Annotated in this window: 95 protein-coding genes and 4 tRNA genes (1 of these 99 running past the window's edge); 53 read left to right on the top strand and 46 right to left on the bottom strand. The window is 73.1% G+C overall.

Annotation, left to right across the window (positions count from 1 at the left end):
* The 5 genes from MUE36_07235 to MUE36_07255 form a co-directional block, all read right to left on the bottom strand.
* A protein-coding gene (locus MUE36_07235) for a DEAD/DEAH box helicase family protein (GenBank protein ID MCU0310720.1) crosses the window boundary here: on the bottom strand, positions 1-605 show its start. 1921 nt of this gene lie to the left of the window's left edge; 605 of the gene's 2526 nt are visible here — the first part of the coding sequence; its start codon is at positions 603-605; the stop codon falls past the left edge of the window.
* Complete coding sequence (locus MUE36_07240; protein ID MCU0310721.1) at positions 605-2737, bottom strand: hypothetical protein; 2133 nt, start codon at positions 2735-2737, stop codon at positions 605-607. The genes MUE36_07235 and MUE36_07240 overlap by 1 nt, the downstream gene beginning before the upstream one ends.
* A 294-nt stretch (positions 2738-3031) precedes the next feature.
* Positions 3032-3105: transfer RNA gene (locus MUE36_07245), tRNA-Arg, on the bottom strand.
* Positions 3106-3229: 124 nt separating this feature from the next.
* A tRNA-Ser gene (locus tag MUE36_07250) sits at positions 3230-3318 on the bottom strand.
* Positions 3319-3331: 13 nt separating this feature from the next.
* Positions 3332-3805, bottom strand: coding sequence for a gamma-glutamylcyclotransferase (locus tag MUE36_07255; GenBank protein MCU0310722.1), 474 nt, complete (start codon positions 3803-3805; stop codon positions 3332-3334).
* Positions 3806-3967: 162 nt separating this feature from the next.
* Here MUE36_07255 and MUE36_07260 point away from each other — a divergent pair, with 162 nt between their 5' ends.
* Complete coding sequence (locus MUE36_07260) at positions 3968-4426, top strand: hypothetical protein (protein ID MCU0310723.1); 459 nt, start codon at positions 3968-3970, stop codon at positions 4424-4426.
* 151 nt (positions 4427-4577) lie between these two features.
* Here MUE36_07260 and MUE36_07265 read toward each other — a convergent pair.
* Both MUE36_07265 and pheA read right to left on the bottom strand, forming a co-directional pair.
* Positions 4578-4662: transfer RNA gene (locus tag MUE36_07265), tRNA-Ser, on the bottom strand.
* Between the two features lie 99 nt (positions 4663-4761).
* Positions 4762-5730, bottom strand: coding sequence for a prephenate dehydratase (pheA, locus tag MUE36_07270; protein ID MCU0310724.1), 969 nt, complete (start codon positions 5728-5730; stop codon positions 4762-4764).
* 19 nt (positions 5731-5749) lie between these two features.
* On the opposite strand from pheA, the gene larB reads away from it, so the two are divergent.
* Together larB and larC are read left to right on the top strand one after the other, a co-directional pair.
* A complete protein-coding gene (larB, locus tag MUE36_07275; GenBank protein MCU0310725.1) occupies positions 5750-6577 on the top strand; it encodes a nickel pincer cofactor biosynthesis protein LarB in 828 nt (275 codons plus the stop codon).
* Positions 6574-7842, top strand: coding sequence for a nickel pincer cofactor biosynthesis protein LarC (gene larC / locus MUE36_07280; protein MCU0310726.1), 1269 nt, complete (start codon positions 6574-6576; stop codon positions 7840-7842). Before larB ends, larC begins: the two co-directional genes overlap by 4 nt.
* Positions 7843-7845: 3 nt before the next feature.
* Here the strand turns inward: larC and MUE36_07285 are convergent, their stop codons facing one another.
* Both MUE36_07285 and MUE36_07290 read right to left on the bottom strand, forming a co-directional pair.
* On the bottom strand, positions 7846-9066 hold the full coding sequence (locus tag MUE36_07285) for a cytochrome P450 (GenBank protein ID MCU0310727.1): 1221 nt from the start codon (positions 9064-9066) through the stop codon (positions 7846-7848).
* Positions 9067-9107: 41 nt separating this feature from the next.
* The gene (locus MUE36_07290) at positions 9108-10064 is read right to left on the bottom strand and encodes a fatty acid desaturase (GenBank protein ID MCU0310728.1); all 957 of its coding nucleotides are present in this window, start codon (positions 10062-10064) and stop codon (positions 9108-9110) included.
* 194 nt (positions 10065-10258) lie between these two features.
* On the opposite strand from MUE36_07290, the gene MUE36_07295 reads away from it, so the two are divergent.
* From MUE36_07295 to MUE36_07305, 3 genes are all read left to right on the top strand, one after another.
* Positions 10259-10990 carry an MBL fold metallo-hydrolase gene (locus tag MUE36_07295; GenBank protein ID MCU0310729.1) on the top strand — a complete coding sequence of 244 codons (732 nt, stop codon included), beginning with the start codon at positions 10259-10261 and terminating at the stop codon, positions 10988-10990.
* A 4-nt stretch (positions 10991-10994) separates the two neighbouring features.
* Positions 10995-12317, top strand: coding sequence for an MBL fold metallo-hydrolase (locus MUE36_07300; GenBank protein ID MCU0310730.1), 1323 nt, complete (start codon positions 10995-10997; stop codon positions 12315-12317).
* Between the two features lie 76 nt (positions 12318-12393).
* Positions 12394-13674 carry a hypothetical protein gene (locus tag MUE36_07305; protein MCU0310731.1) on the top strand — a complete coding sequence of 427 codons (1281 nt, stop codon included), beginning with the start codon at positions 12394-12396 and terminating at the stop codon, positions 13672-13674.
* On the opposite strand, the gene MUE36_07310 is transcribed toward MUE36_07305, so the two are convergent.
* Together MUE36_07310 and MUE36_07315 are read right to left on the bottom strand one after the other, a co-directional pair.
* Entirely contained in the window at positions 13656-14504 is an 849-nt protein-coding gene (locus tag MUE36_07310) for a carbon-nitrogen hydrolase family protein (GenBank protein MCU0310732.1), read from the bottom strand. The two genes, MUE36_07305 and MUE36_07310, sit on opposite strands and share 19 nt — an antisense overlap.
* A gap of 118 nt (positions 14505-14622) precedes the next feature.
* A complete protein-coding gene (locus MUE36_07315) occupies positions 14623-15159 on the bottom strand; it encodes a hypothetical protein (protein MCU0310733.1) in 537 nt (178 codons plus the stop codon).
* A gap of 85 nt (positions 15160-15244) precedes the next feature.
* On the opposite strand from MUE36_07315, the gene MUE36_07320 reads away from it, so the two are divergent.
* The 7 genes from MUE36_07320 (at position 15245) to MUE36_07350 (ending at position 21417) form a co-directional block, all read left to right on the top strand.
* On the top strand, positions 15245-16027 hold the full coding sequence (locus MUE36_07320) for an enoyl-CoA hydratase-related protein (GenBank protein ID MCU0310734.1): 783 nt from the start codon (positions 15245-15247) through the stop codon (positions 16025-16027).
* A gap of 72 nt (positions 16028-16099) precedes the next feature.
* Positions 16100-17317, top strand: coding sequence for an acyl-CoA dehydrogenase family protein (locus MUE36_07325; protein MCU0310735.1), 1218 nt, complete (start codon positions 16100-16102; stop codon positions 17315-17317).
* Positions 17318-17393: 76 nt separating this feature from the next.
* On the top strand, positions 17394-17762 hold the full coding sequence (locus MUE36_07330) for a hypothetical protein (GenBank protein MCU0310736.1): 369 nt from the start codon (positions 17394-17396) through the stop codon (positions 17760-17762).
* 60 nt (positions 17763-17822) lie between these two features.
* Positions 17823-19388: a CHAD domain-containing protein gene (locus MUE36_07335; GenBank protein MCU0310737.1), complete on the top strand. Its 1566-nt coding sequence runs from the start codon at positions 17823-17825 to the stop codon at positions 19386-19388.
* Positions 19385-20131: a ParA family protein gene (locus MUE36_07340; protein ID MCU0310738.1), complete on the top strand. Its 747-nt coding sequence runs from the start codon at positions 19385-19387 to the stop codon at positions 20129-20131. The genes MUE36_07335 and MUE36_07340 overlap by 4 nt, the downstream gene beginning before the upstream one ends.
* A gap of 3 nt (positions 20132-20134) precedes the next feature.
* The gene (gene gluQRS / locus MUE36_07345) at positions 20135-21127 is read left to right on the top strand and encodes a tRNA glutamyl-Q(34) synthetase GluQRS (protein MCU0310739.1); all 993 of its coding nucleotides are present in this window, start codon (positions 20135-20137) and stop codon (positions 21125-21127) included.
* On the top strand, positions 21124-21417 hold the full coding sequence (locus tag MUE36_07350) for a DUF4031 domain-containing protein (GenBank protein ID MCU0310740.1): 294 nt from the start codon (positions 21124-21126) through the stop codon (positions 21415-21417). Before gluQRS ends, MUE36_07350 begins: the two co-directional genes overlap by 4 nt.
* 25 nt (positions 21418-21442) lie before the next feature.
* Here MUE36_07350 and MUE36_07355 read toward each other — a convergent pair whose 3' ends face one another.
* Positions 21443-21664, bottom strand: coding sequence for a DUF6457 domain-containing protein (locus MUE36_07355; protein ID MCU0310741.1), 222 nt, complete (start codon positions 21662-21664; stop codon positions 21443-21445).
* 22 nt (positions 21665-21686) lie between these two features.
* Between MUE36_07355 and arfB the strand changes: the two genes are divergently transcribed.
* A complete protein-coding gene (gene arfB, locus MUE36_07360) occupies positions 21687-22106 on the top strand; it encodes an aminoacyl-tRNA hydrolase (GenBank protein MCU0310742.1) in 420 nt (139 codons plus the stop codon).
* A gap of 119 nt (positions 22107-22225) precedes the next feature.
* A complete protein-coding gene (locus tag MUE36_07365; GenBank protein ID MCU0310743.1) occupies positions 22226-23110 on the top strand; it encodes an LLM class F420-dependent oxidoreductase in 885 nt (294 codons plus the stop codon).
* 178 nt (positions 23111-23288) lie between these two features.
* On the opposite strand, the gene MUE36_07370 is transcribed toward MUE36_07365, so the two are convergent.
* The 4 genes from MUE36_07370 to MUE36_07385 form a co-directional block, all read right to left on the bottom strand.
* Positions 23289-24824, bottom strand: a complete 1536-nt coding sequence (locus MUE36_07370; protein MCU0310744.1) for a sulfatase-like hydrolase/transferase — start codon at positions 24822-24824, stop codon at positions 23289-23291.
* On the bottom strand, positions 24824-25258 hold the full coding sequence (locus tag MUE36_07375; protein MCU0310745.1) for an SRPBCC family protein: 435 nt from the start codon (positions 25256-25258) through the stop codon (positions 24824-24826). Before MUE36_07375 ends, MUE36_07370 begins: the two co-directional genes overlap by 1 nt.
* A gap of 301 nt (positions 25259-25559) precedes the next feature.
* The gene (ald, locus tag MUE36_07380) at positions 25560-26696 is read right to left on the bottom strand and encodes an alanine dehydrogenase (GenBank protein MCU0310746.1); all 1137 of its coding nucleotides are present in this window, start codon (positions 26694-26696) and stop codon (positions 25560-25562) included.
* Between the two features lie 72 nt (positions 26697-26768).
* Positions 26769-27077 (bottom strand): winged helix-turn-helix transcriptional regulator, encoded by a 309-nt coding sequence (locus tag MUE36_07385; GenBank protein MCU0310747.1) that lies wholly within the window; start codon positions 27075-27077, stop codon positions 26769-26771.
* 84 nt (positions 27078-27161) lie between these two features.
* Here MUE36_07385 and MUE36_07390 point away from each other — a divergent pair, with 84 nt between their 5' ends.
* Entirely contained in the window at positions 27162-28283 is a 1122-nt protein-coding gene (locus MUE36_07390; GenBank protein MCU0310748.1) for a 5-(carboxyamino)imidazole ribonucleotide synthase, read from the top strand.
* Between the two features lie 64 nt (positions 28284-28347).
* On the top strand, positions 28348-28860 hold the full coding sequence (gene purE / locus MUE36_07395; GenBank protein MCU0310749.1) for a 5-(carboxyamino)imidazole ribonucleotide mutase: 513 nt from the start codon (positions 28348-28350) through the stop codon (positions 28858-28860).
* 5 nt (positions 28861-28865) lie between these two features.
* Here the strand turns inward: purE and MUE36_07400 are convergent, their stop codons facing one another.
* The 11 genes from MUE36_07400 to MUE36_07450 form a co-directional block, all read right to left on the bottom strand.
* Positions 28866-29858 carry an excalibur calcium-binding domain-containing protein gene (locus MUE36_07400; protein ID MCU0310750.1) on the bottom strand — a complete coding sequence of 331 codons (993 nt, stop codon included), beginning with the start codon at positions 29856-29858 and terminating at the stop codon, positions 28866-28868.
* Positions 29859-29913: 55 nt separating this feature from the next.
* Positions 29914-30213 (bottom strand): hypothetical protein, encoded by a 300-nt coding sequence (locus MUE36_07405; protein ID MCU0310751.1) that lies wholly within the window; start codon positions 30211-30213, stop codon positions 29914-29916.
* Positions 30210-33506, bottom strand: coding sequence for a DEAD/DEAH box helicase (locus tag MUE36_07410; protein MCU0310752.1), 3297 nt, complete (start codon positions 33504-33506; stop codon positions 30210-30212). Before MUE36_07410 ends, MUE36_07405 begins: the two co-directional genes overlap by 4 nt.
* A gap of 374 nt (positions 33507-33880) precedes the next feature.
* Positions 33881-34729, bottom strand: coding sequence for an ABC transporter permease (locus MUE36_07415; GenBank protein MCU0310753.1), 849 nt, complete (start codon positions 34727-34729; stop codon positions 33881-33883).
* Entirely contained in the window at positions 34726-35709 is a 984-nt protein-coding gene (locus MUE36_07420) for an ATP-binding cassette domain-containing protein (GenBank protein MCU0310754.1), read from the bottom strand. The genes MUE36_07415 and MUE36_07420 overlap by 4 nt, the downstream gene beginning before the upstream one ends.
* Positions 35710-35850: 141 nt before the next feature.
* Complete coding sequence (locus MUE36_07425; GenBank protein ID MCU0310755.1) at positions 35851-36873, bottom strand: hypothetical protein; 1023 nt, start codon at positions 36871-36873, stop codon at positions 35851-35853.
* Positions 36870-37955, bottom strand: coding sequence for a phosphotransferase family protein (locus MUE36_07430; GenBank protein ID MCU0310756.1), 1086 nt, complete (start codon positions 37953-37955; stop codon positions 36870-36872). The genes MUE36_07425 and MUE36_07430 overlap by 4 nt, the downstream gene beginning before the upstream one ends.
* Before the next feature lie 41 nt (positions 37956-37996).
* The gene (gene recD / locus MUE36_07435) at positions 37997-39880 is read right to left on the bottom strand and encodes an exodeoxyribonuclease V subunit alpha (GenBank protein ID MCU0310757.1); all 1884 of its coding nucleotides are present in this window, start codon (positions 39878-39880) and stop codon (positions 37997-37999) included.
* A complete protein-coding gene (locus tag MUE36_07440; protein ID MCU0310758.1) occupies positions 39877-43188 on the bottom strand; it encodes a UvrD-helicase domain-containing protein in 3312 nt (1103 codons plus the stop codon). Before MUE36_07440 ends, recD begins: the two co-directional genes overlap by 4 nt.
* Positions 43185-46610: an exodeoxyribonuclease V subunit gamma gene (locus MUE36_07445; protein ID MCU0310759.1), complete on the bottom strand. Its 3426-nt coding sequence runs from the start codon at positions 46608-46610 to the stop codon at positions 43185-43187. Before MUE36_07445 ends, MUE36_07440 begins: the two co-directional genes overlap by 4 nt.
* Positions 46611-46656: 46 nt before the next feature.
* Positions 46657-47091, bottom strand: a complete 435-nt coding sequence (locus MUE36_07450) for a PPOX class F420-dependent oxidoreductase (protein ID MCU0310760.1) — start codon at positions 47089-47091, stop codon at positions 46657-46659.
* A gap of 211 nt (positions 47092-47302) precedes the next feature.
* On the opposite strand from MUE36_07450, the gene MUE36_07455 reads away from it, so the two are divergent.
* Complete coding sequence (locus MUE36_07455) at positions 47303-48970, top strand: succinic semialdehyde dehydrogenase (GenBank protein ID MCU0310761.1); 1668 nt, start codon at positions 47303-47305, stop codon at positions 48968-48970.
* Positions 48967-49971 carry an SDR family oxidoreductase gene (locus MUE36_07460; protein ID MCU0310762.1) on the top strand — a complete coding sequence of 335 codons (1005 nt, stop codon included), beginning with the start codon at positions 48967-48969 and terminating at the stop codon, positions 49969-49971. Before MUE36_07455 ends, MUE36_07460 begins: the two co-directional genes overlap by 4 nt.
* 58 nt (positions 49972-50029) lie before the next feature.
* Here the strand turns inward: MUE36_07460 and MUE36_07465 are convergent.
* Positions 50030-50113, bottom strand: a tRNA-Leu gene (locus tag MUE36_07465).
* Between the two features lie 110 nt (positions 50114-50223).
* On the opposite strand from MUE36_07465, the gene MUE36_07470 reads away from it, so the two are divergent.
* The 6 genes from MUE36_07470 (at position 50224) to pknB (ending at position 57460) form a co-directional block, all read left to right on the top strand.
* Positions 50224-50883 (top strand): DUF3662 and FHA domain-containing protein, encoded by a 660-nt coding sequence (locus MUE36_07470; GenBank protein ID MCU0310763.1) that lies wholly within the window; start codon positions 50224-50226, stop codon positions 50881-50883.
* Between the two features lie 85 nt (positions 50884-50968).
* A complete protein-coding gene (locus MUE36_07475) occupies positions 50969-51478 on the top strand; it encodes an FHA domain-containing protein (protein MCU0310764.1) in 510 nt (169 codons plus the stop codon).
* The gene (locus tag MUE36_07480; GenBank protein MCU0310765.1) at positions 51475-52815 is read left to right on the top strand and encodes a Stp1/IreP family PP2C-type Ser/Thr phosphatase; all 1341 of its coding nucleotides are present in this window, start codon (positions 51475-51477) and stop codon (positions 52813-52815) included. Before MUE36_07475 ends, MUE36_07480 begins: the two co-directional genes overlap by 4 nt.
* A complete protein-coding gene (locus MUE36_07485; protein ID MCU0310766.1) occupies positions 52812-54131 on the top strand; it encodes an FtsW/RodA/SpoVE family cell cycle protein in 1320 nt (439 codons plus the stop codon). Before MUE36_07480 ends, MUE36_07485 begins: the two co-directional genes overlap by 4 nt.
* Positions 54128-55600 (top strand): penicillin-binding transpeptidase domain-containing protein, encoded by a 1473-nt coding sequence (locus MUE36_07490; GenBank protein MCU0310767.1) that lies wholly within the window; start codon positions 54128-54130, stop codon positions 55598-55600. Before MUE36_07485 ends, MUE36_07490 begins: the two co-directional genes overlap by 4 nt.
* Before the next feature lie 63 nt (positions 55601-55663).
* Entirely contained in the window at positions 55664-57460 is a 1797-nt protein-coding gene (gene pknB / locus MUE36_07495; GenBank protein ID MCU0310768.1) for a Stk1 family PASTA domain-containing Ser/Thr kinase, read from the top strand.
* 13 nt (positions 57461-57473) lie between these two features.
* On the opposite strand, the gene MUE36_07500 is transcribed toward pknB, so the two are convergent.
* Positions 57474-58055: an aminodeoxychorismate/anthranilate synthase component II gene (locus tag MUE36_07500; GenBank protein ID MCU0310769.1), complete on the bottom strand. Its 582-nt coding sequence runs from the start codon at positions 58053-58055 to the stop codon at positions 57474-57476.
* A gap of 134 nt (positions 58056-58189) precedes the next feature.
* On the opposite strand from MUE36_07500, the gene MUE36_07505 reads away from it, so the two are divergent.
* Positions 58190-58507: a cell division protein CrgA gene (locus tag MUE36_07505; GenBank protein ID MCU0310770.1), complete on the top strand. Its 318-nt coding sequence runs from the start codon at positions 58190-58192 to the stop codon at positions 58505-58507.
* A gap of 138 nt (positions 58508-58645) precedes the next feature.
* Here MUE36_07505 and MUE36_07510 read toward each other — a convergent pair whose 3' ends face one another.
* Entirely contained in the window at positions 58646-58972 is a 327-nt protein-coding gene (locus tag MUE36_07510; protein ID MCU0310771.1) for a hypothetical protein, read from the bottom strand.
* 19 nt (positions 58973-58991) lie between these two features.
* Positions 58992-60185 (bottom strand): thiolase family protein, encoded by a 1194-nt coding sequence (locus MUE36_07515; GenBank protein ID MCU0310772.1) that lies wholly within the window; start codon positions 60183-60185, stop codon positions 58992-58994.
* Positions 60186-60370: 185 nt separating this feature from the next.
* Between MUE36_07515 and MUE36_07520 the strand changes: the two genes are divergently transcribed.
* Complete coding sequence (locus tag MUE36_07520) at positions 60371-62185, top strand: AMP-dependent synthetase/ligase (GenBank protein ID MCU0310773.1); 1815 nt, start codon at positions 60371-60373, stop codon at positions 62183-62185.
* 47 nt (positions 62186-62232) lie between these two features.
* Here the strand turns inward: MUE36_07520 and MUE36_07525 are convergent, their stop codons facing one another.
* The 3 genes from MUE36_07525 to MUE36_07535 all read right to left on the bottom strand — a co-directional run bounded on the left by MUE36_07525 (position 62233) and on the right by MUE36_07535 (position 64850).
* Positions 62233-62865 (bottom strand): histidine phosphatase family protein, encoded by a 633-nt coding sequence (locus tag MUE36_07525; GenBank protein MCU0310774.1) that lies wholly within the window; start codon positions 62863-62865, stop codon positions 62233-62235.
* Positions 62862-64283: a glucose-6-phosphate dehydrogenase gene (gene zwf / locus MUE36_07530; GenBank protein ID MCU0310775.1), complete on the bottom strand. Its 1422-nt coding sequence runs from the start codon at positions 64281-64283 to the stop codon at positions 62862-62864. The genes MUE36_07525 and zwf overlap by 4 nt, the downstream gene beginning before the upstream one ends.
* Positions 64284-64364: 81 nt before the next feature.
* Positions 64365-64850 carry a hypothetical protein gene (locus MUE36_07535; protein ID MCU0310776.1) on the bottom strand — a complete coding sequence of 162 codons (486 nt, stop codon included), beginning with the start codon at positions 64848-64850 and terminating at the stop codon, positions 64365-64367.
* Positions 64851-65007: 157 nt separating this feature from the next.
* On the opposite strand from MUE36_07535, the gene MUE36_07540 reads away from it, so the two are divergent.
* From MUE36_07540 to MUE36_07560, 5 genes are all read left to right on the top strand, one after another.
* On the top strand, positions 65008-65682 hold the full coding sequence (locus tag MUE36_07540) for an NAD-binding protein (protein ID MCU0310777.1): 675 nt from the start codon (positions 65008-65010) through the stop codon (positions 65680-65682).
* Positions 65682-66350 carry a TrkA family potassium uptake protein gene (locus MUE36_07545; protein ID MCU0310778.1) on the top strand — a complete coding sequence of 223 codons (669 nt, stop codon included), beginning with the start codon at positions 65682-65684 and terminating at the stop codon, positions 66348-66350. Before MUE36_07540 ends, MUE36_07545 begins: the two co-directional genes overlap by 1 nt.
* Before the next feature lie 292 nt (positions 66351-66642).
* Positions 66643-69441: an HAD-IC family P-type ATPase gene (locus MUE36_07550; GenBank protein ID MCU0310779.1), complete on the top strand. Its 2799-nt coding sequence runs from the start codon at positions 66643-66645 to the stop codon at positions 69439-69441.
* A 29-nt stretch (positions 69442-69470) separates the two neighbouring features.
* Positions 69471-69806, top strand: coding sequence for a zf-TFIIB domain-containing protein (locus tag MUE36_07555; protein MCU0310780.1), 336 nt, complete (start codon positions 69471-69473; stop codon positions 69804-69806).
* Between the two features lie 16 nt (positions 69807-69822).
* A complete protein-coding gene (locus MUE36_07560; GenBank protein ID MCU0310781.1) occupies positions 69823-70215 on the top strand; it encodes a hypothetical protein in 393 nt (130 codons plus the stop codon).
* Positions 70216-70234: 19 nt separating this feature from the next.
* Here MUE36_07560 and MUE36_07565 read toward each other — a convergent pair whose 3' ends face one another.
* Positions 70235-70963 (bottom strand): maleylpyruvate isomerase family mycothiol-dependent enzyme, encoded by a 729-nt coding sequence (locus tag MUE36_07565; protein ID MCU0310782.1) that lies wholly within the window; start codon positions 70961-70963, stop codon positions 70235-70237.
* 26 nt (positions 70964-70989) lie between these two features.
* Positions 70990-72306 carry a cyclopropane-fatty-acyl-phospholipid synthase family protein gene (locus MUE36_07570; GenBank protein ID MCU0310783.1) on the bottom strand — a complete coding sequence of 439 codons (1317 nt, stop codon included), beginning with the start codon at positions 72304-72306 and terminating at the stop codon, positions 70990-70992.
* Between the two features lie 181 nt (positions 72307-72487).
* On the opposite strand from MUE36_07570, the gene MUE36_07575 reads away from it, so the two are divergent.
* Genes MUE36_07575 through MUE36_07585 form a run of 3 tightly spaced genes read left to right on the top strand, consistent with a single transcriptional unit; the run spans position 72488 to position 75969 of the window.
* Positions 72488-74167, top strand: a complete 1680-nt coding sequence (locus MUE36_07575; protein ID MCU0310784.1) for a PAS domain S-box protein — start codon at positions 72488-72490, stop codon at positions 74165-74167.
* A gap of 57 nt (positions 74168-74224) precedes the next feature.
* Positions 74225-75457 carry an amidohydrolase gene (locus MUE36_07580; protein ID MCU0310785.1) on the top strand — a complete coding sequence of 411 codons (1233 nt, stop codon included), beginning with the start codon at positions 74225-74227 and terminating at the stop codon, positions 75455-75457.
* On the top strand, positions 75457-75969 hold the full coding sequence (locus MUE36_07585; protein MCU0310786.1) for a MarR family transcriptional regulator: 513 nt from the start codon (positions 75457-75459) through the stop codon (positions 75967-75969). The genes MUE36_07580 and MUE36_07585 overlap by 1 nt, the downstream gene beginning before the upstream one ends.
* On the opposite strand, the gene MUE36_07590 is transcribed toward MUE36_07585, so the two are convergent.
* Complete coding sequence (locus tag MUE36_07590) at positions 75970-76878, bottom strand: SDR family oxidoreductase (protein ID MCU0310787.1); 909 nt, start codon at positions 76876-76878, stop codon at positions 75970-75972.
* Between the two features lie 2 nt (positions 76879-76880).
* Positions 76881-77663, bottom strand: coding sequence for an enoyl-CoA hydratase/isomerase family protein (locus MUE36_07595; GenBank protein MCU0310788.1), 783 nt, complete (start codon positions 77661-77663; stop codon positions 76881-76883).
* A gap of 135 nt (positions 77664-77798) precedes the next feature.
* Here MUE36_07595 and MUE36_07600 point away from each other — a divergent pair, with 135 nt between their 5' ends.
* The 3 genes from MUE36_07600 to MUE36_07610 are packed head-to-tail and all read left to right on the top strand — an operon-like array spanning position 77799 to position 80885.
* Entirely contained in the window at positions 77799-78821 is a 1023-nt protein-coding gene (locus MUE36_07600; protein ID MCU0310789.1) for an acyl-CoA dehydrogenase family protein, read from the top strand.
* Positions 78821-79948, top strand: coding sequence for an acyl-CoA dehydrogenase family protein (locus tag MUE36_07605; protein ID MCU0310790.1), 1128 nt, complete (start codon positions 78821-78823; stop codon positions 79946-79948). Before MUE36_07600 ends, MUE36_07605 begins: the two co-directional genes overlap by 1 nt.
* Before the next feature lie 25 nt (positions 79949-79973).
* On the top strand, positions 79974-80885 hold the full coding sequence (locus tag MUE36_07610) for a CoA ester lyase (protein ID MCU0310791.1): 912 nt from the start codon (positions 79974-79976) through the stop codon (positions 80883-80885).
* On the opposite strand, the gene MUE36_07615 is transcribed toward MUE36_07610, so the two are convergent.
* A complete protein-coding gene (locus MUE36_07615; GenBank protein ID MCU0310792.1) occupies positions 80867-81283 on the bottom strand; it encodes an OB-fold domain-containing protein in 417 nt (138 codons plus the stop codon). The genes MUE36_07610 and MUE36_07615 overlap by 19 nt on opposite strands.
* The gene (locus MUE36_07620; GenBank protein MCU0310793.1) at positions 81280-82449 is read right to left on the bottom strand and encodes a thiolase family protein; all 1170 of its coding nucleotides are present in this window, start codon (positions 82447-82449) and stop codon (positions 81280-81282) included. Before MUE36_07620 ends, MUE36_07615 begins: the two co-directional genes overlap by 4 nt.
* Positions 82450-82555: 106 nt before the next feature.
* On the opposite strand from MUE36_07620, the gene MUE36_07625 reads away from it, so the two are divergent.
* From MUE36_07625 to MUE36_07645, 5 genes are all read left to right on the top strand, one after another.
* The gene (locus tag MUE36_07625) at positions 82556-83746 is read left to right on the top strand and encodes an amidohydrolase (GenBank protein MCU0310794.1); all 1191 of its coding nucleotides are present in this window, start codon (positions 82556-82558) and stop codon (positions 83744-83746) included.
* A 42-nt stretch (positions 83747-83788) separates the two neighbouring features.
* On the top strand, positions 83789-84043 hold the full coding sequence (locus MUE36_07630) for a type II toxin-antitoxin system prevent-host-death family antitoxin (GenBank protein MCU0310795.1): 255 nt from the start codon (positions 83789-83791) through the stop codon (positions 84041-84043).
* Positions 84036-84449, top strand: coding sequence for a type II toxin-antitoxin system VapC family toxin (locus MUE36_07635; GenBank protein MCU0310796.1), 414 nt, complete (start codon positions 84036-84038; stop codon positions 84447-84449). The genes MUE36_07630 and MUE36_07635 overlap by 8 nt, the downstream gene beginning before the upstream one ends.
* Positions 84450-84544: 95 nt before the next feature.
* A complete protein-coding gene (locus MUE36_07640) occupies positions 84545-85837 on the top strand; it encodes an amidohydrolase (GenBank protein MCU0310797.1) in 1293 nt (430 codons plus the stop codon).
* A gap of 19 nt (positions 85838-85856) precedes the next feature.
* The gene (locus tag MUE36_07645; GenBank protein MCU0310798.1) at positions 85857-86600 is read left to right on the top strand and encodes a class II aldolase/adducin family protein; all 744 of its coding nucleotides are present in this window, start codon (positions 85857-85859) and stop codon (positions 86598-86600) included.
* 18 nt (positions 86601-86618) lie between these two features.
* On the opposite strand, the gene MUE36_07650 is transcribed toward MUE36_07645, so the two are convergent.
* Positions 86619-88205, bottom strand: coding sequence for a FadD3 family acyl-CoA ligase (locus MUE36_07650; GenBank protein ID MCU0310799.1), 1587 nt, complete (start codon positions 88203-88205; stop codon positions 86619-86621).
* A gap of 115 nt (positions 88206-88320) precedes the next feature.
* Here MUE36_07650 and MUE36_07655 point away from each other — a divergent pair, with 115 nt between their 5' ends.
* The gene (locus tag MUE36_07655) at positions 88321-89988 is read left to right on the top strand and encodes an AMP-binding protein (protein ID MCU0310800.1); all 1668 of its coding nucleotides are present in this window, start codon (positions 88321-88323) and stop codon (positions 89986-89988) included.
* Here the strand turns inward: MUE36_07655 and MUE36_07660 are convergent.
* Positions 89973-90770 (bottom strand): enoyl-CoA hydratase-related protein, encoded by a 798-nt coding sequence (locus MUE36_07660; protein MCU0310801.1) that lies wholly within the window; start codon positions 90768-90770, stop codon positions 89973-89975. The genes MUE36_07655 and MUE36_07660 overlap by 16 nt on opposite strands.
* Positions 90771-90933: 163 nt before the next feature.
* Positions 90934-92214 carry an amidohydrolase gene (locus MUE36_07665; protein ID MCU0310802.1) on the bottom strand — a complete coding sequence of 427 codons (1281 nt, stop codon included), beginning with the start codon at positions 92212-92214 and terminating at the stop codon, positions 90934-90936.
* Between the two features lie 158 nt (positions 92215-92372).
* Here MUE36_07665 and MUE36_07670 point away from each other — a divergent pair, with 158 nt between their 5' ends.
* From MUE36_07670 to MUE36_07685, 4 genes are all read left to right on the top strand, one after another.
* Positions 92373-93716 carry an ABC transporter substrate-binding protein gene (locus MUE36_07670; GenBank protein ID MCU0310803.1) on the top strand — a complete coding sequence of 448 codons (1344 nt, stop codon included), beginning with the start codon at positions 92373-92375 and terminating at the stop codon, positions 93714-93716.
* A 10-nt stretch (positions 93717-93726) separates the two neighbouring features.
* Positions 93727-94371, top strand: coding sequence for a TetR/AcrR family transcriptional regulator (locus MUE36_07675; protein ID MCU0310804.1), 645 nt, complete (start codon positions 93727-93729; stop codon positions 94369-94371).
* Between the two features lie 28 nt (positions 94372-94399).
* On the top strand, positions 94400-95242 hold the full coding sequence (locus MUE36_07680) for an enoyl-CoA hydratase (protein ID MCU0310805.1): 843 nt from the start codon (positions 94400-94402) through the stop codon (positions 95240-95242).
* An 89-nt stretch (positions 95243-95331) separates the two neighbouring features.
* Positions 95332-96012, top strand: coding sequence for a GntR family transcriptional regulator (locus MUE36_07685; protein ID MCU0310806.1), 681 nt, complete (start codon positions 95332-95334; stop codon positions 96010-96012).
* Positions 96013-96027: 15 nt separating this feature from the next.
* On the opposite strand, the gene MUE36_07690 is transcribed toward MUE36_07685, so the two are convergent.
* Positions 96028-96999 (bottom strand): acyl-CoA/acyl-ACP dehydrogenase, encoded by a 972-nt coding sequence (locus tag MUE36_07690; GenBank protein ID MCU0310807.1) that lies wholly within the window; start codon positions 96997-96999, stop codon positions 96028-96030.
* Position 97000: 1 nt separating this feature from the next.
* Complete coding sequence (locus tag MUE36_07695) at positions 97001-98191, bottom strand: acyl-CoA dehydrogenase family protein (GenBank protein ID MCU0310808.1); 1191 nt, start codon at positions 98189-98191, stop codon at positions 97001-97003.
* Positions 98192-98324: 133 nt separating this feature from the next.
* Here MUE36_07695 and MUE36_07700 point away from each other — a divergent pair, with 133 nt between their 5' ends.
* Positions 98325-100151: a DEAD/DEAH box helicase gene (locus MUE36_07700; protein ID MCU0310809.1), complete on the top strand. Its 1827-nt coding sequence runs from the start codon at positions 98325-98327 to the stop codon at positions 100149-100151.
* Between the two features lie 12 nt (positions 100152-100163).
* On the opposite strand, the gene MUE36_07705 is transcribed toward MUE36_07700, so the two are convergent.
* A complete protein-coding gene (locus MUE36_07705) occupies positions 100164-100583 on the bottom strand; it encodes a nitroreductase family deazaflavin-dependent oxidoreductase (GenBank protein MCU0310810.1) in 420 nt (139 codons plus the stop codon).
* Between the two features lie 166 nt (positions 100584-100749).
* On the opposite strand from MUE36_07705, the gene MUE36_07710 reads away from it, so the two are divergent.
* From MUE36_07710 to MUE36_07725, 4 genes are all read left to right on the top strand, one after another.
* Positions 100750-102015, top strand: a complete 1266-nt coding sequence (locus MUE36_07710; protein MCU0310811.1) for a hypothetical protein — start codon at positions 100750-100752, stop codon at positions 102013-102015.
* Complete coding sequence (locus tag MUE36_07715; protein ID MCU0310812.1) at positions 102012-102827, top strand: enoyl-CoA hydratase-related protein; 816 nt, start codon at positions 102012-102014, stop codon at positions 102825-102827. The genes MUE36_07710 and MUE36_07715 overlap by 4 nt, the downstream gene beginning before the upstream one ends.
* An 8-nt stretch (positions 102828-102835) precedes the next feature.
* Positions 102836-104164 (top strand): acyl-CoA dehydrogenase family protein, encoded by a 1329-nt coding sequence (locus MUE36_07720; GenBank protein MCU0310813.1) that lies wholly within the window; start codon positions 102836-102838, stop codon positions 104162-104164.
* Positions 104164-105550, top strand: a 1387-nt coding sequence (locus MUE36_07725) for an enoyl-CoA hydratase/isomerase family protein (protein ID MCU0310814.1), incomplete at its 3' end; no start/stop codon positions are given. The genes MUE36_07720 and MUE36_07725, both read left to right, overlap by 1 nt.

The following is a 105550-nucleotide window of genomic DNA, read 5'->3' on the forward strand; positions in this document are numbered from 1 at the left end:
GAGATGCCCCACACCGTGGGGACCGGTGGGTTGGAGCCGGGCTCGCCGTGGATCAGGCGCTGCACGATCGTCTTGCGGTCGGACGCCTGCTTCATCCCTCGGTGCGCTTCGTCGAGGATGAGGTGCAGGGTCGTCTTCCCGTTGGCGATGGTGCTGGCCAGGACCTCCCAGAACGATGCCTGGCGGAGGTTCGTGCCGGATTGTACAAGTCGGCTCTTCTTCGAGAGCTTCTGAATGTTCAGGAAGTACACCCGACCCGGGTCAAGCGCCGGGTTGAGGAAGCCGTCATCGATCTCGACCAGCGCCCGCGGAGCGAGCAGGTCCGAGGCGGTGAGCATGCGGTTACGGGTCTGACGGTTCAGTGCGGGGTCGTCGGTGATCCACAAGAACGTGGCCTGCGGATCAGGGTCGACACCGAGATCGGCCGACCCGAACAACAGTGCCTCGACCACCGCAGTCGCGATCACCGTCTTGCCGGACCCGGTGATGGCCGACAGAGCGAACGACGAGCGATAGCCGTTCGACCAATCACTCCTCGCCCGCTCCAGCCGGTCCAGCACCTCGATGGCCGCCGAGCGCTGGTAGTCCATGAGCTCGTAACGCATCAGACGAGGCCCTCGTTGATCCGGAACGTCGTCAGGTAGTTCTCGTAGAGCCGGATCACGTCGAGGTGCCCGGGCAGCTCAGCCGAGATCCCGGCAAAGGTGGCCTGCGAGTCGGTGACCACGAACGCGGTGGTCGCCGTCGCTGGGAGGTTCTCCACGAAAACTCGCCACCGGTCGGCGTTGAACAGGACGCCGTACTGCTCGGTCCACGTGTACGGCTTCCGCCGGCCGGCCGGGTCGAGACACGCGTCGATCACCGGGCCTCGGCTCCCAGCTCGCATCCACAGCAACGGCCCGATCGCCTCGAACGCAAGGTCGAGCTCGACGTCGTCCGGGTCCTGGTAGGTCAGCTCGACGAACTCGACGTTCTCGTCGAAGCCCTCCGCCATCGGGAACTCGTCGGTGAACTTGTAGTCACCCTTCACTGGCTGGCCATCCGGCGTGAGGCCGGTGACGGCCGCTGTGATCCGGGGTCGGGTGATGTGCTCGAAGATCCCGAGCGCCTCCCACTCCGGATCACCGGGGCGGTAGCCCTGCTTGCGGAGCGAACCGGCCTCACTCGCTGAGACTTCGTTGTTCGTGACGCAAATAGAACGGCGTCGGCCGCCGTCCTCTCGGTTCAGCCGAGCGACAGCGTGCGCTGTGGTTCCCGACCCGCCGAAGAAGTCCAGCACCACGGCCTCGGGGTATTCACCGACTGCGATGCGGAGTGAGTCCTCGACGGCGTAGAGCGACTTGGGAAACGGGAAGCGCTGGTTCGGGATCAATGCGTTCAGCAAGGTGGTTCCGTACCGCTGAGCGTCGTGAGAAGCGAAGTCCCACTGGGTCAGCGGCATCCGTCGCTTCCCCGTCGGGTATCGGGCGATCACGCTCCCGTCGTCGTTGCGCCCTGTGACGATCGCTCGGCCCTCCTCGATATCGGCGATCGGTCCAGTCCGTAGGTACGAGACCACGTACTCCTGATGGCCGCCAGGTTGATGGCGGCCCAGCCGGACGTACCCGTTCTGAAGTCGTTGTTCGAACGCCTCGCGGGTGAGAGCCCAGTTCATCTCCGTCCCGTCCTCGCGAACTGGGAACACGGACGCACAACCCGGTCGCTCCGGCGCCTCTCTGCGGTCCTTGTCGCTCGGCAGAGGGTCACCCGTTCCTACGATCTGTCGTGATTCGATGTCTACATAGACCGGGTAGAACTGCGATCGCCCACCCTTCGAAGTCCCCCGCCGGGATTCGAGATCTCGTCGTCGGAACGGCTCCCACTCGACCGGGACCGATTCGTCCGAGTCCGGTGCCATCGGCTGGATCGTGACCTCCCCGAACTGCAAGAAGAAGAGGTACTCGTTTGTCCGGGAGAACTCGGACTTCCGTCCAGTGCCCGCAGGGTTGATGACCGAGCTCACCATCTGGGTCCGACTTCCCGCGAAGGTCTGGTCGAGCAGGAGCCCGAGCCGGTGAACCTCCTTCTCGTCGATGGTGACGATGAGGACCGAGCGCTCCGGGTTCAACAGCTCCTTCGCCAGAAGGAGCCGGCGTTCCATGAAGGCGAGCCACTTGCTGTGGCGGTAGGCGTCGGTGTCGTCGACGTAGTTGTTGTCGTACTTCCAGTCGCGGGCCCCGGTGTTGTATGGCGGGTCGATGTAGATGCAGTCGACCTTGCCGGCGTGGGTGAACTGGAGCGCCTCGAGCACGTGGTGGTTCTCGCCCTTGATCACCACGTGGGCGGGCTTGTCGCTACCACGGTCGACCGAGCCGAGCCGGCGGAGCCCGGGGTAGATCGGTTCGCCGAAGTCGGCGATCACGACCAGCTCATCGACTCTGAGATGCTCGTCGTCCGAAGCCGCGACCTCTTCAGTCGTGAGCTTCGACCCGTCCGGGTGCCTGACCTTCCGGATCGTCGCTGTGCCTTTGCGGACGTTCATCACCTGGTAGGTCGCACTGGCCGCGTCGTCGCGGAGAGCGACCTTCGCGCCGGCCCGCACCGGGTGCTCGGGAAGCCGGACCCGTTCCGGTAGGTGCGATTCGAATACCAGCCCAAAGGTGCGCTTAGCACGAAGGCGATCGATGTGGGCGCGCAGATCGGCCCGCAGCGCCGGGTCCTCCACCCGCCCTAGGAGACCATCGAGCTCGTCCGCCATGACCGCACGACACTACGACAGCCTGTGTCGGTGGTCCTCGACCTGTGTCCTGCTGTCACGGCGAGTGCGGTGAGTGTCCCGGTCGTTGAGGGGTTCGATCGCTGTGAGGCGGTGCGTCTGCGATGACCGGGTGCTGGTTCGACGCGGGCCCCCAGCACACACCACTCCGTCCACGGATTTCCAGCGGCGTCCGTAGCGGTACGTGCAGCCTGTTTGGCTGCACCTTTGGCTGCACCTGGGGTCATTTCGAGCCGGCAGCCCGTCGCCTCACCGCTCTGACCTGGCCTTATCTCGCGCGCTCGGAGGGACTCGAACCCCCAACCTTCTGATCCGTAGTCAGATGCTCTATCCAATTGAGCTACGAGCGCTGGTGTGGCCCGGTGACTGTACCGGGCGCCGGGTCGGGAAGGCCAACGGATCACCTCGTGCACGTGCGGCGCCGTGCGGGCCGGGAACGGACGTGGGCCCCGCCGAAGCAGGGCCCACGGTCAGCGGAGAGGGTGGGATTTGAACCCACGGACGAGTTGCCCCGTCACCTCCTTAGCAGGGAGGCCCGATCGACCGGACTCCGGCACCTCTCCAGGCCCGGAAAGACTACACAGGCCGACCGCGGGCCCCCGCTCCGGCTCCGTCCGCCCACCCGTCGAGCTCGGCGCGGTACCGGTCGGGGAGACCGAACCAGGCGGCGCCCCGGAGGATCCGCTCGAGATAGCCGTCCCTCGGCGCGCCGTCGCCGCGGTACCGCTCGACGTACACCAGCGCGGTCGTCGTCTCCCCGTCCACGGTCCGGACCCGGATCTGCTCGCGGCGGTACCGCCCCTGCCCGATGCCTTCGTGGCCGTCGAGGGTCGCCAGGTGCCCGATCGTCAGCCGCCACAGGCCACCCCACACGACGGCCCCCGCCTCGGCAACGATGGTGGCGACCCCTCGATCGCCGATGCGGAAGCGCCACCCGTCCAGCCGGGCCGCACTCTCGGCCGGCGCCCCCGGGCAGCGGTCGGACATCTGGTGGGGATCGAGGTTCGAGCCGTACGCGAAGTAGAGCTGAGATCGTTCGTCCCTGGCCACCCGCCGATTCGACCACATCCTCGTGGGAGGAGAGCGTTTCGGGCCCGCCACGGCCTCATTGCTACGGTGAGCCGGTTCATCTGAACGACATCAATCGGATCGTGACGACGTCGCGACGACGAAAAGGCGGAACCAGTGCGCAGTCAGCTCTCGAAGTCCCGAATGTCCAGGATCGTGGCGGTCGGTCTCGCCTCGGCGTTCGCGGCCGGCGTGCTCGCGTTCGCAGCTCCGGCATCCGCCGGTGGACAGATCGTGCAGTCGGCCTCGGCCACGGCGCTCTGCGACCCGGTGGCGAGTGTCGACGTCGAGATCTTCGACAACATCAGCACGAACTACGACACCTTCCTGTTCCTGGGCGAGGTCGAGGTGGCCAGCGCACTGGACCGGCCGGACACCGACGAGGGCCTCGACCCGATCATCCTCACGGGCGAGGGCGGCGCGCCCCTCGAGGACGGGGTCTACACCGTGCAGGTCTTCGAGGTCGAAGGTGACTTCACCTTCACCCAGGACGTGACCGTCGACTGCGTGCCGGACGTGCCGGAGACGGAGCCCACCCCGGAGACCACCGCCGCGGCCCCGGCCGCGCAGGCTGCGACCGCCAGCCCCCGCTTCACGGGCTGATCGCGCGCCGGCGGGCTCGACCCGCCCCGAAGGATCCTCGACGCAGCGCCCCGGCAACCCACGGGGCGCTGCGTCGCGGTGGCGGCTCCGCAGGCGCAGCACGGCCACGCACCGGCCCGTCGGCCGCGCCGGACGTCGCACGGCCGTTCGGCGGAGGGAGGGGGATTCGAACCCCCGGAGGGTCGCCCCTCAACGGTTTTCAAGACCGTCGCAATCGTCCGCTCTGCCATCCCTCCGGGCGGGACCCTACCGGCCCGACTCGGAGCGCTTCCCCATCCGCCCGTCGGGCCGGGTGGTGACGAGGCGGCCGCGAGCCGCGCACCGAGCGGTGAGCGTCAGTTCCCGATGGCGGCGCGCAGCTCGTCGATCCAGGCGCCGGCGCGCTCGGCGGCCAGCGCCACCTCCTCGCGCACGGCGGGACCGTGGTCGCCGGCGGCGGGGTAGGACCCGAGGAACTTCACATCGGCCTGCTTGGTCTTCAACGACCGCAGCGCGTCGGCCACCACGTCGTCACGGAGGTGCCCCTCGAGGTCGATCAGGAAGCAGTAGTCGCCGAGCCCCCGGCGGGTGGGGCGCGACTCGAGCTTCGTGAGGTTGATGCCCCGGGCCGCGAACTCCTGGAGGATCGACAACAGGCTCCCAGGGGCGTCGGCGCGCTGGAACACCACGATCGACGTCTTGTCGTGGCCGGTGGGGGCGGGGATGCCTCCCCGTGCCACGAGCACGAACCGGGTGGCGTTGTCGTCGTGGTCCTCGATGGCGTGGGCCAGCACCTCCAGGCCGTAGACCTCCGCGGCGCGACCCGGGGCGATGGCGGCCCCGTGGCGGTCGCCGTGCTCGGCGAGCAGGCGGGCGGCGTCGGCGGTGGAGTTCGAAGCCTCGGCCTCGGCCTTCGGCAGCTCCCGCCCGAGGAACTTGCGGCTCTGGGCCAACGCGTGGGGGTACGACCACACCCGCTCCACGTCGTCCACGGTGACGCCGGGCAGCGCCATGAGGTCGAGGTGCACCGGCATCACCACCTCGCGCTGGATCAACAGCTCTGCATCGAAGGCGAGCGTGTCCTGGGTGACGTTGACGCTGCCCTCGATGGCGTTCTCGATGGCCACGAACCCGAGATCCACCTCGCCGGCCTCGACGGCGTTGAGCACCGCCGAGAACGTGGGCATGGCGACGAGGTGGGCCGAGGCCAGGTCGGGCTGGGTGTGCAGCGCCTGTTCGGAGAAGGTCCCCACGGGCCCGAGGTAGGCGATGGTGCGCGCCGCCCACTCGGGGCTCGACGAGAGCGGTGCGGCGGTGGGTGTCACGATCGGGGAGGATAACGACATGGACGAAGCAGCCCTGCGAGGTTTGGTGGACGACATCCGATCGGGCGCGACGAGCCCTGACGAGGCGGTGACGCAGCTGCGGCGGCTCCCCTTCGTCGACCTGGGCTTCGCCCGCATCGACCACCACCGCCAGCTCCGCCAGGGGATGGCCGAGACCGTCTACGCCCCCGGCAAGAGCCCCGACCAGTGCGCCGCCATCGTGGCCGAGCTCCTCACCCAGCCCGGATCGGCCCCGGTGCTGCTGTCACGCGCCGACGCGGCCCAGCGTGACGCCGCTACCTCGGCCAACCCCGGCGGCCGCGCCGTCCACGCCGGCGGCGGTGACCCGGACGGGCGGTCGCTGGCCACCGTCGTCTGGCGCCCGGCATCCGTCCGGCCCGAGCGGGTGGCGGTCGTCTCGGCCGGAACCGCCGACCTCCCGGTGGCCGACGAGGCCGCCGTCACGCTGTCCGCCCACGGCCTCGAACCGCTGCGCATCACCGACATCGGGGTCGCCGGGCTGCACCGGGTCCTCGACGCCGTCGACGAGCTCGTCGCCTGCGACGCCCTCGTCGTGGTGGCCGGGATGGAGGGGGCGCTGGCCAGCGTGGTGGCGGGGCTCACCCCGGCGCCGGTGGTGGCGGTGCCCACCAGCGTCGGCTACGGCGCGGGCCTCGACGGGGTCACCGCCCTGCTCGGCATGTTGGCCTCGTGCGCCTCGGGGCTCACCGTGGTGGGCATCGACAACGGCTTCGGGGCGGCGTGCGCGGTGCTCCGCGCCCTCGACGGGACCCGTCGCGGCACGGGTGCCCTGGTCGACGACGGGCCGGCCGGGGACGCCCGGTGAGCACGCCCCACGATCACGGTCACGACCACGACCACGGGCACGCCCACGACGACGCCCCGGTGGCCTGGGACGGGGTCACCGTCCCGGCGGCGGAGGGACCCGACGTCACCGTCGCCTGGTTCCACTGCTTCTCGGGCATCGCCGGCGACATGGCCCTCGGTGCCCTGCTCGACGCCGGGGCCGACCTCGACGAGGTGCGGGCGCTGCTGCATCGCCTGCCCGTCGGAGGGTGGGAGCTCGAGGCCGAGACGGTCACCCGGTCGGGCATCGGCGCCACCAAGGTGCACGTGCACACCGAACCCGAACCGCCCCATCGCGCCGCCGCCGAGGTCGCCGCCGTCGTGGCCTCCGCCGGCCTCCCCGACCGGGTGGCCCGCCGGGCGCTGGCCACCTTCCGCGCCCTCGCCGTCGCCGAGGGCCACCTGCACCGCCGGTCACCGGCGACGGTCCACTTCCACGAGGTCGGCGCCCTCGACGCCGTCGTCGACGTGGTCGGCACGTGCGCCGCCCTCGAGGTGCTCGGCGTCGACGAGGTGGTGTCGAGCCCGGTGGCCGACGGCCTCGGCACCGTGCGCGCCGCCCACGGCGAGCTGCCTGTGCCCGTCCCGGCCGTCGTCCGGCTCCTGGCGGGCGCCCCCACCTACGGTCTGCCGATCGCCCGTGAGCTCACCACCCCCACCGGTGCCGCGCTGCTCGCCGCCAACGTCGTGGGATGGGGGCCGATGCCGGCCATGACGATCACCGCCAGCGGGTTCGGCGCCGGTGCGGCCGACCTCGGCGACCGTCCCAACCTCACCCAGGTGGTGGTCGGGACCACCACCCGCACCGGCGGCGGCGTCGACGGTCAGCCCGTGGTGCTGCTCGAGACCAACGTCGACGACGTCACCGGCGAGACCCTGGCCCACACAGTGACCGCCCTCCTCGACGCCGGTGCCCACGACGCCTGGCTCACGCCGATCGTGATGAAGAAGGGCCGCCCCGCTCACACCGTGCACGCCCTCGCCGATCCCGCCCGGGTGGAGGCGGTGCGCGCCGTGATGGTCGCCGAGACGGGCACCTTCGGCGTCCGTGGGGTCACCATGCAGCGCTGGCCTCAGAGCCGGTCGGTCGTGACCGTCGACGTCGACGGTCACGACGTGCGGCTCAAGGCCTCCGGGTCACGGGTCAAGGCCGAGTACGACGACGCCGCCGCGGCCGCGAAGGCGCTCGGCCTCCCGCTGCGCGAGGTCGTCCGCCGTGCCGAGGGCGACCGTCGGGAGGCGTGATCGTCAGTCGGTGTGCAGGATCAGCGGGGCCGAGACGGTGCCGGCGATGATGTTCGACACCGACCGGACGACGGGCCCGGCGAGCTCGAGACGGGTGACGCCCTTGTCGAGCAGGGCGTCGAGCACGGCCGCCACCTCCAGGCGGGCCAACGCCGCGCCGAGGCAGAAGTGGGCACCGAACCCGAAGGCCACGTGGTGGTTGGGCGACCGGCCCACGTCGAACGTCGAGGCCGTCGGTCCGAACTCCTCCTCGTCGAGGTTGGCCGACGAGTAGACCATCACGATCGGGTCGCCGGCGACGACGGTCTGGCCGCCGAGCTCGACGTCGCGGGTGGCGGTGCGCATGAAGTAGATGACCGCCGTCGTCCAGCGCAGGATCTCCTCGACCGCGCTCGGCACCAGCGAGCGGTCGGCCACGAGCCTCGCCCACTGGTCGGGGTTCTGGGCCAGCGCCACCAGGCCACCGGAGATGGTGTTGCGGGTCGTCTCGTTGCCGGCCACCAGCAGCTGGTTGAGGAACATCGTCATCTCGTCGTCGGTCAGCCGGTCGCCGTCCACCTCGAGGCCCACCAGCTGGGAGATGACGTCGTCCTTGGGGCTCGTGCGGGCCTCGCCGACGAGCCGCAACAGCTCGGCCATCATCTCCGCGTTGAGCGCGGCCCGGCGCTCGGCGTCGGCGTAGATCTCCGTGCCGGGGATCGAGGCCTCCGACCACGCCCACACGTCGTCCCACCGCTCCTCGGGCAGCCCGAGGAGCTGGGCGATGACCTGGACGGGCAACGGAACGGCCAGGGGCGCCACGACGTCGACGGGTTCGTCGAGGGGGAGCGCGTCGACCAGGACCCGGGCGGCGTCGCGCACCGAGGCGTCGAGCGTCTTGACGACCCGGCGGCCGAAGGCCGGCTGCACGAGGGACCGGTACCGGGTGTGGTCCGGTGGGTCGGTGTGCATCATGGTGGGCGGCGAGGCGTACTCGGCACCGATCTCGAAGGTGATGATCCCCTTGCCCGAGCAGTAGGTGGCCGGGTCGGTCGAGACGGCCATCACCTCGGCGTGGTGCGGCGCCACCCAGAAGCCCTGGGTGGCGTTCCAGAGCAGCCGGCCCCTGGCCCGGAGGTCGGCGTAGAAGGCCGGGGCGTCCTCGATCGAGAACTCGACCCCCATGAACTGGTCGGTGAGCGGCTCGTGGGTGCGGGCGGCTCGAGCGGCGTCGACGTCGGTCATGGGTGGTCCCCCTGGAGAGAGCGGCGGGCGCGGGCGCGGCGTCAGCCCGAGGATGCAGTCTTCCAGAGATCCCGGTAGTTGCGGAAGGTCGCTTCCGGTGTCACCCACCCCGAGGCGACCAGCTCGTCGTGCAGCGCCGGCAGGTGCTGGAAGGGCACGCCCATGTCGGCGTGGTGGGCCAGGTGCCAGCCCGTGTTGAACGGCACGATCCAGAACCTCGCCGCCGGGTGCTGGTCGACGACGTGGGTGGTGCGGCGGCGGTCGGAGGAGTGCTCCATGCCCCCGTGCTCGGCGACGGCCCGGAGCCGGTTGAGCACCCGCCACACCGTCATCCACGGTGCCAGCCACATGACCGGCCACAGCCACCAGCGACCCGACGCTACGCCGAGGGCCACCGCCAGCACCGCCTGGGTGCCGAGGATGCGCAGCGCGAACGGCCGACCGAGCGGGGAGGTGACGGCGCGCAACAACCCCTTCAGGTTCTTCCACCCCGACGAGCCGAGGGCGTCACGCCGCAGCTTGCGATGCCACGAGGCCTTCGTGATCGGATAGCCGAGGTACAGGTTCAGGTCGGGCTCGTTCGGCCCGAGCTCGTCCTTGTGGTGGGCGAAGTGACTGCGCCGGTAGATGTCGAACGGCACGAACGCCGGGTAGGCCAGCAGCCACCGGCCCACGGCGTCGTTCCAGCGCTTGCGCGCGAAGAGCAGGCGGTGGGCGGCCTCGTGGGCGAGGATCGAGAAGAGAGCGAAGGCCCGGCCCATGAGCACGAAGGTGGCCGCCCACACCGCCAGCGCCACCACGAGCGGCACGCGGACGGTGACCCAGCAGGCCAGGGCCAGCAGTCCCGCCGACTGCACCCACACCGAGGCCACGTTGGCCACGTTGCGCAGGGTCGGGATCCGCCGCAGCTCGGCGCGCAGCTCCGGGACGGGCATCCCGGTGGCGGTCAGGCGTTCGGTGGGAAGCACGTCGGGCAGCGCCGACGGGGGCGGCACCATCGTCCCGGCCGCCCGTCTCCCAGTAGCCGCCCGTCGCCCCGCGGCGGCCCGTGCCTCCGCTCCCCGCTCGAACTGGTGCGTCGTGGGATCGCTCTGGCGAGCGGGGGACGCACCAGTTCGGAGGGGGGGACGGTTCGGGTCGTGCGCGCTGACACCCACGTCACCAGTGTGCCAACGGCGGGCAGAATGGGCGAATGTCCGACTCCGCCGTCCCGAGCCGCCTCTACTTCCGCCAGCTCCTCGCCGGCCGCGACATCGCCCGCACCGACCCGGTGGCCCGCCAGATGGTCAACTTCGTCTACCTCCTGGGTGACCGCGAGACCGGTGAGGCCGTGGCCATCGACCCGGCCTACGACATCGCCGGGATCCTCGACGTGCTCGCCGCCGACGGCATGCGCCTCACCGGCGCGCTCGCCACCCACCACCACCAGGACCACGTGGGCGGCGACATGATGGGCTACCCGATCGAGGGGCTCCGCGAGCTCATGGCCGCCCATCCGGTGCCCGTCCACGTGCAGGCCGACGAGGCTCCCCACGTGCAGAAGGTGACCGGCCTCGAGGCCACCGACCTCGTCAGCCACGCCAGCGGCGACGTCGTCCGCGTCGGCGACATCCCCATCGAGCTGATCCACACCCCCGGGCACACCCCCGGCAGCCAGTGCTTCTTCGTCGACGGGCGCCTCGTCTCGGGCGACACCCTGTTCCTCGACGGGTGCGGGCGCACCGACCTGCCCGGCGGTGACCCGCTGGCCCTCTACGAGAGCCTCACCCAGAAGCTGGCCAAGGTGCCCGACGACGCCGTGCTGTTCCCCGGCCACCAGTACTCGGCCGACCCCTCGGCCTCGATGGGCGACACCCGGCGCACGAACTTCGTGTTCCGGCCCCGCAACGCCCAGCAGTGGCTGGCCATGTTCGGCGCCGGCTGAGCCCGTGGCCGACCTGCTGGATCTCTCGGCGCGCTTCGTCGATGCAGCCGCCGGTGACGACCCGACCGCCGAGCTCGGCCCCCCCAACCGCATCACCCTCGAGCTCTCCGAGGTGGCCGACGGCATCGCCGTCGTCGAGTCCTTCTCCCACGTCGTGGCCTTCGCCACCGACGACGGGCTGGTGCTCTTCGACGCCTCGCTCGACTCGCTCGCCCCGCACGTCCTGCGGGCGCTGCGCGCATGGGACGACGCCCCGGTGCACACCCTCGTGTACACCCACGGCCACGTCGACCACGTGGGCGGCGCCCCGGCGATCCTGGCCGAGGCCGCCGCACGGGGCCGGCCCCGGCCGGCCGTCGTCGCCCACGAGGCGGTGCCGGAGCGCTTCGCCCGCTACGGGCTCACCGACGGCTACAACGGCGCCGTCAACGCCCGCCAGTTCGGGACGGGCAACGCGTTCACGTGGTCGAACCCGGATGGCACACCGGCGTTCTTCGCCGACTTCGTCGGCCCGACCGTCACCTACCGCGACGAGGCGACCCTCGACGTGGGGGGCACCGTGTTCGAGCTGCACCACGGCAAGGGCGAGACCGACGACCACACCTGGACGTGGGTCCCCGCACGGCGGGCGGTGAGCGTCGGGGATCTGTTGATCTGGGTGTTCCCGAACGCCGGCAACCCCCAGAAGGTGCAACGCCACCCGCGGGAGTGGGCCGAGGCCCTCCGGCGCATCGCGGCGTTGCGCCCCGAGCTGCTGTTGCCCGCCCACGGGCTCCCCATCGCCGGCGCCGAGCGCATCGCGAGGGTGCTCGACGAGACGGCCACCGTGCTCGAGAGCCTCGTCGCCCAGACCCTCGAGCTCATGAACGCCGGGGCGACCCTCGACACCATCGTGCACGCCGTGCGGGCGCCGGCCGAGCTGCTCGAACGGCCCTACCTCCGGCCCGTGTACGACGAGCCCGAGTTCGTGGTCCGCAACATCTGGCGCCTCTACGGCGGCTGGTACGACGGCAACCCCGCCCGCCTGAAACCCGCCCCCGACGCGGCGGTCGCCGCCGAGGTGGCGGCACTGGCCGGGGGTGTCGCGGTCCTGGCCGACCGGGCCCGGGCACTGGCCGACGACGCCACGGCCGCGGCCGACCCCGACGGCTTCCGCCTCGCCTGCCAGCTCGCCGAGTGGGCCGTCCAGGCTGACCCCCACGACCCGGCGGCGGCCGCCGCGGCCGCCGAGGTGTACCGGGCGCGACGGCACCTCGAGACGTCGCTCATGGCCAAGGGCATCTACGGCGCCGCCGCGGCCCGGTTCGACGCCGACGACGGACGCTGATCTCCGCTCCCGGTCCCGTCGCCACGCTCGACCATCGGGCAGACTGACCGCTCGACATCGCCGACGGGCCGTCGGCGTGACCAGCAGGGGGACCATGAACGCCCAGATCAACACCGTCGTCGAGCGCCGCCGCGCCCTGGGCGCCCGCCGCCGGCGCACGGCCGCCCTCGTCGCCGCCGTCGTCGGGCTCGCCCTCGTAGCGGGGGCGTGCAGCGACTCCTCTGATTCGTCCTCCCCGGCGACCACCGCGCCGCCCGCACCGGTGGACTTCAGCCAGCGGGGCCCCTACCCCGTCGGCCGCACCATCCTGGCCCTCCCCGACCGACAGGTCTACGTCTTCTACCCGGCCGATCCGGCTGCCGTCGCCGACGCCGCCCCGATCGACGGGTACAGCTCGATCATCGGGTTCCCGGAGTCCGTGCGGGCGGTGATCCCGCCCGAGATCGTCCAGGACATTCCCCTCGACTCCTACGATCAGCCGGCGCCCTCACCGGAGGGGCCGTTCCCGACCATCATCTACTCCCACGGTGCGGGCGACTACGCCGCCTTCGCCTCCCAGCACTTCGAACACATGGCGTCGTGGGGCTTCGTCACCGCTTCCCCAGAGCACATCGAGCGCGACCTCGCCGCCTCCACCCTCGGCCAGACCCGACAGGGTGACGACGTCGCCGTGCTGCGCGCCACCCTGGCGCTGCTCGGCGAGCAGAACACCTCCGGTCCGCTGGCCGGGGCCATGAACCTCGACCAGCTTGCCGCCGAAGGACTCAGCGCCGGCGGCAGCGCCGTGCTGCGGTTCGCCCAGGACCCGGAGGTGAAGACGGTCATCGGTCGCGCCCCGGGCTACGGGGTCAGCATCGACGTGCCCGAGGCGATCCGCAGTGACGCCGAGGCCCGCCGGGCGTTCGTCGACCAGGCCATCGACGCCGCGTACGCCGCCACGCCGCCCCCCGACAAGCCGTCGATGATCATCGCCGGCGAGGTCGACGAGACCATCCCCCTCGCCAACATCGAACGGACCTTCGCCTGGCTCGCGCCCCCCAAGCGCTTCGCCGTCATCGCCGGCGGAGGGCACAACGCCTTCACCGACCTGTGCGCCCCGATCCGTGCCGGGGGTGGCCTCATGCAGTTCTCCGGCCGGATCCCTGCGCCGGATGCGCTCCTGGCGCGCGGCGAGGACGGCTGCACCGAGGCCAACATCGACCCGCAGGTCGCCTACGACCTCATCGACCAGCTCACCGTCGCGCAGCTCCGCAACGTGTTCGGCATCGACGCTCCCCAGGCCGCGGCGTCGCTCGAACGGGCCTACCTCGACGAGCTCTTCCCGGGAGCTCTCTCGGCCTACGAGTACGTGCCCTGACCCGACGCCGGGGGCCGGTAGGCCCCGGGTCGGCGGTTGGCGAGGCTGGGGAGGCGCTCCCTGATCCGGGTCTGCGCGTCGAGGTCGACGTCGGCCACGACGACGGCGTCGCCCTCGGCGCCGGCCTCGGCCAGGATCGTGCCCCACGCATCCACCACCATCGAGTGCCCGTGGCGGACGATCCCGTCAGGGCTGGTGCCCCACTGGTCGGCGGCCACGACGGCCACCTGGTTCTCGACGGCCCGGGTGCGCACCAGCAGTTCCCAGTGGGCGCGACCGGTGGCCGCGGTGAACGCCGACGGCACGGCGATGATCGACGCGCCGAGCAGGGCCTCGGCGAGGAAGAGCTCGGGGAAGCGCAGGTCGTAGCAGGTGGTCAGCCCGAGCACCGGGGCGGTGGGCGCGGTGTCCACGGCACAGGTCACCGGTCCGGGACCGGGGCTGAACGTCTCGGACTCCCGGGTCGCCGCTCCCTCCACCCCGACGTCGAACAGGTGCACCTTCCGATAGCAGGCGACCAGACGGCCGTCGGGTGAGATCAGCGGTGACGTGTTGTAGAGGCGCCCGTCGGGGTCCCGCTCGACGAAGCTCCCGGCGACCAGCCAGCACCGCTCGGCGCGCGCCCGGTGCGCGGCCCATCCGACGGTCGGCCCGTCGAGCGGCTCGGCGGCGGCCACCATGGCCTCCCGGCGGCCCAGCGCGGCGAAGAGCTCGGGCAGCACCACCAGGTCCGCGCCGTCGGCGGCGGCCCGGTACACCAAGGCGTCAGCGGCCTCGCGCGCCGCGTCCGGGTCGGGTCGGCACTGCATCTGCACTGCGGCGACGCGCACGAAACCGACGGTAACCGTCGCCGGGCTCCGCCCCACGGCAGCTCCCAGGTTTCCGCGCCCGCAGGGCCGTCCCGGCCGCCGAGTCCGCACGCGACGTCACCCCCACCGGAGATGTCGGTCAGGGACGGGCCCGCCAGTCGTGACGTCCCTGGCGCACCGCCGTGGCCGAGACGCCGTGGTGGGCCGGGTCGGTGTCGAGCACCACCACCTCCACCATCTCCACCAGCTTGGCCCGCGGGTCCGGGAGCGGCCACGGGGGGCGGGGGGCCACGGCCACGACGGGGAGTCGGGCGAGCGCCTCGTCCCGAGCCTGCACCGACGTGTACCAGGCGGGATCGAGGAGCTGGTGCCACTTGTCGGCCCCGACCACGACCACGTCGTAGCCCGCGGCGACGTCGACCAGCAGGCGGGCCGGGGTCGACCGCAGCCCGAGCCACGGTCGCCGGTCCGCCAACCGGGCGAGCTCGGCGATGCGGTCGTCCACCGCGGTCAGCGTCGCGGCGTCCTTGCCGAGGGCGTCGACCGAGATGCTCAGGTCCACGCGCACCAGGCCGCACTGGCGCAGCGCGGTCTCGGCCACGTGGAGGTGGGCCACCGTGACCGGGTCGAACGAGCCCGGGTACACCCCGACCCGATCGGGCCCCTCGCGGTCCACCCGATGATGGTACCGACGCCACCCGCCGCCCTCGGGCGCACACCGCCGCCGGGCCCGCGAGACTGCGACGGCGAGGGGAGGGGTCATGGACGACGACCAGCAGAGGGACCACGACGGGCACGCGACCGTGCGCACCGAGGTGCACGACCGGGTGCTGGTCGTGCACCTCGACCGGGAGCACAAGCGCAACGCCGTCGATCCCGAGATGACGGCGGGCATCGACGCCGCCCTCAACCGGCTCGAGGACGACCCCGAGCTCTGGGCGGGCGTGATCACCGGCACCGCAACCGTCTTCTCGGCCGGCACCGACCTGCGGGCCGGGATGTCGGCCAGTGAGCGGGGCGGGCAGTACGGGGTCATCCGCCGCAGGCGCACCACGCCGCTCCTCGCCGCCGTCGAAGGGCCCGCCCTCGGCGGGGGGATGGAGATCGTCCTCGCCTGCGACCTCGTCGTCGCCTCCACCACCGCCCGCTTCGGCCTCCCCGAGGTGCAGCGCAGCCTCGTCCCGGTCTGCGCCGGGGTGTTCCGGTCGGTGCGCACCCTCCCCCTCAACGTCGCCCGGGAGATCCTCCTGACCGGCGACCCGATCGACGCCGAGCGCGCCGAGCGCCTCGGCTTCGTGGCCCGGGTCACCGCGCCCGGCCGGGCCTGCGCCGAGGCCGTCGCCCTGGCCGAGCGGATCTGTCGCAACGGGCCGGTGGCGATCCGCGAGACGATGCGCATCCTCGACGGCCTCCACGAGGGACCCGACGAGGTGGGCTGGGCGCTCACCGAGCGCGCCGAGGCCGTCATCCGTGCCTCGGACGACACCGTCGAGGGCGTCACGGCGTTCTTCGAGCGCCGCGAGCCGCGGTGGAGCGGTCGCTGACCGAGCGCGCGTTTGGGCCGCCTCGGGCCGTCGCGGCATGATGTCGGCACCAGGCCAGCAGGGGGAGCGACCGTGAACTTCGACGAGACACCGGAGGAAGCCGCCTTCCGCGAGGAGTGCCGGTCGTTCCTGTCCAGCCACGCCGAGCCGAAGGCCCCGGGTGCCATCCGGGTGGTCATGAGCACGATGGCCGAGGACGAGGAGGCCCACGTCAAGGCCTGCCGGGAGTGGCAGCGCACCAAGGCCGAGGCCGGGTGGGCCGGTCTCACCTGGCCCGTCGAGTTCGGCGGGCGGGGGCTCACCGGACTGCTCCAGGGGATCTTCCTCGAGGAGGAGGCCCGCTACGACGTGCCCACCGGCATGTTCGCCCAGGCCACCGGCATGGTCGGCCCGACGATCATCGTGCACGGCACCGAGCAGCAGAAGCAGGAGTTCCTCTCCCCGATCCTCCACGGCGAGCAGGTCTGGTGCCAGCTCTTCAGCGAGCCCAACGCCGGTTCCGACCTCGCGTCGCTCGCCTGTCGGGCGGTACGCGACGGCGACGAGTTCGTCGTCAACGGACAGAAGGTCTGGACCTCGTCGGCCCATGTCGCCGATTGGGGCATGCTGCTCGTGCGCACCGACCTCGACGTCCCCAAGCACAAGGGCATCAGCTACCTGTTGCTCGACATGCGCACCCCCGGCATCGAGGTCCGTCCGCTGCGCCAGGCCACCGGTGCCGCAGAGTTCAACGAGGTCTTCCTCACCGACGTCCGCGTCCCGGTGGCCAACCTCCTCGGACCGGAGAACGCCGGCTGGGGCGTGGCGATGACCACCCTCACCAGCGAGCGCGCCGACATCGGGTCGGGCCACGCCAACGGCTTCGACAGCGTCCTCGGCCTCGCCCGGCGCTTCGGCGTGACCGACGACCCCACCTTCCGCCAGCGTCTCGCCCAGCTCTACACGAGCTTCGAGATCGGCCGGTACATGGGCTACCGGGTGCGCACCGCGGCCAGCAAGGGCATCGCCCCGGGCCCCGAGGTGTCGGTCATGAAGATCGCCGTGTCCGAGCGGCTCGCCTTCCAGGGTGACCTCGTGGAGGCCATCCAGGGTCCGACCGGGATGCTGTGGGGCGAGGACGCCCCCGACGACGGCTACTGGCAGTCGATGACCTTCATGGGCCAGTGGATGGCCCGCATCGGCGGCGGCACGGAGGACGTGCAGCGCAACATCGTCGGCGAGCGGGTCCTCGGGCTGCCGCGCGAGCCGGGCAACGACCGCACCACCGCCTTCCGCGACCTGCCGCACTGACCATCGTTCGCCGGGGGCCGGGCGACATCGGTCTCCTCCGGTGGCGGGGGGCTCGTCGCCCCGTACCCTCGGTCCCATGGGAGTCTCCGTCGTCGTCCACGAGGACGAGGTGGTCGTCGAGTTCGGTGGACTCGACCGGATCCTCGCCCTCAAGGGCCGCCTGGTGCTGCCGATCGCCGACATCACCGACGCACGCGTGGCGCGCCAGGCCGACCTCCGGGCGGACCTCGGTTGGCGGATCGGCGGCGGGTACCTGCCGGGGGCCTTCGCCACCGGGCACTTCGGCACGAGGGGTCGACCCGGATCCCGACAGCTGTGGGACTGCTATCGCGACGACGACGTGCTCGTGGTCGAGACCCGACTCGAGAGCCCGTGGCGGGTCGTGCTCCAGCACCCCGACCGCGACCGGCTGGCCTGGTTGATCGCCGAGCGCATCGAGCGCTGAGTCCCGGCGCACCGCGCCCCGGTAGTGTCGGCGGTTCCGTGACGGCGAAAGGGTCGTTGGTTGAGCGAGCTGCAGCGCTTCGTGGTCGTCGCCGACGGTGATCCCGAGATCCTGCTCTCCGCCGTCGCCGAGCGGGCCGGACTCGTGGAGGTCGCCCAGCAGGCGGCGCGCCGCACCTTCCTCGACACCGCCGACGGCCGCCTCCGGGGCGCCGGGACCGTCCTGGAGGTGCGTACCCCCGTCGCCGGGCGGCGCCAGCCCGAACTGATCTGGACGTCGATCGAGACCGGCCAGACCCTGGCGGCCGTCGACGCCCCCGTCGAGGTCGGGAGCCCGTGCTTCGCGGGCGACCTCCCCGGCGCGCCGGGCACGGAACGGCTGGCCGAGCTCATCGAGATGCGAGCCCTGCTCGCGCAGGCCGAGGTGATGAGCCGGCTCCTCACGTTCGCACTGCACGACGACGAGGGGAAGACCACCGTCCGCGTCGTGCTCGACAACAGCACGCTGCTCGGGTCCGCCACGCTGCCGACGATCGTGGAGCTCGTCCCCGTCCGGGGCTACGACCGCGATGCCGCTCGGCTCGGCGAGCTGCTGGCCGCCCAGGTGACGCTCGAGCCCGTCGCCGCGCCGCTCGTCGACCTCGCCCGCGCCGCCCTCGGCGCGCCGCCCTACCTCAGCTCCAAGCTCCGCCTCGCCCTCGACCCCGCCATCGACGCCGAGACGGCCTGGAGGACCGTCCTCACGACCCTTGCCGCAACGATGGCCGCCAACCTCGACGGCACCCTCGCCGACACCGACAGCGAGTTCCTCCACGACTTCCGGGTGGCGGTGCGCCGCACCCGGTCGGTTCTCCAGGAGGGCGCCCGGGTCCTGCCCCCCGACGACCGGGCGCACTGGCGCGCCCGGTTCAAGTGGTTGGGCGACATCACCACCCCCACCCGCGACGCCGACGTGCACCTCCTCGACCTCCCGGAGCTCATGGCCGGCCTCCCGCCCGGACGGGTGGCCGACCTCGGACCACTGCGCGACCTCATGGTCGACGAGCAACGTCGGGCCCACGCCGAGCTGGCCGCCCACCTCGGGTCCGACCGCTACCACGACCTGGTCGAGGCGTGGGACCGCTTCCTCGCCGACCCGTGGACCGGCGCCGGCGCCGACGCCGCCCGCCCCGCCCCCGCCGTCGTCGCCGGACGGTTGGCCACGGCCTGGAAGCGGGTGGTGCGTGACGGCCGGCGCATCGACGACGACGTCGCCGCCGAGGCCCTCCACGACCTGCGCAAGGACGCCAAGCGCCTGCGCTACCTGCTCGAGGCGTTCGGCTCCCTCCTCGACCCGGCCGGCGTGGCGGTGGCGGTGAAGGCGCTCAAGGGCCTGCAGGACTGCCTCGGCGAGTTCCAGGACACCGAGGTCCAGGCCGTCGCCCTGGCCGGCTTCGGCGACCGACTCCTCGCCCGCGGCGACGTCCCGGCGGCCACGCTGCTCGCCATGGGGGCCGTCGTCGAGCACCTCGACGACCGGGGCCGGGCGGCGCGGGCCTCGTTCGCCGAACGCTTCGCGGCGTTCGACCATCCCGACATCCGGCGGGTCTTCCGCCGCCTCATCGACGTCCCGGAGGACAACGGGTGAAGACCCTCGCGACCTACAACATCAAGGGCGGTGTCGGGAAGACCGCCGCAGCGGTCAACCTCGCCCACCGGGCCTCGCTCGAGGGCCACCGGGTGCTCGTGTGGGACCTCGACCCGCAGGGCGCGGCCACCTTCTACTTCCGCGTCAAGCCCAAGGTGAAGGGAGGTGGCGAGGCGCTCGTGCAGGGCCGGCGGGAGCTCGATCGGGCCATCAAGGGGACCGACTACGACAACCTCGACCTCGTCCCCGCCGACTTCTCCTACCGCAACCTCGACCTGATGCTCGACGACGCCAAGAAGCCGTTGGGGCGGTTGGGCAAGCTGCTGGCCCCGCTGAAGGCCGACTACGACATCGTGATCCTCGATTGCCCACCGAGCATCTCGCTGGCCTCCGAGGCGGTCTTCCGCGCGTCCAACGCCCTCGTCGTCCCGATGATCCCCACCACGCTGTCGGCGAGGACCTTCGACCAGCTCGAGGCCTTCGTCGCCGACCACCCGGAGGTCGTGAAGAAGCTCCAGGTGCTGGGGTTCTTCTCGATGGTCGACGCCCGCAAGAAGCTGCACCGCGAGCTGCTCGAGGAGCTGAGGACCCAACGCCCCGACCTCCTCGAGACCCGCATCCCCTCGGCCACCGACGTCGAGCGGATGGGGGTGCACCGGGCGCCCGTCGCGACGTTCGCCCCCCACAGCCGGGCCGCCAAGGCCTACGCCACGCTGTGGGCCGAGATCACCGCCCGCCTCTGAGCCGTGCCGGACGGTCGCTTCGCGCCGAGCCCCACCGGGCCGCTGCACCTCGGCAACCTGCGCACCGCACTGCTGGCGTGGCTCTTCGCGCGTCACGACGCCGCCCGGTTCCTGGTGAGGATCGAGGACCTCGACGAGGTCGGCGCCCGGCCCGAGCACGAGCGATCGGCGCTCGCCGACCTCGCGGTACTCGGCCTCGACCACGACGGACCGGTGGTGCGCCAGTCGGCGTTCCGCGACCGCCACGAACAGGTCGTGGAACGACTCGTCGCGCAGGAGCTGACCTATCCCTGCTACTGCACCCGGCGCGAGGTCCGCGCCGAGATCGAGGCGGCCTCCTCGGCACCCCAGGGTCCACTTCTGGAGGTCGCCTATCCGGGCACGTGCGCCGGCCTCGACGCCCACGGCCGGGCGGCGCGTGAGGCCGAGGGGCGGCGGGCGGCCCTGCGGGTGCGGGCCGACGCCGCGGAGATCTCGTTCCGGGACCGTCTCGCCGGACCGTGCCGCGGCATCGTCGACGACTTCGTCGTCCGTCGCGCCGACGGCACCCCGGCGTACAACCTGGCGGTGGTGGTGGACGACCACGACCAGGGGATCGGGGAGGTGGTCCGGGGCGACGACCTCCTCGGCACCACCCCGCGGCAGATCCTCCTCGCCCGCTGGCTGGGGTGGGACAGTCCCGCCTATGCCCACGTGCCGCTCGTGACCGGACCCGACGGCGAACGCCTCGCCAAGCGGCACGGCTCGGTCACCCTCGCCGACCAGGCCGTGCTCGGGCGCGGGCCGGCGGTGGTGCTCTCGTGGCTGGCGGCGTCGTTGGGTCTCGCCGAGGCGGGTGAGCCCGTCACCCCTGCGGTGGTCCTCGAGCGCTTCGACCCCGATCGCCTCCCCCGCGACCCGTGGTCCCTCCCTCCCGGGATCGTCGCCGGGACGCCCCGGGCGCCTGGACCCTCCGTGACTCCCGGGGCGTCCGGCGCCGGCTCGGAGCAGTGGTGAGCATCCTCATCGACCCTCCGCTGTGGACCTGGCGCGGTCGGCGCTGGGCCCACATGGTCAGCGACGTCAGCCACGACGAGCTGCACCGCTTCGCGCAGCGCCTCGGCCTCCCGGTGCGGGCCTTCCACGGCGACCACTACGACGTCCCCGAGGAGTTGCGCGCCGACGCGCTCGCCCTCGGGGCGGAGGCGGTCGACGGTCGCGAACTGGTTCGCCGCCTCAGGGCTGCGGGGTTGCGTCGGGCCCGGGTCGGCCCGCACGAGCCGATCCCCGACGACGGCGCCGATTGACGGTCGTCGCCGGCCGGTCGACGACTCAGCCCGGGGGGTCGGCGGCCAGCGCCCGGGCGGCGGCCAGGGCGTCGGCCGGGGCCGTGCCCGTCACCCCCGCGAGGTGGCAGGCCAGAGGAGCGGCGAGGCGCTCCGAGGCGTGCGCGGCCACGCTGGCCAACTCGAGAAGGGTCTCGATGGTGTCGTCATCGGGGGCCGGGACGCCGAGGCGCTCCGCGAAGGCCGTGATCCACTCCGTGCCGGTCATCGGCCGAGCGTAGGCTCGACCCGTGGCGACCGATGACGACCTCGTCGTGTCGGCGGCGCTGCGGATCCCGGCCCGAGAGCTCGAGTGGCGCTTCGGCCCGAGCGGCGGACCGGGCGGCCAGCACGCCAACCGGGCCCACACGAGGGCCGAGGTGCGCTTCGACGTGACCACCTCGCCGTCGTTGCGACCCACCGACCGTCGACGGCTGCTCGACCGCCTCGGTCCCGTCGTCACGGCCGCGGCCGACGACGAGCGATCACAGCTCCGCAACCGCCGACTCGCCGCCGAACGACTTCGGCGGACGCTGGCCGGTGCGCTGCGCACCACGCCGCCCCGGCGGGCCACCACCCCACGACGGGGTGCGGTCGAGGCCCGACTCGACGCCAAGCGCCGTCAGGCCGCCCGCAAGCGCGACCGCCGCCCCGTCCGCGGCGACGACTGACGGCGACCGCCCCCGCCCCGCCCACCGCGACCGCCCCCGCCCCGCCCACCGCGGCCGCTCGCTAGCGTCACGACCGGCGCGGCCGTCCGGCCCGCCGCCGCGAACCTCCAGGAGCCCTCGTGCGTCTCGGCATCTTCATCCAACCCGCCACCGTCGACGAGGTCGTCGCCCAGGTCCGGTCATCCGCCGACGCCGGCTTCACCTCGGTGGTCATGCCCCAGATCTTCGGGATCGACACGATCACCGCCCTGACCGTGGCCGCCCACGAGGTCCCCGGCATCGAGCTCGGTACCGGTGTCGTGCCCACCTACCCCCGCCACCCGATGATGCTGGCCGCCCAGGCGCTCACCCTCCAGCAGGTCTCGGACGGCCGCTTCACCCTCGGCATCGGCCTGTCCCACCAGCTCGTCATCGAGGGCATGCTGGGCATCCCCTGGGAGAAGCCGGTGCGCCACCTCCGCGAGTACCTGTCGATCCTCCTGCCGCTCCTCCGTGGTGAGGCGGCGTCGTTCGAGGGCGAGACCCTCACCGCCAAGCTGGCCCTCGACATCCCCGACGCCGAGCCCGTCCCGGTGCTCGTCGCCGCCCTCGGCACGCAGATGCTCAACGTCACCGGCCGGATGGCCGACGGGACCGCCACCTGGATGACGGGACCCGCCACCATCGCCGAGCACACCGCCCCCACCATCCGCGCCGCCGCCGCCGAGGCCGGTCGACCCGAGCCCAGGATCGTGTGCGCACTGCCCGTGTGCGTCACCGACGACGAGGGTGCGGCTCGCAGCCAGGCCGCCGAGCAGTTCCAGATGTACGGGTTCCTGCCCTCCTACCGGGCGATGCTCGACCGCGAGGGTGCCGACGGCCCGGCCGACGTCGCCATCGTGGGCTCGGCCGCCGAGGTCCGCGCCGGCATCGAACGGATCATGGAGGCCGGGGCCACGGAGTTCGTGGCCGTCACCTTCGCCGAGCGCGCCGCCACCCTGGAGACCCTCGCCGAGCTGCTGTGATGATGGCGGCGCGGAGCGCCGCGGTGCGACGCCGGTCGCTGGCGCTTTCCCGGCGTCGCCTGGGTTCGTCCGTGGTGGGGTCTGGCGCTGATCCGGGCGGCGCGGAGCGCCGCGGTGCGACGCCGGTCGCTGGCGCTTTCCCGGTGTCGCCCGGGTTCGTCCGTGGTCAGCGCCTCGCTCAGACGGGGGACTCGACGCGGAGGTGCTGGTCGGAGTCCACCAGGTGGTCGGCGAGGTCGGCCAGCAGGTCCGATCGCAGTGCGGCGAGGGCGGGGTCGTCCCACCGGTTGACCTGCTGGAGCGGATCGTGCACGAGGTCGAACAGCTCGCCCTCCGTGCCGTCGTGCACCGTGCCGGGCCGGTAGGCGGTGCACACCCACCCGTCGCGGGTGATCGTGCGCAGGTGCACCTCGGTGCCGTCGGGCTGGCGGCTGTCCCACTCGGTCAGCACCCGCTCGAAGCCTCTTCGTGCGGCGTCGGCGTCATCGACCGGGAGCGGACGCCCGTCCATCCACACGGGCACCTCGACGCCGGCGATGGCACAGAACGTGGGTGCCAGGTCGACGAGACCCACCGGGGCCGTCACCCGGGCCGGCGCGGGCCCGGCGCTCGGTGCGGGGCGCCACACCAGCGGCAGGCGCATCAGCGAGTCGACGTGGTACGGCCCCTTGAACAACAGCCCGAAGTCCCCCTGGAACTCCCCGTGATCGGTGGTGAACACCACGTCGAGGTCGTCGCCCCAGCCCCGTTCGGTGATCCGGCCCATCACCCGGCCGAGAGCCTCGTCGATGAGCTCGTTCTCCACGTGGGTCAACGCGTTCACCTCACGGACCTGATCGGCGGTGAGCGTGGCCGGCACCCAACGCGCCGGCGCCTCGTAGTTGCTCACCAGCTCGCCGTCGTACCAGAGGCGCCACTGCCGTCCGCGGTCGTCGAGGATCGCCTCCCGGGCGACCGCGTCGGCCACGTACCCGGCGGGGAGGTCGAGGTCACGCCAGTCGACGCGGGACCGCTCGGAGGCCGGCGGGTCCCACGGGTGGTGGGGGTCCGGGAAGCTCATCCAGCAGAACCAGTCGGCGTCGTCGTCGAGGGAGTCGAGCCAGGCGATCGTGCGGTCGGCCACCCAGTCGGTGTGATACCACCCCCGTTCGATCGGGTTGAGCTTCACCTGGGGGGCGCCGGTGTCGCCACCCGGATCACCGCTCACCTCGAGGTCCCGGTCCAGCACCTGGAAGAAGCCGCCGAGCGCCTCGGGGTGCTCGGCGCGCATCGAGGCGGCGTAGTGGTTGAAGCCCACCGCGCCGTGGGTGGCCAGCTCCATGTGGTCGAACCCCCGGTTCGGGCCGGTGCTGGCCTCGGCGGCGAGGCGGTTCTCGGCGAAGCGGAGGAACGGGTCGAGCATCGGTTCGAAGTGGCTCTTGCCGATGAGCGCGGTGCGGTACCCCGCCGCCGACAGCACCCCGGCCACGTCGGGGGCGTCGGCCGGGAGGGGCACCCCGTTCATCCACACCCCGTGGTGCCCGACGTGCTGGCCCGTCACGATCGTCGCTCGCGACGGCATGCAGACCACGTTCGACGGGCTGGCCCGGTCGTAGGCGATGCCCTCGGCGGCCAGGGCGTCGACCACCGGGGTGCGCGCCACCGCCCCGCCGTTGGCCCCGATGGCGTCGTAGCGCATCTGGTCGGTGGTCACGAGGAGGATCTTGCGGCCCATCAGGGTCCTTCCTGCGTCGGGGCGGCACCCACCGGCGCGTCGTCGTTGATTCGTTCGGCGACCCGCCGGAGCTCCTCGAGGGCCGCCGCGGTGGCGCCGTCGATCACGAAGCCCAGCGGATCGGGGGCGATCTCGGTCGAGTAGACGACGAGGCAGCCACCCGGGTCGTCGAGCACGTCCACCGTCCCGAGGTGGTGCTCGATCGGGAGGGGCCCCACGATCCGGTACTGGAACCGCCGCAGACGTCGGTCGACGTTGACGACCTCCTCCACCAGGGGCAGACCGGAGCGTAGACGGATCGTGCGGACGGACCCCTCGACGGTCACCTCGTCCATCCCGGGGAACCACTCGACGACGCGGGCCGGGTCGGACACGAGCGCCCACGCGACGGCGGGATCGCACGCCATGCGCACCTGGCTCCGGAACGACGCCATGGTTGGTCCCCTCCCGTCGGCGCGGCGGCCGAGGCTACCCGCCGGGACCGCGGCGGCCGCCCCCGGCGCGACGGGGCGGAAATGCCGACGCCCCCGGCCGGGGGAGGCGGGGGGCGTCGTCGGATCGAGCGATCGGGGGGAGATCTTCTCGACCAATGTGGCTGCTCGGGAGGGGGGATCCCGGTGCCAACGACCTGAAGGGTACGGGCACCCGACCCCCGTGGCGAGGCGATATCGACGGTCAGTCGTCACACGCCCCGACGTCGCCCGGCAGGGTCGGTTCGGCCTCCACCTCCGGGGGCTACCCCCGGTCGAGGACCGCGTGCACGTCCTCGACCGGCCGACCCAGGGCCCGGCCCACCGCGGGGTTGACCACGGTGCCACCGGCCACGTTCACGCCGGCGGCGAGCCCCGCGTCCTCCCGCACGGCGGCGGCCGGACCCAGCCGCGCCAGCGCCACGAGGTACGGCAGGGTGGCGTTGGTGAGGGCGCGAGTAGAGGTGTGGGGCACGGCCCCCGGCATGTTGCCGACGGCGTAGTGGAGCACGCCGTGGTCCTCGAAGACCGGATCGGCGTGCGTGGTCTCCCGCGAGGTCTCGACGCAGCCGCCTTGGTCGATGGCGATGTCGATGATGACGCTCCCGGCCTTCATGCCGGCGACCATCTCCTCGGTCACCAGCGTGGGCGCCCTCCCGCCGGGGACGAGCACGGCGCCGATGACGAGGTCCGCCTCGGCGACGATCCGCTCCACCACCCCCCGGTTGGAGGTGAGGGTGGTGATTCGACCCATCTGGATGTGGTCGGCCTGGCGGAGCCGGTCGATGTCCCGGTCGAGCAACTGGACCTCGGCCTGGAGGCCGGCGGCCATCCACGCCGCGTTCCAGCCCACGGTGCCGGCCCCGAGCACCGCGACCTGCGCGGGGCGCACGCCGGGCACACCGCCGAGCAGCACGCCCCGACCGCCGTTGTGGCGTTCCAACAGGTGGGCGCCGACCTGGATGCTCATCCGCCCGGCGACCTCGCTCATCGGTGCGAGCAAGGGCAGGGCCCCGTGACGGTCGGTCACGGTCTCGTAGCCGACCGCGGTCACGCCGCCGGCCACCAGGGCGTCGGCGACGGCCGGGTAGGCGGCGAGGTGCAGATAGGTGAACAGCACCAGCCCGGGCCGGAAGTGGCGGAACTCGGCGGCCAAGGGCTCCTTCACCTTGCACACCAGCTCCGCCCGGGACCACAGCTCGTCGGGATCGTCGATCACCGTGGCTCCCGCTCGCCGGTAGTGATCGTCGGGGATGGACGAATCCACCCCGGCGCCGGCCTCGACGAGCACCTCCACCCCGTGCTGGGAGAGCTCCCGGACGCCGTCGGGGGTGAGCGCGACGCGGTGCTCCTCGGCCTTGCGTTCGCGGGGTACGCCGACGACGAGGGGCAGGGAGGTCATGGTCCGATGGTCGCCTGTCCCGTCGCGCGGCGCCAGCGCGTCGTCGTCACGACGGGACCGAGCTCCCAGGGCTCAGCCCGAGGCGTCGTCGGCCCGCAGCCCGATGAGCTCGATGAGCGAGCCCACCTGGTGGTCCCGCTCGATCGGATGGCGGAACGGCAGGTCCGCGTGGACCTCGTAGTGGTTGCGGCGGCCCACGCGGGTGCGCACGAGATACCCCCCGTCCACCAGATCTGCCACGATCGACTGCGTCGAGCGCTCGGTGATCCCCACCCGCTCGGCGATGTCACGCAACCGGGACTCCGGGTCCTGGGCGATACAGATCAGGACGTGGGCATGGTTGGTGAGGAAGGTCCAGGAGGACGCAGCGGAGTCGCTCACGAGACGCCCCCTCGGGAAGGGCCGACGCCGGTTGCGTCGGGAACGGACGGGAACACGCCGGGAGCGTACAAGGGCGCGCGTCCCGTGGTGGTGCTCATCGGCGCCGGTCAGCTCGCCCGGATGACCGCCGCGCCCGCTGCTGCGCTCGACGTCGAACTGCGCGTCCTCGCCGCCTCATCGCAGGACTGTGCGGCGCGTGCGGTCCCCGGCGCCCTCGTCGGCGACTGGAACGACGACGCCGTGGTGGCCGCCATCGCCGCCGACGCCGACGTGATCACCTTCGACCACGAGCTCGTCGATGCCCGCATCGTCGCCCGCTGGGAGGCCGCGGGCCATGTCGTGCGGCCCGGGTCCGCGACGCTCGCCATCGCCGCCGACAAAGCCGCCCAACGCCAGGCCATGGAGGCCGCTGGCGTCCCGGTGCCCCTCTACGGTCTGGCCACCACCGTGGCCGAGGTCGAGGAGCACGGCACCCGCTTCGGGTGGCCCCTCGTCGTGAAGGCCGCACGGGGCGGCTACGACGGCCGTGGGGTCTGGTGGCTCGAGCGCCCCGACGAGGCCGGCCCGGTCCTGGCCGGCCTCCCCGACGGCGTGCCGCTCGTCGTGGAGCCCGTGCTCGCCCTCGACGCCGAGCTGGCCGTGCAGGTCGCCCGCGCCGCCGACGGTCGCACCGTGGTCTCGCCGACGGTGCGCACCCACCAGGTGGACGGGATCTGCCACGAGGTGGTCGTCCCCTCGGGGGTCGCCCCCGAGCTCGACGAGGAGGCTCGTCGCCTCGCGCGGCGCGTGGCCGAGGCGGTCGACGCGGTCGGCATGCTGGCCGTCGAGTTCTTCGTCGTGGGCGATCGACTGCTCGTCAACGAGCTCGCCCCGCGCGCCCACAACTCGGGTCACTACGGCATCGAGGCGTGCACCACCTCCCAGTTCGAGAACCACCTCCGGGCGATCCTCGACCTCCCCCTCGGAGATCCCGGCCTCCGGGTCCCGGCCGCGGCGATGGTGAACGTCCTCGGGGGTCCCGAGGCGCCCGATCCCGCTGCGGCGCTGCGGGCCGCCCTCACGAGCCCCGGGGCGAAGGTCCACCTCTACGGCAAGGAGCACCGTCCCGGACGCAAGCTGGGTCACGTCACCGTGTGCGCCGCTGATCCCGAGTCCGCCGTGACGGCGGCGCGGGCGGCGGCCCGGTCGCTCGTCACCGATCGTTGAGCCGGTCCGTGCCAGGCTGGTCGTCCGGGCAACGGGCCGACGGTGAGACGAGGAGCGCGGGTCGATGAGCGTCGCGGTGGTGATGGGGAGCGACTCCGACCTGGCCGTGATGGAGGGGGCCGTGGAGGTGCTCGAGCGCTTCGGCATCGAGCACCGGGTGCAGGTCGTCTCCGCCCACCGTGACAGTCGGGGCATGCTCGACTTCGCGGCCGGGGCGGCCGCCGCCGGCATCGAGGTCGTGATCGCCGGCGCGGGCGGCGCCGCCCACCTGCCCGGCATGATCGCCTCGGCCACCACGCTGCCGGTCATCGGCGTCCCGGTGTCGCTGAAGAACCTCGACGGGCTCGACTCGCTGCTGTCCATCGTCCAGATGCCCAAGGGCGTGCCGGTCGCCACGATGGCCGTCGACGGGGCCGCCAACGCGGGGCTGCTCGCCGTGCGCATCCTCGCCGTCGGCCGGCCCGAACTGCGGGCGGCGTTGGACGCGCAGCTCGAGGAGCTCCGCGCCGAGGTGGCGGCTCGCGACGCCCGGGCCCAACAGCGCCTCGCCGAGCGACGCTCGTCGCCGCCTGCCTGACCGTCCTATTCGCAGGCGACGCCGTCGCCGTCCCCGTCGAGGCGCTCGCGGTACCCGGGTTCGCCGCGCAGGATGGGCGCCGCGCCGACGGCTCGAGCGGCGGCGCAGTTGGCGAAGTACACCTCGGATCCGCCGCCGTCGCCCGGTGGCGGTGCGGGCGGAGGGGCCGGCACGACGACCGACGGCGCCCCGCCCGGGCCGCCCGGGATGGCGTCGGCAGGCGTGGCGGGGGGACAGGTGTCGAGCATCTGGCCGAGCGCATCGCGCTCCCGGGTGGTGGCGGTCAGGTCGTAGGTGACCTTCACCCGCACCCAGGCGACCGCGTAGGCGCACCAGACCCCCCGGTCGGGTGGTCGCCACGCGTCGGGGGTGTCGGCCCCCTTCGCCTGGTTCGACGCCGCCGACGCCGGGACGAGACCCTGTTGGTCGTTGGCGAAGAGCCGCCGCCGGGCGGTCTCCCAGCGCCAGCCGCCGGACTCGAAGGCGTTGGCCAACGGGACCAGGTGGTCGATCTGGATCGCGCCCGGGTCCGTCGTCGCCACCCCGTCGTACGGCGAGACCCAGGAGCCCGACAGGACCTGGCAGCCCGGCCCGGTGGCGGCGGGCTGGAGGGAGGTGCGCAGCAGGGCGTCGTCGCGTTCGTCGCAGCCGTTGCCGTCGATGTCGTCCCAGTGGGGCCACTCGTCGCGCCGATAGGGTCGGTCGGGTCGCGGGCGGTCGTCGATCACCAGTGGCTCGAGTACGGCGCGCGGGTCGAACGGGGCCGGAGCGGCCACCGGCGGTGGGACCGGGGTGGTCGGTGGCGCGGTGGTCGGAGGCGTCGAGGTGGTCGGTGCCGCCGTCGTGGCCGGCACCCCGGTCGACGCCACGACGACGGCCCGGCCGTCGTCGGGCGCACCGCAGCCGGTGACCAGGACGAGGGCGCCCCCGACGACCACGACCACGGCCCGCGGGAGCGGGGCCCGTTTCGTCGCTCGGTTCCACCGCGGTCGTCCCACCGGCTCCTCCGCACCCAGCGTGGCACGGTGGTGGGCGCGGCCCGGGTCGCGTGCGTCAGGTGCCCGGTGGCGCGGCGGGCGGTTCGTCGTCGTCGTGGCTGTCGAGCTCGGCGGCGGTGACCAGCGTGGCGGCCAGGGCGACGGCCTTGTCGTAGACGAGGCGGAACGTGTACTCCGCCGGTACCTCGTGGCCCTTCAGCGGGGGAGGCCCCAGCGAGCGCACCATGGCCGACGGGTCCTCGGACACCCGGATCGGGTGCGGCTCGGCGTCCGGGCCGTTCCCCCAGAACCGGACGCTCAGCTCGGTGCGGTCGGCCGGCCGGCGGCCCCGCGCCCCTCGACGGGATCGGCTCATGCGGCGTCGTCCTCCTCGGTGGCGACGGCGGGGATCGGCTCGGGGACCTCGGTGAGCACCTCGTCGGGGCGCAGACCCAGGGCCACCTTCACCTGCTCGGCGTCGAGGTCGCCGAGCGAGCTCGACTTCGGCAGCACGAGGTCGGCGATGTGGCGCTTGCCGGCCACGACCTCCTCGACGCGTTCGTCCACCGTGCCCGGGCACACGAGGCGGTGGGCGATGACGGTTTTGGTCTGGCCGATCCGCCAGGCCCGGTCGCGGGCCTGGTCCTCGACGGCGGGGTTCCACCACCGGTCGTAGAGCACCACGTGGTTGGCGTTGGTGAGGTTGAGGCCCGTGCCGCCCGCCTTGAGCGACAGGACGAGCGCACCGGGCCCCTCGAGGGCCTGGAAGTCGGCCACCAGCGTGTCACGAGCCCCACGTGACAGGCCGCCGTGGTAGCAGCCGACCGGGATCCCGAAGCGGCGGGTGAGGTGCTCGGCGAGCTTCACGCCCCATTCGGCGAAGTGGGTGAACACCAGCACCCGCTCCTCGGCGGCGTACACCACCTCGACGATCTCCTCGAGGCGGGCCAGCTTGCCCGAGCGCCCCTCGAGGGGACCGTCGTCGGCCCGGTAGGCCACGGGGTGGTTGCAGATCTGCTTCAGCGCGGTGATGGCCGCGAGGACCTGGCCCTTGCGTTGGTCGGCTCCCGATTCGGTGGCCGCGCCGGTGACCAGGGCGTCGAGCACCGCCTGGTAGAGCCCGATCTGCTCGGGGGTCATCGAGCAGTGGTCGAGCTCGTCGATGCGGTCCGGGAGCTCAGCGGCGATGGCCGGCTCGGACTTGGTCCGGCGGAACACCAGGATCCCGTTCAGGGCCCGCAGCGCCTTCTCGGCGGCGTCGCGCCGGCCGTCGCCGTTGACCGACAGGGCGGCCACGAAGGCGGGGCGGGGGCCGACGAGCCCCGGGTTGGTGAAGTCCAGGATGGCCCACAGGTCGCCGAGGCCGTTCTCGATCGGTGTGCCGGTGAGGGCCAGCCGGGTGCGGGCGTCGAGGCGGCGCAGTTGCTGAGAGGTCTCGTTGGCCGGGTTCTTGATCGCCTGGGCCTCGTCGAGCACGACCGTGGAGAAGTGCACCTTCTCCAGGGCCTCGATGTCACGGACCGCGGTGGAGTAGGTGGTGATGACGACGTCGGCGCCGTCGACCTCGGCGGCGAGGCTCTCCGCCGACGCCCGGGAGGCGCCGTGGTGGACCACGACCTTCATCCCGGGCGTGAACTTTCGGGCCTCCGAGGCCCAGTTGCCCACCACGGCGGGCGGGGCGATCACCAGGGCGGGATCGTCGTCGGACAGGCCGACCAGGTGGGCCAGGAGGGTGGGGGTCTTGCCGAGGCCCATGTCGAGAGCCAGACACCCGCCGAGGCCCGTCGACTCGAGGAATCCCAGCCAGGCGAGCGCCTCGCCCTGGTAGCTGCGCAGGGCACCGGTGAACCCCTCGGGGTCGGGCGCCGGTTCGAGTGTGGCGGTGGAGGCCTTCTCCAAGAGGTCGGCGGCCCAGCCCGATCCCGAGATCGAGATGCCCCCGGCGAGCGGTGAGCCGTCGAGCCCGAGGGCCTGGCGGAGCATCTCCGCGCCCGACATGCGGGTCCGGTCGGCGCGCTCGGCCAGCGCGTCGGCGGCCGCCGCCAGGTCGGCGTGGTCGAGCGCCACCCACCGGCCGCCCACCCGTACCAGCGGGCGGGCCTCGGCGGCGAGGCGCCGGATGTCGGCGGCGCTCAGCTCGACGTCGTCGAACACCGCGGTCCAGCGCACGTCGGCGAGCTGGTTGGCGCCGACGGCGGTCGACCCCCCCTCGGCCCAGAGGCGCAGCGACGGGGTGGGCGTGCGCCGCGACAGCGCCGGCACCCGGACGTCGAAGCCGGCGTCGCGCAGGACGGGGCCGACCTCGGTCATCAGCTCCCAGGCCTCGGCCTGGCTGAGCACCACCTCGCCCCGGCGCAGGCTGCCGGGTCGCTTGAGCGGCTCGAAGAGCCGTTCGAGGCGCACCAGGTTGGCCTCCATCTCGCGGCGTTGGTTGCCGGCGTTGACGAGGGCCACCTCGACGGGCGTGAGGCGCTGGTTGCCGCTCTGGGCGAACACCGCCAGGTGCCACGCGTCGCCCGAGTCGGGCGGATCCAGCTGGACGACCAGCGGGCTGTAGGACTTGCCGGTGACGGGCGCCGACCAGCGGTCGAGGGCGCTGGTCAGGTCACCGACCATGCCGGCCGGGGCTTCGAACGCGGAGCCGTCGAGGTGGGCCAGCAACGTCTCGGCCAGCTCGTGGGGCGTGCGGGTCTCCGGGGGCGCGGCGGGCACCTCGACGCGCTTGGCGGCGTCGCGGCAGATGACGTCGACCACCTCGGCGAGCACCGAGCGGGTGAGGGTGGGGGCGTCGACGTTCGTCCCGAGGACCCCGACCGCGCCCGGCATGGACTCGGCGGTACGGCGGAGCCGCTCGACGTCGACGAGCGCCGGCGTCCAGGTGACCACGTACGAGGGCTTCTGGCGGCTCTTGCGATGGATCCGCCGGACGTGGGGCACCATCGCGCCCTTCGCCACGAGCTCCACGGCCCACGCCGCCACGTGCCCGAGCCAGCGGGCGCTGGCGCCGAGACCGTCGACGTCGCGGTCGGTGCAGTCGGCCAGCAGCCATCCGAGTACGGCCCCGACGTGGGTCTCGGCGGCGGCGGCACGGCCGCTGCCGTCCGGCAGCTGCACCGGGGCTCGGTTCTCCCAGATCGAGGGGGAGGCGGTGGCGGCGAGGGCGGCCTCCAGGCCGGCCCGGTCGACGGCGGGCTGACCCGGACCGCCGGCCCAGGCGACCAGCTTCCGGTCGGCCCAGCTCAGCTGCAGGGCGACGGGTCCCACGGCGGGCTCGGCGGGGGCGGGCGGCTCGGGCTCGGCGATGCCGAGGAGCCGGTCGAGGACCCGTTCGAGGCGGGCCTGTTCGCCCTCGAGGTCGGCGACGGCCTGGGCGGCATCGGCCGAACGGGCCCGCCGCACGGCGGTGAGGGCCTCGTCGGTCTCGTGCAACAGCTCGAGCAGGGCCCGTTGCCACGCACCCGGCTCGGCTTCGAGGCGGGCGGTGGCCTCGTCGTCGGCCTCGTCCCAGGCGTGGGCCTCGACCAGGGCCAGGAAGCCGGGATCGCGGGCGACGGCGGCCTCGGCCCTGACGTCGGACGCCGGACGCGGTCCCGCCGACGGGGCCGCATCGGTGCCGGCCTCCTCGGTGGCGGCTCCGTCCATCATCGCCGTGTTGCCCGCTTCGTCCACTCGGTCTGTCCTCTCGTGGGCATCCTTGCGCCGCGGCCGGTGCGACCGCACCGTGACCGTCCCGACCCTCGGGTGTCCCCCGCGTCCGGATGCCGTCCGGTCGTCCTCGCCCGGTCTCCCGGCGCACCCGGTGGCGGGCGGGGAGTCGGCGCACCGGGGGGTGGCCGAGTCGGCGTCACTGCGTCACACGCGCTGACCGACACACGAGCGCCCCCCGGAGAGCCGGCGGGCGCGAACGACGGTGCGAGTGTACCGGCTCGACGCCGGCTGGGGAACCATCGCCACCGCGGTGGTCGATCCGGCCCCGCTCGTGAGGTGCGCCGGAAGCGCCAGGGTTCGTCGTACCCGGGCCCGGATCCCGCCCGGTCGTCGGGTCAGGCGGCGGTGGAGCGGTTGAACTTGCGCGACGCCAGCCCGGCGAACACCACGGTGATCCCGACCGCCCAGGCCACCGAGATCCACAGGGCCGACCCGGGGTCGTTGCCGTTGTAGAGGGCCCGGGAGGCGTTGACCAGCTGGGTGAACGGGTTGGCGTCGGCGATCGGCTGCAGCCACGAGGGCATCGTCTCGGTGCTCACGAACGCCGAGGAGATGAACGTGAGCGGGAACATCCAGATGAACCCGGCGGAGTTGGCGGCCTCGACGGACTTCACCGAGAGGCCGATGTAGGCCTGGATCCACGAGAAGGCGTAGCTGAATCCGAGCAGAAGGAGGGTCGCGCCGATCGCCGCACCGATGGTCCCGCCGAAGCGGAAGCCGATCAGGAAGCCGACCACCAGCATCACGACGAACGTGAGGACGTTGCGGAGGAGATCGGAGATGGTGCGGCCGATGAGCACGGCCGGGTGGAACATCGGCAGCGAGCGGAGGCGGTCGATGATGCCTCGCTGCAGGTCCTCGGCCACGCCGACCCCGGTGAAGGCCGACCCGAACAGCACGGTCTGGGCGAAGACGCCGGGGAGCAGGTACTGGGTGTAGTCGTCGTAGCCGGGGATGGCGCCGATGGCGCCGCCGAAGACGTAGTTGAACAACAGCACGAACATCACCGGCTGGATGGTGGCGAAGATCAACAGCTCGGGGTTGCGGGGCACGACCTTGAGATGGCGGACGGCCTCCGTCCAGCTGTCGCGCCACATCCAGATCGGCCCGTGGGGCGTCTCCCGGGTGAGCGTGGCGCCGGCGGGGGCCGCGACCGTGGCGTCGAGGGTGGCGTCGGTGGTCATGAGGGCTCTCCGTCGGTCTCGTCGCCGGCCTCGGCCGTGTGGCCGGTCAGTTGCAGGAACACGTCGTCGAGCGTGGGTCGACGGATGACGACGTCGAGGACCTCGATGCCGTCGTCGTCGAGCTGGCGCACGATCTGGGGGACCAGCTTGTGGGTGTCGGTGACGGCGATGCACACCGTTCGGGCGACCCGGTCGACCGCCTCGGTGCCCATCGACCGGGGTCGCAGCAGCTCGGCGGTGCGGGCGAGGTCGTCACCGTCGGCCACGGTGACCTCGAGTCGGTCGCCACCGAACTCGCCCTTGAGCTCGCTGGCGGTTCCCTTGGCGATCACCAGACCGTGGTCGATGACGACGATGTCGCGGGCGAGCCGCTCGGCCTCGTCGAGGTACTGGGTGGTGAGCAGCAGCGTGGTGCCGTCGGCCACCAGCTCCTCGATGAGCTCCCACATCCCGATCCGGCTGCGCGGATCGAGCCCGGTGGTCGGTTCGTCGAGGAACAGCACCGCCGGCCGGGAGATCAGGCTCATGGCGATGTCGAGGCGGCGCCGCATGCCGCCCGAGTAGCCCTTGACGACGCGGTCGGCGGCGCCGGTCAGGTCGAAGCGCTCGAGGAGCTCGCGCCCCCGGGCCCGGGCCTCGGCGATCGGCAGGTGGTACAGGCGGCCGACGTGCTCGAGGTTCTCGGCGCCGGTGAGGCGGTCGTCGACGGCGGCGTACTGCCCGGTGAGCCCGATGCGGCTGCGGGCCGAGCGGGGGTCGGCGACCACGTCGACGCCGTCGATGACGGCGCGACCGGAGTCGGGCTTCAACAGGGTGGCCAGGATGCGCACCGTGGTGGTCTTGCCGGCGCCGTTGGGACCGAGCAGGCCGAGCACGGTGCCGGGCTCGACGGCGAGGTCGACGCCCCGGAGCGCCTCGGTGTCGCCGAAGCGCTTCGTCAGGCCGTGGGCCTCGACCGCGTAGGTGGTCGTGATGGTCATGGTGGGGAGGACTCCTTCGCCGATCGGAACTCATCGGCGATCATCGGGCGTCGGCCGGCGCGCCCGGCCAAGCTACCGGCGCCCTGTGACCTTTCCCGTGGCGATTTCGACCTGTTGGGCGGAGGTTCGCCCGCCGTCCACCTACCGAGCGCGCAGGAAGCGCCGGATCGACGCGGCCGACCAGTTGTCGTGGTCCTCGCCGTGGGCGGTGAGGCCGTCGAAGCTCCACTCGGTGAGGCAGTTCACCGTGACCAGGTTCGGGTTGAGGGCCACCATCAGCCGGTTGCGGCAGCGTCCCTCGGCGTGGAGCCTGCGGCCCAGCTCGTCGTCGATGTCGAGCACGACGCGTACGGGAGCCCCGGTGTCGGGGTCCCGTTCGACGACCTCCCGGCGGGCGGAGGTGAGCTTGGCCCACCGGCCGTCGCGGATCACGTAGCCGTGGATCCCGATGCAGCCGTCGGCCGACGCCGGGTCGCCGCCGTAGTTCATGGTGATGGCGTGGAAGCCCTCGGCCGGCGAGGCGGTGGCATAGCTGTACCCGCCGTTGGTGGCCCCGTGGAGGCTGTCGCCGAACTGCGAGCGCGGACCCCACGAGCGGTCCCGGAAGCCGTAGCTGTCGACGGCGATCTCCTCGCCGTCGAGCACGATCGTGCCGGTGTAGCGGCCGGGCTGGTCGAGGTGCGACGTGCCCAGGAGGTTGGGCCGGGCCACTGCGTCGAAGGTGAGGTCGAGGTGCAGGTCGTCGGCGTCGGGGTCGTCGAAGCGCAGCTCGTAGCGCTGCAGCGGCTCGACGGTCCGGTAGCGGATGCCGTTCGGCAGATGGATGTCCGTCAGCGGCTGTGCGGGGATGGGAAGGTGCCAGAAGTTCTTGGCGTAGCGGCAGTTCCAGATCTGGTCGCCGGACTCGTCCCAGACGTAGACCGCGGCGGCCATGACCCCCTGGTTCGGGCGGAAGAACGGGTAGAGCTGGCCCGACAGCCCGTGGTCGGGGGCGGTGAAGGTGAACCAGCACGTCTCGGTCCAGAACGGGTCGTCGTCGGTCGGCGGGTGGAAGTCGTCGTCGGCGGCGGTCGGCTCGGCCCCCGCCGTCGGGATGTGGTCGGGGATGGCGGGTCCGGCGCCCACCTCGTCGGTCGCGTCGTCGGTCGCGGCGTCGTCGGTCATCGGTCGTGCTCCTCGAGGAGGTGGGCGAGGCAGGCCGAGGCCGGGTTCTCCAGCCAGATCGTGTTGTCGGCGGGGAGGTGGCCCCGGGCCACCATCCGGTTCATCACCCGCACCACGATGGCGGTGTAGCGGAAGGCGGCGAAGATCTCCCACCACGCCGTGTCGCCGACGATCCGACCGGACACGGCCTCGTAGTGCTCGACCTGCTCGGCCCGGGTGGCCTCGCCGGGGAGGCGCTCCGCGTCGGAGATCTCGTGGGCCCAGCGGTCGGCCATGAGCCACCAGCCGAGGTCGACCTCGGGCGGGGCGATGCAGGCCGCCTCGAAGTCGGTCAGGCAGGCCGGCCGGTCGTCGTGCCAGATGATGTTGCCGAGCCGTGGGTCGCCCCAGCACAGGGTGGCCGGGGAGCCGTCCGGGACGTCGCCGCGCAGCCACGTCCGCGCCGTCGACCACAGCGGGTGCTCGCGCCCGGCGAGCTCGAGGTCGCCGTAGGCCTCCCACAGGTCGAGCTGGTGACCGGCGCTCGGTTCGGTGCCCGGGGCCAGCAGCCAGGCGAACCCGTCGGCGCGCCAGTCGACGGCGTGGACCGCGGCCAGCGCCTCCACGCCGGTGCGCGTCATGGTGCGCCGCCGGGCGGGGTCGAGGGCGGTGAAGAAGCCCTCCAGGGTGTACATCGGCGACTCGATGGGCACCATCCCCTCGACGAAGCCCATCACGAAGAACGGCGCTCCGAGCACCTCGGCGGACGCCTCGTAGCCGAGGAGCGGGGCCAGGGGCACCCGGCCGGTGGCGGCCAGCGCCTCCATCACCCGGTGCTGGATCTCCACCTCGACGGTGAGGCCCGGCACCTGGGTCGGGTACACGGGCGGGTCGGGGGTCTCCCTGCGCAGCACCAGTCGTGAAGCTCGATCACCGTCCACCGACCTCCACGTCGCGTCGAGGACGACGGTCTCGGCCGAGAAGCCGCTGCTCGGCGCCCCGGCCGGTGTGAGGCGCACCTCCCCCACGGCCCCGAGCCGCGGCGCCAGCCACCGGCCGAGCGCCTCCGTCGTCGCGTCGTCGGTGTCGTCCCCCTCGTGCACGGGTCCGGTCTAGTGCACCCGGGCCCGGCCCCGCCGGTCGCTCAGCGGGGCCAGAGCCGGTCGCGGAGGCCGCTGGCCCGCACCACCCGGCGACCGACGGCCGCTCGCAGCGACGCCTCGTCGCCGACGACGGTCACCGTCCTGCGGGCCCGGGTGACGGCGGTGTAGAGCAGCTCGCGGGTGGCGAGGCGCGAGTCGGCGGGTGGCAGCACGACCACCACCTCGTCGAACTCCGAGCCCTGGCTCTTGTGGATCGTCAGCGCGTGGGCGGTCTCGACGGCGTCGAGGCGGGAGGGCGCGATCCGTCGGGCGCCGTCCTCGCCCGGGAAGGCCACCCACCGGGCGCCGTCCCCGGCCACGACGACGCCGAGGTCGCCGTTGAACAGCCGCTGCGCCGGGTCGTTGGTGGTGACGAGCACCGGGCGCCCCGGGTAGGAGCCCTGCGGGACCGGCCCGTCGTCGGCCAGCCAACGCTCGACCCGGTGGTTCCACCACGCCACGCCGAACGGCCCCGTCCGATGGGCGCACAGCAACCGCACGACCCCCAACGAGGAGAGGGCCGCGTCGGCGTCGCCTTGTTCGGCGAGCTCCCGGGTGGTCCGTGCCGCCCCGAGGACGCAGCCTCGGACCGCTTCGGACCCGGCTTCGGTGTCGGCGGGATGGGGCGCCCACCTCAGGGCGATCCCTGGGGCCGACGGCCCCGCCGCGAGGACGGCGACGGCCGCGTCGGCGTCGCCTCTGCGCACCGCGTCGGCGAACCGACCCGTGGGCGACGCCGCCGGGAACCGGTGGCTCCCCCGCAGCACGTGGACGATGTCGGCGAGGGGCCCGGCGGTCCGGCCGTGGTCGACCACCGGGCCGGCGATGTCGCCCAGGACCGAACCCGCCTCCACGCTGGCCAGCTGCCCGGGGTCGCCGAGCAGCACCACCGAGGCCTGCGGCGGGACGGCGTCGAACAGGGCGACCATGAGGGGCAGCGACATCATCGACGTCTCGTCGACGATGACCGTGTCGACGGGGAGCGGGCGGGCGGCGTCGTGGCGGAACCTCCCACCGGGGCGGGCGCCGAGGAGGCGGTGGACGGTGGACGCCGGCGTGGCGGCGAGCCGATCGGAGAGGCCGCCCTCGTCGAGATCGAGCTCGCGGAGCTCGGACGCCACCCGCTGGATGCTCTCGCCCATCCGGGCGGCGGCCTTGCCGGTGGGCGCCGCCATCGCCACCCGGTGATCGGGTCGCTCGTCGAGCAGGACGGCGAGGAGCGCCCCGACGGTGCGGGTCTTCCCCGTGCCGGGGCCCCCGACGACGACCGAGAGGGGAGTGCGGAGCCCGTGCAGGGCGGCGTCGCGCTGGTCGCCCGACGACTCCCCGGGCAGTAGGGCGTCGAGCACCTGCGCTCGGCGATCCGGGTCGGTGGGGGTCGAGGGTGTGGGCTCCGGGGCGGTGGCCCGTCGGAGGACCTCGTCGGCGAGGCGGGCCTCGAGCACCCAGTAGCGCTCGAGGTAGAGACGGTCGCCGTCGAGGACGAGCGGCGCGCCCTCCGCGGGGGCGGTGAGCGGCGACGCCTCCAGGGCGTCACGCCAGCGGTCCGTGTCGGACGGCCAGGGCAAACCCTCGATGGCGTCGAGGTGGCGTTCGTCCCGGGTCCCCTCGACCTCGGCGGGAGCCGACTCGCGCACCGTGGCGAGGTCGAGGCACACGTGGCCGTGACGGGGCGCCCGGGCGGCGAGGGCCGTCGCCACCACCGCGTCGAGGTCGGCGGCCCTGAGCCCGCACAGCCGGGCGAGCGCGGCGGCGATCTGCACGTCGACGGGGTGGAGCACCCCGGCTCGGCGCCAGGGGCCGAGAGCCTCCTTCCAGTCGACCGGCGTCGCAGGCGACTGTGCAGGCGCCGCGGGATCCTGCGACACGCGGGCGGCGGGGGTCATCGCGGGCTCCCGGTGGCGATCAGGTGGTCGAGCTCGAGGAGGGCCGCCGTCGGGGGTCGCCACCACACCACCCCGCGCGCGTCGCTCGCCGCTCGGGCCGGGTCCATCGCCCGCAGGAAGAGGTAGGCCGCCCCGAGGAGGTGATGATCGGGGTCGTAGCCCGCCAGCCTCCACCGCAGGTACCGATGGAGGGCCACCAGGTACAGGGTGGCCTGCAGGGGGTAGTCGTGGTCGGCCATCACCCGGTGCAGGGCCGGCCCTTCAGCCGGGTGGGGGAGTCGGTTGGTCTTGTAGTCGGCTAACCAGTATGCGTCGCCGGTACGCGCCACGAGGTCGATCGAACCGGTGAGCATCCCGCTGACGTCGACCGCGGGGGCACCGGCCAGCGCCTCGGCCCAGGGCCGCAGGGGATCGGTGGCGTCGAGATGGCGGACGAGGACCTCGGCGATGGCCGACGAACCGGTGTCGGCGAGGGCGAGGTCGAAGCGGAGCTCGTCGAGGCGGTCGGCCCTGGCGAGGTCGCACAGGCGCTGTCCACCGAGCGCCCCGCCGAGCGGGGCCCGCAGCGCCGGCACCAGGCCGTCGACGAGGGCCTCGGGTTCGAGGAGGGGCCGGAAGCGCAGCGCCTCGGCGGCGTGTCCGTGCACCTCGGCGGCCAGGTCGGTGCTGGCGAAGTCGGTCCGCTCGAGCACGCCGTGCACGAGCGTGCCGAAGGTGGCCCCGGCGGGAGCCCCGTCGAGCGGCAGCCGATCGTCAGGCGCCGTCGGGGCGGTCTCGTCGCCGGGCTCGGGTCCGCGTTCGTCGGTGCCGCCGTCGGGCGGACCGGTGACGCCACCGGTGTCGGCGTCACCGGGGGCAGGTCCAGGGTCGGCGGCCCGGTGGGCGCCGGCCATGGCGGTGAAGGACCACACCCGCCACCGTCGGTCGGCGAGGTGCCCGCAGTCGGCGTGCGCCACGACGAGCGGGGTGGACGCCGGGGCGGGCGGGTGGTGGGCCACGGGGGGAGCGGACCCGACGGCGACCACGGCGATGGACCCGTCGGTCGACGCCGCCCACGCCCGTAGGGCGGGGACGGTGAGCTCGTCGCCGGCGGCGCCGGCCAGGAGCCGGCCCAACGGCCACCGTTCGGTGGTGCACGCCCCCGGCGGGCACCACCAGACCACCAGCCGGTGGCGGGCGCGGGTGAGGGCGACGTACAGGAGGCGCTTCGCCTCACCCTCCCGCTCGACCCGGTCGGCGTCCTTCACGGTGGCGAACGGCTTGGCCTTCGACTTCGACTTCGCGGTCGCCGTCGGAGCATGCAGGGTGAGGCTGTCGGCGTCGATCAGGCGCTCACCGCCGACGGAGGCGTGGGGGAGGCCGTGGACGCCGCCCGCTTGCGTCCAGAGCGTGGGGCACAGCACGACCCCGAACTCGAGGCCCTTCGCCTTGTGGACGGTGAGCACCTTCACCGTCTCGTCGTCGCTGTCGATCCGTCGGGCGAGGACCTCGGGGGCGAGGGCCTCGGTGTCGCCGGCGGACTCGGGGTCGCGGAGAGCCTCGAGCGCGGCCAACAACGTCGCCGGCGTCGGGGCACGCCGCCCGAGCACGCTCTGGAGGAGCTCGGCCAGGTGTTCGAGGTCGGTGAGGTCGCGCGTGCCGTTGGGCCGCGAGAGGACCCGCCGGCGCAGCCCGTCGTGGCGCAGCGACGCGACGAGCCTCGGCAGGCCCCCGGCGGCCAGGTCGCCCGACCAGCCCCGGAGCTTCTCGTGCACCGCGGTGATCGACGGTTCGTCGAGGGCGGCGACGGTGCCGGGGTCGCCGTCGAGGAACCACCCGAGCAGCGCGGCACGAGCGGGTGCCGCCGCGCCCGGTCGGTCGAGAGCCGACAGGAGCGTGCGCCACTGATCGGCGGCCTCGCTGTCGGCCACGCTGTCGTTCGAGCTGCTGGCGGCGGGGACGCCGGCCTCGGCCAGCGCCCGCGCGTAGCGGGCGGCGTCGGCGTTGGACCGCACCAGCACGCCGATGTCAGACGGTCGCAACGCCCGTCCGTCGGCGAGGGTTCGGGAGCCGTCGAGCAGTCGGACGACCTCGCCCACGACGTCGCGGAGGACCTCGGCCCGGGCCGCCGGGACGTTCTCGGGTTCGGTGTCGAGGCACCGGAGCTGCAGTGGGGCCTCCCCGTCGCCGAGGCCGGCCGGGGTGCGTGCGCCGTCGCCCCCGGCCGTCACCGAGTGGAACGCCACCCGGTCGTCGCCGAACGTGGCCCCGCGGAGCAGGTGGTCGAGCCCCTCGAGGAGGCCGGCGTCGGAGCGCCAGTTCACGGCCAGCGACAGGAGCGGGCCGCCGGCGGTCGTCACCAGGTCGCGGGCGCTGAGGTAGGCGGAGAGCTCGGCGGACCGGAACCGGTAGATGGACTGCTTGGGGTCGCCGACGAGCACCACGGTGGCCGGTCGGTCACCGTCGACGAACGCGGTCCGGAAGATGTCCCACTGGACCTGGTCGGTGTCCTGGAACTCGTCGACGAGGACCACCCGGAACCGGGCCCGCAGCGCCGCGACCGTGGCCGGTCCGTCGGCGCCGGTGAGCAACGTCCGGGTGTCGGTGAGGAGGCTGTCGAAGGTGCGCCGTCGGGCGCGGCGCCGTCGTTCGTGGACCATCTCCACCACCTCGTCGACCAGTGCGGCGGCGTGCTCGGCGCGGCGGCGCTGCTCGAGCTGGTCGGAGGTGGGGTCCCTGGGGAGCAGCGACAGGTCGGGCAGGGCGAACCGGGCGCCGGGGAGGGTGAGGCGCAGCTCGACGGCGCGGGCCAGCTTGTCCGGGGTCATCGGGGCCGGGGTGCCGTCGCCGAAGCGGGCCAGGACGACGTCGTCGACCAGCTCGGCGATCGTGGTGCGGTCGTCGGTCACGGTGGTGGCGGCCTCGGCGCCCGGACCGGCCCCGAGGAGGCGGGCGCAGAACCCGTGGATGGTGGCGATGGTGGCCGTGTCGAACTCGCCGACCGCCTGGTCGAGGTTGCGGTGCAGCCCCTCGCGGTCCTCGAGGGTGCCGAGGTGGGTGGCCACGTCGTCGTCGACCGACGGTGCCCCGGCGGCGAGGTGCTCGGCGGCCCCGGCCAGCCGCTCGCGGACCCGGCCCCGGAGCTCGGCGGTGGCGGCCTCGGTGAAGCTCACGATGCACAGCTCCGACGGGCGGACCCCCTGCTCGGCGACGAACCGGGTGGCCAGCGCCGCCAGGGCGTAGGTCTTGCCCGTCCCCGCGCTGGCCTCGATGACCGTGGGGCCGGACGGGAGCGCTCCGTCGGCTCGGAACTCGACGGACCGGCTCACGATCCGGTCCCCTCGTCGACCAGCGACGTGGTGCGCTCGAACGTGCCCCAGACGCGTCCCGCCCACGCCGCCAGGCGCGAGGCCGATCCGTCGGCCCAGCCGGAGCCCCGCTCGTCGTCGCGGGGTGGCTCGGCGGCGAGGACGTCGAAGTCGATCGGGTGGGCCAGCGCGGTCGCCCGGCCCCCGGCGTCGCCGAACAGGTGCTCCCACGCGACACGGGCCCTGTGCGGTCCCTCGAGGTGCAGGACACGGCTCGTGTTCGGGAAGAACGGGATGGCGTCGCACCGCGCCCGACGACGCAGGTCGCGGACGACCTCGAGGACCTCGGTCGCCGCGTCGGGCGTGCGGAGCCGGAGCCGTCGGGCGGCGCTGCCGTCGCCCGACTCGGCTCGGCCCACGTCGAGGGCCTCCCAGTCCTGTCCGGGATCGTCGGCGGCGAGGGCGGCGAGGCGCACCCACGCCCGCAGCAGCGACCCCGGGCTCAGGCGCGAGGCGCTGACGTTCACCAGCGTCGAGCCGCAGACCCCCTCGACGCTGCCTCCCAGGAACCACGGAGGGCCGTCGGGGGGGACGATCTCCACGGCGATCGTCCTCGACGTCGGGTCGTGGGGACCGGCCAGGCACGCCCCGAGCCGGGCCTCGACCTCGACGGCGAGGGCTGCGGCGTCGGCGAGGGCGGTCGCGCCGAAGGCGAGTGGCGGGACCGATCCCCGGCGCCGCTCGTACTGCTCCCACCGGCGGTCGGCGTCGGCGTCCCACGGGGTGACGGGGTCGAGGTGGCCGCGCAGGACGGTCTCGGCCAGCTGCCACCGCAGGAGGGGAGCCATGGTCAGCGGGATGCGGTCGTCGCGGGGCTCGGGCCGGGCCGCCACGAACACGCCGAGGCGGTCGAGGAGGAGGTCGGTCGGCGACGTCACGGCTCGCACGAGGTCGTCGACGGTGATCGGCCCGTCGTCGTCGGTGGGCTCGGGCAGCGGCACCGCGCAGAACCGCGCCTCGCGCCGACCGTCGGGGCCGGTCGCTCCCGCGCCCGAACCGGCGGCCTCGAGGGCGTCGGCGTCGAAGCTCCAGGGCCCGTCACCGTCGAGGGCGCCGGGGGTGAAGGCCACGGGGGCCCACGCCTGGCGGGGATGGTGGACGGTGACCAGCGTCGACGGTCGCGACCCGTCCGCGGTGCGGACGGTCGAATCGATCGCGTCGGCCAACTCGGCCAGCGCCACGGCCGGCGGCACGGGGGCGTTGGTGCGCAGGTCGTGTCCGGTGGAGAAGATCAAGAGCCGCTCCCCGGCGGCCAGCACGCCGTCGAGCAGTTGCGCACGATGTTCGCCACGGGGGTCGCGGTCGCCGACGCAGGGGGGGTCGGCGGTGAGGTCCTCGGCGGCGGTGAGGGCGCCGGCGGCGACGTCGTCGTCGAGTCCGAGCAGGCAGACCACGCGGTGCGGAACGCCGCGTTGCGCGGTGAGCGACGAGACCGTCACCGCCCCGCTGCCGAACCGCGGTCGCCCGGCGTCGCCGGACAGCCGGGCCCGGAACAGCGTGGCGACGTCGGCCGGGTCGACGGTGTCGCCGCCGGCCACCGGGTCGGCGACGGCCTCGTCGCGGAACGCGGTCACGGTGTCCTGGAGGACCCGCCACTGCCAGGACTCGTCGTCACCGACGGCACACAGCTCGACGAGGGCGCGGGACAGGGCGTCGCACCACGTCGCCACGTCCGTCGCCCCCCGCAGGTCGACGTCGGCGCGGTCGAGGGCGTCGACCAGGTCGGCGAAGCCCCCGAGGAGGTCGAGGTCGTCGGGGTCGACGGCGGGGAACGGAGTCACGTCGCCGGGACCGAGCCTCGGCCCCTCCGGGGCCATGGCCGCGCCGAGGAGGAGCTGGTCGAGGCCGGCCCGCCACGTGTGCACGCCGAGGCCGGGGGGGAGCCCGAACGCCTCCTGGTCGTCGCCGTCGAGACCCCAGCGCACGTTGGTGGCCTCGGCCCACTCGGCGAGGCGACCGAGGCCGGCCGGCCCGATGCCGAACCGCGTGCGCACCGGGCCTCGGGAGGCGAAGGCGAGCACGCTGCTCGACCGGAACCGGCCCTCGAGGAGGTCGAGCAGCGCCGCCGCCGTGTCGAGCAACGGGTTGTCGCGGCGCAGGGAACGATCGGCGACCCGTACCGGGACGGCGGGGATGCCGTGCACCGGATCTCCGGCGAACGCGGCCTCGACGAGGGGCGCGACCGCCTCGACGTCGGCGCAGAGCACGGCGACGTCGCGTGCCACCAGGCGCGGCCGGTCGCCGGCGACCGGCTCGCTGAAGAGGTGCAGGAGTGCGTCGCGCAGGACCTCGACCTGCCGGGCGGTGCCGTAGCACTGGTGCCAGCGCACGCTGCGGTCGGTCGGATCGAGCACGGGGAGCGGGTCGTCGTCGCCGGCGCCCCCACCAGGCCCGAGGTCGGCGAGGATGCGGTGGCGGAGGTGGTCGAGCAACGGCGCCGACGCGGTGGGGGCTTCGGGGAGGTCCGGTGCATCGACGACCGCACCGCGCGAGGAGTGGGCCGCGTCGAGCAACAGGATGTGGGCTTCGCGGGCCGTGCGGCCCCAGCCCGTCACGAGCCGGTGGCCCTCGCCGACGGGGACGGTCGGGTCGGTCCGCGGGACCGGGAGCGCCAACGGGGAGCGCAGCCCGTCGCGCACGGCGCGCCAGCGCACCGGTGACGGGGTGGGGGCCAGCACGTGGACGTCGACGTGGGAGGCGATGGCGGCGAGCAGGTCGAGGTGGGGGGCGGGGAGCGTGGCCAGGCCGAACACGAACACCCGGGGCGGCAGGACGTCGGCGAGCTCGGCCTCGGGTGTCGCGGCGCGGAGCCGGGCGGTGAGCTCGGCCGTGCGCTGCGCGTCGGTGGGGCCGCCGAGGTGGGCTTGCGCCGCCCGCCAGAGACGGGGCTGCCAGAGGTGGTGCTCGTCGAGGGGCGCCCCGGTCCCGTCCACGTCGTTCCCCGCGCTCCACTGCAGGACCATGGCGGGCCGGCGCATGGCGTAGCGATCGAAGAGGTCGGCGACGGCGCGTGCCCGAACGGGGTCGCTCGGCCCGGGGACGGCTCCGGGGTCTCGGGCCATGAGGTGGTGCAGCGTCCACCCGAGGGCGCCCACGCTCCAACGTCCGAGGGGTGGGTCGGCGTCGTCGAGGGCGCCCAGGACCCGTGCGACGAGCCGGGCGGGGAAGACCACGTCGAGGTTGGCGACGATGCCGTCACCACCCTGGGGCCCGGCCCCGAGCCGTCGTGCGAGGCGCTGCGTCAGCCAGGTGCGGACGCCGTCGCCGGGGAGGACCACGAGCTCGGGCGCGAACGGATCCGGGCTCGCAGGGCGGCCGAGCTCGTCGGCCAACACCTCGGCCAGCGGGCCGAGCGACGCCGCCACCGTGAGTCGGAAGGTCACGCCGAGACGCTAGCCACGGCCTGTGACACCGCTGCCGGGGCTCGGATCAGTCGGCCACGGCCCGCTTCGCCACGATGTGGGTCGGGCTGACCCGCACCACCATCTCGGGGGGCACGGCGTTGCGTCGGCCGTAGGCCTCGGCCCGGTCCTCGCCCATGTAGCGGGCGGCGATGCGGGTCCCCCATGCCAACAGCTCACCGGGGTCCGTCGAGGTGGTCGTGGTGCCGGTGACGGTGACGAAGTCGAACGGGGGCCGCTCGTCGTCCCAGCACAGCGCCACCTTGCCGACCCGCAGGATCGACCGGCCCTTGATCGTCTCGGCCGACGTCATGAAGACGACCTCGTCGCCGTCGAGGTCGACCCAGACGGGGGCCACGTGGGGGCTGCCGTCGGCCCGGGTGACGGCCAGCTTGGCGGTGCGGGCCGGTGACGCGGTGACGAACTCGCGCCACCAGCCCTCCGGTGCGTCGGTGTAGCCCATGTCGTCCCCAACCCCACCCCACCCCCGGATCCTTCCCCTCCACCTTCCTCGAACCGCCATCCTCGAACTGTTGAGTCCCCAGCTCGCCCAGGCGATCCGGGGACTCAACAGTTCGGGCAGTGGGGACGTGCGAGGGGAGAGAGGGCGGGCCGGGTGCGCCCGTCGGGTGGGACGGGGTAGACACGGGTCGAGCCCCACCGAGGAGGTCGTGATGGCCGACATCGCCCAGGCACGAGTGACCACGGGCCCCACGCGGGCCGACACGCCCCCTGACGTCGCGGGCCCGCCCCCCGACGCCGTGCCGGCCGGGGTCGGCGCGGCCCCGGTGGCGGCCCAGGTCCTCGACGCCGTCCGTGTGGCGCACCTGGCGTCGCTCGTCACCACGGTCGCCGATCGGCCTCGCCAGGCGTCGCACGCCCCCTTCGACGGCTCGCTCGTCGGCGAGGTGCCCACCTGCACGGCGGAGGACGTCGTGGCGGCGGTCGCCCGAGCCCGGGCGGCGCAACGGGACTGGGCCGCCCGACCCCTCGCCGAACGGGCCGACGCCGTCCTGCGCTTCCACGACCTCGTGCTCGACCGCCAGGCGGAGCTGCTCGACGTCACCCAGGTGGAGACCGGGAAGTCGCGCCTGAGCGCGCTCGAGGAGTGCCTCGACGTGGCCATGACCGCCCGCTACTACGCCCGGACCGCCCGCCGCCACCTGCGGCCCTCCCGCCGCCAGGGCGCCGTCCCCGGGCTCACCCGGACCGTCGTGCACCACCACCCGAAGGGCGTGGTGGGCGTCATCAGCCCATGGAACTACCCGCTCACCCTCGCGGTCAGCGACGCCGTCCCGGCCCTGCTCGCCGGCAACGGGATCGTCCTCAAGCCCGACGCCCAGACCCCGTTCACCGCCCTCGCCGTCATCGAGTTGCTGTACGAGGCAGGTGTCCCCCGCGACCTCTTCCAGGTGGTCACCGGCTCGGGGTCGACGCTCGGCACGCCGATGATCGACCACGTCGACCACCTCATGTTCACCGGCTCCACGGCCACCGGGCGCATCGTCGCCGAGCAGTGCGGGCGGCGGCTGATCGACGTGTCCGCCGAGCTCGGCGGGAAGAACCCGATGATCGTGCTGGCCGACGCCGACGTCGACGCCACCGTCGAGGCCGCCGTGCGGGCGTGCTTCTCCAACTCGGGTCAGCTGTGCATCAGCATCGAACGGCTCTACGTGGAGGACCCGGCGTACGACCGGTTCGTCCCTGCGTTCGCCGACCGGGTGGCGTCCATGGTGATCGGGCCCGGCTTCGGGTGGGAGGTCGAGATCGGCTGCCTCGCCAGCCGCGACCAGCTCGAGGCGGTGTCGCGCCACGTCGACGACGCGGTGGCCAAGGGCGCTCGCGTGCTCGCCGGCGGACGGGCCCGTCCGGACCTGGGCCCCCTCTTCTACGAGCCGACCCTGCTGGAGGGCGTCACCGCCGAGATGGAGCTCCACCGCACCGAGACGTTCGGCCCGGTCGTCGCCGTCGAGCGGGTCCGGGACGCCGACGACGCCGTCGAGCGGGCCAACGACACCTGCTACGGGCTGAACGCCAGCATCTGGACAGTGCCGCGCCGTGGGGAGGCGCTGGCGCGCCGCATCAGGGCCGGCACGGTGAACGTCAACGAGGGGTACGCCGCCGCCTGGGCGTCGCACGACGCGCCGATGGGCGGCATGGGCGACTCGGGCCTCGGTCGCCGCCACGGGCGCGAGGGGATCCTCAAGTACACCGAGGCGCAGACGGTCGCCGTGCAGCGCCTGCTCCCCATCGGCCCCGTCCCCGGCATGGCGCCTGAGACCTACGCTCGGGTCATGACGACCGCGGCGAGGGTCATGCGCCGGCTTCCCTTCCTGAAGTGACCGCGGTGGCCGACCGGGCGCGCGATCCCGACGCCCTGCGCGGACAGGTGGCGGTCGTCGCGGGAGCCACCCGGGGCGCCGGTCGGGGCATCGCCGTCGGCCTCGGGGAGTGCGGGGCGACGGTGATCTGCACCGGCCGCACCACCCGGGCCGAGGGCTCGGCCCGGTCCGACTACGACCGCCCCGAGACCATCGAGGAGACCGCCGAGCTGGTCGACGCCGCCGGGGGTGAGGGGGTGGCCGTCGCCGTCGATCACCTCGTGGCCGACGAGGTGGCGGCGCTCGCCGACCGGGTGCGGGCCGACCACGGGCGACTCGACGTGCTCGTCAACGACATCTGGGGCGGTGAGGTGCTGGCCGGCAGCCCCGCCGACTGGGACCGCCCGCTCTGGGCGATGGACCTCGACGAGGGCCTGCGGATGCTGCGCCTCGCCGTCGACACCCACCTGATCACGTCCCACCACCTCCTCCCGCTGCTGGTCGAGCGACCCGGCGGCCTGGTCGTCGAGGTCACCGACGGCACCGCCGCCTACAACGCCACGCACTACCGGATCTCCGTCTTCTACGACCTGGCCAAGGTGTCGGTGCAGCGCCTCGCCTTCTCCCAGGGCCACGAGCTGGCCGCGGTGGGCGGAACGGCGGTCGCCCTCACCCCCGGGTTCCTCCGATCGGAGATGATGCTCGAGGCGTTCGGGGTCACCGAGGCGAACTGGCGCGACGCGCTGGTGGCCGCGCCCGGCGCGGAGGCACCGCTGGCGCCGCCCGACTTCGCCCTGTCGGAGACGCCCCGGTTCGTCGGACGGGCGGTCGCCGCGCTGGCCGCCGACCCGGACCGCGCCCGCTGGAACCAGGCGTCGGTCAGCTCCGGTCAGCTGGCCGGCGTGTACGGGTTCACCGACGTCGACGGCTCTCGCCCCGACATCTGGCCGGTCATCGAGGCGGCCACCGAACCCGGGTCGGCCGACGCTTCCGGCGGAGAGTCCGCTTCCCCGGCCGGTTGAGCAGGGCCGGCCGAGCACGTCGTGACCCCCGGCCCGGACGCGGCCGTCGAGCGGTGAGTGCGCGAGGAGGGACTTGAACCCTCACACCCTTTCGGGCACAGGAACCTGAATCCTGCGCGTCTGCCAATTCCGCCACTCGCGCGAGTGAGCCCCGACACGCTATCGCCTGCCCCCAGGCCCCACGAATCGGTGCGACGACGGGGTCCGAGGGCCTGGCGTGGGCGCCGACAGCCCGCTGGGTAACGTGTCGCCGTGGGTCTCAAGGCGTTCGAACGTCGGTTGGAGCACGCCGTCGAGGGCATGTTCTCCCGGGTCTTCAAGAGCGGGGTCCGGCCCATCGAGATCGGCCGGCGCCTCACCAGGGAGATGGACGACCACCGCACCCTCGACGTCCGGGGGCGGGTGGTGGCCCCCAACTCCTTCACGGTGCGCATCTCCACCGACGACCACGACAGCTTCGTCGACATCGCCGACAGCCTCTGCCGCGAGCTCTGCGACGCGGCGCGTGAGCACGCCCGCGACGAGTCCTACGGCTTCCTCGGCCCCGTCGAGGTCGAGCTCGTCGTCGATCCCGACCAGCGCACCGGCACGTTCGCGGTCGACGCCCGCCTCCGGGAGGGGCCGGGTGGCACCGGTGCCGGCTCCCTCATGCTGCCCACCGGGGAGCGCTACGTGCTGCGCGAGGGCACCGTGACCGTCGGGCGCCTCCCCGAGTGCGACATCACCGTCGTCGACCCCAACGTCAGTCGCCAGCACGCCCAGATCCGGTCGCGGGGCGACGGCTTCGTGGTGGTCGACCTGGGGTCCACGAACGGCACGCGGGTGAACGGCGTGCGAGTGAGCGAGCGCGAGCTCCACGACGGCGACGAGCTCGGGTTCGGCAACGTGCGGCTCACGTTCCAGGCCTCCTAGTGCCGGGACCGCCGACCTCTGTGCCCACCGTCCGCCCGACCCCGGCCCGAGCCCGTCGCCCCCGGGCCGGCGAGGGGGCCTAGCCGTGTCCGACCAGCTCCTCTTCCTGTTGAAGCTGTGCCTCCTCGCGCTGCTCTACCTCTTCTTCTTCCGGGTGGTGCGCGCCGTGTGGGCCGAGCTGCGGACGCCCGAGCCCGCCTCGGCGCCGGTGCCCGCCGCCGGCGTCGCCGCGGCACCGGCCGCAGCCGACCCTGCGGCGAACGCGTCGTCGCGTCGGGAACGCAAGGCGGCGGCACGGGCCGCGAAGGCCGCACCCCGGCTCGTCGTGGTCGAACCCGCCGACCAGCGGGGCCGCGCCTACCCCCTCGGCAACGAGGCCTCGATCGGCCGCGCCGCCGGGTGCCAGATCACCGTCGACGACACCTTCGTCTCGCAGATCCACGCCCGGGTGTTCGCCCGCGACGGCCAGTGGATGGTCGAGGACCTCGGGTCGACCAACGGGACGTGGATGAACCGCCAGAAGGTGGCCGGCCCCGTGGCGGTCAACCGGGGTGATCGCGTACAGGTGGGCAACACGGTCCTGGAGCTGCGGTGACCCGGTTCGTGTGGGGCGACGCCAGCGACATCGGTCGCGTGCGGTCGGCGAACGAGGACGCCGCGCTCGCCGTCGACGGACTGTTCGCGGTGGCCGACGGGATGGGCGGGCACCGTGGGGGCGACGTCGCCAGCCACCTCGCCCTCGAGGTCCTCCAGGAGCGGTTCGTCTCGGCCGGCACGGACGTGCTCGTCGACGCCGTGCAGGAGGCCAACCACGCCGTCGTGTCCCAGGCGGTGGCCGACGAGGGACTGAAGGGCATGGGCACCACGTTGTGCGCCATGGCCCTCGTCGACGCCGGCGGTGAGGACGCCATCGCCGTCGTCAACGTCGGCGACTCGCGCCTCTACCTGCTCTCCGACGGTGCGCTCACCCAGATCACCGAGGACCACAGCCTCGTCGCCACGATGGAGCGCCAGGGCCGCCTCACGCGAGCCGAGGCCGCGGTGCACCCCCAGCGCAACATCCTGACCCGCGCCCTCGGGATCGACAGCGCCGTGCTCGTCGACTCCTGGGAGATCGTGCCCGTCGTCGGCGACCGGTACCTGATCTGCAGCGACGGGCTGTTCAACGAGGTGGACGACAACCGCCTCGCCGCCACACTCCGCCGCCTGGCCGACCCGACCGAGGCGGCGCGTGAGCTCGTCCGTCTGGCCAACGAGTCCGGGGGGCGCGACAACATCACCTGCGTGGTGGTCGACGTCGTCGACGCCACGGCCGTCGACGCGTCGACGCCGCCGAGCATCACGAGGGTCTCGCCGGTCCCCGCGCTCACCGCGGGCGCGGCGGCCCGGCCCGTCGAGGTGGCCGCCGACCCTCCCGACGAACCGCGTCGTCGCCGCCGCAGGGACCCCGACCGCCCCCGCAGCCGCTTCACCTGGCGGGTGGCGCTCTTCCTCGTCGCGCTCGTCGCCGTCGTCGCCGCGGCGGTGGGGGCCGTGTACTGGACCGGCACCAGCACCTACTACGTCGCCGTCGAGGGCGACCAGGTCGCCATCTTCCGGGGGAAGCCCGGCGGCGTGCTGTGGATCTCGCCGGAGCTCGTCGAGGTCACCGCGCTGTCGATCGACCAGGTGCCCCCCGCCTCTCGCCTCGACGTCGAGGCCGGTCGCGAGCAGGCCACCCTCGACGACGCCCGGCGCTACGTGGCGAACCTCTTCGACCAGATCTCGATGTCGACGACGACCACGACGTCGACGACCACGACGGTGCCGACCACCGCCGTGCCCTTCGTGGGCCTCGATCCCGGGGCCCCCGATCCCGCGGCGCCCGATCCCGCGGCGCCCGATCCCGCAGCGCCCGATCCCGCAGCGGTCGCGCCCCAACCCGTCCCGTGACCCACCGCCGGAACACCGAGCTGGGGCTGATGCTCCTGGTCGTCGTCATCACCGCCGGGGCCTACGTCCTGGCCAGCCTCGGCGCCGATGCGCAGATCCCGGCGAACATCGTCCCGTTCCTCGTCGGGGTCCTCGGTCTGCTCCTGCTCGGCCACCTGGCGCTGCGGCGACTGGCCCCCGACGCCAACCCGATCCTGCTCCCCGTCGCCGCGCTCCTGAACGGCCTCGGCTACGTCGTCATCGCCGGCCTCGACGAGCAGCTCGCCCGCCAGCAGGCCGTGTGGACCGCCGTCGGGATCGGCGCCTTCGTCGGCACGTTGGTCGTCGTGAAGCGGCCCCGCGACCTCGAGCGCTACCGCTACACGTTCGCCGTCGTCGGCCTGGGGCTCCTGTTGCTGCCGCTGCTCCCGGTGATCGGCCGGACGATCAACGGCAGCCGGATCTGGGTGGCCATCGGCCCCGTCAACTTCCAGCCCGGCGAGGTGGCCAAGGTCGTCCTCGCCCTCTTCTTCGCCGCGTACCTGGCCGACCAGCGCGAGCTCATCGCCACGAGCACCTGGAAGGTGGGACCGCTCCGTCTCCCCGACCCGAAGTACCTCGGTCCGATCGTCATCGCCTGGCTCGTCTCGCTCGTCGTGATGGTGTACCAGCGCGACCTCGGGTCGTCGCTGCTCTTCTTCGCGCTGTTCGTCGTGATGCTCTGGGTGGCCACCGAGCGACCGTCCTTCCTCGTGCTCGGCGCCGGCCTGTTCGGCGTGGGCGCCTACATCGCCTGGCGGCTCTTCGGCCACGTGCAGGAGCGCGTCGAGATCTGGTTCGACCCGTGGCAGGACCCCAGCGGATCGGGCTACCAGATCATCCAGGGACTGTTCGCGATGGCCTTCGGCGGCGTGGCCGGCACGGGGCTGGGCCTCGGTGGCCAGGTCCGCATCCCGGCCAGCGAGAACGACTTCATCTTCGCCGTCATCGCCGAGCAGCTCGGGTTGCTCGGCGGCACCCTCGTCATCGTCGCGTTCCTGTTGATGGTCGGGGCCGGGCTGCGCATCGCGCTGCTCGCCGACCACGCCTTCGACAAGCTCCTCGCCACCGGGCTCACCCTGTTGCTCGGGGTGCAGGCGTTCATCATCATCGGGGGCGTCACCCGGCTCCTGCCGCTCACCGGCGTCACGCTCCCGTTCGTCTCCTACGGCGGTTCGTCCCTGGTCGTGAACTACGTCCTGTTGGCCCTGCTGCTCCGGTTGAGCGACCGGCGCAGCACGCGGCCGGCGGCGGTCGAGGCGACCGAGGCACCCGTCGCCGGCCGCGTCGGGCCGTGAACCGCAGCATCCGCCGCCTCGGCATCGGCCTGGTCGTCTGCTACCTGGCGCTGTTCGTCAAGCTCAACTGGATCCAGGTCGTCGACGCCCCGGACCTCCAGGCCAACCCCCTCAACACCGCCGAGATCCGCCAGGACTTCAACCGGCCCCGTGGCGCCATCACCTCGGCCGACGGCGCGCTGTTGGCCCAGAGCATCCCGAACCCCGACCCCGAGTCGGAGTTCGAGCGGCTGCGCGTCTACCCGGAGGGCGACCTCTTCGGTCACGTCACCGGCTACTTCTCGTTCCAGTACGGGGCGACCGGCATCGAGCGCCAGTACACCGACGAGCTCACCGGGCAGACCTTCACCCAGCAGGTCCGAGGCCTGGGCGACCTGCTCGTCCAGGAGGAGAACGTCGGCAACGTCACCGTCTCGGTGCGCCGGGACCTCCAGCAGGTGGCCCGCGACGAGCTCGGCGAGCGCGAGGGATCGGTGGTGGCGCTCGATCCGCGCACCGGGGAGATGCTGGCCTTCTGGAGCTACCCGAGCTTCGACCCGAACCTGTTGAGCGGGACCGACATCGCCGCCACCCAGGACGCGTGGGGCCTGCTCAACCTCGCGCCCGGCGCACCCCTGCAGGCCCACCAGTACCAGGAGCGGTACTTCCCCGGCTCCACGTTCAAGATCGTCACGGGCTCGAACGGGCTGCAGAGCGGTCGGGTCACCAACGAAGAGCCGGTGTACCCACGGGTCTCGAGCTACACCCCGCCGCAGACCAACCTGCCCATCTCGAACTTCGGCGGCCAGGTCTGCGGGGGCGCGCTCCCCGAGATCCTGCGCGTGTCGTGCAACTCCTCGTTCGCCCAGATGGGCCAGGAGACCATCGGGGCGGCGGACATGATCCGGGGCTCGGAGGCGTTCGGCTTCAACCAGAGCGTCCCCATCGACATGCCGGCACCGGCCCGGTCGAACTTCCCGACCGACGTGGTGACCAACCCGCCGAAGCTGGCCCAGGCGTCGATCGGGCAGAGCGACGTCGCCGCCACCCCCATGCAGATGGCGATGGTCACCGGCGCCGTCACCAACGGCGGCACGATCATGACGCCGCACCTGATGACCTCGATCCGCGACAGCGAGGGGGCCGTCGTGCGCGAGGCGGAGGTGCGCCCGTGGCTGTCGGCGGTGTCGCCCGAGCACGCCGAGACCATGCGCGTCGACCTCCTCGGGGTCGTGGAGCGGGGCACCGCCACCGGTCTGCAGATCCCCGGCTTCGAGGTCGGCGGCAAGACCGGCACCGCCCAGCTCGGCACCGACCCGCCGCGCAGCCACACGTGGATCGTCGGCTTCGCCGGGCCGCCGGGACAGCCCGCCACCGTGGCGGTCGCGGTCGTGGTGCTGAACCAGAGCGGCGGCAGCGAGGCCACCGGCGGCCGGGTCGCGGCCCCCATCGCCCGCGCCGTGCTCGAGGCGTCGCTCGGGGTCCGATGAGCGGCGCCCCGGCCCGTCGGGTGCCCCGGTCGCCCGCGGGCGCGTCGGTAGTGTGGCGCCGGTATGGCTGACACCCCGACCGGGCCCACGGTCTTCAACGACCGCTACGAGCTGCATCGCAAGCTGGCCCGCGGCGGGATGGCCGACGTCTACCTCGCCAAGGACCTCCTGCTCGACCGCCCGGTGGCCGTCAAGGTCCTGTTCCCGGAGTACGCCCGCGACGACACGTTCGTCCAGCGGTTCCGCCGCGAGGCGCAGGCCGCCGCCAACCTGAACCATCCGAACATCGTCGCGGTGTACGACTGGGGCTCGCAGTACGAGACGTACTTCATCGTCATGGAGTACGTCGAGAGCCGGCCGCTGTCCGACATCATCCGCACCGAGGGCCCATTGCCCGCCGACCGCGCCGCGATGATCGCCGCCGACGTGGCGGCCGCCCTCGCCTTCGCCCATCGCAACGGCGTCGTGCACCGCGACGTGAAGCCGGGGAACATCCTCATCACGTCGTCGGGTGAGGTGAAGGTGGCCGACTTCGGCATCGCGCAGGCGGTCACCACCGGCGAGGACACGGTGAACCTCACCCAGGCCGGCTCGGTCATGGGCACGGCCACCTACTTCTCACCCGAGCAGGCCCAGGGTCGGGCCGTCGACCCGCGCAGCGACGTCTACAGCCTCGGTTGTGTCCTCTACGAGTCGGTCACCTCCCGTCCGCCGTTCAGCGGCGACACCCCGGTGGCCATCGCCTACAAGCACGTGCAGGAGGCCGCGGTCCCGCCGCGCCGCGTCAACCCCGAGGTGCCGGTCCCGCTCGAGGCGATCGTCATGCGCTGCCTGGCCAAGCAGCCCCCCGACCGGTACGCGAGCGCCGAGGACCTCCGCACCGACCTCCGGGCGTTCCTCGACGGGGCGCCGGTGCGGGCCATGGGGGCTGTCGCAGCGGCGGCGGCCGCCGCCGGGGCCGTCGTGGGCGCAGGGGTGGGCGACGCCACGATGGCGGTGCCGGCGGCCGCGGGCGGACCGGGCACCCCGCCGGGCGGCACGCCGCCCTACGTGCCCCCGGACGAACCCCGCAAGCGCACCGGCCTCTACGTGGCGCTGCTGCTCGGTGGCCTCGCGCTCGTGGCCCTGATCCTCTTCTTCGTCGGCACCCGCCTCAACCAGCCCACCCGGCAGGTGGCCGTCCCCGACGTGATCGGGATCCAGGTCACCGACGCCGTGAACCGGGTGCAGGCCGCCGGCTTCAAGGTCGAGACCAAGAACGAGACGAGCGACCGACCGGCGGGGACCGTGTTCGCCCAGACGCCGGCGGGCAACACCAACGCCGACGAGGGTTCCACGGTGCTGTTGCGGGTGAGCGGCGGGCTCGGCGAGGCGCCGGTGCCGGGGGTGGTGGGCCGCACCCGGGCGGCGGCCGAGTCGTTGCTCACCAACGCCGGCTTCGTCCCCAACGTCACCGAACGGCCCGACGCGTCGGTCCCCGCCGGCCAGGTCATCAGCCAGAGCCCGGTGGCCGACCAGCTCGCCGAGCGGGGCTCGGTGGTCGAGCTCGTGGTGTCGTCGGGTCCGGCGCAGGTGACCATCCCCGACGTCGTCGGCCAGAACGCCTCCGCGGCGTCGAACACGCTCGGCCAGCTCCGCCTCCAGGTGAGCACCCAGCAGCAGTCCTCGGCGTCGGTCCCGGCCGGCGACGTGATCTCCACCTCCCCGCCGGCCGGGACCTCGGTGCCCGAGGGCGCCACCGTGACGCTCGTGGTCTCGACGGGCCCGCCGCCCACGACGACCACGGCGCCGCCTCCCTCCACCACCACCACCCGCCCGCCGAGCACCACGACGTCGTCGACCTCCACCACCGCTCCCTGAGCGGCCCGGCCGCTCAGGCCCGGCAGCGCTCCAGGAAGTTGGCCACGAGCCGGTGGCCGCCCGCGGTGAGGATCGACTCCGGGTGGAACTGCACGCCTTCCACGTCGGCGTCACGGTGGCGCAGGCCCATGACCAGCCCGTCGTCGGTCTCGGCGGTGACCGTGAGGACGGCGGGCACGCTGTCCCTCGCCACGACGAGGGAGTGGTACCGGGTGGCCTCGAAGGGCTGCGGGAGCCCGGTGAAGACGCCGGTCCCGTCGTGGCGGATGAGCGACGTCTTGCCGTGCATGACGTCGGGGGCGCGCACCACCTCGCCGCCGAAGACCTGGCCGATGCACTGGTGGCCGAGGCAGACACCGAAGACCGGCCGTCGGCCGGTGAAGTGCCGGATCACCTCGTTCGAGAGCCCGGCGTCCTCGGGGCGTCCGGGGCCCGGGGAGATGAGGACGCCGTCGGGGTCGAGGGCGACGATCTGGTCGAGGGTGAGCTCGTCGCTGCGGTGGACGAGGGGCTCGGCCCCGAGCTCGCCGAGGTACTGCACGAGGTTGAAGACGAACGAGTCGTAGTTGTCGAGCACGACGATCCGGGGGGCCATCGGTGCCGACGCTACCGCCCCCCGGGCGCTCGTCTCCCCGGGGTTCCCCACCTCGCACCGGGGTCGGCATCCGGCCCGGAGGGGGCCGGGGGCGTGCTCGCCCCGACCGGGGACGGCCGCTAGCCTCCGGTGCGATGGCCACCGACAAGCGCCCGCCCCCGTCCCGTCGCACCGGAGGTCGGGTCACCCCCAAGGGAGGGCCGTCGCCGAAGAAGGGGGGCCCGACCGGCCCCGACGCCTCGACCCGCTACACCCCGCCGGCGCCGAAGGCGTCGACGATCAGCCCTCCGTGGGTGCCGTGGCTGATGGCCGTGCTGTTCGTGCTGGGCGTGGCGGTCATCTTCCTGCACTACACCGAGGTCCTCCTCCCGGGCGCGGCGAGCGCCTGGTGGATCTTCGTCGGGCTGGGGCTCATCCTCGGCGGGATCATCACCGCCACCCAGCTGCGCTGAGCCCGCCGGTGCTGTCCACAGCGGCGCTGCCGGGCCGTCAGCCAGGGTTGCGAACACGTGGCGCCCGGATGACATCCGCGTGACCTCTCACAACGCTGTCCCCAGCCTGTGGACGACGGGCGGGGCCGGGGACGGGCCTCAGATGTCGTCGACGGGGGCCATGAGCGTCATGTCCTCCTGGCAGTGCCGGGGGGGCTCGGGGTCGGCGTCGGGGGCCACGGTCATGCGGACCTCCGCTCCGCAGATCTCGCAGCGATAGGCGATCTTCACCTTCCGCAGCTCACCGGCCGGCGGCGGCTCGGGGATCGGGCGGGCCATCCCGCCGAGCAACAGCACCCCGAGGCGCAGGATCGCCCAACAGGCGCCGGCCGCCACCAGCACCCGGCCCAGGCCGTAGCCGGCGGCGAGGGCGGCGGCCGCGCCGAGGAGGACGATCCCCGCCACGACGGGGTGCTTGAGGCGCACGGCCGGTCCCGATCCGACCTCAGCCGAGTCGCTCGATGACGGTGGCGTTGGCCAGCCCGCCGCCCTCGCACATCGTCTGGAGCCCGTAGCGACCCCCGGTGCGCTCGAGCTCGTTGAGGAGGGTGGCCAGCAGCTTCGTGCCCGACGCGCCCAGCGGGTGGCCGAGGGCGATGGCACCGCCGTTCACGTTCACGCGATCCATGTCGGGGTGCAGCTCCTTCTCCCAGGCCAGCACCACCGAGGCGAAGGCCTCGTTGATCTCGATCAGGTCGATGTCGTCCAAGTTCAGCTTGGCCTTCTCGAGCACCTTGTGGGTGGCGGGGATCGGCCCGGTCAGCATGGTCACCGGGTCCACGCCGGCCAGGGCGAAGGCGTGGAAGCGGGCGCGGGGGGTGAGCCCGAGCGCGGCTGCCTTCTCCTCGCTCATGATGAGCACCGCCGAGGCGCCGTCGGTGATCTGGCTGGAGTTGCCGGCCGTGACCTTGCCGTCGGGCTTGAAGGCCGGCTTGAGGTTGGCGAGCGTCTCGGCGGTCGTGCCGTCGCGGATCCCCTCGTCGGCGGCCAGCTCGGCGTCGGTCGGGATGAGCTCCCCGGTCTCCTTGTCGCGGGGACGGGCCGCCACGGGCAGGATCTCGGCGTCGAATCGGCCCTCGTCGCGGGCCACCGCGGCGCGCCGCTGGGAGCGGGCGCCGTAGGCGTCGAGGTCCTCGCGGGACAGATCCCAGCGATCGGCGATGATCTCCGCCGACAGGCCCTGGGGCACCAGCCCGCCGACGTCGGCGTAGCGGGCCTCCATCGACGGACCGAACGGGAAGCCCACGTTCCGCCCGACCGACGCGCCCATGGGCACGAGGCTCATCACCTCGACGCCGGCGGCGATGACGACGTCGTGGACCCCCGCCATGACGGCCTGGGCGGCGAAGTGGGCGGCCTGCTGGGAGGACCCGCACTGCCGGTCGATGCTCGTGGCCGGCACCGACTCGGGGAACCCGGCGGCGAGCACCGCGTTGCGGCCCACGTTCAGGGCCTGGGCGCCGGCCTGCATGACGCAGCCCATGATGACGTCCTCCACGAGCTCCGGGTCGAGGTCGTTGCGCTCCACGAGGGCCGAGAGCGTCTGGGCGGCCAGGTCGGCGGGGTGCCAACCCGACAGCGAGCCGTTGCGCTTCCCCCCGGGGGTGCGGATGGCGTCGACGATCACCGCAGTGGTCATGGCATGTCCCTTCGTTCCGGTCGGTCGTTGCGACCGTGCGTGGAGTCTGCCGCCGGGGGCGCCGCCTCCACAACCGACGGGGTTTCGGTGACACCCTCGTCAGCCCGACGGGCGCGGAGCCGGGTCCATGAGCCACACTGGTGCCCCCGTGACCGAGTTCACACCGTGAGAAGGGACGCTGTGCCATGGCCGTCGCCGACGTGACCGATTCCGATCTCCACGCCCTCGCCGAGGGAAGGACCGTCGGCGGCGAGTTCGTCGCACTCAGCGCGCGGGTGCCCGACGCCGTCGCCATCCGGTGGCGCAACGACGACGAGACCTGGGACCACTGGACCTACGCCGAGTACCGCGACCGGGTGGCCCGGGTCGCGGCCGGGCTGCGCGACCTCGGGGTCGGTCCGGGCGACCGGGTGGTGCTCATGATGCGCAACATCCCCGAGTTCCACGTCGTCGACCTGGCGGTGGCCGTCCTCGGGGCGACGCCGGTGTCGATCTACAACTCGTCGGCGCCGGACCAGATCGCCTACCTGGCCGGCCACTGCGACGCCGTCCTCGCCGTGGTGGAGGACCAGGCCTTCCTCGACCGGTTCCTGAGCGTCGCCGACCAGCTGCCCGACCTCCGCCGTTTCGTGGTCGTGCGCCCCGGTGCCGAGCTCCCCGAGGGGGCGGTCGCCCTCGCCGACCTGCTCGCCCACGAGCCGCTCGACCTCGAGGCCGCCGTCGCCGAGGTCGACCCCGACACGCTGGCCACGATCATCTACACCTCCGGCACCACCGGCCCGCCCAAGGGCGTCATGATCAGCCACCGCAACGTCGTCTGGACCCTCGAGAGCCTCAAGCTGCTCCTGCCCTTCGAGGACTACGTCGGCAAGCGGGTCGTGTCGTACCTCCCGATGGCCCACATCGCCGAGCGCACCACGTCGCACTACGCCGGCCTGGCGCTGGGCTACGAGGTCACCACGTGCCCCGACCCGGCGCTGCTGTCGGCGTTCCTGAAGGAGGTGCGGCCCGAGTTCCTCTTCGGGGTGCCCCGCGTGTTCGAGAAGATCCATGCCGGGGTGAACGCCGCCCTCTCCCTCGATCCCGAGAAGCACCAGCAGTTCACCGAGGCCATCGCCACGGCCATCCCCATCGCCGAGGCCATGGACTGGGGGACGGTCACCGACGAGCAGCGGGCCACCTGGGAGTTCCTCGACGAGGTGGCGTTCCGCCCGATCCGCGAGCTCGTGGGCCTCGACCAGGTCCTCGGTGCGATCAGCGGCGCGGCCCCCATCCCCGCCGAGGTGCTCAGCTGGTTCCGGGCCATCGGGGTGCCGATGTCGGAGATCTACGGCATGTCGGAGTCCTCGGGCCCGATGACGTGGACGGCCGTGCGGGTGAAGGCCGGGACCGTCGGCCCGGCCATCCCCGGCTCCACGGTGGCGCTGGCCCCCGACGGCGAGGTGATCTTCCGGGGCGGGAACGTGTTCGGGGGCTACCTGAACGCCCCCGACAAGACCGCCGAGACGATCGACGAGGACGGCTGGCTGCACTCGGGTGACATCGGCGAGATCGACGAGGACGGCTACCTGCGCATCGTCGACCGCAAGAAGGAGCTCATCATCACCGCCGGGGGCAAGAACATCAGCCCTGCCAACCTCGAGGCCGAGCTCAAGCTCGTCCCCCTGATCGGTCAGGCCTGCGCCATCGGCGACCAGCGCCCGTTCGTGTCCGCCCTGGTCACGCTCGATCCCGAGGTGGCCCCGGCGTGGGCGGCCACGCGGGGCATCGAGTTCGCCGACCTGGTCGAGCTGGCCCAGCACCCCGAGGTGCTCGCCGAGATCGAGGCGGGCGTGCGCGAAGCCATGGCGAACTTCAACAACGCCGAGGCGGTCAAGAAGGTGCACGTCCTCGGCGAGGAGTGGCTCCCCGACTCCGAGGTGCTGACCCCGACCTCCAAGCTCAAGCGGCGTGGCATCCACGCCCGGTACGTCGCCGAGATCGAGGGCCTCTACGGCTGAGGCGCGTCGCCGGGCGCGAGGTCTCCCACCCCCTCCGAGGTGTGGCGTCAGCGCTGCGGCCGGCGAGCGGGATGGGTCCCGTCCGTGGTGGGATCCCCCGGCGCGTTCCAGAGGTGGATGCCGGGGACGGCGTGCTCCCAGCCGAGCACCGACAGCGTGGCCGTGGCCAGGGGCAGCCGGCGGCCCTCGACCGGATCGAGCTCGCACCACCGTGCGGCGAGCACCCGCAGCACGTGCCCGTGGGCGACGACGAGGGTGTCGCCGTCGACGGCCCTCGCCCGCGCGATGACCCGGTCGACGCGGGTGGCGACCTCGTCGAGCGTCTCACCGCCGGGCACCGGACCGCTGAAGACGGTCCAGCCCGGTCGCGACGTCCGGATCTCGGCCGTCGTCAGGCCCTCGAGCTCCCCGTAATCCCACTCGAGGAGGTCGTCGTCGACCAGGGCCTCGGGGTGGCCGGCCAGCTCCGCGGTCCGGCGTGCCCGTCGGAGCGGGCTGGTGAGGACGAGGGCGAAGTGACGCCGGGCGAGGAGCGAACCGACGGCGCGGGCCTTCTCCTCCCCCTCGGGCAGCAACGGGAGGTCGGTGCGGCCGGTGTGGCGCCCGGTCACGCTCCACTCGGTGGCGCCGTGGCGCACCAGGAACAGCTCGCCCGGTGCGGCGGGCCGGCCGTCGGTCACGGCCGGGGTTGGTCGGCCGGGGGCTCGTTCGGCCAACCGCCGTGGTGGCGCACGAGGTCGGAGGCGCCCTTCGGGCCCCACGAACCCCTGCGGTACGGCTCGACAGGGCGGTGGTCGGTGAGGATGCGCTCGACGATGCGCCAGGACTCGAGCACCGAGTCGGCCCGTGCGAACAGCGTCGGATCGCCGTTCATGGCCTCCTCGATGAGCAACTCGTAGGGCTCGGGGCCGCAGTCGGCGCGGGCCTCGGGCGGCGGGGCGAGCGTGACGGCCGTGGGCATCATGTCGTCCCCGGGGGCCTTCGTCAGCCACGTGAGGGCGCTGAAGCTCTCGGGCTTCACCTCGATGCGGATGGCGCTCTTCGGGAGGTGGGAGTGCTCGGGGATCCAGAGCGGACGGGGTGGTGGCTTGAACTCGATCGTCATCTCGGTGACGGTCTCGGCCAACGCCTTGCCGGCCCGCAGGTAGAACGGCACGCCGCTCCAGCGCGGCGAGTCGAGGTCGAGGCGGAACGCGCCGTAGGTCTCGGTGTCGGAGCCGGGACGGACCCCGGGGACGTCGAGGTAGCCCTCGTGCTGGCCGCGGACGTACCGCGCGGGGTCGACGACCCGGGCGGACTCGAGGACCTTCGCCTTCTCGTCGCGCAGCGCCTTGGCGCCCTCGTTCACGGGCTGTTCCATGGCCAGCATGGCGACCATCTGCAACAGGTGGTTCTGCATGACGTCGCGCAGCGCGCCGACCGAGTCGTAGAACGCGCCCCGGTCCTCCACGCCGAAGTCCTCGGCCATCGTGATCTTCACCGCCGACACGACGTAGCGGTGCCACATGGGTTCGACGATGGCGTTCGCGAAGCGGGTGACGAGCAGGGCCCGAAGGCCCTCCTTCCCGACGAAGTGGTCGATGCGGAAGATGGCCGATTCGGGGAAGTGCTCGTGGAGCGTCTCGTTGAGCTCGACCGCCGAGTCGTGGTCGCGGCCGAAGGGCTTCTCGATGACCAACCGCGCCCCGCGGTCGAGGCCGACCCCGGCGATCCCGCCGGCCACGGTGGCGAACATCGACGGCGGGACGGCGAAGTGGAAGACCGGGTTCCGGGCACCGCCGGCGGCGGCGCGGAGCGCCTCGAACGTGGCCGGGTCGGCGTAGTCGCCCGGGATGTAGCGGAGGTTGGCGGCCAGGCGGTCGAACACCGTCTCGTCGACGCCCTCGCCGGCCTCCTCCACCGACCGCCGGGCGTGGGCCCGCAGGTCGTCGTCGTCCCATGCGTCGATCGCCACGCCGACCACCGGGACTCCGAGCAGCCCTCGGCCCTCGAGGCGGTAGAGCGCCGGGAACAGCTTCTTGCGGGCCAGGTCGCCCGAGGCTCCGAACATGACGAGGAGGTCGGAGCGTGGCCGGTCGATCGGGGGGGAGAGGGGCATCGTCGCTCCACGAGACGTCGGGCCGCTCACGCTATCCCCTCGCCCTGGGCGGGATCGGACCTCGCCCGCTCTCTCCGTGGATCAGCCGGGCTCGGTGGGCGGGACGGACGCGGGACCTTCGCGACGGATCCGGTCGACGGCGCGGAGGGCTTCGCGCAGCTCGTCGAGCCAGGCCGCCTCGCCGGCGCCGATGCGCTTCACGCACCAGGCGAGGGCGTCGGATCGGCTGCGGGCGACCCCGCTGGCCACGAGGACGTCGAGCACCTGTCGTTCGGGCAGGCGCAGCCGGGTCATGGCGGGCACGGCGAGGTGGGTGAAGAGGTGCACGTCGTCGCCGCGGCGGACCCCCCACGACACGGTTCGGCCGAACAGCTCCTGGGCCCGGCCGGCGATCTCGATGCGGTCGGCCTTGGTCGACGACCGGAAGGCCCGCACGTCGGCGTCGTCGGCGAGCGGCACCACGACGACGATCTCGTCGGCGTCGGCGGTCACCTCCGGGGGGGCGGTGGTCCATCCGTCGGGGATCTCGCGGGTGAACCAGTCGGTGTGGGTCATCGCTACTGTCATGCAACAGATATTACAAGTAATTGAAACCCCCGACAACCCGGCGCCGACGAGCCCCGCGGCCCCATCCGGCACTTGCGCTCCCGGGTCGTGCCGGTCGTATGATCCGGCGCCGCCCCCCGGGCGGGTTCGGCCGGCTGGCGGCCGTGGAGGTGGTTGCGTGCACGTCGTGGTGGTCGGTTGCGGACGGGTGGGCTCGGGCCTGGCGATCAACCTCGACGACCAGGGCCACTCCGTGGCCGTCGTGGACCGTCGGTCCAACGCCTTCCGGCGGCTGCCCGCCGCCTTCGGCGGCCGGACGGTGACCGGGGTGGGGTTCGACCGGGCGTGCCTGCGCGACGCCGGGATCGAGCAGGCCTCGGCGCTGGCCGCCGTGACCAGCGGCGACAACTCGAACATCCTGATCGCCCGCACCGGCCGGGAGTACTTCGGGGTGGAGCGGGTGGTGGCGCGCATCTACGACCAGCGTCGTGCGGCCATCTACGAGCGCCTCGGCATCTCCACGGTGGCCACGGTCGGCTGGGCCATCGACCGGGTGCTGCGTCGCATCGAGGTCGGGACGCAGGAGGTCGAGTGGATCGACCCCAGCGCCCGCGTGTGCCTGGTCGAACGCCTCGTCCCCGACTCGTGGGCCGGCCATGCGTTCTCCGCACTCGAGAGCGACGGCGGGGTCCGGGTGGTGGCGGTCACCCGGCTGGGCGTCGCCCAGGTCGTGAGCTCGGCGCTGCTCGCGCAGGCCGGGGACGTGGTGTGGCTGGCGGTCGACGGCGACCGGCTCGAGGCGATCGACGCGCTGCTCGCCGGCGGCCCCGGCGACCGTGAGGGGGGGCACTGATGCGGGTCGTGATCGTCGGTGGCGGCAACGTCGGCACCTACATCGGTGGTGCGCTGCGCGACGGCGGGCACGAGGTGCTCATCGTGGAGGTCGACCCCGATCGGGTGGCCCGCGCCCAGGCCAACGGCGAGCCCCCCGGTGCGGCGTGGCTCCTCGCCGACGGGTGCGAGGTCTCCGAGCTGGCGGCCGCCGACCCGGCGCGGGCCGACGTCGTGGTCGCCGTCACGGGCGACGACGAGGACAACCTCGTCGTGTCCTTGCTGGCCAAGCAGGAGTTCGGTGTGCCCCGGGTGGTCGCCCGGGTCAACAACCCGGACAACCACTGGATGTTCAACGAGTCCTGGGGGGTCGACGTGTCCGTCTCGACCCCGCACCTGCTGACCGCGCTCGTCGAGGAGGCGGTGTCGGTCGGCACGTTCGTGCGCCTCCTGTCGTTCGACCGCGACCGGGCCCAGCTCGCCGAGGTGACGCTCGCACCGGGCTCGCCCGCCGAGGGCCGGGAGATCCAGGCGCTCGGGCTGCCCCGGGCGTCGAGCATCGTCGCTGTCCTGCGCACCGACCACCTCGTGGTGCCCCGTGGCGACACCGTGCTCGGCGCCGGCGACGAGGTGCTCGTCCTCGTCACCCGCGATTCCGAGGACGAGGTCCGTCGGATCCTCGTGGGCTGAGCGCCTCCCGAGGACCGGCCGACCGGCAACCGGTCACCGCCGATCGCGGTGCATCGGTGCGAAGAGCCGCGGCTTCCGCCATACTGCTCGCAGTGAGGGGAGTACCCCATCACAGCGGTGTCGTCATCACGGCGGGTCGGCTTCGGCTGGACCACCCGGTGCCGCTGGCCCTTGCGGGCGGGGGAGACCTCCGGTCCTCTGGCTCCCCTCGGGGGCCTGTTGTCGTCGTCCGACCTGACCGGAGTCCGCTGTGGTTGCCTCATCGTCCGTCACCCCTGAGCCCTCGTCGCCCGTGGCCCCTGTGCCGTCCGCCGAGCCGTGGCACACCTATCCCGCCGCAGAGGTCGCCGAGCGACTCGGCGTCAGCGTCGATGCGGGGCTCTCCGACGCCGAGGTCGCCGCCCGCGTCGAGCGCCACGGCCTGAACCGGCTGGCCGAGCCCCCCAAGCGGCCCAAGTGGAAGCTCTTCCTCGACCAGTTCCGCAGTGGGATCGTGCTCATCTTGGTGGCGGCCGCCGTGCTGGCCGGGGCGATCGGCGACCTCAAGGACTCGATCGTCATCGCCGTGGTGCTGTTGATCAACGCCGTCCTCGGCTACGTGCAGGAGGCGAAGGCGTCCTCGGCTCTCGAGGCGCTCAAGCAGATGCTCGTCTCGAAGGTGCGGGTCCGCCGCAACGGCGGCATCGCCGAGGTCGTCACCGACGACCTGGTCCCGGGCGACGTCGTGCTGCTCGAGGCCGGGGACCGCGTGCCCGCCGACGGGCGGGTCGTGCTGGCCGCCAACCTCCTGGTCGACGAGTCGTCGCTGACGGGCGAGTCGGTGCCGGTGGAGAAGGACAGCGAGGCCACCGAGCGCGCCGACGGGCCGCTCGGCGACCGCCACGGCGCCCTGTACATGAACACCACCGTCGCCCGCGGCCGCGCCGAGATGGTGGTCACCGAGACCGGGATGCGCACCGAGATGGGCAAGGTGGCCGACCTGCTCGGCAACGCCGACCCGGGCCAGACCCCGCTGCAGCGCCAGCTCGACGGCCTCAGCAAGAAGCTGGCCGTCATCGCGGTGGTCGCCGTGGGGCTGGTCTTCGCGCTCCAGCTCGTCCAGGGCGAGGACCTCGCCGAGGCGGCGATCGGGGCCGTGGCCCTGGCGGTGGCGGCCATCCCCGAGGGCCTGCCGGCGGTCGTCACGGTGACGCTCGCGGTCGGCATCTCCCAGATGGCCAAGCGCAACGCCATCGTCAAGCGGCTCCACTCCGTCGAGACCCTCGGGTCCACCACGACGATCTGTTCGGACAAGACCGGGACGCTGACGCTCAACCAGATGACGGCCCGCGAGGTCGTCCGGGGCGGGCACGTGTGGAAGGTCGGCGGCGAGGGCTACGCCATCACCGGCGAGTTCGTCGCCGAGGACGGGACCGCCACGGCCGCCGACGCCCTCGTCGACACCCTCACGCCGGCCGCGCTGTGCGCCGACGCCGTGGCCCGCACCGGCGCCGACGGCCGCCCCGACGTGGTGGGCGACCCCACCGAGGTCGCGCTCGTCGTCGTCGCCGCCAAGGCCGGCATCGACGTCGAGGGGCTACGGACCGCCCGCCCCCGCCTCGGCGAGGTGCCGTTCGACTCCACCACCAAGTTCATGGCCACCTTCCACCGGGTCCACGACGACGGTTCCGACGACGTGGTCGTGTACGTCAAGGGTGCGCCCGACGTGCTGCTGGGCCGGTCGACGTCGTTCATCGACGGTCAGGGGCAGGTGCGTCCCCTCGACGACATGGCCCGGGCCGGACGCCAGGCCGACAACGACCGCCTGGCGTCGGAGGGGATGCGGGTGCTGGCCCTGTCCTCGCGGACGCTGCCCGCCGCGGAGGTCCTCGACGCCGACGGTGCGGTCGTCGAGCCCGAGCGCTGGATCGACGACCTCACCCTCCACGCCCTGGTGGGCATCGTCGACCCCCCGCGGGCCGAGGCCCGCGACGCCATCGCGTTGTGTCACGCCGCCGGCATCGACGTGAAGATGATCACCGGCGACCACGCCATCACCGCCGGCGCGATCGCCGCCGAGCTGGGGTTGCACGGCCGGGTCGTGACCGGTGACGAGCTCACGGCGATGAGCGACGAGGAGCTCGCCGAGTGCATCGAGGACATCGCCGTGTGCGCCCGGGTCTCGCCGGAGCACAAGGTCCGGGTCGTCAAGGCCCTGCAGGCCCGTGAGCACGTGGTCGCCATGACCGGCGACGGTGTCAACGACGCGGCCGCCCTGCGCACGGCCGACATCGGGGTGGCCATGGGGATCACCGGCACGGAGGTCACCAAGGAAGCCGGCGACATGGTCCTCACGGACGACAACTTCGCCACGATCGTCGGCGCCGTCGAACGTGGCCGCACCATCTACGACAACATCGTCAAGTTCGTGCGCTTCCAGCTCTCGACCAACCTGGGCGCCATCGCCACGATCCTCGGGGCCAGCCTCCTCGGGTTCCCGGTCCCGTTCAGCCCCATCCAGGTGCTGTGGGTGAACCTCATCGCCGACGGCCCCCCGGCGCTGTCGCTCGGGGTCGACCCGCCCTCCGCGGGGGTCATGCACCGTCGGCCGCGGGCGGCGGCGGCGCCGATCCTCTCGCTGTCACGGGTCTCGCGGCTCGTCTTCTTCGGCATGATCATGGCGGTGGGCACGCTGTCGCTGTTCGTGTACGGCCGCGACAACTACGACGAGCAGACCGGCCTCACGATGGCCTTCACCGTGTTCGTCCTCTTCCAGATGGCCAACGTGTTCAACGCCCGCACCGAGCACTCGTCGGTGTTCAGCCGCTACGCCTTCACCAACGGCAAGCTCTGGCTGGCGGTGATCGGCGTGTGCATCCTGCAGTACCTGGCCACGTCGTGGGGTCCGATGCAGTCGCTGTTCGGCACCGAGTACCTGTCCCCCTCGCAGTGGGCGCTGTGCTTCGTCGTCGCCCTGTCGATCATCGTCATGGAGGAGATCCGCAAGGTCGTGGCTCGTCTCGTCGGCCTCGGCGGCGATCCCCACCCCGAGCCCGACGACACCCACCCGCAACCCGCCGCCGCGGCGGCGTCCTCCGGAGGAGTCGCGTGAACTGCCCCCACTGTCGTACCAACCTGTTGATGAGCGAGCGCCACGGCGTCGAGATCGACTACTGCCCGGAGTGCCGCGGTGTGTGGCTCGACCGGGGGGAGCTCGACAAGATCATCGAGAAGACGGCGGTCGAGGAGGAGGCCCGTCGGGCGCCGGCGCCGCCGCCCGCCGACCGGCGCGACGATCGCTACCCCGACGACCGCTACCCCGACGACCGGTATCGTGATGACCGGTACCGGGACGACCGGTACCGGGACGACCGTCCGATGTGGTCGGCGCCCGCTCCCCCGCCGACGGCGTCGGGCCACGGGTACAAGCCGAAGCGCAAGTCGCGGTCGGTCCTCTCGGACATCTTCGACTTCTGACGATCGGGGAGGGGGCATGGCCGACCACGAGCACCACGCCCACGAGCGGTGGGAGCGCCTCGAGGAGGCGGCAATCGCCGCGGAGATGGAGACCGACGGCCGCGAGGAGACCGTCGAGGAGGCCAAGCGGGGAGTGGTGCGCCGCATGGCGCGGATGTCGGCCGGGTTCTTCCTGGTCGCGCTGGGCACGGCCCTGCTCGTCCTGCCCGGGCCCGGGCTCGTCGTGATCGCCAGCGGGCTGCTCCTGTTGTCCCGCGACGTCCCCTTCGCCGCCCGGATGCTCGACAAGGTCCGGTCTCGGATCCCCGCCGACGCCGACGGCAACGTCTCGAAGCCGGTGGTCTTCGGCGGCCTGGTCGTGACCGCCATGGCGCTCGGCGGGAGCGTCTGGTGGACCTTCCTGCGGTGAGCCCCGTCGACCCCGCCCGTCAGGGCACCAGCGCGGCCCAGGCGTCCAGGAGCGTGGCGTCGCCGAGGACCTCGAGCCCGGCGTCGGTGACCGATCGGCGCCCCCAGGCCCACAGGTAGATCCCGCCGCCCGGGCCCCTCACGGCGAGGTCGCCCTTGCCGTGGTCCCGGGTCGTCGACATGACGCCGTCGGCGAAGGTGATCAGCCACTCGCCCGGCAGGTCGGTGCAGTGCAGGTGGACGGTGGCGGTGAGGTCCGCTTCCTTGTGCGGGAACACGTTCGGCATGAGCAGCGCGACGAGCTCGTCGATCCCGTCGACGGCCTGGTCGTGGGCGATGTGGGGGGGCGTGCGGCCGGCGGCGAGCTCGGCGTCGACGCGGTGGATCGTCGTCTCGTGGACCATGCGTCGCAGCCAGAAGGCGTTCACCTGGGGCTCACGGGTGAAGTTCCACGACGGTCCCTGCGGGTCGGCGATCTCGAGGGTCACGCACAGCCGGTCGAGCGTGGCGGTGAACTGTTCGAAGAGCGCCTCGTCGTCGGCGAACCTCGGGAACTCGCTCGACCGGGGCGGGGTGTCGGCGCCGGTCCGCACGACGGCCTCGGCGCGCTGGTGGACCTTGGCGAGGTGCTGGAGCAGGCGCCGCACGTCCCACCCTTCACAGGTGGGGACTGGAGCGTCGAGGCCGGCGGCGCGGCCGGCGTCGACCATGGCGTTGCCCTCGAGGCGGAGTGTGGCGAGTCGGTCCATGGTCCCTGTCTACCGCCCGCCGTCACCTAGGTGCCGGTCGGCGTCTCGAACGAGGGGCGCAGCGCCAGGCCGCTCGACCCGCCGTCGCCGGGCTTGACGGCGAGCACCTGGTGCACCTGGACGCCCCCGAGCGTGAAGTTGATCGCGGAGGCCGCCATGTAGAGCCGCCACACCCGGGCGCGGCCCTCGCCGACCTCGCGCACGGCTTCGTCCCAGTTGGCCTCGAGGTTGGCGACCCACTGGCGCAGGGTCAGGGCGTAGTGCTCGCGCAGCGACTCGAGGTGGCGCACCTCGAAGCCGTTCTCCTGGAGCATCGAGATCACTACGCCGACCTCGTGCAGCTCGCCGTCGGGGAACACGTAGCGCTGCATGAGGTCGCTCTCGATCCGCGACGTCAGGTCGGAACCGACCGCGGTGGCCAACCGTCGCCCGAAGGCCTTGACCCGGGCGATCGGCCCGTCGCCCTGGGGGTAACCGGGGCGGGCGATGGCGTGGTTGAGGAGGCGTCCTTCCGGCGGGAGCAGCGCGTAGAGGTCGCGCGTGTACTCCTCCAGCCGCCGTCGGCCCACGTGCTCGAACATCCCGATCGAGCTGATGGCGTCGTACGGGCCGTCGACCACGTCGCGGTAGTCCTGGACCCGGATCTCGACGAGGTGCTCGAGGTGGGCCTCCTTCACCCGACGGCGGGCCAGCTCGGCCTGCTCCACCGAGATCGTGATGCCCACCGCCGACACCCCGTAGTGCTCGGCGGCGTGGATCACCATCGATCCCCATCCGCAGCCCACGTCGAGCAGGCGCATCCCCGGGGCCAGTCCGAGCTTGCGGCACACGAGGTCGAGCTTCGCGGTCTGGGCGGCCTCGAGGCCCACCTCCGGGGACGCCCAGAGGGCGCACGAGTACACCATCGTGGGGCCGAGGACGAGCCGGTAGAACTCGTTGGAGACGTCGTAGTGGTGCGAGATCGCCTCGCGGTCCCGGCGCTTGGAGTGACGGGTGCCCTTCAGCCGGATCTCCTCGGCCGGTGGGGGAGGAGGGCGCAGCACGCCGGTGCCCACCTCGGCCAGCAGCGGCACCACGTCGCGGGGCGAGAACCGGAGGTCGACGTCGGCGGCGGTCTCGAGCAGCGCGTCGAGGTCGCCCTCGAGGTCGACGTCGCCGGCGACGAAGGCCCGCACGAGACCGAGCTCGCCGGGTCGGTTGAGGAGGCGGGCCAGTGCCTCCCGGCGGCGCACGACGATCCTCGTGGGGGCGTCCGGCGGACCGGAGGCGCTCCCGTCGTAGGCCTCGATCCGCAGTGAGGCCCGATCGTTGATGACGCTGGCGAGGTGCGGCGCGACGGCCATCCTGTACCCCCGTGATCGTGCGTGCTCCTCGGCACAGTTCAGCAAAGACCGGCGGGGTCGCGTCGGAGATTTTCACGTTCGGGCGGGCCCGGCGCGGCGACCGTCCGGCGAGGGTGGGTCCCCCGGCTCATTCGGCCCCCGGCCGCTCAAGGGGCCCACGCCCGCCGACGATGACAACTGCGTGTTGTCGTCCCCACAGCCGGTCGGCGCGGACGCCTTCGACCTCGACGTGTTGTCGGCGGCGGTCGAGACCGCCGAGGCCCTCATCGTCGTCACCGACCCGAAGGGCGTGATCCTGCGGTTCAACCCGGCGTGCGAGCGCCTCACCGGGTGGAGCGCCGAGGAGATGGTCGGGCGCAACGCCGTCGACCTCCTCGCTCCGGGACGCAAGGCCGAGGTGATCGAGCGGGCCGTGGACCACCTGCGCACCGGAGGCTCGCGGCGCAGCGTCGGGCGGTGGCGCACTCGGTCGGGCGAGGAGCGCACGATCTCCTTCACCGACACCGTGCTCAACGACGACCAGGGCCGGGTGCGCTGCCTCGTCGCGACCGGGGTCGACATCACCGCGGAACGTCGTGCCGAGGCCGCCCTGGTGGCGAGCGAGCGGCGCCACCGCGCCCTCGTCGAGCACGCCACCGACGTCGTGGTCGTGCTCGACCCCGACAGCACCCTGCGCTACGTGAGCCCCTCCGCCGAGCGCCTGTTGGGCTGGACGCCCGAGCAGCTCGAGGGCCGGAAGGGCTTCGACCTCGTCGTCGAGGCCGACCAGGGGGTCGCCCTGATGGCGATGGAGGAGACGCTGGCCGAGCCGGGTCCGACGACGCTGCGTGAGTTCCGTCTCCGGGACCGATGGGGTCTGCCCGTGTACGTGGAGGCGGTGGCCAACAACCAGATCGACGATCCGGCGGTGGCGGGCGTCATCCTGCACCTGCGCGACATCGACGAGCGTCGTCGCCTCGAGGGCGACCTGCGGGGGGCCGAGGAGCGCTTCCGCCACGCCTTCGCGAAGGCGCCGACGGGCATCGCGGTGATGGACCTGGCCGGGCGGTTCGTCGAGATCAACCCCGCCCTGGCTTCGATCCTCGATCGTGCGCCGAGCGAGCTCATCGCCCGCGTCGAGGACGAGGTCACCCATCCCGAGGATCGCCGGCTCGACGCCGTCCCGCTGCGGCGTCTGCTGGCCGGCGAGGTCGAGGGCTACCAGATCGAGAAGCGGTACCTGCGCCCGGACGGCACGACGGTCTGGGCCATGCTCAACGTGTCGGCGTTGTACCGGCCCGACGGGGAGCCCCAGCACCTGCTCGTCCACATCGAGGACGTGACCGCCCGCCGGACGTTGACCCGTGAGCTGTCCCACCTCGCGAACCACGACGGGCTCACCGGGCTCCCGAACCGGAGCGCCGTGCACCGCCGCATCGACGAAGCCCTGGGCCGGGACGAGGGCGCGGGGGTCGGGGTGCTCTTCGTCGACCTCGACGAGTTCAAGTGGGTCAACGACCGCTACGGGCACGCGTTCGGCGACCAGGCCCTCGCTGCGGTGGCCCGGCGTCTCGCCAGCGTCGTGCGGCCCACGGACTTCGTCGGGCGCGTGGGCGGCGACGAGTTCGTGATCGTCTGCGAGCCCGCCACCGGGCCGACCGTCGAGCGCGTGGCGGCCCGGCTGCAGGAGCGACTGCGGCTCCCGCTCGGGACGGCCGAGCTCCCCGACCTCGTCGTGGGGGCCTCGGTGGGCGGTGTCCTCGCCCGTGCCGGCGAGAGCACGAGCGAGGTCCTCCGGCGCGCCGACGAGGCGATGTACCGAGGCAAGGTCGAGCGGCGCGAGTCGGCCGAGATGGCCCGAGCGTCCCGGGACAGCGCTTGACAAAGTAGCTATGTAAATAGCTATCATGGTCGGGTCCGAACTCCCCGTGGAGGACCCATGAGCCAGACGACCGACGTCACCCCCGCCGAGCACGAGCTCCCCGACATCATCTCCGTCGACGATCACGTCCTCGAGCCGAAGGACCTGTGGCAAGAGCAGCTCCCCCCCTCGCTGCGGGCCCGGGGCCCCCGCGTGGAGCGCCAGCGGGTGCGCCTCGAGTTCACCGGCGGGCACTACGGGTTCGTGATCGACGACGTCCACGGACAACCCTGCGACGTCTGGGTCTTCGACGACCTCACCATGCCGACCGGCTTCCTGCACGCCCCGGCGGGCACCCCCCGCAGCGAGCAGCGCAATGTGCCCGCCGTCTACGAGGACTTCCGCCCCGGCACCCACGACCAGGCCGCCCGGCTCGCCGACATGGACCTCAACCACGTCTCGGCGGCCATCAACTACCCCAACATCTTCCCCCGCTTCGCCGGGCAGGGCTTCGCCGAACGGGCCGACAAGGACCTCGCCCTGGCCTGCCTGCGGATCTACAACGACTGGATGATCGACGACTGGTGCGGCGGGGCCGGCCGCGGTCGGCTCATCCCGCTGACGCTCGTCCCCCTGTGGAGCCCGACGCTCGCCGCCGAGGAGGTGCGGCGTTGCGCCGCCAAGGGAAGCCACGCCATCGCGTTCTCCGAGAACCCGTCCAAGCTCGGCTTCCCGTCGCTCTACAGCGGCGAGTGGGACGTCCTGTGGCAGGCCTGCGAGGAGACGGCGACCACCGTGTCGATGCACATCGGTTCGTCGTCCTCGATGCCCACCACCTCACCCGACGCCCCCCTCGCCACGTCGATGTCGCTCTACGCCCAGAACGCGCAGGGCTCGCTGTGCGACTGGGTGTTCTCGGGCACGCTCGGGCGCTTCGACGACCTCAAGATCGCCTTCGCCGAGAGCCAGGTCGGTTGGATGCCCTTCCAGCTCGAGCGCATGGACAGCGTGTGGCGTGACGGGGTCGGCGGTGTCGACCTCGCCGTCGCGCCGAGCGAGCAGGTCAGGGGCCGGGTGTTCGGCTGCGTCTTCGACGACCTGCACGGTCTCAAGTGCCGCGACGACGTGGGCCTCGGCCAGATCCTCTTCGAGACCGACTACCCGCACTCCGACGGCACCTTCCCCCACTCCCGCAAGGTCGCCCGCGACCTGTTCGCGGCCGCCGGCATGGACGCCGCCGCGTGTCAGGCGGTGCTGCGTGACAACGCCATCGCCGCCTACGGCCTCGAGCGTTTCGGGATCACCGAGTAGTGCCGGCCGCCTCGCCCCCGAAGGCGCGCCGGGCCCCCGCGACCGCCGGGCGCCACGGCGGCGCCGCCCCCCTCGAGCTCCCGGACGACGACGGCGACCTGCTCGGCCACGTGGTGCGCCTGGAGATCCTGGTGGGCCAGGTCCTCGACCGGATCGCCGCCGCCGCCGGGATCAGCGGTGCCGACTACCTCGTCCTCGGTGTGGTCCGGCGCTCCCCCGGGCACCGCAGCGCCCCCACCGCGATCTGCGACGTGCTGGGCCGCACCACCGGCGGGATGACCCTCACCCTCGACCGCCTCGAGCGGTCGGGGTGGGTGCGCCGGCTCCCCGATCCGGCCGACCGCCGCCGGGTCGTCGTCGAGGCGACCCCCGCCGGGCTCGCGCTGGCCACCCGCGTCAACGACGACCTGCACCGCTGGGAGTCCACGCTCGGCGCCTCGGCCGCCGACCGTCGCCGCCTCGCCGCCGCGCTGGCCGACCTCACCGCGCTCATCGCCGCCGCCGACGCCTGATCAGAGCTCGAAGGGGCCCTTGCCCATCTGGTCGCGAACGGTCACGACCGGCGGATTGGTCAGCGTGCGGCGCTGCCAGTTGGCGCCGTCGACGACGAGCGTGTGGCCGCTGATGAACCGGGCGTAGGGGGAGGCGAGGAACGTGGCCGCCCAGGCCAGCTCCCGGGGCCGTCCGACGCGCAACGCCGGCTGGCACACGTCCTTGTCGTCGGTCCGGGCGAGGTTGCCCTGGATGTCGGCGGTCATGTCCTCGTGGGGCATCAGCCCCGGGACCAGTCCGTTCACCTGGATCCCGTAGGGCCCCCACTCCACGGCGAGGGTCTCGACCATGTTCTTCACGCCGGCCTTGGCCGCCGCGGAGTGGGCGAAGCCGGGCCCGCCGGTCCAGGCGTAGGAGGCCCCCACGTTGATGATCGAGGCGGGCGTGCCGGCGCCGATGTGGCGGCGGGCGAACTCGCGGGCACAGAAGTAGGTGCCGTTCAGGGTGATGTCGACGACCGTGCGCCACGCGTTGGGGGACATGTCCTCGGCGGGCACCGGGAAGTTGGCCGCCGCGTTGTTGACCAACACCGACGGCATGGCGAAGGCCTCGGTGGCGGCGTCGAAGGCGGCCGCGATCTGGTCGGGGTCGCGGATGTCGCAGCCGACGGTCACGACCGGTGCGCCCAGAGCGGCGATGCGCTCGTGGCCGGCCTCGAGGTGCTCGGGCTTGCGGCTGGCGATCACGATCGACGCCCCGAGACGGGCGAACTCGGTGGCGATGGCCGCACCCAGACCGGTGCCGCCACCGGTGACGAACACGGCCACGCCGTCGTAGGCGCCGTCGGGCAGGGCGGAGGCCCCGAGCGGCGGCGCGTCGGGGAGCCCGGGGGTGGGCATCGGTACGGCGGGGGGCGAGGGGTCGGTCACGGTCAGCTCCCGGTGTAGCGAGGCTCGCGGCCCTCGGCGCGGGCGGCGCGGAACTCGGCGAAGTCGTCGGACTTGTTGAGGAAGGTCTGGTAGAAGAGCTCGTCGTCCATCGACGAACGGATCTCGGGGTCGGCGAGATGGCTGATCACCCGGCGGGCCAACTTGACGGTCAGCGCCGGCGCCGCCACCACCTTCTCGGCCATCTCCCGCGCCGTCGCGTCGAGCTCGTCCCGCGGCACCACCCGCGACACGATCCCGAGGCTCAGCGCCTCCGCGGCGTCGAGCCGGCGACCGGTGAGCACCATGTCGCTCACCACCCCGTGTCCGCACATCTGGAACAGCCGTCCCATGCCGCCCGTGTCGGGGATGACGCCGTGGCCGGTCTCGGGGAGCATGAAGCGGGCGTCGTCGGCGGCGATGCGGATGTCGGCGAGCAGCGCTCGCTGGAACGAGCCGCCGATGGCCCACCCCTGGATGGCCACGATGACGGGCGCCTCGAGATCGAAGAGCTGGAGGATGCCGGTGTGGCCCCGGGTCATCAGCTCGTGGTGGGTGAGCTCGGTGACGTTGGTGCCGATGGCCGACACGTCGCGACCCGACGACCACGAGTGCCCCTCGCCGCGCCAGATGACGGCGCGCACGCTCGGTGTGGCGCGGAGCTCGGCCAGGATGGCGAAGAGCTGGGCGTCCATGTCGTCGGTGAACGCGTTGCGCTTGTCCGGGTTGTCGTTGGTGATCGTGGCGATCGGGCCGTCGATCTCGAGTCGGACCTGTCCCTCGGCCATGCGTCCCCCTGTCCCGGCGGGCCGGGCCGCCCGCACGAGCGGCGAGCGTACGCCCCCGGGGTGGCCCCGGCGCACCCGGGTCGTCGCGTCGTCCGGCACCGGTAGCGTCCCGGGCGACGTGGCGAGGGGAGGGCCGTGACCGAGGTGAGGTTGAGCGGGGCGCAGCGGCTCCTGGTCGACACCTGTGCCCGCCTGGCGCAGCGCTGGAGGTCGCACCCGCCGGCGCCGGGGCTCGCGCCCGCGCACGACGCCGGGGCGTGGGGCGCCGTCGTCGGGGCGGGGCTGGTGGCCATGCGGGCCCCCGAGGAGCTCGGCGGCGCCGACGCGACCGCGGTGGACGTGGCGCTCGTCGTGGAGCAACTCGCCCGCGGCCCGGTGGCGGTGCCCTACCTCGGCACGGTCGTCGCGCTCGAGCTGGCCTTGCTCGCCCGGGCCGACGAGGCCGTCGCCGCCATCGTGGCCGGTCACGCCCACGGCGTGGTGGTCGACGACGGGCTCGCCGCCTTCGCCGAGCGGGGCACGGCCGTCGACGCCGTGCCCGGGGACCCGGTGGTGGGCTGGCGGACCGGCTCCCACGATGCGGTGGGGCTCGTCCTCGGCACGGCCGGGGAGGCCCTCGACGGCGTCGACCCGACGCGGGCGACGGCCCGGGCGGACCTCGTCGCCGGGGACCCGATCGGGCATCCGCTCGACCCGTCGGCGCGTCGGCGCGCCGAGGCCCACGCCCTGACGTGGCTGTCCGCCGACCTCCTCGGTGCGATGCACGCCGCCCTCGACCTCGCCGTCGCCCACGCCCGCGACCGCCACCAGTTCGGGCGCCCGATCGGTTCGTTCCAGGCCGTCCAGCACCTCTGCGCCGAGGCGCTGGTGTCGGTCGAGTCGGCGCGCAGCATCACCTGGTACGCGGCGTGGGCGGCGGATGACGAGGGGCCCGACGAGGCCCTCGCCGCGGCCCGGGTGGCCAAGGCGCACTGCGCGCGGGTGGGGTTGGAGGTGGCGGAGGCGGCCCTCCAGGTGTGGGGCGGCCTCGGCCAGACCTGGGAGTGCCCCGGGCACCTCTTCCAACGGCGGGCCCTGTTGGCGGGCCGGCTGCTGGGTGACGAGCGCCACCAGCTCGGGCGGATCGCCGAGGCGCTCGTCGGCGGGGCGGCGCGCTGATGGACTTCCGCGACGACCCGGACGCGGCCCGGTTCCGGGCCGGGTTGCGCGACTGGCTCCGCCGGAACGCCCCCGTCGGTCCCTGGCCGCTCGGCGGTGAGGCCCGGGCCCGGTTCTGGAACGACTGGCACCGGTCGCTCCACGCCGGAGGGTGGATGGGCCTGTCGTGGCCCGTCGAGTTCGGGGGCCGGGGGCTCCCGCAGGTCTACGAGGCCATCCTGAACGACGAGGTCGGACGGGCCGGCGCGCCTCCCGCGCCCCACGTCGGGTTCCTCGGTCGGGCCCTGCTGCACTTCGGCAGCGACGAGCAGAAGCGCCGCGAGCTGCCCCCGTTGCTGTCGGGCGAGGTGATCTGGTGCCAGGGCTTCAGCGAGCCCGGCGCCGGCAGCGACCTCGCCGCCGTCGCCACCCGGGCGGTCCCCGACGGCGACCACTGGGTGGTGGACGGCCAGAAGGTCTGGACCAGCGACGCCGCCTGGGCCGACCGGTGCCTGCTGCTGGCCCGCACCGATCCGAACGCCCCCGCCCATCGCGGCCTCTCGGCCCTCGTCGTCGACATGGCCGACCCGGGTGTCGAGGTCCGCCCCATCGTGCAGTCCAACGGCGACACCGAGTTCAACGAGGTGTTCCTGACCGGGGTGCGGGTGCCCCTCGACGCGGTCGTCGGGGCCCCGGGGCAGGGCTGGGAGATCGCCATGACGACGGTCGGGTACGAGCGGGGTCCGACCGACGTGGGCTTCTCCTCGCGCTACCTGCGCACGCTGGGTGAGCTGACCGAGCGGGCCCGCCGTCAGGGAGTGGACCCGTCCGACGCCGAGGCCCTCGCCGGTGCCCACGTGGCCGTGCAGGTGCTGCGGGCCCACGTCCTGCGCAGCCTCACGGCACGCGACGACGGGGCCCCGCCGGGGCCGGAGGGCTCGATCGACAAGCTGTTGTCGACCCGCACCGAACAGCTCCTCCACCACGTCGCCGTCGGCGTCGTCGGCGCCGACGCCCTGACCGGCGCGGCGCCCGGGGTGCTCGCCGAGTACCTGTACTCGCGGGCCGCGTCGGTGGCCGGCGGGACGAGTGAGATCCAGCGTGACATCGTCGCCCAGCGGGTGCTCGGCCTGCCCCGGCACCGCTGACCGTGGTGTCGCAATAGGGTCGACGGTGGCGAAGGGGGCGCACATGGACCACGACCGGCGGGGCAGCGGGGCCCGGTGGCGCAGCGTGCTCTTCGCCCCGGCCACCCGTCCGGAGATGATCGCCAAACTGCCCCGGAGCGGCCCGGACGCCGTCGTGGTGGACCTCGAGGACGCCGTGCCGGCGTCCGACAAGGACCGGGCCCGCGACCTCGCCCGGGCCGCGGTCGGGGCGCTCGCCGCGGCCGGGCCCGCCGTGCTCGTGCGGGTCAACGCCGTGGGCACCGACCTCCTCGTGCCCGACGTGGCCGCCGTGGCCGGCCTGCCCGGCCTCGACGGGGTCGTGGTGCCCAAGCTCGAGACCGTCGCCGAGGTGACCGCCGTGCGAGCGGCGCTCGATGACGCCGGCGGCGCCGGGGTGGCCCTCGTCGCCGGCGTCGAGACCGCGCTGGGCGTGGCCGACGCCCGCGCCGTGCTCGCCGCCGGAGTGGACGGCGCGTACTTCGGAGCCGAGGACCTCGTCGCCGACATGGGTGGGCAGCGGACGCCCGGCAACGCCGAGGTGGCCGTCGCCCGCGCCGGGGTCGCCCTCGCGGCGCGCCTGGCCGGGGTGGCGCTGCTGGACATGGTCGTGGTCGACCTCGCCGACCACGACCGCTTCGTCCGTGAGGCCGCCGAGGCGCGGGCGCTGGGCTACGCCGGCAAGCTGTGCATCCACCCCTCACAGGTGCCGCTGGCCAACGCTGCCTTCGTGCCGTCCGCCGACGAGGTCGACCGGGCCCGCCGTCTGCTCGCCGCCTACGACGCCGCGGCCGCCGACGGCGTGGCGGCCATCGCCTTCGAGGGCCAGATGGTCGACGAGCCCCTCGCCCGACGGGCCCGGGACCTGCTCGCCGCCGCCGACCGGGCCGGCGAGACCCCTCAGAGCGGTCGGGCGTAGGGCAGTGAGGCGCCGCCCCCGACCGGGTGGAGCTCGATGCGCACCGGCTGGTCGACGCGGACCTCGGTGTGGTCGATCCCGATCACGTTGGTGAGCAGGTGCCACCCCTCGTCCATCGCCACGATGGCGGGGGCGTAGGGCACCACGAACGAGGGCACCGGGGGGCGCCACACGACGGTCCAGCTGTACACCACGCCTCGTCGCGCCGAGGGCTCCCACGCCAGCGACGTCGACCAGCACGCCGAGCAGATCGCGGCCGGGGTGTGCGTCGCCGCTCCGCAGTCCCCGCAGCGCTGGAAGAGCAGCTCGCCGCGGGCGCAGCCCTCCCAGTAGGGACGTGACACCTCCGACGGCGCAGGCGTCGGGATGCCCTCTGGTTGGGGGACGAGCAGGGTCACGGTCGCTCCCTTCCGAGGATCGCGACGTCGGTGAAGAGCGCTCCGGCCCCGCCGCCGGTGCACAGCGCCACCTCGGCGCCCTCGACCTGCATCGATGCGCACGTGCCCCGGAGCTGGTGCACGCCGCGGATGACCCGCTGGAGCAGCTGCACCGCGGCGCCGCCGTGGCTGAACGACATCGTCCCACCGTCGGTCGTCACCGGCCATCGGCCCCCGGGGCCGATGGCGCCGTCCGCCACGAGGTCGGCGCCCTCCCCCTCCCCGCAGAACCCGAACGCCTCGAGCTGGCGGATGATCTCGAAGCTGAACGGGTCGTAGAGCTCGCACACGTCGACGTCGTCGGGTCCGAGGCCGGCGGTGGCGAAGGCGTGGCGGGCCGCCCGCCGCCCGACCCAGCCGGCGACGAGGTCGTCGCCTCGCCGCCCGCCGAGATCGAACGCAGGCGGGTGCTGGTAGGCCGGGCCCATGTGGTCGGTGGTGCCGCCGAGCAGGAACACCGGCGTCGAGGGGAGGTCGGCGGCCCGGTCGGCGCGGGCCAACACGATGGCCGCGCCGCCCTCGCTGGTCATGGCGCAGTCGAGGAGGTGGAAGGGGTCGGCGACCATGCGACTGGCCAGCACGTCGGCGGCGGTGAAGGGCCCTCGACCGGAGTACACCGCATCGGGGTTGACGTGGCCGTTGTTGCGGATCGTCGCGGCCACCTCGGCGAGCGCCTCGGGCTTGGTGCCGTACACGTGCATGTGCCGTCGGGCCATGAGCGCGAACTCGGCGGCGGTGAACATCCCGAAGGGCAGCACGAACTCGTTCGTCGGCCGCGTCCAGGGCGCAGTGGCCGAGTGCTCGCGGTAGGAGCCGGCCTCGCCGGTGGCGTAGAGCACCACGTCGGCCAGGCCGGTGGCGATGGCCGCCGCCCCTTCGAGCAGGGCGGGGATGCCGAGGGCGGACATCGACCGCCACGACGGTCCGGTGCGCGACTGGTAGAGGAAGTCGCTGCCCATGGGGCCGACCACGCCGTCGACGTCGCCCGGGGTGAGCCCGGCGTCGGCCAGCGCACCGAGCGCGGCCTCCATGGTGATGCTGCGACTGTCGTGGCCCTCGAGCACGCGGGCCTGGGCGGTGTTGTGCACGCCGACCACGGCCACGTCGCGGAACGGGTGAGCGCCCATGTGCCTGTCAGCGATCCTCTCCCCGTGTCCCTCACGGCCCCGATCTTTCCTACCATCTCGCAGGTGGAGGGCCCCGTCCGGTGGGGTCGCGACGAGGGGGACATCGATGACACTCGAGCTCGATCCGGAGCTGTTCCTTCCCGAGCCCGAACCGCGTGAGGTTCGCTACACGATCATCTCGGTCGACGACCACGTGGTGGAGCCCGGCTACCTCTTCGAGCGCTACCTCCCGACGGCGTTGCAGGAGCGGGGCCCGCAGATCATCGCCAACGAGCACGGCCAGGAGATCTGGCACTTCGAGGGCCAGACGTTCCTCCAGGTCGGCATGAACGCCATCGCCGGGCGGCGCAAGGAGACGGTGAAGATCGAGCCGACCCGCTTCAGCGAGATGCGCCCCGGCTGCTACGACATCGAGGCCCGAGTCCGCGACATGGACCTCGCCGGGGTCTGGGCCAGCCTCAACTTCCCGTCACAGATCACCGGGTTCTGCGGCCGGGTGTTCTTCGCCGCCGCCGACGTCGAGGTGGGCCAGGCGTGCACGCGGGCCTGGAACGACTGGCTCCACGACGAGTGGTACTCGGCGTACCCCACCCGCATCATCGGTGGCGGCATCGCCTACCTCGCCGACCCGGAGGCCGCGGCCGCAGAGATCCGGCGCAACGCCGCCCGCGGCTTCACGGCGGTGAGCTTCCCCGAGCGCCCCGACAGGATCGGCCTGCCGTCGCTGTGGGATCGCGACCACTGGCGGCCGATCATCGAGGCCTGCGTGGAGACCGACACGGTGATCTGCCTGCACGTCGGGAGCTCGGGCATCCACCAGGGCCCGCCCGGGTCACCGAGCCTCCAGCTCGGGGCCACCCTCTTCAGCTCCGTGGCGTTGATCTCCGCCGCCGAGTGGCTGTGGTCGGGGTGGGCCGTCGAGTACCCGACGGTGAAGATCGCCATGAGCGAGGGCGGCATCGGCTGGGTGGCGATGCTGCTCGACCGGCTCGACAACATCGTCGACCGCTCCGGCTACGGCATGGGCTGGGACGTCCGCCCGGCCGACGTGCTGCAGCGCAACTTCTGGTTCTGCACCCTCGACGACCCGAGCACCATCGACACCCGGTACCGCATCGGGGTCGAGAACATCATGGTGGAGACCGACTACCCCCACGGCGACGGCACCTGGCCGGACGTGCAGTCGGTGATCCACGACGCCTGGGGCCACATCCCCGCCGACGAGCTCCGCATGATGTGCTCGGAGAACGCCGCGGCGCTGTTCCGCCACCCGCTGCCCGACGTCGTGCTGCCCTGAGGTCACCTCCCGACCCGTAGCACGCGTGCTACATTGACCCCCGTGAGCAGAGAACTGACCCAGCGGGAGCTGCGGAACGAGAGCGGCGAGATCATGCGCCAGCTCGACGAGGGCCAGACCTTCGTGGTGACCCGCAACGGCGTGCCGGTGGGGGAGCTCACACCGCTGCGGCGCCGTCGTTTCGTCACCGCCGAGGCCGCCGTGGCGCTGTTCCGGGGCGCCCCGAAGGTCGACTACGACCGGTTCCGGGCCGACCTCGACGAGGTCGTGAGCCAGGATCCCGAGCCCCGTGGCTGAACCCGGCCGCCCGGCTCGCGGTCTGCTCGACACCTCGGTCGTGATCGACCTGGATGAGATCGAGCCCTCGTCGCTCCCCGTCGAGGTCGCCGTGAGTGCGCTGACGATGGCGGAACTGGCGGCCGGCCCTCATGCGGCCGGCGACGCCCAGGAGCGGGCCCGTCGCCAGGACCGGTTGCAGCGGGCGGAGGCGGCCTTCGACCCACTCCCGTTCGACAGCGACGCCGCCCGGGCCTACGGACGCGTCTACGCGGTCGTCGTCGCGGCCGGGTGCAAGGCGCGTGGTGCTCGCGCGGTCGATCTGCTCATTGCCGCCACCGCCTGCGCCGCCGGGTTGCCCCTCTACACCCGCAACGGCGCCGACTTCGAGGCCCTCGGGGACCTCGTCGACGTCGTGGTCGTCTGATCGGGACCACGGTCAGCGGGTCTCCCCGTCGCCCGCCGGGCCTCGCTGAGTGCGTGGCGTCTAACGTCGGGGGGACAGCACGCGGAGGGGGAACCATGCGAGCGGAAGATCTGATCCTGGTCAGCGTCGACGACCACATCTGTGAGCCGGCGGACATGTTCGAGGGCCACGTGCCGGCGAAGTACCGCGAGCACGTGCCGGTGGTGCGCGACGAGAAGGGCGGCGACGTCCAGCAGTGGTACTACGGCGACATCCGGGGACGGAACCTCGGGTTGAACGCGGTGGCCGGCAAGCCACCCGAGCTCTACAACGTCGACGCCCTGCGCTACGACTCGATGCGTCCCGGTTGCTACGACGTGCACGAGCGGGTGCGCGACATGAACGCCGGCGGCCAGCTCGCCGGGATGAACTTCCCCAACTGGACCGGATTCGCCGGCCAGGTGCTGAACCAGGGGCCCGACGCCGACGTCAACGAGGTCATGGTGCGGGCCTACAACGACTGGCACCTCGACACCTGGTGCGCGACCTACCCCGACCGCTTCATCCCCCTCGGCATCGTGCCGTGGTTCGACGTCGAACGCGCCGCCGCCGAGGTCGAGCGTCTCGCCGGCAAGGGCTGCCACGCCATCACCTTCCCGGAGAACCCCGAACCGTGGGGCTTCCCGTCGTTGCACACCGACCACTGGGACCGGCTGTTCGCCACCTGCCAGGACCTCGGCACGGTGATCTGCCTGCACATCGGCTCGTCGGGCAAGAGCGCCTTCACCTCCCACGACGCCCCGCCCAGCGTGGCGATGACCCTCTCCGGGGTGGGCTCGGCCTACGCCGCCGGCGACCTGGTGTGGGGCAACTGGTGGGAGCGGTTCCCCCGGCTGCGCTTCGCGCTCTCGGAGGGCGACATCGGGTGGCTGCCCCACTTCCTCCAGCGCGCCGACCACGTCTACCGCCGTCACCAGGGGTGGACGAAGGCCCGCATGCCCGAGGGGACGCTTCCCTCGGAGGCGTTCCTCGAACGGGTCTACGTGTGCTTCATCCAGGACCCGGTGGGCGCCGAGCTGCTGGGCCACCTCGACGAGGACATGGTGTGCTGGGAGTCGGACTACCCGCACTCCGACTCGACGTGGCCCAACGCCCCCGAGGCGCTCATGGAGACGGTCGCCGCGGGGCTCACCGACGCCCAGGCCGACAAGGTCTTCCACCTCAACGCCATGCGGGCCTTCCGGTTCGACCCGTTCGCCACCCGACCCCGCGAGAGCTGCACCGTGGCGGCGCTGCGGGCCGAGTCGCCCGACGTCGACACGGTCACCCGGGTCGGTCGGCTGGCCGACGAGCGCGACCTCGCCACCTGGCAGAGCTACGCCCCGCCGGCTCCCGCCCGCGTCGGCTGACCGCCGGGTCCGACGCACCATGGCCTTCAGCCCCACCGCCGAGAAGCTGCTCCCCGACCTCACGCCGCGCGAGGAGCTGGTGCTGCTGGCCCGCACGCTCTGGCGCGAGGGCTACGACGACCACCTCGCCGGCCACATCACCATCGCCCAGGACGACGGCACGCTGTTGTGCAACCCGTGGCTGCTCACCTGGGACGAGCTGCGTCCCGAGCACGTCATCCGCATCGACCTCGACGGGAACGTCGTCGAAGGCGACTGGCCGGCGCCGCTCGGCATCCCCCTGCACCTCGAGCTGCACCGTCGACGCGACGACGTCGGCGTGGCCATGCACTCCCACCCGCTCTACGGGACCGTGTGGGCGGACATGAAGGAGGTGCCCCCGGCGCTCGACCAGAGCTCGAGCCTCGGCGGCGGTGAGCTCGTCCTGGTCGACGAGTACGAGGGGGCGGTCGACAACGCCGGTGCGGCCGGCGCCGCCGTCGAGGCGATGGGCGGGGCCGACCTGGCGCTGCTGGCCGGCCACGGCGTGTTCGTGCTCGGGTCCACCGTGCGGGCGGTGCACCAGCGCGCCGTCGCCCTCGAGCAGCGCTGCCAGCGGGCGTGGCACGTCCGCGCCGCCGGCAGCGAGCTGGTCACCTCGCTGCCCCGGTCGTGGCTCGACCGGATGGCGGTGAGCGACGGCAACGGCTTCCTGGGCTTCTGGGAGGCGATGGTCCGCGCCGAGCTGCGCGCCGACCCGACGCTGCTCGACGGCCGGAGCTGAGCGCCCCGAGGCCGGTGGTCAGTCCGGGAGCGAGGCGACGCCCTCGTCGCGGAGCTGGTACTTGAGGACCTTGTTGCTGGCGTTCATCGGGAGGGCGTCGACGATGCGGACGTGGCGGGGCACCTTGTAGTTGGCCATCTCCTCGCGGCACCACGTCACCAGCTCGTCCGGGGTGAGGGCGGCGCCGGGGCGCAGCACGACGAACGCCATGCCCACCTCGCCCATCCGGTGGTCGGGCACGCCGACCACGGCGACCTGGTTGACGGCCGGGTTGCGCAGGATGGCGCCCTCGATCTCGGCGGGGTAGGCGTTGAACCCGCCCACGATGAACATGTCCTTGATGCGGTCGGTGATGCGCAGGTTGCCGGCCTCGTCCATGATCCCGATGTCGCCGGTGTGCAACCAGCCGTCGGCGTCGATGGCCTCCGCGGTGGCCTCGGGGTTCTCGAAGTACCCGGTCATGACCACGTAGCCGCGGACGACCACTTCACCGGCCTGGCCGGCGGCGACCGGGGTGCCGTCCTCGGCGACCACCCGGACCTCGACGTCGGGGATGGCCCGCCCCGACGTGGCCGAGATGATCTCGGGGTCGTCGTCGTGGCGGCACATGGTGGCGATGCCGTGCGCCTCGGTGAGCCCGTAGCCGGTGACGATGGTGCGGAACGTCATCTCCTCGCGCATCCGCCGGATCATCTCCACGGGCACGGCGGCGGCCCCGGTGACCGACAGCCGCAGCGACGAGAGGTCGTAGCGGTCGAGGTCCGGGTGGTCGAGCATCGTCTGGTAGATCGCGGGCGGCCCGGGGAGCATCGTCACGCGCTCCTCGGCGACGCGCTGCATCACCGCCGGGACGTCGAACACGGCGTGGGGGATGATCGTGGCGCCCTTCAGGTAGGAGGCGAGGATGCCGGACTTGAGCCCGAAGGCGTGGAAGAACGGGTTGACGATCAGGTAGCGGTCGCCCCGCTCGAGGCCGACCACGCTCGCCCAGCTCCAGAACGCCCGCACGCTCGCGCCGTGGCGCAGCATGGCCCCCTTGGGCGCCCCGGTGGTGCCGGAGGTGAACAGGATGTCGGACAGGTCCTCGGGGTCGATGGCCGCCGCCCGCGCGGCCGCGGCGTCTTCGGCCACGTCGCCGGCCCGGGCCAGGAAGGACGTCCACCCCACCGTGTCGGGCCGCTCGGGCCCCCGCAGCACGACGACCTCCTCGACGGACGGGACGGCGTCACGCTCACCGAGCAGCGCCACGTAGTCGGTGTCGAGGAAGTCCGACACCGTGAAGAGCATGCGGGCGCGGGCGGTGTTGAGGATGTAGGCCGCCTCGGGGCCCTTGAAGCGGGTGTTGAGCGGCACGAGGACGGCCCCGACGCGATGGACGGCGGAGGCGGCGATCGCCCACTCGGCCATGTTGGGCCCCCAGACGGCGACCCGGTCACCGGGCTCGATCCCGGAGGCGACGAGGGCGCGGGCCGCCTCGTCGACGGCGGCCAGCAGCTCGGTCCAGCTCAGGCGCACGTCGCCCTCCACGAGGGCCTCCTCGGCGCCGAAGGTGCGGGCGGCCCGCTCGAGGGCGCCGGCCACGGTGGTGGGCAGGTCGTCGGGGATCTCGATCTCGTCGGTCACGTCGGTCAGGCTCCCACGCCCGGGTCGCGGTGCGGAAACGGATCGGCGCGCCCGCCCGGTCCGGACCCGTCGGATTCAATATACGATCGAGTCCCGGGTGAGGGCCGCCGGGGCCCGGGAGGGGGAGGTCGACGTGGGCGACGCCGTGTGGCGCAGCGGGGACCAGACGACCGTGATCGAGCTCCTCGACCGGCGCCTCGACACCGATCCCGACGGCGAGTACCTCGACGTGTGCGGGGTGAAGGTCACCGCCGCCGAGGTGCACGACACGGCCTGTCGCCTGGCCAACGCCCTCATCGGGCTGGGCGTGCGGCCCGGGGCCCGGGTGGCCACCCTCGTCGAGAACTCCGCCGAGGCGATGCTGGCCTGGTGGGGCGCGGTGCGCGCCGGCGCCGTCGCCGTCCCGGTCAACACCGCGTACAAGGGCGAGTACCTCCGCCACCAGCTCCACGACTCCGGAGCCCGGGTGGTGATCGTCGAGGCCGACCTCGTCGACCGCGTCCAGCGCATCGCCGCCGACCTGCCCGAGCTCGCCCACGTGGTCGCCATCGCCGATGCCGCCCCCGCCATCCCCTCCCTCGCCGTGCACACGTGGGCCGACCTGCTCGCCGGCGACCCTTCGCCGCCCTCGGTCGACGTCCGCCCCGCCGACCTCGGCACCTTCATCTACACCGGGGGCACGACCGGCCCGTCGAAGGGCTGCATGCTCAGCCACAACTACCACGAGGCCCTCGCCCGCCAGATCGGCACCTGCTGGGAGCGCACCGCCGATGACGTGGTGTGGACCCCGCTGCCCCTCTTCCACTTCAACGCCATCACCACCGCGGTCCTGGGCCCGCTGGTCTTCGGGGGCCGTTCCGCGATCTACAAGCGGTTCTCGGTGTCGAACTTCTGGCCCGAGATGAACCGCACCGGTGCCACGATCACGTCCACCCTCGGCACGATGGCCTACCTGCTCGCGCACGACGTCGACCGGCCCGAGATGCCGAGGTCAGGGGCACCGGAGGCGAACACGTCGCTGCGTCTCATCGGGGCCGCACCGATGCCCGTCGAGGTCGACGAGGTGATCCGGTCGCGCTTCGGGGTCACCACCTTCAGCGGGGCCTACGGGGTCACCGAGGCCAGCCTGATCTCCTGGCAGCCGCCGGGCGTGCGCAACAAGCCCAACGCCGCCGGGGTCGTCAACGACGAGTACTTCGACGTGCGGATCTTCGACGACGACGACGACGAGGTGCCCCCCGACCACGAAGGGGAGATCGTCATCCGTCCCAAGCGGCCCGAGGTGATGTTCGCCGGCTATTGGGGTCGGCCCGAGGCCACCGTCTCGACGAGCCGGAACTGGTGGTACCACACGGGCGACATCGGCCGGATCGACGACGAGGGCTATCTGTTCTTCGTCGACCGCAAGGCCGACTACCTCCGCCGGCGGGGAGAGAACATCTCCAGCTTCGAGGTCGAGCGCATCCTCATGGGCCACGGCGCCCTCGCCGACGTGGCGGTCCACGCCGTGCCGAGCGATCTCACCGAGGACGACCTGAAGGTCACGGCCACCCTCGCCGAGGGCCGGCAGGTCACCGAGGAGGAGCTGTTCCGCTGGTGCATCGACCAGCTCCCCTACTTCGCGCTGCCCCGCTACATCGAGTTCCGCAGCGAGCTGCCCCGCTCGCCGGTCGGTCGGGTGCTCAAGCGCGACCTGCGTGACGAGGCCGTGACCGACGCCACCTGGGACGTCGAGGCCAGCGGCATCACCTACGACAAGCGCTGATCCCCGCGCCCGAGGCGATCGCGGAGCGCTCGCACCCCGTCGACGAAGCCGGGACGGTCCATCGACCACTGCTGGGCGACCAGCTCGAGCTCGAGGGCCTCGTCGTGGCCGACGGTGAGCGAGGCGTCGAGGGTGGCCCGGGTGCGGGCGACCAGCTCGCGGTCGCGCCCGGCGGCGCGGCGGGCCAGGCGCACGGCGGTGGCGAGCAGCTCGTCGTCGTCGACGCAGCGCCAGGCCAGGCCCTTGGTCTCGGCGTCGCGGCCGTCGAGGGTGTCGCCGCACAGGGCGAGGGCGGCCGCCCCCTGTCGACCGATCCGGTCGGTCAGCCGCCGGAGGTGGCCGCCGCCGGGGTGGATGCCCACGTCGAGGAACCGCGGGTCGAACCGCGCGTTCGGCGTGGCGATCACCACGTCGCAAGCGAGCGGCAGGTTCACCCCGGCGCCCACGCAGGCGCCGCCGACGGCCGCCACCGTGACGACCGGCGAGCCGGTCAGCGCGAGGAAGCCGGCGTAGGTGTCGCGCAGCGCGGCGCGGGGAGCCACCAGGTCGTCGATGTCGCCGCCGGCGCAGAAGACCGGCGGCTCGGCGGTGACGACCAGTGCCCCCACGCCGTCGTCGACGAGCTCGGCGACCGCCGCGGCCAGGTCGAGGGACAGCTCGATGCGCAGCGCGTTGCGCCGCTCGGGGTCGGCGAGGGTGACGATCCCCACGTCGCCGTCGACCACCTCGGCGCGCACCAGCGGATGGCCCTCCGGCCGGACGATCGGCTCGAAGGTGCTCATGGGCGACCGAGCCGCGCCGTGTCCCGAGGAGGCGGAGCCGACGAGGGCACCGTTGGGTGGGGTGCCTCGGCGGGGGCGTGGTGGTCGGGCGGCGAGGGGAAGCGCCAGCGACCGAGCCGCGCCGTGTCCCGAGGAGGCGGAGCCGACGAGGGCACCATCAGTACTACGCCGTCGCTCTGGCGGCGAGCTTGCCGATCTCGATGCCGACCTGCTTCTCGTGTCGGCCCTTGTCGTAGGACTTCTCCGACACGTCGTGGCCCCGGGCGGCGGCCCGCAGCGCGCCGACGGTGCTCTCGTCGCGGGTGCGACGCGTGAAGGGGTCGAAGTGGTACCAGCGCATGGCGTTGCCGTGGCCGATCTTGTGCAGCTCGGCGTCGGGGATGCCGGCGGCCGCCCGGGCCAACTCCTCGGGGGCGAAGGGCCACGACGAGTCGGAGTGCGGGTAGTCGCACTCCCAGGCGATGTTGTCGATGCCGATGTCGTGGCGCAGCCCGAGGCCGACGGGGTCGGAGATGAAGCAGGTGAGGAAGTGCTCGCGGAACACGTCGCTCGGGAGGCGGTCGCCGAAGTCCTGGCCCGTCCACAGGTGGTGCATGTCGTACGTGCGGTCGGCCCGGTCGAGGAAGTAGGGGATCCAGCCGATGCCGCCCTCGGAGAGGGCGATCTTCAGGGTGGGGAACTTCTTCAGCACCCGTGACCAGAGCAGGTCGGCGGCGGCCTGGCAGATGTTCATCGGTTGGAGGGTGATCATCACGTCGACCGGGGCGTCGGGGGCGGTCACGGCCAGCTGGCCGGACGAGCCGAGGTGGATGGACAGCACCACGTCGTGGTCGCACAGCGCTTTCCAGAGCGGGTCCCAGTGGTCGCTGTGGAAGCTCGGGTACCCGAGCGTCGAGGGGTTCTCGGTGAAGGTGAGGGAGTGGACGCCCTTGGCGGCGAGGCGGCGGACCTCGGCGGCGGCGAGGTCGGGGTCCCACAGCACCGGCAGGCCCATGGGCACGAAGCGGTCCGGGTAGGCGCCGCACCACTCGTCGACGTGCCAGTCGTTGTAGGCCCGGACCACGTCGAGGGCCAGGTCCTTGTCGTCGCAGGCCGCGAACAGCCGGCCGCTGAAGGCGGGGAAGGACGGGAAGTTCATCGAGCCGAGGATCCCACCGGCGTCCATGTCCCTGACGCGCTCGTGCACGTCCCAGCACCCGGGGCGCATCTCGTCGAAGGCGGTCGGCTCGATGCCGTACTCCTCCTTGGGGCGGCCGGCCACGGCGTTGAGGCCGATGTTGGGGATGACGGTGCCCTCGAAGGTCCACACGTCGTCGCCGACCTCGGTGCGCACGACCCGGGGGAAGCGGTCCTTCCACCGGGCGGGGGTGTGGTGGTCGAACATCGTCGGCGGTTCGACCAGGTGGTCGTCCACGCTGATCAGGATCAGGTCGTCGGCGTGCATGTGCGCTCCCTCGCTCCGGGGCGCCCGCCCCGCCCGCTGAACCGTACTTCAGTGGGATGAACGTTGCTCCGACGAGCCGGTTAGGGTGGCGTCGGCGGCGGGATCCCCGTCGTGAGGAGCCGACGTCCGTGGGGGCGGCGCACGAACCAGGGGGCCCAGTGAGCAACGACGACGAGATCCGGTACGCCGAGCGGATGTTCCCCGCGCCGGTCGACCTCGGCATCGCCGAGACCGACCGGGCGGTCACCAACGTGGCCCACGGCACCCGTGCCCACCTCGAGGGTGGGGTGGGCGAGGCGGCCACCAAGCACTGGTGGCAGGGCGGCGGGCCGGCGGTCGACGTGGCCGTGCAGAACATCACCATCCACCCGCCCACCCGCGGGCTGCAGACCCAGGGCGACCCGTTCGAGCCGGTGAAGATCGGGATCCTCATCGACATGGACCTCAACCAGTTGCTGGCCGACTGGATCGACCCGACCATCCTCGCCATCGAGGACGCCATGAACGAGGGCGTCTGGGCCCGCAGCCCCGTGCAGCTCGTCGTGGCCGACGCCCGGGGCCTCCCCCGGGAGAACTACCGCAAGGTCATCGAGGGCTACCGCTGGCTGGTCGAGCAGGGGTGCGTCGTCGTCCTCGGCCCGATGATCTCCGACAACTGCCTGGTGCTCCAGGACACCGCCAACGAGCTCGGGGTGGCGTCGATCGGCTGGACCGGCGCCCACCGCTTCGCCTCCGAGCACTGCTTCACCGTCGCCAACGGCGACATCCCGACCGAGGGCGTCATGTGCGCGCAGTGGTTGGCGTCGAAGGGCTTCGAGAAGATCGGGCTGTTCTGGGAGGCCGGGTCGTCCGGGAAGGACTACGCCGACTACTTCCGTGACGAGGCGCTGCGCCAGGGCATGTCCGTGGTCCGCGAGGTGAAGCTCGAGCCCAACCCGGTCGGCCTCGCCGACGACCTCGCCGAGATGCGCCAGCTCGGCGTGGAGGGCATCTACTACGGGGGCTACGGCTACGCCACCTTCCACTTCGCATCGGCGTTCGAGGCCATCGGCTGGGACCCGCCCCGCGTGATGGGCACCGCGTTCATGTTCTATTCGAACTCCGACCGGTGGGCCGAGGGCCTGGAGGGGTGGCACGGCGTCGACCAGCTCGGCGAGGACGGCGCCAACCCGAACTACAACAAGATGATCGAGCGCTTCGAGGCCCGCTTCGGTCGCAAGACCGGCAACGTCGTCATCGCGCTGGCCTACGACACGGCCCGGGCGGCCATCCACGGCATCGCCAACGCCGCCATCCCCGCACCGTCGTACGTGAAGGACGGCCTCGAGAAGATCCGGTGGATGCCCGCCACCAACGGCGGACCGGGGTGCTACGTCCAGTTCGGCCCCTACGACCACAAGGGCTACAAGGGCGACTTCCTGACCATCCGCGAGCTGCGCGGCGGTGAGCTGCGCTTCGACGGCTACCACCGCCCGGAGTGGCCGAGCAACGGCCGTCCATGACGGGCCCGCGGTGACGACGACGGCCGCCGAGGGCGGCCGGCGCGAGCAGCGCCGGCTTCTGCACCAGGAGCTGGCCCGCGAGCAGCTCCTCGACGCCGCCGAGGAGGTGTTCGCAGCCAAGGGCTACCACGAGGCCACCTTGAAGGAGGTGGCCGCCCGGGCCGAGTTCTCGGTCGGGTCGGTGTACTCGTTCTTCGCGAGCAAGGACGACCTCTTCCTGGCGGTGTGGTTGCGGCGCGGGGCGGAGTTCCTCCCCGAGCTCGACCGCGCCCTCGCCGACGCCGCCGATCCCGTCGACGAGCTCCACCGCCTCGTCGACTTCCAGGTCGGCTTCTTCGGCCGCCACCCTCACTTCGGTCGGCTCTACCTGCGCTCGGCCGGGTCCACGATGCTCGCCGCCGAGGCCCCGACCTCGGACCGCCTCGCCGAGAACATCCGGGTCGTGATGGGGCGTCAGGCCGACCTGTTCCGGCGCGGCCAGGCCGCCGGTCTCCTGCGGCCGGGGGACCCGGGCGTGCTCGCCCGCCTCCTGAGTGGCATCGTGCAGGCGTACCAGGCCGCCGATCCGGCGGTGAGCGGCGACCCGGGAGGGGAGTGCCGTCTCACCCTCGCCGATCTGCACGCCATCGTCGACGGGGCCTTCGGCGCCCGATGACCCCGTCCCGTCCGACCAGGAGCCCGTCATGCCCGTGAACCCCGATGCCGTCGGCGCCACCGCCGATCCCGTCGAGTCGAGCTGGACCTCGAAGGACGCGCTGCTCTACGCCCTCGGCGTCGGGGCGGGCACCGACGAGCTGGCCTTCACCACCGAGAACACCACCGACACCCCCCAGCGGGTGCTGCCCACGATGGCGGTCGTGCTCATGCTCGGCGGCACGGCGGCGCTGAAGGACATCGGCACCTTCAACCCGGCGATGCTCGTGCACGGCTCCCAGGCCATCGAGCTGTTCGGCGAGATCCCGGTCGAGGGGACCGTGTCGAGCAAGGGCACGGTGACCGGCGTGTACGACAAGGGCTCGGGGGCGGTGGTGGAGATCGAGATCGTCTCGACCGACGTCGCCACCGGCCGGCCGCTGTTCACGAACGTCACCTCGATGTTCATCCGGGGCGAGGGTGGCTTCGGCGGCGACCGGGGCCCGTCGGTGTCGAAGGAGGTGCCCGAACGGGCGCCCGACCACGTCGTCACCTACCGCACCCGGCCCGACCAGGCGTTGCTCTACCGCCTCTCCGGCGACCGCAACCCGTTGCACTCCGACCCGGCGTTCGCCGCCCGCGGGGGGTTCGACCGGCCGATCCTGCACGGCCTGTGCACCTACGGCTTCACGGGGCGGGCGTTGCTGCACCGCCTCTGCGACGGCGATCCGGCCCGGTTCGCGGCGATGAGCGGGCGCTTCGCCTCCCCCGTGTTCCCCGGGGAGGAGCTGACCGTCGAGATCTGGCTGACCGCCGACGGCGAGGCCACGTTCCAGACCCGTGGTGACGACGGTCGGGTGGTGCTCGACACGGGTCGCTGCCGCTTCGCCTGACCACCGCCCCCCTTCCGACGGCGCCGTCCGTCTCGGTGACGGTCGGCCGGTGGCAGGAGTTCATATTTCATATTTCCTAGACTCCGGCCATGGCGACCGTGGACCGACGCAGCAGCGGTGACCAGGTGGCCGCCCACATCCGTCGGATGGTGTTCGACGGCGAGCTGCGCCCCGGGGACAGGGTGCGCCAGGACGAGATCGCCGATCAGCTGGGGGTGAGTCGCATCCCGGTGCGCGAGGCCATCATCGCCCTGGACCGGGAGGGGTGGGTGACGATCGAGCCTCACCGGGGGGCCTACGTCAACGGACTCGACCCGGCCTACGTGCACGACCACTACGAGCTGTTCGGGGAGCTCTTCGGCCTGATGGCCCGCCGGGTGGTCGAGCGGGGCGACGCCGCCGGTCTGGCCGACCTCGGCGCAGCGGCCGAGGCGGTGGCCACCGCCACCGATCCCGAGGCCTTCAACCGGGCCAACGTCGCCTATCTCGCCGCCCTGAACCGGGCGGCCCGCGCCCCCCGCCTCACCTCGGTGGCCCGGGTGATGACGAGCATCGTGCCCGGGAACTTCTTCGTCGAGGTGCCCGGCGCCATGGCCACCCAGCGGGCGGCGGTGGCCGCGGTCACCGCCAGCCTGGTGGCCGGCGACGCCGACGGCGCCGTCGACCGGTTTCGTACCGCGCTCGCCCGCCAGGGAGACGCCGTCGTCGCGCTCCTGGCGAGCCGTGACGTCGTGACGGTCCCGTCCGGCGCCAGCCCGGTGGCGGGCTGAACCCCGGAGGCGGGGTCAGCCGACCAGCATCCCGGCGACGGCGTCGGCCGCACCGTCGGGGGTGTCGAACTGGGTCTCCAGCACCCACGCCCGCTTCAGGAAGAGGTGGGCGTCCACCTCCCAGGTGAAGCCCATCCCGCCGTGGACCTGGATGCAGGTCTTCGCGTTCTCGGTCCCGGCCCGGGCGGCCAGCACCCGCGCGCCCGCAACGGCCCGGGAGAGGTCGCCGGCGTCGGGCTCGTCGGCGATCACCCCGGCCGCCCAGACCGAGGAGCGGGCCACCTCGGTGCGCACCAGGCAGTCGGCCAGGAGGTGCTTGAGACCCTGGAACGAACCGATGGGGCGACCGAACTGGTGGCGCTCCTGGGCGTACCCGACGGCGAGGGCCGTGCTCGCCTCGGAGCCGCCGACCAGCTGCGCGGACGCGTAGAGCGAGGCCAGACGCCCCAGCCGGGCGGCCGCTCCGGCGTCGCCGGACGGCGCGACCTCGGGGAGGTCGCGGACGATCGAGACGGGCGTGGTGGGATCGGTCGGGTGCGCGACCTCGTCGCGCTCGACGGTGGCGGCGGGGTGGATCCGCCAGCCGTCCTCGTCGACCACCACCAGCAGGTCGGCGTCGCGGAGGTGCTCGACCACGAAGGGCCCGTGGGCCGGTCGCTCGACGAGGGCGGGCACGACCTCGCCCTCGAGCACACCGGGCACCAGCCCGGCCAGCAGCGACGCCGCGGTGAGCGGCCCGGGGGTGAGCGCCGCTCCGAGGGTCTCGTGCACGAGCACGGCATCGATCGTTCCCAGTCCCACGCCCCCCTCGGCCTCGGGCAGGGCGATCCCGAAGGTGCCGAGCGCGGCCAGCTCCGCCCACCGCCCCCGGTCGAAGCCGCCCGGCTCGCCGAAGGCCCGCACCGTCTCGGTGGGGAAGCGGTCCTCGGCGAAGCGCCGGATCATGTCGGTCAGCTCGACCTGTTCGTCGGAGCGTGCGAAGTCCATGTCAGCGAGCCTCTCGGGGGAGGCCGAGCACCCGCTCGGCGAGGATGTTCTGCTGGATCTGGGAGGTGCCGCCGCCGGTGGACACCCCGAAGGCGTGGAGCTTGCCGTGCACCTGGGCACCGGTCGGCAGGCCGTCGACGTCGTCGAAGCTGAGCGATGCCCGGTCGAGGACCCGGAGGGCCAGGTCCCCGAGGCGGTGGACGAGGGTGCCGAAGGCCAGCTTGAAGCCCGAACCGCCGCTGATCGGGATCCCGCCCCGCTCGCCGGCGCTCACGTTGCGCTTCGTGAAGGCCCACATGGCGTCGAGCTCGGCGGCCAGCGTGCCGAACTCGCGGCGCAGGCCGGCGTCGTCCCACGCGGTGCCCGAGCCCCGCGGGGTGCGGCGGGCGATCTGCACCAGCTCGCCGTGCAGTCGGGTGGTCTCGAGGAGCTGGCCGACGAAGCCGGTGCCGCGCTCGAAGCTCAGCGTCACGTTGGCCACCCGCCAGCCGTCGTTCTCCTCCCCGACGCGGTTGGCCACCGGCACCCGCACCTCGTCGAGGAAGAGCTCGGCGAACTCCGCCGACCCCTGCACGGTGACGAGCGGGCGAACCTCGATGCCCGGGGTGTCCATGGGGACGATGAGCCAGGTGATCCCCTTGTGCTTGGGGGCGTCGGGGTCGGTGCGGACCAGCATCTCGCAGTAGTCGGCGACCTGGGCGTGGGAGGTCCAGATCTTCTGGCCGGTGATGACGTAGTGGTCGCCGTCGCGGATCGCCCGGGTCCGAAGGCTGGCCAGGTCGCTGCCGGCCTCGGGCTCGGAGAACCCCTGGCACCAGACGTGCTCGCCGGTGAGGATGCCGCGGAGGTGGTGGGCCTGCTGCTCGGGCGTGCCCTCGGCGATGAGGGTCGGGCCGGCGTGGTTCTGCCCGACGAACCCCACGCCCACGTCGGGGGCGCCGGCCCGGTTGGCCTCCTCGAGGAAGATGAGGTGCTCGGTGGGGGTGGCGCCCCGTCCGCCGTAGGCCGCCGGCCAGTTGACGCCCGCGTACCCGGCGTCGAACAGGAGGCGCTGCCAGTAGGTGTCGCGGGACCGCCGGCCGTCCCAGTCCGTGGGGTCGGGTTCGGGCGGGAGCGTGGGGACGGCGTCGACCAGCCAGGCCCGGGCGGTGGCCCGGAACTCGGCGTCGGCCTCGGAATCGCGCAGCTGCACGGCGGTCTCTCCTCGACGAAGGGGCGCCCCTTTCTACACAGCGCCGGGCCGGGACGAGGAAGCCGGACGGTCGCCGCCCTAGGCTCGAACGTTCGTCGCGGCGCCCCGCGACGTCGATGATGAGGAAAGTCCCGTGGGCCCAGCCGCCGAAACGAACCCGTCCGTCACCTTCGCCGACCTCGGCCTGCCCACCCCTGTGCTCGACGCCTTGGTGGCCCTCGGCTACGAGGAGCCCACCCCGGTCCAGCGCGAGGCCATCCCCCAGCTGACGGCGGGTCGCGACCTGATCGGCCAGGCGGCCACCGGCACCGGCAAGACGGCGGCGTTCGCCCTGCCCATCCTCGACCGGTTGGCCAGCGGCGGATCCCGGGGCACCACCGCCCCGATGGCCCTCGTGTTGGTGCCCACCCGTGAGCTGGCCATGCAGGTCTCCGAGGCGTTGCACAAGTACGGGCGGGAGCTCGGGGCCCGGGTCCTGCCGGTCTACGGCGGCCAGCCCATCGGCCGTCAGCTCCAGAGCCTCGGACGAGGCGTGGACGTCGTCGTGGCCACCCCCGGTCGGGCGGTCGACCACCTCGCCCGGGGTTCGCTGGTGCTCGACGACGTGGCCGTCGTGGTGCTCGACGAGGCCGACGAGATGCTCGACATGGGTTTCGCCGAGGACCTCGAGGCGATCGTCGGGGCGACGCCCGCGACCCGTCAGACCGTGCTGTTCTCGGCCACGCTCCCGGGCCGCATCGCCAAGCTGGCCCGCCGGCACATGACCGATCCGGTCACGGTCCAGATCGACCGCGAGCCCGTCGCCGAGGGCGCGCCTCCTCTCGTGCGCCAGACCGCCTACGTGGTGCGACGTTCCGACAAGCCCGCCGCGCTCGGCCGGATCCTCGACGTCGAGGCGCCGGGTGCGGCCATCGTGTTCTGCCGTACCCGGGGCGAGGTCGACGAGCTGGCCGAGACGCTCAACGGGCGGGGCTACCGCGCCGAGGGCCTCCACGGGGGCATGAGCCAGGAGCAGCGCGACCGGGTGATGGGGCGGTTGCGCGCCACGACCGCCGACCTGCTCATCGCCACCGACGTCGCCGCCCGGGGCCTCGACGTCGACCACCTCACCCACGTCGTGAACTACGACGTCCCCAGTGCCCCCGAGGCGTACGTCCACCGCATCGGTCGCGTGGGCCGTGCCGGTCGTGAGGGCGTGGCCCTCACCCTCGCCGAGCCCCGCGAGCACCGTCAGCTGAAGAACATCGAGCGGCTCATCGGTCAGCGGATCCCCGTCGAGAAGGTCCCGTCGGTCGAGGACCTGCGCAGCCGTCGCCTGGAGGCCACCACGGCGGCGCTGCGCGACGTCGCCCTCGGCGACCGGGACGCCTCCGACGGGGACGACGCGTACCGCGGGGTGGTGGAGGGGCTCGCCGAGGAGATCGACCTGTTCGACGTGGCCGTCGCCGCGGTGAAGCTCGCCCACGAGGCGTCCGGTGTGGTCGACGACACGCGGGAGATCGCCGACGTGGCGCTCAAGGGCGACAAGCCGCCCCGGTCGGACTGGGGCGCCTCGAGCCTCGGAGGGAAGGGGGCCGGGGGCAAGCCGGGCAAGGCCGCGAAGTCGGCCAAGCCGGCCAAGCCGGCGAAGTCGGGGAAGACCAACTGGGCCAGCAAGGCCGAGTGGGAGGCCGACAAGCGGGCCCGCAAGGGCGGCCGCGCCGCGCACGCGCCGAGCGACATGACCTCGATCTTCATCGGCGCGGGCAAGGAGGCCGGGGTCCGACCTCAGGACCTCGTGGGGGCGCTCACCGGCGAGACCGACCTCACCGGCGGCGACGTCGGGGCCATCAAGATCTTCGACCGCTTCTCGCTGGTGGAGGTGCCCGACGCGGCCGTCGACGAGGTGGTGTGGATCATGCGCCGGGCGTTGATCAAGGGCCGCAAGGCCACTGTGCGTCGCGAGCGCGCCCGGCCCTAGGCCTCGTCGGCGTCAGGCCCGTTCGATCGCGAAGGCGGGGATCAGGCGGGGGGCGGCGCTGGCCACGTACTCGGCGAAGTTGGCGTGCAGCTCGCCCTGGGCGCGCAGCTTGGCCTGGCCTTCGTCGGTGGGCAGCTCGCGCAGGCGGGCCCGGAAGGTGTCGGTGCCGTACTCGACGTCGATCTCCGGGTTCGCCTTGAGGTTGTGGTACCAGTCGGGGTTGGTCGTCGCTCCCGCCTTGGAGGCGAAGACGAACATCCCGTCGTCGTCGAGGAGGGCGACGAGAGGGATGTCACGCCGCGCCCCGCTCTTGGCGCCGATGGTGTGCAGGATCACCAACGGGGCGTCGCCGAACTGGGCCACCTTGCCGCCGTTGGCCCGGAACTCGGCGATGACCTGCGCGTTCCAGTCGTTCATGCTCGTGTCGCTCATGGGCGGCCACGGTAGCGAGCCGCCGCCGGCCGTGCCGGGTGACCGCGGTGGCCGTGGCGCAGGGCGCGGGTGCGTCGCACGGACCTGACCGTCGAATCGTATATTCGATACATTGACGCCCACCCGGACCGACCGGGTGGGCAGCCGGGGGAGCGGAGTGGTGACGATGGCCAGGACCGACACGCCGTCCGGGACGATCACCGACGAGGCCGTCGCCCGGCTCCGCCGCCGCATCGGCGTGCCCGAACCCCACCCCATGCGCCCCCACTACACCGAGCCGAACGTCGACACGTTCCGCAACGTGGCGGTGGCCTACGGCGACGACAACCCGTTGTGGTGCGATCCCGCCCACGCCAGCGCGTCGGTGTGGGGCGGCCCGATCGCCCCGCCGCCCCTCGTCGGCGGCGACTCGCTGATCGGAGAGGACGAGGTCACCGAGGTCGCGCCCGACCAGGTCGAGCTCATGAAGGGCGACCCGTTGCGCGGCGTCCACGCGTTCTACTCGGCCAGCGCCCGGGAGTGGTGGGCCCCGCTCCGCCCGGGTCGTCGGGTCTGGCGGCGCAACGCCCTCGTCGGGGTGCACGACAAGTCCAGCGAGTTCGCCGGTCGGGCCGTCCACGAGTGGACCGGCCAGGTCTTCCGCGACGACGACGGCAACGTCCTCGCCGGCCAGTACCGCCTCATGATCCGCACCGAGCGCGAGAAGGCCCGAGCCCGGGCCCGCAACGCCACCATCGAGCTGCGGCCCTACACCGACGCCGAGATCGACGACATCGACGCCCGCTACGCCGCGGAGGGGCCTCGTGGGCCCGAGCCCCGCCACTGGGAGGACGTCGCCGAGGGCGACGCCGTCGGGCCGATGGTCAAGGGACCCCTGACCGTCACGGACATCGTGTGCTGGCACGTGGGCATGGGGATGGGCCTCTACGGGGTGCGACCCCTGCGCCTCGCCGCCGCCAACCGCCGCCGCATCCCCCGCTTCTTCCACCGCGACGAGCTCAACGTGCCCGACGTGATGCAGCGGGTGCACTGGGACCCGGCCTTCGCCCAGCGGTCCGGGAACCCGACCACGTTCGACTACGGGCGGATGCGCGAGACGTGGCTCGTGCACCTCTGCACCGACTGGATGGGCGACGACGCCTGGCTGTGGAAGCTCGACTGCGAGTTCCGGGCGTTCAACTACGTCGGCGACACCCAGTTCCTCTCGGGCACCGTCGTGCGCCGGTTCCTCGCCGAGGGCGACCGCCCGGCCGTCGAGCTCGAGCTGCAGTGCGTCAACCAGCGCGGCGACGTCACCACTCCCGGGCACGCCACCGTGCTGCTGCCCAGTCGTGAGCACGGGCCGGTCCGCCTGCCCGATCCGCCCGGCGGGACGGGACGGGACCTCGCCGCCGCCCTCGACGCCGTCATCGAAGGGTTCGCCGACCGATGAGCACCGATCCCTACGCCGGCTGCCCCGGCCTCGTCGTGGCCCTCGGCGACGGCGTCCTGCGCCTCACCGTCGACCGCCCCGAGCGGCGCAACGCCCTCGACGACGACGTCGTGGCGGCGCTCATCGACGCCATCGACGCCGCCGGGCGTGACGAGGCGGTGCGCACGATCGTGCTCACCGGCGCCGGCGAGCACTTCTGCTCCGGGTTCGACATCGTGGCCCGCAACGCCCCGGGCGGCGCCCGCCCCCGGGCGGGCAGCATCCAGCGCCGCCTGCCCTCCCAGGCCCACCGGCTGGTGCCGCTGCTGTTGTCGGTGCAGACCCCGGTGGTCTGCGTGGTCCGGGGATGGGCGGCGGGCATCGGCCTCAACCTCGCCCTCGCCGCCGACGTCACCGTGGCCGCCGCCGACGCCCGCTTCTGGGCGCCGTTCGTCGAGCGGGGCTTCACCCCCGACAGCGGCGCCACGTGGATGCTGCCGCGTCGCGTGGGCGAGGTTCGGGCCCGCGACATGCTGCTGCTCGGGCGGGTCGTCGACGGTACCGAGGCCGAGGCGTGGGGGCTCGTCCACCGCGCCGTCGCCGGGGACGACCTCGACGCCGCCGCCGCGGAGGTCGTCGAGCGCCTGGCGACGGGCCCGACCGTGGCCCTCGGCCTGACGAAGTGGCTGCTCCACAGCGGGGCCACCACCCCCCTCGACCACCACCTCCGCGACGAGGCGTTCGCCATGGAGCTGGCGTCGCGCAGCGAGGACTTCCGGGAGGGCCTGGCCGCGTTCGGGGAGAAGCGGTCGCCCGAGTACCGGGGGCGGTAGCGGTGACCGTGACGACAGGGGTGGACGAGGCCCACCTGGCCGTGCCGCCGGGGGCGACGGTCGACGAGGCGGTGCCGGCCGCTCGGGCCTGGGTCGAGGCCAACGTCCCGGCTGCGTGGCGGGAGGCGGTCGCCCGCGGTGGGCTCGCCGCCCTCCGCGCCGCCAGGCCCTTCGCCGACTATCGATCGTGGTATCCCACCTTCGCCCGCTCGGGCCTGGCTGTGGCCACCTGGCCGGTGGCCTACGGCGGGCTCGACCTCGCCCCCGCCGTGGCCCGGGCGGTCGAGGCCGAGCTGGCGCCCTACAACCTCGGGCGCCTGAACCCCCTCGGGCTCAACCTCGCCGCGCCCGCCCTGTTCGCCCACGGCACCGAGGAGCAACGCCTCCGCTTCCTCCCGCCGATGGTGCGCAACGACGAGGTGTGGTGCCAGCTCTTCAGCGAGCCCGGCGCCGGCTCCGACCTCGCGTCGCTGGCCTGCCGGGCCGAGTGGTCCGACGACGACGGCGGCCGGTGGCTGCTCACCGGGCAGAAGGTCTGGAGCACCTGGGCCCACGAGGCCGACTTCGGTGTGATCCTGGCCCGCACCGACCCGGACCGACCCAAACGGCAGGGCCTCACCTACTTCCTGGTCGACCTCCACCAGCCCGGCGTCGAGGTGCGACCGCTGCGTCACATCACCGGCGAGGTGGACTTCAACGAGACGTTCCTCGACGGTGCCGTCGTCCCCGACGCCCAGCGGGTGGGGGCGATCGGCGACGGCTGGAAGGTCGCCAACGCCACGCTCTCGGGCGAGCGTCAGATGGTCGCCGGCGCCGGCTCGGGGGGCGTCGACCGCATCGGCGGATCGGGCGCCGAGCACCTCGTCGCGCTCGCCCGGGCCCGCAGTGCGTCGGGCCGCCCCGGCGGCTGGGACGACCCCGTCGTCCGCCAGGAGGTCGTGCGTCTCCTCAGCGAGGAGCGCATCCGGGGCTGGACCAACCAGCGCGTGCGCGCCGGTCTGAAGGCCGGTCGTTCGCCGGGCCCGGAGAGCTCGATCGGCAAGGTCCACCAGGGCTCGCTCAACCAGCGCGTCCAGGCCCTCGCCGTCGACCTGCTGGGAGCGCCGTCGCTCGCGTGGGAGGCGGGCCCCGGCCCGGCCGCCCCCGCCGGCCCCGCGGGGTACGGCGCGCGCCTGCCGCGCGAGGTGAAGGGCTTCCTGCGCAGCCGGGCCAACACCATCGAGGGGGGCACCACCGAGGTCAACAAGAACATCCTCGGCGAACGGGTGCTGGGCCTGCCCCGTGAGGCCGATCCGTGGCAGGGGAGTCCGTGGCGCGAGATCCCGAGGAGCGGGTGATGGCCGCGACCCACGAGACGCTGGTCGTCGAGCGCCACGGCCCGGTCGGATGGTTGGTCTTCGACCGGCCCGCCGCCGGCAACGCCATGGACGCCACGATGCTCGACGAGCTGGAGCGGGCGTGGCGCGAGCTCGACGACGACCCCGAGGTCCGGGTCATCGTCAACACCGGTGCGGGGCGGAACTTCCAGACCGGGCTCGACGTCGTCCAGCTCAGCCGCGACCCCGAGGCCCTGCGCGAGCAGTCGCGGCGCACCGAGCGGGCCGAGCTGCGCATCAGCGCGTGGCACAACGCCGTGGCCACACCGGTGGTGGCCGCGGTCAACGGCACCTGCGCCGGTGGGGGGCTGCACTTCGTGGCCGACGCCGACATCGTGATCGCCGCGGCCGATGCCGCGTTCGTCGACCCCCATGTGTCGGTCGGCCAGGTCACCGCCTTCGAGGCCATCGCCCTGGCCCGCAAGGCCCCCTTCGAGGCGATCATGCGGATGGCGTTGATGGGGCGTCACGAGCGGATGTCGGCGCGGCGGGCCTACGAGTTGGGGATGGTGAGCGAGGTCGTCGATCCGCCCGAGCGGTTGCGGGAGCGGGCCCAGGAGCTGGCCGAGACGATCGCCCGCAACTCGCCGGCGGCGATGGGACCTGGTGTCGATGTGGGGCCACCCCGACCAGACCGAGGGCCCGGCGGCGTTCGCCGAGAAGCGCAACCCGGTCTGGGTGACCGGTCGACCGACTCCGGGAGGAGCCCCATGAGCACCTACACCTGTCTCCGGATCGAACGCCACGGACCGGTGGGCTGGCTGATCAACGACCGCCCCGACCAGCTCAACGCCATGAACAACACGATGCGCGACGAGTTCGCCGACGCGTGGCTCGAGCTCGACGCCGACCCGGCGGTGCGGGTCATCGTCCACACCGGCAACGGTCGGGCGTTCCAGACCGGCGTCGACGTGAGCGAGATCGCGGGCGACGGCGTGGGCATGGAGCGCTACCGCGAGTCGATGGAGAACTTCGACGTCCACTTCACGGCGTGGCACCAGGGGGTGGCCAAGCCGGTCATCACCGCGGTGAACGGGCTGTGTGCCGGAGGGGCGTTCCACTGGGTGGCCGACGCCGACGTGGTGATCGCCGCCGCCGACGCCCAGTTCTTCGACCCGCACGTCTCGGTCGGCCAGGTGGTGGCCATCGAGGCCATCGGGCTGCTGCGCAAGATGCCGTTCGAGGCGGTGATGCGGATGGCGTTGATGGGGCGCCACGAGCGGATGTCGGCGCAGCGGGCCTACGAGCTGGGGATGGTGAGCGAGGTCGTCGATCCGCCCGAGCGGTTGCGGGAGCGGGCCCAGGAGCTGGCCGAGACGATCGCCCGCAACTCGCCGGCGGCGATGG

This window comes from Acidimicrobiales bacterium, from assembly GCA_025455885.1.
Lineage (GTDB): Bacteria > Actinomycetota > Acidimicrobiia > Acidimicrobiales > Acidimicrobilacustridaceae > Rhabdothermincola_A.

Excerpts from the sequence above, each read along its gene's own strand:
- MUE36_07240 (MCU0310721.1), bottom strand. The coding sequence starts at position 2,737 with ATGGCGGACGAGCTCGATGGTCTCCTAGGGCGGGTGGAGGACCCGGCG.
- MUE36_07260 (MCU0310723.1), top strand. The coding sequence starts at position 3,968 with ATGTCCAGGATCGTGGCGGTCGGTCTCGCCTCGGCGTTCGCGGCCGGC.
- larB (MCU0310725.1), top strand. The coding sequence starts at position 5,750 with ATGGACGAAGCAGCCCTGCGAGGTTTGGTGGACGACATCCGATCGGGC.
- MUE36_07285 (MCU0310727.1), bottom strand. The coding sequence starts at position 9,066 with ATGACCGACGTCGACGCCGCTCGAGCCGCCCGCACCCACGAGCCGCTC.
- MUE36_07290 (MCU0310728.1), bottom strand. The coding sequence starts at position 10,064 with ATGGTGCCGCCCCCGTCGGCGCTGCCCGACGTGCTTCCCACCGAACGC.
- MUE36_07295 (MCU0310729.1), top strand. The coding sequence starts at position 10,259 with ATGTCCGACTCCGCCGTCCCGAGCCGCCTCTACTTCCGCCAGCTCCTC.
- MUE36_07320 (MCU0310734.1), top strand. The coding sequence starts at position 15,245 with ATGGACGACGACCAGCAGAGGGACCACGACGGGCACGCGACCGTGCGC.
- MUE36_07330 (MCU0310736.1), top strand. The coding sequence starts at position 17,394 with ATGGGAGTCTCCGTCGTCGTCCACGAGGACGAGGTGGTCGTCGAGTTC.
- MUE36_07355 (MCU0310741.1), bottom strand. The coding sequence starts at position 21,664 with ATGACCGGCACGGAGTGGATCACGGCCTTCGCGGAGCGCCTCGGCGTC.
- MUE36_07370 (MCU0310744.1), bottom strand. The coding sequence starts at position 24,824 with ATGGGCCGCAAGATCCTCCTCGTGACCACCGACCAGATGCGCTACGAC.
- MUE36_07375 (MCU0310745.1), bottom strand. The coding sequence starts at position 25,258 with ATGGCGTCGTTCCGGAGCCAGGTGCGCATGGCGTGCGATCCCGCCGTC.
- ald (MCU0310746.1), bottom strand. The coding sequence starts at position 26,696 with ATGACCTCCCTGCCCCTCGTCGTCGGCGTACCCCGCGAACGCAAGGCC.
- purE (MCU0310749.1), top strand. The coding sequence starts at position 28,348 with ATGAGCGTCGCGGTGGTGATGGGGAGCGACTCCGACCTGGCCGTGATG.
- MUE36_07405 (MCU0310751.1), bottom strand. The coding sequence starts at position 30,213 with ATGAGCCGATCCCGTCGAGGGGCGCGGGGCCGCCGGCCGGCCGACCGC.
- MUE36_07415 (MCU0310753.1), bottom strand. The coding sequence starts at position 34,729 with ATGACCACCGACGCCACCCTCGACGCCACGGTCGCGGCCCCCGCCGGC.
- MUE36_07420 (MCU0310754.1), bottom strand. The coding sequence starts at position 35,709 with ATGACCATCACGACCACCTACGCGGTCGAGGCCCACGGCCTGACGAAG.
- MUE36_07425 (MCU0310755.1), bottom strand. The coding sequence starts at position 36,873 with ATGACCGACGACGCCGCGACCGACGACGCGACCGACGAGGTGGGCGCC.
- recD (MCU0310757.1), bottom strand. The coding sequence starts at position 39,880 with ATGACCCCCGCCGCCCGCGTGTCGCAGGATCCCGCGGCGCCTGCACAG.
- MUE36_07450 (MCU0310760.1), bottom strand. The coding sequence starts at position 47,091 with ATGGGCTACACCGACGCACCGGAGGGCTGGTGGCGCGAGTTCGTCACC.
- MUE36_07455 (MCU0310761.1), top strand. The coding sequence starts at position 47,303 with ATGGCCGACATCGCCCAGGCACGAGTGACCACGGGCCCCACGCGGGCC.
- pknB (MCU0310768.1), top strand. The coding sequence starts at position 55,664 with ATGGCTGACACCCCGACCGGGCCCACGGTCTTCAACGACCGCTACGAG.
- MUE36_07500 (MCU0310769.1), bottom strand. The coding sequence starts at position 58,055 with ATGGCCCCCCGGATCGTCGTGCTCGACAACTACGACTCGTTCGTCTTC.
- MUE36_07505 (MCU0310770.1), top strand. The coding sequence starts at position 58,190 with ATGGCCACCGACAAGCGCCCGCCCCCGTCCCGTCGCACCGGAGGTCGG.
- MUE36_07515 (MCU0310772.1), bottom strand. The coding sequence starts at position 60,185 with ATGACCACTGCGGTGATCGTCGACGCCATCCGCACCCCCGGGGGGAAG.
- MUE36_07520 (MCU0310773.1), top strand. The coding sequence starts at position 60,371 with ATGGCCGTCGCCGACGTGACCGATTCCGATCTCCACGCCCTCGCCGAG.
- zwf (MCU0310775.1), bottom strand. The coding sequence starts at position 64,283 with ATGCCCCTCTCCCCCCCGATCGACCGGCCACGCTCCGACCTCCTCGTC.
- MUE36_07535 (MCU0310776.1), bottom strand. The coding sequence starts at position 64,850 with ATGACAGTAGCGATGACCCACACCGACTGGTTCACCCGCGAGATCCCC.
- MUE36_07545 (MCU0310778.1), top strand. The coding sequence starts at position 65,682 with ATGCGGGTCGTGATCGTCGGTGGCGGCAACGTCGGCACCTACATCGGT.
- MUE36_07555 (MCU0310780.1), top strand. The coding sequence starts at position 69,471 with ATGAGCGAGCGCCACGGCGTCGAGATCGACTACTGCCCGGAGTGCCGC.
- MUE36_07560 (MCU0310781.1), top strand. The coding sequence starts at position 69,823 with ATGGCCGACCACGAGCACCACGCCCACGAGCGGTGGGAGCGCCTCGAG.
- MUE36_07565 (MCU0310782.1), bottom strand. The coding sequence starts at position 70,963 with ATGGACCGACTCGCCACACTCCGCCTCGAGGGCAACGCCATGGTCGAC.
- MUE36_07570 (MCU0310783.1), bottom strand. The coding sequence starts at position 72,306 with ATGGCCGTCGCGCCGCACCTCGCCAGCGTCATCAACGATCGGGCCTCA.
- MUE36_07580 (MCU0310785.1), top strand. The coding sequence starts at position 74,225 with ATGAGCCAGACGACCGACGTCACCCCCGCCGAGCACGAGCTCCCCGAC.
- MUE36_07595 (MCU0310788.1), bottom strand. The coding sequence starts at position 77,663 with ATGGCCGAGGGACAGGTCCGACTCGAGATCGACGGCCCGATCGCCACG.
- MUE36_07605 (MCU0310790.1), top strand. The coding sequence starts at position 78,821 with ATGGACTTCCGCGACGACCCGGACGCGGCCCGGTTCCGGGCCGGGTTG.
- MUE36_07620 (MCU0310793.1), bottom strand. The coding sequence starts at position 82,449 with ATGGGCGCTCACCCGTTCCGCGACGTGGCCGTGGTCGGCGTGCACAAC.
- MUE36_07625 (MCU0310794.1), top strand. The coding sequence starts at position 82,556 with ATGACACTCGAGCTCGATCCGGAGCTGTTCCTTCCCGAGCCCGAACCG.
- MUE36_07640 (MCU0310797.1), top strand. The coding sequence starts at position 84,545 with ATGCGAGCGGAAGATCTGATCCTGGTCAGCGTCGACGACCACATCTGT.
- MUE36_07645 (MCU0310798.1), top strand. The coding sequence starts at position 85,857 with ATGGCCTTCAGCCCCACCGCCGAGAAGCTGCTCCCCGACCTCACGCCG.
- MUE36_07660 (MCU0310801.1), bottom strand. The coding sequence starts at position 90,770 with ATGAGCACCTTCGAGCCGATCGTCCGGCCGGAGGGCCATCCGCTGGTG.
- MUE36_07665 (MCU0310802.1), bottom strand. The coding sequence starts at position 92,214 with ATGCACGCCGACGACCTGATCCTGATCAGCGTGGACGACCACCTGGTC.
- MUE36_07680 (MCU0310805.1), top strand. The coding sequence starts at position 94,400 with ATGCCCGTGAACCCCGATGCCGTCGGCGCCACCGCCGATCCCGTCGAG.
- MUE36_07685 (MCU0310806.1), top strand. The coding sequence starts at position 95,332 with ATGGCGACCGTGGACCGACGCAGCAGCGGTGACCAGGTGGCCGCCCAC.
- MUE36_07690 (MCU0310807.1), bottom strand. The coding sequence starts at position 96,999 with ATGGACTTCGCACGCTCCGACGAACAGGTCGAGCTGACCGACATGATC.
- MUE36_07705 (MCU0310810.1), bottom strand. The coding sequence starts at position 100,583 with ATGAGCGACACGAGCATGAACGACTGGAACGCGCAGGTCATCGCCGAG.
- MUE36_07710 (MCU0310811.1), top strand. The coding sequence starts at position 100,750 with ATGGCCAGGACCGACACGCCGTCCGGGACGATCACCGACGAGGCCGTC.
- MUE36_07715 (MCU0310812.1), top strand. The coding sequence starts at position 102,012 with ATGAGCACCGATCCCTACGCCGGCTGCCCCGGCCTCGTCGTGGCCCTC.